This is a genomic window from Phyllobacterium zundukense (assembly GCF_025452195.1).
GTDB lineage: Bacteria > Pseudomonadota > Alphaproteobacteria > Rhizobiales > Rhizobiaceae > Phyllobacterium > Phyllobacterium zundukense_A.
This window is the reverse complement of sequence record NZ_CP104970.1, coordinates 399428-514770: the sequence shown is the minus strand read 5'-3', so window position 1 is coordinate 514770 and position 115343 is coordinate 399428. Positions and strand designations below refer to the sequence as shown.

Below are 115343 nucleotides of genomic sequence, written 5' to 3'. Positions count from 1 at the left end.
TGCTTGAGTTGGAGTCTTAGTCTAGCGGATGACCTCCGTATTTCCGCAGATGCCGAGTGACTGGCCTGAGACGGACCGGCCTGACGACGAGCATACGAAAGCGATAAGATCGGCGATCTCCTGCGGGTCGATCATCTTGTGCATCGAGATATTCTTGAGCTCATCGGCCCAAGCGGCTTCCTCTGAAATGCCCAAGAGTTTCGCGCGCTCGGCAATGACGCGGTTCATGCGGTCACCGCTCACGGATCCCGGCAGAACCGAGTTCACACGGATGTTGAACTCACCAAGTTCCATGGCGAGGGACTGGGTAAAGCCGATCACGCCCCATTTGGCGGCCGCGTATGGAGTGCGGTTCGGAAACCCTAACCGTCCAGCGGCTGAAGAAAGATTGATGATGCTGCCAGACTTCTGGCGCTTGAGGTGAGGGATAACGGTGCGGCAGAAATAGAACTGAGCGTTGAGATTTACGACAACGGTCTCATCCCACTGAGCCGGGGTAATATCCTCGACGTTTTTCGTCGGCCCAGCGATCCCAGCATTGTTGACAAGAATATCGACGCCGTTGAGCAACGAAATCATTTCCTCGGACACTGCCGTCACTGCGGCAGCGTCGCGCACGTCGCACTGGTAAGCTGTGATGTCAGGATTTTCCTCACCGAAAGACTGCAGCGCAGCCTCACTAATGTCGCACACGGCGACTTTGGCTCCAGCCGAATGAAGCGTACGGGCGACAACACGTCCGATCCCGCTCGCTCCGGCGGTGACGATAGCACGTTGGTCGAGTAGGCTCACCATCACGCACCTGCCTTAAGGCCAAGCCGATCGCGGGCAGCACTAGAGCTCATTACCTTCGCGCCCATAGCCTCGATGATTGTCTTAGCACGTTCGACGAGAGCGACGTTGGTCGCAAGTTCACCCTTCTTCAGCCAGATATTGTCTTCGAGGCCGACGCGCACGTTGCCGCCGAGAACCACAGCCTGCGCGACCATAGGCAGTTGCATGCGTCCGACGCCAAAAGCAGACCAGATAACGTCCTTGCCCTGCGCCATGTCGGCGAAGGCTTTCATCGACGTCGTCGTGGCAGGCGCGCCGTAGTTGACGCCCAGGCAGAACTGAACCATCGCGCTGCCCTCGAAGTAACCCTTTTCGAGCAGTTCCATCGCAAGCTGCATGTGACCGAGATCAAAGACTTCAAGCTCGGGCTTTACGCCCAAGGCGCTGATCATTTCAGCGCCCTGACGTACCTGTTCGGCCGTGCTGACATAGACGAGATTGCCGGGCCCAACGTTGTAGCTGCCGCAGTCGAGCGTGCAAATGTCTGGGCGCAGCGCCTCGACGTGGACCAAGCGCTCCTTCTGGGAAACCAAGTCGGTTTCTTCGGTGACGAGGGCGAAGGGATCGTCTTTGCCAAACGTTACGTCACCGCCCATTCCGGCGGTGGTGTTGATGATGATTTCCTTATTCCTTTCGCGAACCAGGTCGATCACCGCTTTGTAGAGATCGGTGCGGCGGCTGCCGACGCCGGTCTCGGGATCACGGACATGGATGTGCGCTATTGCTGCACCGGCCTCTGCCACTGCAAGGACGTCCTTTGCGATCGCCTCCGGCGTGATCGGAACGTTCGGGTTCTTCTTAAAGTTTTCACCCGCTCCCGTAACAGCACATGTAATGAAGACGTCGTTGTTCATACGCTAGTTCTCCGAGTTGCGGGAACCTGCGCGCGCGTCCGCAAATCCAATCAACGGGTTCGTTTCCCGTTGTGGATAAGCACGGACCAACTCAAAGAGTTGGCACGAAATCGGGCGATCAAGGCTGTTCCCTATTTTGTTGATCTTTGATCAAGAAAACATTAGCTCAACGCGACGGTTTGTCAATGAAAATTTAGAAAATCATAGGAGGCGACTGTCACATTGCTGCTATGTATAGGATTTTAGGCATTTTTTTCCACGCTATGCACCGCCACAAACCATACATGAAGCGCAACAGACACCCATATTTTGTTAGCACGGATCTTGACATTTGATCAACAATTGTCTGTTGATCGTATCAAATCTTCTCTGCAAGCTATTGATGCGACTGGTCGCGAGGCTCTAAGGTTCGGCGCGCCATATAGGTAAGGATGTTCGCCATCACTAAGTTCAAAGTCCCCCCACTCCGGGAGGTGTCTCCCAGCTCGACGCTCGACCATGTTTACACGGAGTTGAAGCATGCGGTGATGGCTGGAGAGTTTCAGCCCGGCCAACCAATGAGGCTCGAGGAGCTCGCGACTGCTTTCGGAACGAGCCACATGCCCATTCGCGAGGCTCTGAATAGGCTCGTGGTCGCAGGTGCTCTCGAACAGGCGCCCCGCCGCTCCGTTCGCATTCCCAAGTTGACTGAGAAGCAGATCCGCGACCTTTTGGCGGTTCGTTTGGTCAACGAAGGTCAGGCGGTCGAATGGGCAGCGAAATCCTGTACGTCGGCTGACATCGCAAAACTAGCAACGCTGAACTCGAAGCTGGACGACCTTGAGAATGCTGAAGAATTCGATGTTCGACAATATTTGAAATTCAATCAGTCGTTCCACTTTACGCTCTACGCGCTATCTCAGAATGAGATTCTCCTCAAGACCATCGAAATTCTCTGGCTTCAAAGCGGTCCGCTTCTTCATTTGCTGGCGGCCGGAATGGCTTTGCAACATGGACATAAGCGCCATTCCGAGGTCGTCGCATGTCTTGCTGCAGGTGATGGTGTCGGCGCGAGCGAGGCGCTGAAAAACGACATTCGCGAGGCTTACGCGACGATGTTCGCCACCATTAAGAAGGGTTGGCCGGATCGCACCTGAGACGTTGACGGGGCTTCGGCAAGAAAAATGATGGACGGACCTATGGGGTCAGCCAACTTCTTTATACGGCTTTCAAACAACTGCACGCCTCAAGCGCAGTCGCGTCTTCACCGGGTTGCTCTCTTTCAGAAATGCCTGCCGGCAGGCGAAAAGACGACGAACCCGCATGCCGCAACCGCGATTCCCGAGTGCTGCTGCCAAGATTATGATGACAAGGCTTCGCATAAACAGGATTTCTGGGACCGCGTAATCGGCAACGAGCCATTTGGCCAACGCATCCTGCATTGCGAAACAGGCATAGCCGGCACAGGCAAGTACAATTCCCACAAGAGGTGGCTGTCGGCAGTTTCAAAGGTCATAATAATATCTCGGAAAATCTGGCGCGATGTATCCAGGAGTTGGCGGTATTAAATCGAGAGGTGCCGTTGCCCGGCCCTTTTTTCAGGAAGGACCAGGCGATACTATTGCCGATGCGCGTCAAACCGCTTCATGTAATATCTGCGCAAGATCGGAGATCCGCCATAGGAAGCCGTCCGGTTCGCAGCTCTGCAGAGCGGAGTGCATCCGTTCGGATTGATGTGCGGCGCCTATGAAGGCGCAGCTGCGCATTTTCGCGCGGCGGGCCGCTTCGAGACCAGTGACGCTATCCTCAATCACCAGGCACTCTGACGGCTGGACACCCATTGCCTCCGCAGCAAGAAGGAAGACTGCGGGATCTGGCTTATGTAGACCAAGGTCGTGAGAAGAAAAAAACCTCGGCCCTATCAGATTGAAGATCTTTGCAGAGCGCATGCGCAGGATAAGATCTTTTCGTGTTGCGTTCGAAGCGACGCAGAACGGAATGCGCAGGGTTGTCAAAGCATCGACAGTTCCAGCCGTGGGGGCGACGCCGGCCAGGATTGCCTCGCGCCATTCAACGTCTACCTCCTCCATGAAGCGCTCGGGCAGCGAAACGGTGGCGAGTGCTTCAAGCAGGGTCACTTCTTGAGCGCGAGGAACACCGGCGAGCGTGGCTGCGATATCGGCCGGTGAGACGGTCCGACCGAGTTCAGCGAGTTTGCTGGAGATGATCTGCGCAACAAGTGCCTCTGTCTCAACCAATGTTCCGTCAAAATCGAATATGATCAGCTTCGGCGGCACGGCAGTAATTGTATGGCTTAATGAAGTACCAATCATCGACTTGCTTTCATCCCGAGATCGAGCGTGACAAAAATGGGTTGGTGGTCCGACCCGGCTGCCTCTTGGTCGATCCTCATCGAAATCAACGACGGAACGTAGTCTTCTGTGACAAAGCAATGGTCGAGCCGCATGGGCTGTTTCTCTGGCCGCTTGAAAGTCCAGCCTTCTGCTTCGCCGTGCCCGGTCATAACCCAGGCATCGAACAGGCCGTCGGCCGGCATGACCCTCTTACGCAGCATCGGCGACGCATCACCTAGCAGGTGTTCATATTCAGGCGCGTCCGGCTCAAAGTTCATATCGCCCATGATGACGCCGCCGCGAGGCCACGGCGGCAATGGCCCAGGGAAACCGGCATCGTCTGGCTCTGCACCGCCCCACGGCCCGCCGCGGCGCGCGGCGTCGAGCATAATCGCCCGCAGCGCCTCGGCTTGCGGCATGCGGTTCAAAGGGGAAACATGATCGAGGTGCGTGCAGCAGAAGCGCAGGGGCGAGACCGGCGTGGCGATCACGGTCTCCAACAGCGTACGCTGGAGATGAAGCGTTCCGTGCAGGCCAATCTTCGGAAGCGTGTGGTTGGTAACACTCTGGATGGGCCAACGCGACAAAACCATGTTACCAAACTTATGGCGCAGGCCGGGCCGGCCGCCGGTTACACTTCCATTGAGGTGAAGGTCAATACCAGGCCCGTAGGCCCAAAATTCGCGGCCCAACAGACCAGCGATTTCAGCCGACTGATCGACGAAATCCCTTAGCGGATTTCCGATTTCCACCTCTTGCAACGCGATGATGTCCGCATCACCAAGATCAGAGACGATTCTGGCAAGATCATGCCGTTCGTCCTTCCCGACCCCATACTGAATGTTGTAGCTTGCAAGTATTATCTGCACGGTTGTTGGCTCATTTCCTGTTTGGATAGTGGCAGAGATACGAAGGGTTTTGGCCCGATTCCCCTCCCGGCAATCGGGCCTTCACTCATTTCAGAAGATCGGCCGTCTTTGTAGCGATGCGCTTCAAACCGTCTTCCGGCGACAGTTTTCCACGTTGAACAAGGTCAATCACATCGCGCTGGGCGCGCCAGATCTCAACACCGGTGGAACCGGGATACGCATACCAGGACCCAGCAATTCCTGTTTGTGTAGCGGCGGTGGCGTAATTTGGATTTGAGGAATAGAACGGCCCCAAGAGGTCAGAGGCTTTCTTGTTCGTGGGCATGTAACCCGTGGCTTCAGCGATCTGGGCTTGTGCCCCAGGTCCTGTGACGAACTTCACGAACTCCCAAGCAAGTTTTTGCTTCTCAGGATCCTTTGCGAGAATCACCGCCGCATTTCCACCCGAAGGAAGGCGGCCACTCACCCTGTCAATAAGCGGATAAGGCGCAGTTCGCATCGCGAAGCGGTCGCCGATCGTCTGCATGAAGGAGCGAACAGAAGAAGGCGAGGTTATGTAGAAGCCGAGCTTCCCAGCAAAGAACAGTTCCTTGTAGGAGTTTTGCGCCGTCGCGACATCCATGTCAGTCGCCTCCGCGATGTGGCGCAGGAACCGCAACGTTTCGAGACCAAGAATGTTGTCGTATCCGACCGCCTTCTCATCCTTGGTAAGGATGGCGCCGCCACGCTCGAGAATCGCTGCCTGCCAGAGCCAATCACTCTCGAGGGATCCGACGGAATAGTTCATTCCGCGGACGTCTCCGCCAAGCGCATTGATTTTGCGCGCCAACGCAATCACACCTTCCCAATCGGACGGGAAGTGGTCGGGGTCGGCTCCAGCCTTCGTCACAAGGTCCGCGTTGTAGTAAACGATCGGCGTTGAGGCATTGAAAGGAATGCCGTATTGAACGCCATCGACTTGGCCCAAAGAGAGAATGGCGGGCGAGTAATTCTGCTCCAGCCATTCTTTACTTTCGGCGCCGATAAACGGCGTTAGAGGAACTGCCTGCCCACGAGCCTTCAATGTCGTCACGAGAGGGCGCAGTACCGAAAATCCCGAGAAGTAGACGTCCGGCAGGTTGCCGGTCATGGCATTCCGGGTGACGACAAGGTTCGCTTCGTTGTAATCAGGCGGGGAAACCCGGAACTCGACCCTGACGTCCGGATGAGCTTTCATGAATGCATCAGCGAGCGGCTGGTAGTTGCCGTGGTCCCCGGGCCAGGCGTGGAGGACCTCGAGTGTGGTTTCCGCCTGCGCAGGCGCGATCGACAACACCGCAAGGCCCATGGCCAGGCCGAGCCATCTGATTGTACGATTGATCATAGATTTCATCTCCGTGGAAAGCGCCCATGGGCGCGGTTGGCTCGGCCGCCGTGGGATCGGTGCCGGGTAATGGATTACTTGATTGCACCCATCGTGATGCCCTCGACAAAGCGGCGCTGGGCGATGAGAAAGACAAGCGCAAGAGGAAGGGTGATCAGCGTCGCCGCAGCCATGAGAGAGCCGTAGGAGTCACCACCGTCGGCATCACGAAAGAACAGGATGCCGAGCGTTGGCGGCGCAAGATCCGCCGAGGAGATCGCAATCAGTGGCCAATAAAGGTCGTTCCAGTGATAGGTTACCGAGAATACACTGAAGGCTGCAATTACGGGCATCGATGCAGGCAGGATGATGCGAAGCAGGATCGTCGTGTGCGAACAGCGGTCAAGACGTGCGGCCTCAATAACCTCGTCCGGGAAGGCGCGCAGAAACTGGCTGAAAAGCAGGATCGCCAAGGGGGAGACGAGAAAAGGGGCGACCAGCGCGAAATAGGTGTCCAGTGCCTGTATCCAGGCGAGCCCTAAGAAGATCGGCAACGCGATCGCCTGAAACGGGACCAGGAGCGCGAGCACCGCCAACGCTAACAGAGGCCTTTTCCCGTGGAAGCGGAGTTTGGCGATAGCGTAAGCGCAAGGAAGCGCCGTGGCGACTTGCGCAGCTAGTATGAGAGTGCACACGATAATGCCATTCAGCATAAAAGAGAGGACGGGCGTCTCCGCAAGCACGCGTCCGTAGTTCTCCTTGATGGCAAGACTGCGCGGCAGAAACATCCGCGAAACGTCGAAGATCTCAGCCGGGTCACGTATGGAACTGAGGATCATCCACGCGAACGGGAGGCAGGCGAAGCTGATCCCAAGCCAGATCACCCCATTTGACAAGCTCGATGCGATGAGGGAGCGGAACGGCCGGCTAGTAAATGAAGTCATGGCTGTCTCCTCCGGGCAAACCACATTTGCAGGGTCGAGACGATCCCGACGAACGCGATGAACAACATGATCAACGCACTACCGTAACCGATGCGAAAGTAGGAAAAGGCCTGCAGATAAGTTTCATATAGCAGCACGTCGGTCGCTCCCTGTGGACCGCCCTGTGTCAGTACGGCGACAAGGTCGAAAACCTGGAATGCCTTGATCGTGGTCAGCAGCAGCACCACGACGGTTGTAGGTGCAAGGAGAGGCCAAGTGATCCTTCGAAACCGCTCCCAGCCACTCCCCACACGATCAAGAGCGGCAGCTTCGTAGACTTCGGTTGGAATTGCGGATAGCCCAGCGAGAAACACGACGAAGCAGAAGCTCGACTGTTGCCAAACCGCGATCAAAGCAAGACTTGGAAGAACGAGCTCAACGTTTGACAGGAATTCGACAGGCGCCAGCCCCATCGCCTTGAGCGCTACATTGATCGGGCCGATCTGGCCGTGCAGCAGCAGGCTCCACACAATCGCCATGACTGTCATCGTTGCCGTTAACGGTAGGAAAAGCAGCAATTCATATGCCCGTCGCAGTCGGCCGCGCGCGCTTACCAAAAGTGCGAGCACTAATCCGATCGCCACGGAGGCGGGTACCACGAGCGCCGTGAAGCGCAATGTATTCAGGATGGCTCGGCCGGCATCATCGCTCTCGCCAACTCGCATGAAGTTTTCGATGCCGATAAAGTGGATATCCGTGCCGCCCAGTTGGTAATCGGTGAACGAGAGCACGACGACGGCCGCCAATGGAAGCAAGGTCATCGCAACAAGCAGCAAGATGGCTGGCGATATGCAGATAACGGCATCAAACGCGACAGAATCGCGAAGCGAAGGACGTTCCCCGACAGCGAGAGTAGTCATTTTGCCACTTCCATTTCCGTCCGCAGCAGAGGATGGAACGCCGCAGCATTCCCTTCCTCATCGAAGAGATGAACACCTCGCTTTTGTGCCACGAGGTGGAACGCTCCGGAGAGAATGCCCGTAGCGCTCACCTCGTCGAATTGATCAACAGAGAGCCGGCAGGTCGCCGACGCTCCAAGGGCCATGGTACGGCAGCGAATAAGCACTTCTGCACCCATACGCTCAACCCGGTCCAAACGCGCAGTGAGGGCGAAGCGAGTGCCCAATGGCTCGGAAGCTACGATGTCGAAAGCCTCAGGCCGAACTCCAACCTTCGCGCTGCCGTTAGGCAACGAGCAGCCGCCGAAAGGTTGTGTTCCGTTGACGAGCCTAACTCGCCCGGCCGAGTCAACGTTGACCGGGAACAGGTTGATCACCGGCTGCCCAATGAAAGAGGCAACGTCGAGGTGACTTGGAGAATCGTAGATTTCTTGCGGCGTTCCGATCTGACGGATCCGCCCTCCCATCATGAGCGCGATCCGATCCGACATGGCCAAGGCATCTGATTGATCGTGCGTGACGAACAAGAAGGTCGCACCGATCCGTTTGTTGAGGTCGACGATCTCGGAGCGCATCGAGATACGAAGCTTCGCATCCAGATTCGATAGCGGCTCGTCCATGAGAAAGATTCCCGGCTCTCTCGCCATAGCCCGCGCGAGGGCAACGCGCTGACGCTGACCGCCGGAAAGGTGCGCTGGCCGCCGCCGCAACAGATGTGCGATCTCAGTCAGGTCCGCCGCTTGACGCACTCGATTGGAAATCGCTTGGCGAATTGCACGCGACCCCGGCAGGACGCGTCCCAGCAGCGGCAGACGTTGGAGCGCAGACAGTTCGGTCATTTCAAGCGACAGCGCAATGTTGTCGGCCACGCACATGTGCGGATAGAGCGCATATGATTGAAAGACCATCGCCAGATCACGAGCGCCGGCGGGTAAGGCATCCACCACCTGTTCACCCAGTCTGATCGAGCCCGCCTCCGCTCGCTCCAGACCGGCAATGATCCGCAGCAGAGTAGACTTACCACAGCCGGAGGGGCCGAGCAGCGATACGAGCTCCCCTTCTTTGATGGAGAGGTTGATATCCTTCAGCACAGCTTCGCTGCCGAAGGATTTCGTGACGTCTTGGAGTGTGATTGAGAGCCCTGGCATCCGCTTAACCTTTCGTTTGAAGCGGATATTCAGGATTTTTGTTTCAGTCCTGTGACATTTGGAGCAAAGCTCCACCAGGAGCTTTACACCGCCTAAGCCTTTTTCTGGTGCTCGATAAGAGTCGCGACATATTCCGTCAGAAGAATTACTGAAGGCAGCAGGCGAGCAGAACCGTCCTTCGGCCAGGCGCCGAAGGTTGAAAGCTCCAATACGACCTGTGCCATCTTGGCTAGCGGGCTCGCGGGTTGCGTTGTTAAGGCGAAGGTGTAGCTGCCGCGGTCACTAGCACGCTCCAGAAATGCGACGGTCTCTTCGCTAAGTCCGTTGTAAGATATGCCAATCGCTACATCTTCATTCGTGAAGGAGCTTGCGCTCGCGAGCGCGAGGTCGCCGGAACGAGGCACATTGACGATGATTCCCTGATATGCGAGGCGAGTGGCAAAAAGCTCGGCGCAAATTCCTGAGACGCTTACGCCATAGGCCACGACTCGGCGCGCGCGGCAAAGCCTCGTTGCTAGTTCTAAGACTTGTTTGAGTTTCATTTGGCGGGCAGACCGCTGGATAGATGCGCTCAACTCCTCGACAATAATATCAAGCCTGGGGTCACGTCTCAGTGGTCCGCTTGCGCTCGCCTCGATGGACCTGTCCCGAGTGGCTTGGAGAACCCGCTCGCGCTCAATCTCGCGCGTCAGAGCAAGTTTGAAGGCGCTGAACCCGTCAAATCCAAGAGTCTGACAGAGGCGGATCACGGTTGATTCACCGGTGCCGCAGGCACGACTGATTTCGGCGATAGACGAGCTCACCACCAGTTCAGCATTCTGCGCTATGAAAAAAGCCGCACGCGCCATCGCGGGGGAACCGCGTTCCACGAGGCGGGACGTCCGATCGATCAGGCTAATTTTCTCAGATTTCTCCATATAGGTCCGGTTCCATTTAGGGGTTGTTTGTGGGAGGGGCGAAATCCTACGCCAAGCCGAGGACACGTTTTCCATAGTCCCTGAGTTCACCCTTTGGGCCGACGTAGCGATAGAGGGTGACACGTTCGATTCCGAGTTCCTTGCACAGATCGGAAACGGAAGTGTCGCGTTGCGCCATGGCGGCTTGCGCGAGGCGCACTTGTGCCTTGGTGAGTGCAAATTTGCGCCCGCCTTTTCGGCCACGCGCCCGGGCGGCAGCGAGACCGGCCATGGTGCGTTCACGGATCAGATCCCGCTCGAATTCGGCCAGGGTGGCGAAGATTCCGAACACCATGCGGCCGGAGGCGGTCGTGGTGTCGATCTGGGCACCCTTCCCGGTCAGCACACGCAGACCGATCTTGCGGTCTGACAGATCCTTCACGGTGTTGACCAGGTGAGCAAGCGACCGCCCGAGGCGATCGAGCTTCCAGACCACCAGCACATCGCCGGCGCGCAAGGATTTCAGGCAGGCGGCCAGACCAGGCCGATCGTCACGGCTGCCGGAAGCGCGATCCTCATAGATGTTGTCCAGTTCGACGCCGGCGGCGCGCAGATCGTCGTGCTGCAGATCGAGGGACTGCGAGCCATCGGCTTTGGAGACGCGAGCGTATCCGATCAGCATGTTTCTTAAACGTTGGTTTGAGGCGGCGAAGAAGTCGCGGTTGATTTGTTAGCGCAAACTGTATCTTAACCAGCATCAGAAACAAAGCCTCTTAAAGCTAGATAAATTTAGAATAAGGTACAAGCATGCCGCGCCGCATCATTTTAACTGATCGCCAGAAGACTGCCATCTTTCGCCTGCCCGTCGAACAGGCAGACCTCCTCAGGCATTATACCCTCAGCGACGAAGATCTCGAACATATCCGGCACCGCCGCCGGGCTCATAACAAGTTCGGGTTCGCCCTGCAGCTTTGCGTCCTGCGTTATCCTGGCCGTATTCTGGCGCCAGGGGAAATCATCCCCCTCGAGGTTGTAGAGTTCATCGGAGCGCAGCTTGGGCTGAACGAAGACGATCTTCTCGACTATGCCGTTCGGGAAGAAACGCGCCACGAGCACCTTGCGGAGCTGCGCCAGGTATACGGCTTTCGCTCCTTTACCGGGCGTGAAGCGGCTGATCTGAAAGAGTGGATTTACAAAGAAGCAGAGCACGCTGTCTCCAACGAGGATCTGGTGCATCGGTTCGTGGAGGCCTGCCGGCATCGCCTGATCATTCTGCCAGCCGTCACCACAATTGAACGATTGTGTGCGGATGCATTGGTCGATGCTGAGCGCCGGATAGAGTCACGGATCGCCGACCGACTTGCTCCTGACGTTCGCCAAGAACTGTTAGGCTTGCTTGCTGATACTGTGGATGGCCGGGTGACCCGCTTTGTCTGGCTGCGACAGATTGAGCCTGGCAACAATTCGGCAGATGCCAATCGCCTGATGGACAAGTTGGAATATCTGCAAGGAATTCACCTTCCGGACGATCTCTTTCTGGAGGTGCCGGCTCATCGGGTAACGCGTCTGCGCAGACACGGGGAGCGCTACTATGCCGATGGTATGCGGGATTTGCCCGAGGATCGCCGCTTTGCCATCCTTGCTGTATGCGCTTCGGAATGGCAGTCCAGACTGGCTGATACTATTATCGAAACCCATGACCTTATTGTCGGCAAGCTCTACCGATCGGCGGAGCGGCTTTGCGAGGCCAAAATTGCCGATGAAAAGATCGCCGTTCGCCAGACCTTGAAATCTTTCGCGGAACTGGGCGGAACTCTGATCGGAGCGCAAGATGATGGCGAGGCCCTCGATGCTGTCATCAACACAAAGCCAGGCTGGGACGGATTGCGTTTGCTTGTCGCCACTGCATCAAGACTGACGGACACGCTGGCTACAGACCCTCTCAGTCACGTGCTCACTGGATATCACCGATTTCGCCGCTATACGCCAAGAATGTTGATGCTGCTGGATATTCACGCAGCAGCGGTCGCCATTCCTCTCTTGAATGCGGTGCAGATACTGCGACGCGGTGATGGCAAGGAGCATCCACGGGATTTTCTACGGAACGGATCAAAATGGCATCGCCATTTGCGAGCGCAACCCAATGACGATCACCGGCTTTGGGAAATCAGTGTGCTATTCCACCTGCGGGATGCTTTCCGGTCCTGCGATATCTGGCTGAGGCGATCACGCCGTTATGGTGATCTGAAACAGGTGCTGGTTCCGGCACAGGCTGTCACTCATACCGCTCGTCTTGCCATCCCCTTGCGCCCTCAGGAATGGTTGGCGGATCGTCGTGCACGGATGGACATTGCGCTCAAAGCCCTGGGGCGCGCAGCCCGAAATGGAACGATTCCTGGCGGCTCCATTGAAAACGGTGTGCTCCATGTCGAAAAACTGGAAGCTGATGTACCGGGCGGCGCCGAGGATATGGTGCTCGATCTTTACAAACGCATGCCCGATACCAAGATCACCGATCTGTTGCTTGAGGTCGACACCATCACAGGTTTTTCGGATGCGTTCACGCATTTGCGCACTGGAGCGCCATGCACGGACCGGATTGGCCTGATGAATGTCATTCTGGCCGAGGGGATCAACCTCGGTCTGCGCAAGATGGCCGAAGCAACCCACACGCACGGTTTCTGGGAACTGATGCGTATAGCGCGTTGGCATGTAGAAGGCGAGGCCTACAACCGGGCCTTGGCAATTGTCGTTGAAGCGCATGCCAATCTGCCCATGGCGGCCTTCTGGGGTACCGGCCTGACCGCATCAAGCGACGGACAGTTTTTCCGGGCCAGCCAAAAAGGCGAGGCAATGAATCTAATCAATGCCAAGTATGGAAACGAGCCCGGGCTCAAGGCCTACAGCCATGTCTCGGACCAGTATGCTCCATTCTCTACGCAAGCGATCCCCGCCACAGCCAGTGAAGCCCCTTACATTCTCGATGGCCTCCTGATGAACGAGACAGGCAAACAGAATCCGCGAGCAATATGCCGACACAGGTGGCTTTACAGACCACGTTTTCGCCGCCTGCTCGATCACTGGCTTTGCATTTATCCCGCACATCCGGGATCTACCGTCCAAACGGCTCTATGCTTTTGATCCAGCAAGTGCCCCAGCCCATTTACGTCCACTGATCGGCGGCAAGCTCAGCGAACCTCTCATTGAAAGGAACTGGCCGGATATCCTGCGTGTTGCCGCCACGATGACTGCCGGTATCATGCCACCCAGCCAGATCTTACGGAAACTTGCATCATATCCCAGACAAAACGAACTGGCTGTCGCTTTACGGGAAGTTGGCCGGATCGAACGGACGCTTTTCATGATCAACTGGATCATGGACGTCGGCATGCAGCGGCGTGCACGGGTCGGCCTGAACAAAGGCGAGTCACATCATGCCTTGAAGCAAGCAGTCAATTTTTATCGGCGTGGTGAAATTCGTGATCGCTCCACCGAAGGTCAGCACTACAGGATTGCAGGCCTCAATCTTCTCACCGCTATCATCATCTTCTGGAATACCCTGAAACTAGGCGATGCCGTCAAAAGTCGAGACAATGCCGGTTTACCAGTTCCGCCTGAACTCCTCGCTCACGTCTCGCCGCTTGGCTGGGAACATATAAATTTAATCGGAGAGTATAGGTGGCCCATCGCTTAAAGTAGGATTTCGCCCCCTTCCGCAAATAACCCCCGGATTCCACGAAGCGCTTTCCAGTCTTCAATCCCTCCACTGGGGAGCTGTTGGCAGAACTTCCGGACATGGGCGCTGAGGATGTTACCAAAGCGATTGACAAAGCTCATGCCGCCCAAGGACATTGGGCCGGGCTCACGGCCCGCGAGCGCTCGGATCTCTTATGGAAATGGCATCAACTGATCCTCGAGAACAGCGACGATCTCGCTGCAATCCTGACGGCCGAAATGGGAAAACCTCTGGCTGAAGCGAAGTCCGAAATCGCCCATGCAGCAGCCTATCTCCAATGGTATGCAGAAGAGGCAAACCGCATTTATGGCGAGACGATCTCGGCACCCTCAAACGACAGGCGGCTGCTGGTGATCAAGCAACCGGTCGGTGTGGTCGGTGCAATTACGCCCTGGAATTTTCCAGCGTCGATGGTCGCCCGCAAAATCTCGCCGGCGTTGGCTGCTGGCTGTACCGTTATCCTGAAGCCTGCCGAGCAAACACCTCTTATCGCCGGCGCCATGTTCGTGCTTGCCCAGACGGCTGGCTTTCCCGAGGGCGTCCTCAATCTGATCTACGCGTCGGAAGGTGACGCGGTTGGCCGCGAACTGTGCTCCAACCCTAAGGTCCGCAAGATCAGTTTCACAGGATCGACCGAGGTCGGACGGCTGCTCATGCGGCAATGTTCGGATCAGATAAAGAGGATAAGCTTCGAGCTCGGAGGCAACGCCCCCTTCATCGTCTTTGATGATGCGGACATCGATGCTGCCGTCGATGGTGCGATACAGGCGAAGTTTCGCAACGCCGGGCAAACTTGCGTCTCGGCCAATCGCCTGTACGTCCAGTCCAAAATGTACGATGAGTTCACGCAGAAGTTCACGGAGCGTGTCCGAGGCCTGCAGGTTGGTGATGGCTTCGATCCGGATGTTGCGATCGGTCCACTGATCGACACATATGCCCTGGCGAAGATCGAAGCGCATGTGGATGATGCCATTCGAAAAGGAGCAAAGATCGAATGTGGTGGCATTCGCGTCGGCAACTCCGCAACGTTCTTTGCGCCCACCGTAATCAGGGACGTGGTCAGCACCATGCGGCTGGCTCAGGAGGAGACCTTTGGCTCGTTAGCGCCGATCATCCGCTTTGAAGATGCCGAGCAGGTGGTTCGCGAAGCCAATGACACCATCTACGGTCTCGCGGCATATTTTTATGCCTCCCACCTCAAGCGCGTCTGGCGCATTGCTGAAGCATTGGAATATGGCATGGTCGGCATAAACACGGGCCGAATGTCATCCGAGGCAGCCCCCTTCGGCGGCGTCAAACAATCCGGGATCGGGCGCGAAGGATCGCGTCACGGGCTCGAGGACTATCTCGAGATGAAATATCTCTGCATGGGCGGTCTCTAGGATCGTGGCCTGGAAGCCGTTCACGCGCAAAACCAATGCGACAGTTGCTGGGTGCTGGCGACAGAGTCACCCTCATCTGGCTGTATGCCGTTTGGGTAGAAATTGTGGGCCAGTGTGAAATATCAGGATCACAGGTTCCTTTGGCGATCAAGAAACCTCGAGAGTCCAGTTCTCTCAGAACAACGATAGAGGAAGCCGAATTTGGGCGGTACGAACCGCAATTTTGCAGGATCGTACCGATAAAAGTGGGCATTTGCTCCAAATCGTCGCGGCCCACAGGCTAAGGTGGTGGCAGCTAGCACCCTGAAACAGGGCGATTGCATAGCGCCGTGGATTATTCCAGAGAATGCCTCCGTCACACTCGCCACAAGTTCCATCGTGCTGCTTCGGCAAAATTAGGTACAGCCATAGCTGTCCTGGCGGACGAACGCTCGATTGGAGCTCTGTGCGCGTTAGCTTTCATGCACATAGAATATTGGGGCCCAGAAGAGTGAAGTCTGCCTTCAGGATCGACCGTATGCTCGGTCCGATTCTGGCCTCCGCTCTCGTGCAGGACTTACCGCTGATGGTGGACGTATCACATCGGGCGCTGGAGCACTGCTGGCCGTTTTCACACCAGGGCCAAAGCGTAGCGGGCAGTGTTCCGCCCTGAACACATAGCCGAACATGTTCTCCTCTTCTCGGCCCACCCCAGCAGGCCAGAAGACTAATCTGATGCCAATAGTCATAACAAGCGCGAGCCGATGAAACGTCCAGGAAGTTTGGCCAATAACGTGAATGGTGTAGCTGGTGACCATGCGGATGCTGCGTTGCCAGGGACGTTTGCGCCGCTTAAGAACCGGTCCTTCCGATCAATCTGGCTTGCCGCGCAGGTTTCCAGCCTCGGCTGGCTAATAGAGTCCGTCGCCATCAGTTGGCTGATGGCGACGACCTCGACTTCTGATCTGATGGTTGCACTGGTCCAGGCTTCCACGACCCTGCCCGCATTCATCCTTTCCGTGTTTGTCGGGGCCGTCGTAGACAGTTTCAATCGCCGCAAAGTCATGCTCGTCGGTCGGGTCTTGATGATGGCGTCCTCTGGAATCTTGACTGTTCTCGTTGCGCTCGGCTTCGTTAACCCCTGGATCCTACTTGGGGTCGGCTTTTTGGCGGGATGTGGCGCCGCACTCAATGACCCGGCCTGGCAGGCTTCCATTGGCGATATTGTCGAGCGCCGCGATCTACCGGCTGCCGTCACCCTTATCTCGATTGGCTTCAACACTGTCCGCAGCGTCGGTCCCGCGCTGGGCGGCATCATCGTCGCCGTCTTCGGACCGCTGTTGGCCTTCGCCTTGACCACACTTGGCTATCTGGCGCCAATATCTGTCCTGTTGCGGCATAACTGGAAGGTCCGCTCGTCCCCGCTACCTCGGGAATCGATACTCACTTCCATTTATGACGGCGTGCGTTTTACGGCGATGTCATCGGAGATAAAATCGGCCATCATGCGTGGAACGCTCTTTGGTGTGGCCAGCATTTCAATCCTGGCTCTGCTTCCCCTTGTCGTTCGCGATCAGTTGCAAGGAGGACCTGTTGCGTTCGGCATTCTGATGGCAGGCTTTCTCTCTGGCAATAGGGGGTGCGGGTTGGGTCACCGCATGGGCGGGAGTGGGCGTGACCGTCCAGCTGGCGAGCCCCCGTTGGGTTGTAGGCCGGACTCTCTCAATCTATTACGCCTTCACGTATGGGGGCCTGGCCGCTGGCAGCTTGATTTGGGGCGCCGTGGCCCAAAGCTATTCGCTGACTTGGGCGCTTGGCGGGTCGGCAGGAGCTAGTCTGTTAGTCGCGCTGTCCGGCTTCCTGTTCCCGATCCGCGAACGGCACGCAACCGACCCAGATCCCGCTGAAAACATCAATGCGCCTTCAATCGCCCTCGATCTGAAGCCGAGAAGCGGGCCCATCGTCGTCAGAACCCATTACCTGGTACCCAGCGAAAACGTGGACCTGTTCATGAGTCTCATGCTGGAACGCCGGCAGGTGCAAAGCCGCATCGGGGCGCGGCATTGGACACTCACGCGCGATCTGCAAGTGCTATCGCGGTGGACAGAAACATTCCGCACGCCGACCTGGGCGGATTACCTACGACTGAACTATCGCCTCACGACGGCGGAGAAGGAACTGGATGACCGTATTCGTCAATTGCACGAAGGGACGCTGCCGCCAGATGTGACAATTTCAATTGAGCGCCCGACGGGCATCCTGGCCAAGTCCAATCAGCCATCGCCAATCGTTCCCCAACGGTGATTTTAATGGCCGCCAGTAGATTCGCCTGCGCATTGAAAGCCGGACAGAAAAGACACACGGGCCTCCCATATATGATCAAATCATGAGCCGCTTCTCCACATCCCAAGTGCGGGCGATCTGAATCAAGACCGCCGATACCTCTGGCCAAGCACCTACTGGATGGTCGATTTTACGTCGGACGCTGGGCCGATGCTTTTGGGACCTATCGGCAGGTCCCAAATTCGGGTGCTATCGCTCTGTCATCCGTGACGAAGTCGCAACTAACCTGCCATCCACCAACTGGGAACGGCAGCGGCAAAAAGGGAAGCATCTTAAAGATTTCGGTCTGCTTAACTGCATCTCGTTCTACGTGCCGCTCGGCTATATGGCCCCGGTCATCGGTGTGCTAGCCGATGCGGAGATCTCGGTCATGCGTGCAGAATGCGCCCCCTAGCTACTGCGGCTGTCTTGTCGAACGAGCGGCGATCAGGCTTCGCAAATAACGAACATGGAGCAAGAGGGCCGAGACAGCGGCAAGGCATGCGGCTAGGAAAAGTAGTAGCGCGAGTGATTTGGTTGCGAGCGGCCCCAGCGATTGCAGTGATCCGAGCCACGGAGAGGTTCGAAGTCGTGAACTCTGCCGTGACAGCACAAGCAACGGCCGAACGGGAAGAACTGCCCAACGGAGTCGGTCGGCATTCTTAAGGCGACTGAATACGAGGCCTCCAATGTGAGCGGTAACTGCCCATGCTGATAAAATCAAAGCCGTCGCCGCCCTGTCCGCAACTCTTGCCACCGCAGCCACCTCGATGCAGGCCAGCATGCCGTAAGCGGCAGTGCAGAAAGAATCAGGCCGACGGTCAACCAATTTATCCGTCGATCAGGTTTGCGTTTCACTGGTAATTGAAGTTTCTCAATTTTGTGCTCGGCGCGACATCCGATCTGTGCGAAGTCAACCCGAGCAGAGTCGCGCAAGAATTGTCGCGCCAAACTCCCCTACGGCATTCGTTAGCGCGACAATTAACGGCGCGACGACGAACGCAGAGCTCGCCAGATCCGCCTCGGTGTCGAAAGCTGCTCCGAAGGCGGTTGCCGTCCCGCAAGCTCGTCAGGAGCGCTCTTGCCTGTGCTGTGATCGGTGGCAACTTGGCACCGGCAAGCATGGAAACCACCACTGCGGCGATCTTGTCAGGCTCTTCGGAGCCGTGGAAAGACCTTGCAACTCGACTTCGAAGAAATGATCGTCGACGTCAGCCCCGGCTGGCTGCGGTACAGATTGGATTGACTGATGCAAGAGCGTTGCAAGCTCCACATCGCCGCCTTCATCGGGGTTTCATTGCCTTGAGAAGCTGAGCGCAATCGAATTCGATGACAGTTAGAGCTGTTTCGCCCGGAAAAGTGGTGCGGAAAATCACCTTGTCGCAATACGCCATCCCGGCAAGCCGCCCGATCCCCCGGAAGCCAGCATCTCGTTGACGATCCTTCTTCGATGCGCCAATCGAAGTGAGGGTATTCCAAGCCTGCTCGGCACGCACACCCAGTCCATTATCCTTGATGCGGATATTTCGGCACCACGGCCCGAAGAACTATCCAGGGTTTCGAGGCCATCCTATGGCTGAAGAAAGGCTTTGGCTTTTCCGTCGGATGGTCTGTCAACGACTCGACTGCTTTTCGATCACCAGCCAGCGATCGTCGGTTCTGTCCAAATCTTTTTGGCGTAGAACATGATTTCGCGCATGCCGCAAAAATGAGGTACAGAGGTAGCTGGCGAATGTTAGCCTGTCCTCTTTGAAACACGTCCTATCAGTTCCTTCCCTCCGGCGACGCGGAACCAAACTTGGCCTGGCCGCGAACTAGGCCACGTTTGAAGCTTTCCATCGCCGGGCAAAGGCTTCAACGGCCAATGCAGTAAGCGGACCTACCCCAGGGATCGTCTGCACAAGCTTCGCGAAGCAGTTCGGGCAGTTCGCAAATCGGCTCTTCCAATATGTTCGCGATGCGCTTCGTACAGATGCGATCGCAGCGCGTTCACGAGTTCAGTGCGCTGGCGCACCAGCCAGTTGGCGCCAGACCTTTCGAAGTGGCGCATCTAGATGAAATACCATCTGCCAACGACCGTCCGTCCGTTCACGTGTTCCCGATGAAACTTCTCAGTGTTTGCCGACCAAGTGCGGTGTGATTGATAAGAAAAAGGGCCGACCCCAGCCCTCTTGCTTTTCAAGATCCCTCGCCGCTGGTCATGCGAACGAGACGCATCGTTTAACCGGCGCTCAATTGATCGGCCGACATTTTGCCCGTTTTCTTGTCCCGTACGATTTCGTAACTGATTTTCTGGCCGTCATTGAGGCCGCGCAGCCCAGCCCGCTCTACGGCAGAGATATGGACAAAAACATCCGTACCGCCATCATCCGGCTGAATGAAGCCAAAACCTTTGGTCGAATTGAACCATTTAACAGTGCCAGTAGCCATTTTAAACCTTCTTGGTGCGTATGGGCGTGCGAGAGATTGGCAACAACCCGGTTATAGTGCGGCTAGAGATTCATAGTCACGACCGGAAATGTCAATCAGGAGAATTGCTTAGAGGACAATCTCCCTCCTTTCGGTCTCAACCATCGGTTTGATTCTACAAAGCGCTGGGAAATTCTCAGTCGTTGTTGCGGACGCCTACTCCGATCACGGTGGCAACGGCATATGGACCGCCGACACGGCATCAGACCCGCGAGAACAACTGGCGACGTTAGCGAGTACGCTCAAAATCTCCGGTCAGAACATTCGTAGCTGTGTCTCCGCTTCGGGCAAAATCCAGATAGGCTTTTTGCAGCCTCAGCGTAACCGCACCAGGCTTCCTATCAGCGACTGGCTGTGTATCGATCTCAACAACCGGGATGACGAAAAAGGTAGCGCCTGTGAGGAAGACCTCAGACATCTGACGCAGAGCGGAAACCGTCATTGGTTCTTCCTTGACAGGCAGTCCTAGTTCCTCGGCCAAAGCAATGACACGCTTGCGTGTGATTCCTGGTAGAATTGTTGGCCCGAGAGGATGCGTCCAGACAACACCATCTCTATCCACCCCGAAAACGGTGGTAGATCCACCTTCCGTGACGATGCCGCCCTCGTGAAGTATTGCCTCGCCCGCCCCCAGGGCATGCGCTCGGGATTTTGCGAGAACCTGTGCAAGGAGGGAGGTCGATTTTATGTCTCGACGCTTCCATCTAAGATCTTCAACCAGTGCGGCCGAAATGCCGGAATCGAGCCTCGGATCGGAATCGAGCAGCTTTGGCTGGACAATACCAAGGATGGTCGGGGACAGGTCCTTGGTCGGCACAAAATCACGTTCCATCACGCCACGCGTGACTTGAATATAGACGGTCCCCGTCTCAATAGTATTCGCATCGATCAACTGGTGATGAATGGCTTGCCAATCGGCATCACCAAGGTCCACTTTGATGTCGATGTGCTCAAGAGAGGAGCGCAGGCGAGAGAGATGCGCATCGAAATCAACCATGCGTCGTCCGACAAAGGCTGTGACTTCATAGATCCCGTCGCCGAGATTAAGCCCGCGATCAAAGATTGGTATCCTGGCTTCCTCTATTGGAAGATACCTACCGTCCAAATAAGCGATCCGAGCTGATGATATGCCGCTCATCGTCCACCTTTGAGAATTGGTCCGGCAACTGCGGAGGCTACGTCGTTGTGCTTGTCTGGATCGACAAGACCAGATTGTCCCATCAAGCATTCGGTCATGATCTAGATCCTTGTCGAATCGGGATTGATTAGGGTTGAGGCGACCGCGGATCCAGTCGCCAAGTGTAGGAGCCGCCAGCGTAGTCAAGAGAACCTAAACGAACGCGTCGTCTCCAATGGCCAAAGGCGCAATTTGATCAAGGGAGCAACTCAACAATATTAAGCCCGGCTTTGACAACGGAAAATACGGAAGTCGGGTCGGTCGGAATTGGCGGCAGGCGTTAGCCGCATGCGTGCTTACCTATCTCAGGAACCTTTTTTCGTCGGACTTGACCTGGTCCATCTTCTGAAGCCGGAAAATCTCTTCCACGGGCACGATGTCTTTGTGAACGTTCTGCACGCCGCCGTCGGCGATGATCCGCCGGAACGTGGCCTGCATTGCTGTTGTCGCGGCGCGGATGCCGTAATTGCCGTAGATCGTCATCTTGATGTTGCCGAGCGCCTTGATGCGCGTGGCGTCGAGTTCCGGATAAGCGTTCGGGACGATGACCAGCGGAGCCGGCCCTTTCCACGCGCGTGAGAAGCTCTCGATTTCGGCAGGGTCCTTTTTCTTCGAGTGAATGAGGATCATGTCCGCCCCGGCCTCGGCATAGGCGGTGCCACGCTTCAGCGCCTCTTCCTCGCCGAGGCCCGCAATCAGGGCTTCCGTGCGGGCAATGACAAGGAAATCCGGATCGCTGCGGGTGGAGACCGCAGCTTCGATCTTGCCCTGGAATTCCTCGATACGCAGCAGTTCCTGGCGCCCGTCGGCGGCCAAGCTGGTGACTTTGGGAAAAGTCTTGTCCTCAATGACGACGGCGGCCGTCCCCGCCTTTTCATATTCGCGGATGGCGTGAATGACGTTCAAGGCGTTGCCGTAGCCCGTGTCAATATCGGCAACGATCGGCAGCGAGGACTGACCGGCGATCGCCCGCAACATATCGAGATGCTGGGTCATGGTGATCAGGCTCATATCGGCAAGACCGTAAAGCGCCGAAAGCTCGAAGCCGGAAGCCCAGATCCCGTCGAAACCGGCCTCCTCGGCCAAGATGGCCGATAGCGGGCTGTGGGTCGCCATGATATGGACGAGGCCGCGTTCGGCCATGCGATCACGCAGTTGCTTTGCTTTGCTCATAGATCTTCTCACTTTCGGATAGGGCTTCGCAGGCTGCAAGGATGCGGCCGCAGGCGTGCTGGAGCTCTTCGACTGACGCGGCGTAGGAAATGCGGATATAGGGCGAGGCCATGAAGCCGCTGCCCGGCACAACGGCAACACCGAAGTGCTCCAAAAGATACATGGCGAAATCCATGTCGGTCTCGATTACCTTGCCCTGAGGCGTGGTGTTGCCGATCACGCCAGCGCAATTGACGAAGACATAGAAGGCGCCGTCCGGGGTGCGGCATTTGAGGCCTTGGGCCTTGTTTATCTTCTCGACCACGAGATCGCGGCGCTTGCGGAAGCTCAAGACGAAATCGTCGATGTAGTCCTGGTTGCCGCCGATCGCTTCGATCGCCGCATATTGCGAGATCGAGCTGGTGTGCGACGAGGTCTGGCCCTGGATCGTGTTCATCGCCTTGATCAGATCCTTCGGCCCGGCGCCATAGCCGAGCCGCCAACCGGTCATGGCGCTGGATTTGGAAACGCCGTTAACGGTCAGCGTCCGATCGATGAGGTCCGGCGCGGCCTCGGCCATCGTGGCGAATGGCACGCCGTAAACGAGCTTCTCGTAGATGTCATCGGCAAGCACGTGCACCTGATCATGGCGGCGCAGAACATCGGCCAGCGCGGCAAGTTCAGCCTTGGAATAGACCGCACCGGTCGGATTGTTGGGTGAGTTCAGCATCAGCCACTTGGTGCGCGGCGTGATCGCCGCCTCCAGATCTTGCGGCTTCAGCTTGAGGCCGAAACGCTCGTGGCAGGCGACGAGCACCGGCTCGCCGCCGGCAAGCCGCACCATGTCGGGATAGGACACCCAGCAGGGTGTCGGGATGATGACCTCGTCGCCAGGATCGAGACTGGCGAAGAGCGCATTGAATACCACCTGCTTGGCGCCGCAGCCGACGGTGATCGCGTCGATATCGTAGTCGAGGCTGTTGTCGCGCAGGAGCTTCTGACGGATCGCCTCACGTAACGGCTTGACCCCGGCGACAGGCGTGTAACGCGTCTTGCCCTCACGAATGGCAGCTATTCCAGCTCTTTGCACCACGTCGGGCGTATCGAAATCCGGCTCGCCCTGGCTGAGCGTAATGACATCAATGCCCTTCTCGCGCAGGGCGGCGGCAGCGGCCGTCATAGCCTTGGTCTGGGAGGGACGGACGGCTTGTAGTCTCTTGGCGATGAGTGACAATGCAACTCTCCTCGAAGCACCGGGTTTTGACCCAGAACTAGCCAAGGTAACCGCAACGCGCCAATTTCGGCATCGCACAAAGAGAGCATAACGATCGCATTTCCCGATGGACTCAGAAACGTGCCCTATGCTCGGACGTCTTCCTCCGTCATTTTGCGGCAAAGCCGCGTCAGCCAACGGCAGAAGGCGCGGGCGACATCCGGGTTGTCGCTGCGATCGATCGCATAGGCACGGTACTGCATGCCGCTTGGCGCCCGTGACCCGGCAAGCACTTCCAGCAGGCCCTGTCTGATCAGGTCCGCCACCACGATATGTGGCGTCACCAGCAGGCTCTGCCCGGTCGTTACCGCCGGCAGTGCCAGGTAATGGTGATCGTAGCGCGCGCCTGAGAGGATGTCCGATGTTTTCAGGTCCATTCCGCGTAGCCAGGTCGGCAGAATGTCGGGCCGGGAGGTTACGGCGATGACAGGCGTGTTTCGCAACGCCTTCAGCCCCCGTCCGCGGACGCAGTCCGGGGCGCCCACGCAGACCAGTTGCTCGTCATAGAAATCCCATCGGTCGGCTGGTTCCGTCAGCATCAGATCGCGGGTCAATAGTACGTCGAAGGCGTCGGTCGAAGCGGGTGCGGACAAGGTACTGATGACGTCAACGGTGACGCCGCTCATTTCTTTCGAGAATTCGCGCAAGTTGGGAATAAGCACCGTATAGGCGAAGGTGGACAGCGACGTTCGCACGACAAGTCGGTTGGCGTCCTTTCTGTCGTTGCGGCGCATCCGCTTTGCGGTAAAAAGGATCGTATCGAGAGGTTCGGCGACGGCATCGGCGAACAGGCGCCCAAAGTCCGTCAACTGGCTCTGACGGCCGCGCCGCTCGATCAGCTTCGCCCCGAAATACTCCTCCAGCACCGCAAGGTGGCGGCTGACGGAACTCTGGGTGATGCCGAGCGTCTTCGAAGCCCGCGTGACGCTGTTGTCTCGTGCGATCTGCACGAAGGCGCGCACCGCATTGAGCGAAAGATCCTTTTCCTCCGCCAAGTCAGTCTCCCCTCAACGTGATTCGCGAACCATCCCGATCTCGCGTTTCTACTATCGCATTATTCGATGATTGTCATCCCTCCGTAACGAAACCGGCAGATGGTCCCGCCCGAACACCGGCGCACCTCATTGAAGTGCCCGAAGCGCCAAGCCTTGTGCGGCGACAACTCAAATGGGAATCGACAACATGCGTGATCTGACATTTACAAGGCGCAGTATACTGGCTGCCACTGCGGCAGGGAGTTTGATATCCGTGACCGGACTGCGTTTCGCCGTAGCACAGGGGAACGATCGGCGCACGCTTAAGGTGGGCATGTCCGGTTTCCCGCCCGCCGTCGAGCCAGTTCTATATGCTCATACCGCGACACGGCGCATCGCACCGCAAATGTTCGACACTCTGATCGCTTTCGACCAGACACCCGACATGGCGTTGCGCCCGGCGCTGGCGGAACGGTGGGAAAGGGTGAATGGAAAGGCGGTTCGCCTTGTGCTGCGCAAGGGTGTGACGTTCCATGACGGCGGCCCATTTACTGCGGACGATGTCGCTTTCAGCCTGAGCCCCGAGCACTTGCTCGGCCCCGACATGGCAGGCAAATCCACTGCCATGCAGACCCTGGACACGATCGACAAGGTCGAGATCGTCGACAGCCACACCGTTATCGTTCATGCCAAGGGTGACGATGTATTGCTTGAGAAGCGGCAGGTTCCTGGGACGCCTGGACGGCAGCGCCGATCGGAACAGGACCGTATCGGATCGTCAGCCAATCGCTTGATGTCGAAATCAAGCTTGCCTCGCACGACGCCTATTGGGGCGGCTTGCCGCCGTTTGCCGGCATTCTTTTCCGCATCATTCCGGAACTATCTTCACGTATGAACGCGCTGATGGCCGGAGAGGTGGACTTCATTACCGACATTGCGCCGGATATGTTCGGCCAGATCGAGACACATCCAGAGACCGAAATTGCAGGAGGGCCGGTCCAGAATATCCGCTATCTGGCGATCGATAAGACCGACGCTGTTCTCGGAAAAGTCGGCGTCCGCCGCGCTCTGAGCCTCGCCCTCGATCGCAAGGCTCTGGTGCTGGCGCTGTGGCAGGACAGACTTCCCATTCCCAACGGCTTCCAGTTTGCAAGCTTCGGCGAAGCCTATATCGAGGACTTCCCGGCCTTGGCCCACGATCCCGAGCTGGCGCGCAAGCTCCTCGCCGAAAGCGGCTACAACGGCGAGACCATCACCTACAAGCTTCTGAACAACTATTATCCCACCCAGGTTGCCGGCGCTCAGATCATGGTGGAGATGTGGCGGGCCGTCGGCATCAACGTCGAAATCCAGATGATGGAGAATTTCGCGCAAATCCAGACCAAGCCCGTTCATGCGATCTACGACAGCTCATCGACGGCCATCTTCCCGGACCCGCTTGCACATGCGTGGCGCGAATTCGGGCCCAAGGGCACCCTGCCCAAGGTGGGGATCTGGAACAACGAAGAGTATTTCGGCCTGGGCGAAAAGCTTAAGGAAACCGCCGATCCGCAAGCACGCCGGTCAATCATCCGCCGGATGCTCGAGATCGTCGATCGCCAAGATCCGCCTTGTGTGATCCTGTACGGCTCCGGTCAGTTCTATGGCAAGCGCAAGGACATCGCCTGGATCCCGGGTCAGACACTCGACCTGAACTTCGGTCCTTTCAACACCGCCTATGCAGAGAACTGATGACGACGCAAGGAGGAACGGCGATGCGACATCTCGCCGGCTGCGCACTACGACCCGCCTTGCCGGCGGGTCCGGCCTCGCAACCATTGCTCGCGATTGAATGCCTGACCGTCGACTTCAGCGGAGTGCGCGTTCTTCGGGGGATCGACCTCTCGCTTTCACGGGGAGAGTCACTCGGTATTGTGGGCGAGTCCGGTAGCGGCAAGTCCGTTACATGGCTTGCCGCGCTCGGGCTGCTGCCCCGCACAGCAATCGTGTCGGGCAGCGTCAGCGGGCTGTTCTTGCCCGGGCGCTGATTATGCAACCGGCGCTGCTGGTCTGCGACGAGCCCGTCTCGGCTTTGGACGTTTCAATCCAGGCCCAGGTTGTGAACCTTCTCATGGATCTCCGAAGGGATCTGCGCCTCAGTCTTCTCTTCATCAGTCACGACCTGAAAGTGGTTCGTCAGGTCAGTCAGCGTATGGCTGTGATGTATCTCGGCCGCATCGTTGAATATGGCGAGACAAATCTTCTGCTCTCGAACCCTGCCCACCCTTACACCAAGGCGCTGGTGTCGGCCGTCCCCGTTGCAGGCCGGCGCACGCGCGAGCGCATCATTCTCAATGGCGAACCACCCAACCCTGCGGCCCGCCCGACCGGCTGCGCGTTCCACCCTCGCTGTCCCATCGCGCGACCGGAATGCATGAGCGTCTCGCCCACATTCTCAACTCTGCCGGACGGACGCTCCGTCGCCTGTCATGCCGTCGATGCCGCCCCACCGACAAACGAGGTTGGAATCTGATGCTTCGGTTCGCTGCTATCCGTATCCTGCGTGCCGTTCTGACAATCGCGCTGGTGGTCACATTTGCCTTCATCGTGCTCAGACTTTCCGGAGATCCGGCCCGCAGCATCATGGGCGAGGACGCCTCGCCCGAGGCTATGGCCGCCTTTCGTCGGGAGTGGGGTCTTGATCAGCCGCTCTGGATGCAATATTTCCATTACTTCGCAGCGATCTTTCAGGGCGAGCTCGGCCGCTCGATGCGTGGCGGCGGGCCCGCACTTGACCTTGTCCTGGGACGCATCCCGGCAACGCTCATGCTGACCCTGCCTGCGCTATTGATGAAGCTGGCGATCGGCATTCCAGCGGGCATCTATGCCGCTTTGCACCGGGACAGCTCCATTGACCGCGCCGTCATGGTCACGGCGGTCGCAGGCTACACGGTACCAAGCTTTGTCCTCGGCCTCGTCTTGGTTCAAGTCCTGTCGATCTGGTTTGCCTGGCTGCCTACCGGCGGCACGGGCAGTCTGCAGCACCTCATCCTGCCCATCATCACTCTCGGGGTTGGCGGCGCCGCGGTGCTCGCCCGCTTCGTGCGAAGTGCGATGCTGGAAGTGCTGGGGCAACCATACATCCGCACTGCCAGTGCCAAAGGAATCCCCTGGGCTACGGTTGTACGTGGTCACGCCCTTCCGAACGCCGCAATTCCCACAGTTACCATTGTCGGCTTCATGGTTGGCAATCTGATTGCGGGTGCGGTCGTGGTCGAGAGCGTGTTCTCCTGGCCGGGACTTGGCAATCTGCTGGTGGTATCGGTGACTGCGCGGGATCTGGCGGTCGTGCAATGCATCCTCCTGCTGGTCGCTGTCGCAATGGTGCTTTCCAATCTCGTCGTGGACTTTCTCTACGGCTTTCTCGATCCGCGTCTGGCCGAAGCCAACTCGACCGGAGGACGCTGAGACATGACCATGATGGAAAAAGTGAGCACAATGGCAGGTGGCAAGCGTAAGAACACCAACCGCCGGTTCCCATTATCCGTCATCGCCAGCGTGCTCTGGATTGTTCTTATCGTCGCCGTAGCGCTGCTCGCGGATCAAATCGCCCCGTACCAGTACACCGCTCTTGATCTGCCTAACAGGCTGGCTTCGCCATTCCACCCGCAGCATCTGCTTGGAACCGACGAACTGGGACGCGATATCCTGTCGCGATTAATCGTGTCCGTTCGTATCTCGGTTCTGGTCGCTCTGGGCGCGACGCTCATTTCGGCTTGCTTCGGCACGATCATGGGCTTTGCTGCGGCTCACTTTCGTGGGCGCGTCGAGCAGTTCATCCTGATCCTCGCCGACTTCCAGGCGGCCATGCCTTTCCTCATTCTTTCCCTGTCGGTGCTTGCGTTTTTCGGCAACGCTTTGCCGCTGTTTATTGGACTGATGGGGCTTTACGGCTGGGAACGTTATGTCCGTATCTCTCGCGGGCTTGCGATCTCAGCGAGTGCGCAAGGCTATGCGGGTGCTGTTCGTCAATTGGGTGCGAGCCCGACGCGGGTATATCTGCGGCATATCCTGCCGAATATCTCATCGACGCTCATTGTTTCGATGACGCTCAGCTTCCCGGAGATCATCCTCATGGAAAGCAGCTTGTCCTTTCTGGGCCTTGGCGTTCAGCCCCCGATGACGAGCCTCGGCAATATGGTCGGCTATGGCCGGGAATACATGACCCGTGCGCCCTGGATCATGTTTGCGCCTGCTGCGCTGATCGTCACGACGACGCTCGCGATAAGTTTGTTGGGCGACTGGCTGCGCGACCGCTTAGACAAGGGACTGCAGTGACGCTGGAACGCAGCGGAGGCTGCAGCCGTATCAGCCGCAAGAGGATCAAACAGACCGCAGGGTTTCATAAATGAGAATAATTGTTGTCGGAGCGGGGGCAATCGGTTGCTCTGTTGCCTATCATTTGGCCAAAGAGGGTGCGAGCGTTGCGGTCGTCGATCCCGAGGGGTTGAGAGGTGGAGCGACTCTCGCCAGCTTTGCCTGGCTGAATTGCCACAACAAAAGTCCCGAGGATTATTATCGCCTGGTGATGCGTGGAAACACGGCTCATCGTGAGCTAGGCGACGAGATCGGCCATGCGAACTGGTTAAGGCTTACGGGAGCCCTCGAGTGGTGGCCGGCTAATACCGAGAAAGCAAAGGACCATGCCGTCCGCCTCGATCGTCTGCGTTCATATGGCCACCCGATCGAGGTGTTGAGTGCCGACGACGTGCTTGCCCTCGAGCCGGACGTTTCCCGATCAAGTCTGGAAGGCTGTGAAGCGGTCTATTATCCCACGGACGGCGCTGTAGATACCGTCGTGTATCGCCATGTGCTCATGCGCGAAGCCGAGCGCCGCGGGACGACCCTTGTCGAAGCCTGGGTCGATGATCTCCTGGAACGTTCAGGTCGCATTGTGGGTGTACGCCTTGGCGACGGACGCAAACTGGAAGCGGACTATGTTATCAATTGCGCCGGCCGCGCGTCCAACGCCATTGGAATTCGCCTCGGATATTCCATCCCGCTGGATTGGCGACCGGGAATGACAGTGATCACAGATGTCACCCGCAGCAATATCAGCAGGGTCATCAAGGCGCCGAGAATCTATATCAAGCCGGAGGGTGCGGGCCGTCTGCTTTTACACGCAAAGTCTGCTGATCAGACCATCAATGATATCCACGCGCCGGATGCGGGGAAGGAAGGCGCTGAGGAAATCGCGAGACTGGTGGAAACCGTTCTTCCGACCGTGCGGGATGTCAAGATCGCCTCGGTGAGGGTCACCGTCAGACCCTACCCTGCCGATGGAAAGCCCGTCTTTGGCCCTCTGCCAGGTGTTGCTGGCTACCATCTTGCGGTCCTGCATTCCGGAATTTCGCTGAGCCCGCTGATCGGCCGCGCTGCGGTCGAAGAAATCCTGCACGGCAGAACTTCAGCGGACTTCGAAGCTTACAGACCGACGCGATTTTTCGCCTCGGCTGCGGCAGACCAAATCTCGGCGGCACCGATCTAAACCATTCCTCGCACAGGAACATGCCATGGCTTTTCTCCGCCCACTAATCGTCAGCGTGCACAAGTCGGCACCGGAGCACGTCCAGGCAGCGCCGCCGGCTGGCGACGGGCAGGCGCTGTCTTCGTGATCGCGCCTGCGGATTCGCGAGGGCCGATCACCGCAATTGTCGGCGATTTCTACGCTGAAGAGTTTCGAACCACCTCCAGTATGGACGACATCGTCACCTTCCCTGTCGGTCGATCTGATCGACATTAGTAGGTTCCCAGATGGGCCGCTCACGGAGCGCCTTTCGGGCGCTCGCCCACCAGAGCAAGTGCATCAAAAACCGGCAAACTTTGATCGGGTACAGATATTTGCGCTGCGGCATTGGCTCGCCGCAGGATTTCAGCTCGACGGCCCGGAACCACACACTCTTTCTGCCGGTTGCAGAACAGCCTTATCATTGAAGCCTGCCCCAATGTTCGCTGGTCTGATGCTTCTGGGCTAGTCAGTCGCCTGCGAATGATCGAGTCCACGGCGGGATCGAACGGTTACACACTCCCTGCCAAATCTGCCCAGACTGGCACAATGGCCGCCAAGACCCTATTCGGCCGGGCTGCACTGCTTAAGAACTGTTCGCACTCCGCACCGTCTCTGCAAACACGCAGCCGAACTCGGATAGAACGGCCCGGTTTTGGCGACTGGCGCCATTACGATCGGCCTTGGCGCGACCAGCTAAAGGTCGTCCAGCCGGCGCGGAGACGTGATCTGTCTTGACCTTGGATGGTTGCGGCCGGCCACTTGGTTTTCGAGCCCGCGTGATTGGTGTTGTCTCGTGCGCGACCTGAGCGAAGGCGCGTACGGCCTTGAATAAAAACCGTTTTCCTCTGTCAGAATACTCTCCGCAGATAATCCAGTGATCCATCCAGGATCGTGCCATTGGCATCGGTTTATTCGATATATGTCATCAGTTTGTAACACGATGGTTTCAATGGTCTCGCCCATTCAGACAGCAATGGCGGTGTTACTGCCGGCTCAACGAGGAACGCACAATGGCGGGCATAACCATCGAAAAAATAGAGAAGACATTCGGGCCGACGCCCGTGCTGCGCGATGTCTCGCTGAAGATAGCCGATGGTGAGTTCCTGACTCTGCTCGGCCCCTCGGGCTGCGGGAAGTCAACGCTGTTGCGCATCCTTGCAGGCCTTGAGGTCCAGACGGGTGGGTCGGTTTCGATCGGCGAGCGCATTGTGGACGGCGTCCGTCCGAAGCGGCGCGACGTGGCGATGGTGTTCCAGTCGTATGCGCTTTACCCGCATATGACGGTTGCCCAGAACATGGCTCTGCCGTTGCGCATGCGGCGGCTTTCTTCTTGGCAGCGGCTGCCGTTGCTGGGACGATTTATGCCGGGAACGACTGCGACAACCGCGGACATCGAGCGGGACGTCACCCGCACGGCCAAGTCGCTCGGTATCGGTCATCTGCTTGCCCGCAAACCCGGACAACTCTCGGGCGGCCAGCGCCAGCGCGTCGCCGTCGGCCGCGCCATGGTGCGCGAGCCGGCGGTCTTCCTGATGGACGAGCCGCTCTCCAATCTCGACGCCAAGCTCAGAGTGCAGATGCGCGCCGAGATCAAGGAATTGCATAACCGGCTCGGCGTCACCTTCGTCTATGTCACCCATGACCAGTCCGAGGCCATGACCATGTCGGACCGTGTGGCGGTCATGCTCGACGGCGAGTTGTTGCAGGTCGCTCCGCCACAGGAAATCTATGACGATCCCGACGACCGGCGCGTCGCCGAGTTTATCGGCTCACCCAAGATCAACATGCTGGATGCGAGGCTGCGCGATGGCGGACTGGCCGATACGGCCGGCACGAGCTTTTCCATTGCCGGCAATATTGGACCGGGTACAGCCCTGACCCTGGGTATCCGCCCCGAAGCGTTCCATCTCGTCGATGCCGGTGGCCCGAATGTCCTGACTGGCGCGGTGCGGCTGGTCGAGCACATGGGGTCTGACCTCTTCGTGCATCTCGATGTGCCCGGTGCCGATCATCCTCTTGTCGCCCGGCTGCTCGCGGAACGCGCGCCGCATATCGATCCAGGTCAGACCCTGCATCTCGGCGTCAAGCCGGAGCGCCTGTTGCTCTTTTCCGCCGACGGCAAGCGCTTGCGCCACGATGACAATCGAAATGCAACCGTGCTGCGGATCAAGGAGCGCGTGCAATGAGCAGCGCCGTTACCACCGCAATCAAACCTGCCGGCTCTTCGGCAGACCGGCACGGCGCCCGCAAGGCGCTGCGCAATCACAGGCTCGCTGAAACATTCGCGGCCTGGTCATTGGCCGGACCGGCGCTCGTCCTGCTTGTCGCCCTGTTCTTCCTGCCGGTCTTTGCCGTCTTTGGCATTGCCCTCACCGACTGGCAGTTCGGCGCCAGCAATCTCTCTTTCGTCGGGCTCGGCAACTTCAAAGAGGTCTTCGCCGACGAAGGTTTCCGCGCTTCACTGGTCAATACCATCCTCTATGTCGTGATCGTCGTGCCCGGCACAATCATCCTCGGCCTTGTGATTGCGCTCTTGATCGAAAGCGGCAAGTCCTTTCGCGCCTTCTACCGTGCCATCCACTTCCTGCCGTTCATGGCGACGCTGACGGCCATGGCGATTGCCTGGGAGGCGCTGCTGCATCCAACCATCGGCCTCGTCAACCAGACGCTCGTCGGCCTCGGCCTGCCGACCGCCAACTGGCTGCGCGACGAGAACACGGTGCTGCCGGTGCTCGCCGTCATCGGCATTTGGCAGAACCTCGGCTACGCCATGGTGCTCTTCCTCGCCGGGCTCAAGTCGATCCCGCAGGACCTCTATGACGCTGCCGACATCGACGGAGCCGACCTTTGGCTCGACCGGCTGCGCACCGTCACCCTGCCCATGCTTGGGCCGGTCTCCATGTTTGTCTTCATCGTCGTGGCGCTCCGGGCCTTCGAGACCTTCGATACCGTGCAGGTTCTGACGCAAGGCGGACCCGGCCATGCTTCCGAGATGCTGCTCTACACCCTCTATCGCGAGAGCTTCGAGTACCTGCGCACCGGCTATGGCGCCTCGGTTGCCGTCGTCTTCCTCTTGATCGTCGTCGCGCTGACCCTCATCCAGGCCCGCGTCATGGACAAAAGGGTCCACTACCAATGAGCACACAACGCCTTGTCTCCCCATCGGCGATCATGCGCCAGGCCGCGTTACTGATCACAGGAGCGTTAATTCTCATCCCCTTCGTGTGGATGGTCTCGCTGTCGATCAAGCCGCCGGGCGAGATCTTCCGCGCCTCCTTCAGCTTCTGGCCGCAGCAGTTCTACGGCATCGAGAACTATACCAAGGCGCTGACCGAGGCGCCGTTGCCGCAATACATGTTCAACGGCGTCTTCGTCTGCGCCATCATCGTCCTGCTGCAGGTCCTCGTCTGCGCGCCTGCGGCCTATGCGCTGGCCAAGCTCGACTTTCCCGGCAAGAACCTGCTGTTCGGCATGGTGCTGATCGCGCTGATCCTGCCGCATGAGGTGCTGGCCCTGCCGCTGTTCATCCTCGGCTACCAGATCGGCATCCTCAACACTTATGCAGCGCTGATCTTCCCTTATATCGTCTCGCCCTTCGGCATCTTCCTGTTCCGCCAGTTCTTCAAGACGATCCCCGACGACGTCATCCATGCCGCCCGCCTCGACGGCCTGTCGGAGCTCGCCATCGTCTGGAAGATCATGGTGCCCATGGCGCTGCCGGCGATCATCGCGTTCGGCATCTTCTCGGTCGTCTCCCACTGGAACAGCCTCTTCTGGCCGCTGATCGCGGTACGCGACCAGTCCCTCATGCCGCCGCCGCTCGGCATCATGGCCTTCAAGAACGAGGAAGCCGGCAACGACTACGGACCGCTCATGGCCGCCTCAAGTCTCGTTGTCGCTCCCCTCATCATCGCTTTCCTCTGCGCCCAAAAATGGTTCGTCGAAGGGCTCACAGGTGGAGCGGTGAAATGAACTCTTTGAGGGGACAAACAATGCAACTGCTACCAATAGTTATCGCAAGCGTAATATGTCTTTCGACGCTCTCTGCACAGGCAAAAGCTGAAACAGAAATATCAGTTCTATACCCGATCCCCTACACCTTCTCCAAACTCCAGGAAGAAATTGCCAGGAAGTTCATGGAGGCACATCCAGACATCAAGATCAAATTAGAGGCACCGGCGGAACATTATGCTCACGCAGTGCAGCAGATACTTCGTTCCACGCTCACAAAAGACACGCCTGACGTTGCCTATATCGGGCTCGATATGCTTCGGCCGTTGGCGGAGAGGGGCCTGCCAGTTGACTTGGACGCATTCGCCAAAGCTGACGGGGGGCTTCGACAGCTGGGATATAAGGCGTCCGTCGTCTCGCTCGGCCAGATCAATGGCACCACCTACGCGCTTCCATTCGCAGTTTCGACCCCAATTCTCTACGTCAATGCAGATCTCGTCACGGCGGCCGGCGGCTCCATCGATAACTTTCCCACGACCTGGGACGGTGTTCTGGCCCTCGGAAAGAAGATCAAAGCGTTGCCGGGTGCTCCAGGCGGCTTTTCGTTCCAGTGGGACAGCTCGGGAAATTGGCTTGTCCAGGCCCTCGCAAACAGCCAAGGCGGTCACATGACCAGCGAAGACGGCTGCGATGTGTTGTTCGACAGCAAGGCCGGCAACTGGGCTTTTTCCATTCTTGAGAAGTTCTACACCGAGGGCATGGAATACCTGACATATAAACAAAGCCGAGCAGCATTCGACGCTGGCAAGATGGGAATTGTGGCCGGTTCCACATCCTACGTAGCTCAAGCAGACACCGCTATCGGCGACAAGTTTACATTCCGTACATTCCCTTGGCCCGACATTGCCAGGGACGGCCGCCTCCCCACCGGTGGGGCGAGCGCCGTCATTCTGACGCGAGACAAGGAAAAGCAACAAGCCGCCTGGGAATATCTGAAATTTGCGACCGGGCCCGTCGGTCAGACTCTAATGGCGACACAGACTGGATACGGCCCGGGTAATCGGCTCCCCGTCGACGAACCGACTATGCTCGGCAATTATTACAAAGACCATCCCAACCAACTGACGAGCGTCAATCAAATGGCCATCGCTCAACCATGGGAATCCTGGGCGGGTCCGAACGGAATGAAGATCAACGCCGTGATCAATAACAAGGTCGAGGGTTTCGTCAGCGGCGGCCTGAAAGTTTCCAACGTCCTGCCGAAGCTGGCCGAGGAGGTTCGCGGATTGCTGCCAGCCGAGTGCTCTGCTGCCAAATGAATGAAGCAACGCTTGACCGCAGGGTACGCTCCCGCCGGTGGCAACACTGGTGGGCGGCTAAACCAGGCCAGGCTACTCAAATCGATGCGTCTTCTGTAGAAGGGTCCAATCCCATGACCGCGACCTCAAGTGGATCGCAAGGATACATATTGGCGCAAGGGACTGGAATTTCTGATGGGCGTTTGAATATTCCCATCATCGACACCCATGTTCACCTTTGTGATCCTGCCCGGTTCACCTATCGCTGGGCTGACGAGCATCCGGGTCATCTCAGGAAGTGTTACGTCGCCGACGTTTTCGAGACCGTAAAGTCCCCTCAACTGGAACGGTTTATCTTCGTCGAGGCTGCGGCCGACTGGCAACACGTTCGAGGGGAATTGACATTCGCATCCGAGCAGGCTGCGATTGACCCACGTTTGGCGGGTTTCGTCGCCGCCATCAACATGGAGGCCGATCCAGATAACGAAGCTTCGATCGCAGCTCTAGCGGCTTTTCCCTTGGTTAGAGGCATCCGTTTGCTGAGCAGATTTGCCCGCGATCCGAGATTCTTCCTGCGAAACGATATTTCGCGGCTGCTTGGCGGTCTGTCCGATCTGGGATTGACATGCGAGATCGGCGTATGGTCGACGGGCATCAACGACGTGACGGAGATTGTCGCAAGGTGCCCGCGAACCTTGTTCATAATCACGCATGCCGGAAAGCCAAGCATTATCAGCGGTGCCTTTGATCGATGGGCGGATGATCTCGCGCGTCTTGCACAGCTGCCCAACGTGGTGTGCAAGCTTTCCGGTTTGGCGACCCTCGGTGCTGACGGGCGTGCGCTCACCGATGACGTATCGCGGCATTTTGCACATGCCTACGAGGTTTTCGGCGCCAAACGTACCCTGTTCGGAAGTGACTGGCCGACCATAACGTCCGAGGTTCATTACCAACGATGGATCGAGGTCATACGCATGTCGCTCAAAGGCGCTTCGTCGAGCGACGAATTAGCAGTGTTCCGTGACAATGCGGTTGCAGTCTACCGCTTGAGCGACCAAGCACTGACGACTGAAATAGTCATGTAATGGTGTAGCGATCTATCAGCCAGCCGGATCCGCATTTAACCTTGTTAATCCTTGGCTGAATTTTACGGTAACAACTCGAAAGGAGATCCTCAATGCATCTTCAGAATGTGAAGAACACGTTGAAAGTCACTATGGCGTTACTTTCGGTACTCTATGGCTCCGAGGTTCACGCCGATCAAATGAAACTCAGAATTATTAGTGGCCAACCTGCTGAAATCTATACGGCCGTCGCTAAGAAATTCATGGAAGCGAACCCCGATATTTCGGTGGCGATCGAAACCGTCGCCAATGACGAGGAGATGATCCAGGCCCTCCTGCGCGGCAAGATCGTCGGAGATATCCCGGACGTCGCTTTCCCCGGCTTCCAGGCTCTCGGCGTCTTCTCCGAGAACGGATTAAACACGAACTTGGACGATTTCATCGCCCGCGACGCCTCGTTCAAATCTCTTGCTATCCAGCCGAAGATGATCGATCTGGCATCCTACCGCGGGCATGTCGTCGGACTGCCTTTCGGCGTCTCTTCGCCGGTCTTCTACTTCAACGCCGATCTGGTTCAGAAGGCCGGCTTTGATCCCAACAACATTCCAGCAGACTGGGATTCCATACTAAAGATCTCCAAAGCCATCACCGCGCTGGAGGGCCATCCGTCCGGCATGTACTTCGATTACTATAACGTGAGCGGCGGCCAGTCCTTCGCGTTATTGGTCCTCGGAGAGGGGGGCAGCTTCTCACGCCTGACCGCGACGATGTTGCCTTCGATGGACCCGCTGGCCGTAAGGCATTCGAACTGCTCCGCGATATTGGGGAGTCCGGGCACATCGAGATGCAGTCGAACCAGGCCGCACAGGCCTTCGCCTCCGGCTCGCTCGGCATACTCATGAGGTCGAGCGTGAACACGAGACGCATACTTGACCAGGTGGGACCCAAATTTCCGGTTGTTGCCAAGTCCATTCCGATCGCAAGTGCCGATGGCAAGCTCCCCGTGGGCGGCAAAGCTGTTGTCATGCTGGCGAAGGATCAATCAAAGCAGGACGCGGCTTGGAAATTTCTGAAATTCGTCGTGGCGGAAGAAGGCCAGATGCAGATGGCGACCGCGTCGGGATACGCACCGGTCAATGATGCAGCGCTCGCTACACTGCAAAACACGATCTACAAGGATAAGCCTGCCTATCAGATCACACCGTCAGTATTGCCGCGGATTGTCAGATGGGATTCCTTCCCCGGCGCGAATGCGGTGAAGGCCGTCGACGCCGTGCGCAACCACATGCAGCAGGTCATCACCCTCAAGGTCAAGCCCGATGAAGCGCTCTCGGACCTCGCCAAGGATGTCCGCGGCATGATCAAGCAATAATCCCGGACACCTAAAGGAAAGAACCCGCAATGGTCCTCGACCTTACTCTAGCAAAAGCGCCGCTGCCAACATTCGCAGGCAACGAGCTCGCACGCACCCTTATGGAAATAGTGGCTGAAGGGAAAGTTGATTATCTTCTGAAAGGCCATCGATATGCCGGCACGGTTGAGGACCGCAAAGCTGGCGCCAAATGGCTGGCACCCCGTTTCGAAAGCGAACTGTCGGACGATAGAGTTATTGTCACCAATGGAACCAAATCTGCCGTGCTCAGCCTGCTTTCGCACTTGCTCTCAGCTGGCGACCTGGTAGCCACTGAAGAGCTCAGCAGCCTGGGGATCTGGTCCATTCCGGAAATTCTGGGGCTACGCCACGTCGGCTTGGAATGCGATCCTCAGGGCATAGTCCCTGCCGCTTTCCAGGAGCAATGCGAGCGGGAGGCGCCAAAAGTGCTTTTTACGGTTCCGACGCTCAACAATCCGACAACTCAAACGATGTCGGAACAGAGGCGCCGGGAAATCGCTGAAATTGCCCGCGGATTTGGGGTCACGGTGGTCGAAGATGACATCTGCGGCCGTTTCAAGAGTGAGGGACCTTTCGCAATTGCATCACTTGCTCCTGACATCACCTGGCTTGCAAGTGGTTTGGCAAAATGCGTTGGCTCTGGCGTGAGGACCGGTTATATTGTGGCGCCAAGCGCAGAGGACGCTCAACGTTTCGTCTCGCGGTTTAGAGCGTTGTCGAGCTGGCATCCCGCGCCGCTGATGGCGGAAGTCGCCACGCGCTGGATTAACGGCGGAGCCGCCGAAAGGATATTCGCAGCGGTCCGTGCCGAACTTGCCCTTCGCCAGGAATGCGCAGCTCGCGTGTTCGTCGATGACGACATTCGTTCCGACCCCGCAAGTCTCTTTGTCTGGCTTCCACTGTCAGATCCGCGAGGTGATGACGCCGTTGTCGAAGCTATTCGACAAAAACATGTCGTCACCCGCTCAGTTGGTATCTACGCGGTACAGCCAAATTCTGCGCCTCGGGCGTTGCGGATATGTGTCGGCTCTCCGGAGACCGTTGGGCAGTTGGAGGAGGCCCTTACTATAGTGAGGGAATCCATCCGTGCCTAACAGAATGACATCAACAGAACGTGGCCGCTCGTATCGGTTGCTGTTTTTGCAACGTTTGCGCCAACGCTGAAGCGGGAGTTTGACATGGCGCCAATGGCGCTTCCGGCGATCATCGCCTTTGGAATCCTCTCGGTCGTTGGCCACTGGAACAGCCTGTTCTGGCCGCTGATCGCGGTCCGTGGCCAGGCTCTCATGCCGCCGCCGCTCGGGATAATGGCGTTCAAGAACGAAGAGGCCGGCAACGACTACGGCCCCCTCATGGCCGCCTCCGCCCTCGTCGTCGCCCCCTCATCATCGCTTTCCTCTCCGCTCAACGTTGGTTCGTCGAAGGACTGACCGGAGGAGCGGTGAAGTGATTGGCTCGATTGAATGGACATGGAACGGCTCATGATCTCGCGGAGCCGTCCGGTGTTCCCCGCAGTTCCTTCTCCCGAGCGAACAAAAAGAGTGCTCCCATGAGTTCTACCGAGAGAAGCCAATTCGTTTAGGGACCCAACTGGATGCAGTTCAAAAGCGTTGAAACCGTCAATCTAAGAATGAAGTCGAAAAAAGAATTAGGACAGCCGAAATGGAAACAACAAGGACTGAGCTCGTCGGAACACCTCAAGTAGTGTCCCAAATCGATCCCACCCGCCCCAACTGGATGGAGATTGATCTCGGTGCATTGGATCATAATTTCCACTCGCTGCGGAAGATCTTGGGCCCAGATGTGCGAATTCACCCTTCCGTCAAGAGCGCGGCTTATGGGCTGGGAGTTTCCGAAATCGCGCGTCGCTTGGTGAGCCTCGGAGCTGAGACAATTTCTTGCGGGTCATACGAGGACGCGAGAGCTGTTCGTGGGGCGGGGCTTGCCGACATCGGCGTCGTTGTATTCGGCAGCACGTTGCCAGCCGGCATTCCCAGTTATCTCGCCCTCGATGTGATGCCGACGGTTCATAATTTCGAGATCGCGGAAGCAGTTTCATCTTACGCGAGCCGCCCGAGCCGCGTGTATATCAAGGTGGACGCCGGTTGGGGCAGGCTCGGATTTCCAATTTGGAGAGCCGAGCAGGCGATACTCCGTGTCGCGCGGATGCAGAATATCGTGATTGAAGGCATCTACACGCATTTGCCGTTCAGCAATGCAGAGGGCGCATGCTGGGCGCAGGAGCGGACAACGTTGTTCGATGAGCTCATCGAGCGTCTGCGAAAGAAAGGCCTGTCGGTGCCAGTTACACAAGCTCGTTCCAGTTCCGGCGTGTTGTACGGCATTAAAGACAAGTGCAACGCCGTTGCCCCAGGAAGCATCCTCTATGGAAAGCCGTCATTGGCAGACGGTGTTGTCGATTTCTCAGATTTCAAGTCCATTCTTGTAAGTATTCGCTCACATCTCATCCACGTCTCTCCGGACGCAGCTGACAAAACCCCGGGAGTGTTCAGCCGCTTCGCCCATCAGGTGACTGGCGCAACAGGTGTTATTCCCTTCGGACGAAAGGACGGAAACCGGGCGCCGCGCCCAGGGCAGACCGCTTGCATGATCGTTAAGGGCGTCAAGGTTCCTGTTCTTTCCATTTCCTCTGAACAGGCGGTTCTCGACCTTTCGTCTGTGTCGGACCCGAAAGCAGGAGACGAAGTGATCATCCTCGGTCGTAGTGAAACGGAGGAAATCACGCTCGCAGACCTCGCACGCTGGCAGGATACGAGCATGAACGACGTTCTGCTGATGATGCGAGGACGGATGCCTCTGCTCATCACCAAGTGACGAGCGGCAAGGCGAAGTAGGCATTGCTCCCGTAGCAATGAACCCAAGGTCTAGGAGAAAACCGTGAAAGTCGTTGTTGTTTCGGATACCCATTTCATAGTTCCTGGCGAGGCCGTTCAAGGTATCGATAGCAACGATCGCTTGCAAACCTGCGTGAAAGAAATCAACCGACTAGCGGGGGATGCTGATGTTTGCGTCGTCATGGGTGACCTGGTCGACAGACCCAGCGGGGAAGCCTATCGATTGTTTTTTAGTCACTTCGATTGCTTGAAAATGCCGGTTCAATTCCTGATCGGCAATCACGACGACCGTGGCGTGTTCCTCGAAAGCGTGCCGGTCGCCTCGGCAGATGCGAACGGTTTTGTTCAAAGTGCGCTCGAAACCGACAATGCCCTGCTTCTGTTTCTCGACACCCACAATCCCGGATCCAACTCGGGAGATTACGGGCCGGAGAAATTGCAGTGGCTCAATTCCAAGCTAACATCTGCGCCGGACAAATCAGCTTACATTTTCATGCACCATCCGCCATTTCGAACCGGCTTCTTCATCGATCATTCCAAAGTGGAACATTCGGATGCGCTCCTGAACACGATTCACGCGGCCGGCAATGTGCGGCATATTTTCATCGGCCACACGCACCGAGCAGCTTCCGGCCATTGGAACGGAGTCACTTGGACCACACTGCAAGGTCTAGTGAACGAAAACGACTTCGAACTGCTCCCGGGTAAGCCAAACTATCGCAATGGACCTGCGCAAAAAGGAATTCTGCTGATCAACGGCGGGGAAAGCGTACTTCACTTCCACGACATCCTGAATCCCTATCCGATAATCGCGCACAGCGGTCGCTCAATTCGGGAGCCTAGCGGCGGCCCTTCTTCCTGAAAACAACCCCAACACTAAGGAGATACGAAAAATGATCTCACAAAAACCTAGCAAGTCTCTAACTCGCAGGCAGGTTCTATCGGCGAGTGCAGCTGGTACCTTGGCCTTCGGCATCGGCAAATATGCGAAGGCAGCCAATCCAACCCAGCTCACCATTCTTTATACCGACCCTGCGTTGGTTAAGCACATTCACGAACAGATTGCTGCCGCTTTCGTCGAAAAGAACCCCGGCACCCAAGTCAAGTTCAACATTGTCCCGACTTATGATGAAGCTCTGGCTCAGAGTCTTCGCGACGGCATGACCGGGAATGCCCCGGATATCGCCTTTCACGGTTTGAACAACGTGGGACTGCTTGCCCGGCGAGGACTTCTGGCAGATCTTGATCCCTTGATCAGCGCAGAACATTCCTGGGAAGCACTGGGTTACTCGGAAGGACTGAAGGACATCGGTCGTGCGGACGGCAAGGTCTGGGGGCTCCCATTCGCGCTGTCGACCCTGATCTGTTATTACAACGATGATCTGGTGCGGCAAGCTGGACAGGCCGCAGGAACATTCCCTTCTGATTGGTCCGGAATCGTCGACCTGGCCTCGAAGATCAATGCTTCCTCGGGTGGAATGCACTTCCAGTACCAAGCGACCGGCAATGTCTTCCTGTTCGATCTCATGTGCAGTATGGGTACTAGGATCCTCAGCGAAGACAGGAAAGAGGTCCTTTTCGACTCGCCAGAGGGGCTCCGCGCCTTGCAGGTTCTTAAGAAGATCGGTCAGTCGAGAGGCGGCAATGACCTCGGCTCACCGGCAGCTCGGCAGGCTTTTGCCGCTGGGACTTTGGGCATCCTCGTCGATAGCTCGTCAGGATTGACAAACTATCTGAAGCAAGCAGGAGACCGGTTTTCCATTGCGACAGCCGCCATTCCGCTGCCAGCTGGCAACCACGCCAGCCTGCCCTCAGCTGGAAATGCCGCTACGATCATGACGAAAGATCTAGAAAAGCAGAAGCTGGCTTGGGAGTATGTGAAATTCGCGTCGAATCCGGAAAGCCAGACAATACTGGCGAAGAACAGTGCCTATGTTCCGGTCAATTCGAAGGCCCTAACAGACCCTCACCTACTTGGCAACTATTACAAGGAGAAGCCGCAGTATGAGACTGCAGCATCCATGCTGCCATATCTGACGGGATGGGAAGCCTTCCCTGGACCCAACTCGCTCCGCATTGATAAAGAAATCCAAGAACAGGCGCGTGCCGTTCTCACGCTGCAGCGGGAGCCTGAAGAGGCTTTGGCAGCAATGGCTAAGACCGTCCGCGACCTGATCGCGGCCGGCTAATCGCGGTCAACTTGGTCGACCTTGATTACTATGGTGGAGATTGACCCATCCTCTAACTTAACTGATGTGTTACTACGGTCTGACTGATTCATGACAAACGCGGCAACATTCTATTCAACAACGAAAGGCTCATGCAATCCGAAGTGCACGAACTCCTCGTCTATTCCCGCTCAGGTGACCGTGCAAAGCCAATGGTTGTGTTCATTCCAGGTAGCTCGCATCTCGCTCGCGTCGCCTGTGCACCCAGGGGCTATACCGACCAGGCCAGAGTGAATATGACTTGCAAACCAGTACGTCCGTTGTTTGCGACGGCAATCTAGGCGTTCTCGCTCCGCCGTCCAGCAAGCAGTACGCTCAATTCCTCGATAAGCAGGCAGCAGGACGCTTTTCCATTCCGATAGTTCCGTTCCCAATCTCGAACGATAAGGGCACGATTCCATCCGGGTGCGAAGTGACCGGGCCGTCGGCAGGAAATCCCGCGATTGCATCGCGCGTTGTACCGAAACTGCTAGAGCACGTCAGCTCCAATAATTCCATACGGCTGCCTTGTTTGTTTCAAATCCCGCTATCCAAATTGCGTCGCTTTACATCGCATAATTCGATGGTTGTTATTTTTCTGTAACATTTCCATCCGATGGATCGACTGCGGATGAAACCCGTTGGACGCTGTCAGTACACGAGTTAACGAGCGACGTATGCTGGTCGAATCATCGAAGAATGCGATGCGAAGCCCTTGATGCTCATGACGTTGCGACTGAATCCAGGCAACACGTTTATCCATCATCTACGGAGCATAACATGTCATTCAAATCAAAACTGTTTGCGATTGCAGCCTTGGCTGCGTCTCCAGTTCTTGCCCTGCTTCATCGGTCGATGCCGCGGCTCAGGACCGGCGGTTGGACGTCGCACCGTATTCTTCCTCTTACACATCGCTGTTCACCGATCTGAAGGCCGGCTTCGAAGAGAACAACCCCGGCTCAACCCTGTCGTTGAGGACGGTGCCATTGAACAACGAGGAAGTAATCCTCCAGGCAGTCCGCGACGCGGCGATTGGACAGGCACCGGACGTCATCTTCGTCGACAACAACAGACTTCGCTTTTTCTCGGAGCGAGGGCTGGCCTGTGACATGGATCCACTTATGAAGGAGGATCCGGAATGGGCTAATATCGGCGTATCGGAGTCCGCTCTTGATGTCGGACGATTCAATGGACACGTGCTCGGCATGCCGATCGGAGTTACCACCCCGATCCTCGCATTTAACGCCGATCTCGTGAAGAAGGCGGGCGGCGATCCGGATCATTTGCCGACGACGTGGGATTCGGTCCTCGCGCTCGGTAAGAAGATAGACAAACAGACGCCGAATACGGTTGGGGCCTTCTACGAGTGGGACAACACCGGCAACTATATGTACCTCGCTCTTTTGAACAGCCTCGGCGGTCATCCGATGACGCCGGATGAAAAGATGGTCGGTTTCAACGACGCGAAAGGGCTCCAGTCGTTGGAAGTCCTCCGTAGCTTTGGCGAGACCGGGCAAGGTAGAGTGAACATGACGCGGAAGCAGGCACGCCAGTTGTTCGCAAGCGGCAACCTCGGCATTCTTGCTACGTCGAGTGCGCTGCTGGCATCGATGGAGCAACAGGCGGGCGGGCGGTTCGCGGTTCGCGCCGCCGATTCGCTCCTGTTCACCGCAACGCGGATGCGAACTGTGGGTGTTGCGGAGGGATTTCGAAGCCCGCGTGACGCTGTGTCTCGTGCGACCTGCACGAAGGCCGGCACCGCCTTGAGTGAAGGATCCTCTGTCTCTCCGCAGATAATCCGGTGATCCATCCAGAATCGCGCCACTGGCATCGGTTTATTCGATATATGTCATCAATTTGTAGCACGATGTTTCAATGGTCTCGCCCATCCAGGACATCGAGCGACGCAGGCATCCGACGGCTCACCGACAAGCGAGGTACCGCAAAATGGCGGCCATAACCATCGAAAAAATAGAAAAGACCTTCGGCACAACAACCGTGCTCCGCGACGTCTCGCTTGGGATTGCCGACGGAGAGTTGCTGGCACTGCTCGGACCGTCGGGCTGCGGAAAGTCGAACGCTGCTCAGGTCCTCGCCGGGCCCGAGGTACAGACGGGCGGCTCCGTGACAATCGGCGATCGTGTCGTCGACGGCGTGCGCCGAAGCGGCGCGATGTGGTGATGGTGTTCCAGTCCTACGCGCTCTGTCCGCACATGACGATGCACAACATGAGCGTGCCTCTCAGGATGCGGCGGTTGTCCGGCTGGCAACGGCTGCCGCTGATCGGGCATTTCCTGCCGGGAACGAAGACGGTGGCCGCGGAGATCGAGAAGGACGTGATGCGCACCGCCACAGGCGCGCTTCCGGCGATCATCGCCTTCGGCATCTTCTCTGTCGTCGGTCACTGGAACAGCCTGTTCTGGCCTCTGATCGCGGTCCGTGACCAGGCGTTCATGCCGCCACCGCTCGGGATCATGGCGTTCAAGAACGAGGAGGCCGGGAACGACTACGGTCCTCTGATGGCAGCATCAACCATCGTCGTCGCACCACTCATCATTGCCTTCCTCTCTGCCCAAAAATGGTTCGTCGAAGGGCTGACCGGTGGCGCAGTCAAGTGAGCCAAAAAAGGACAGCTACAATGAAACTAACTCGCCGAGCTTTCGCCAAAGTACTCTTTGCTTGCCTCGCCACAGTTCCAGCGCTCTTAATTCTCTCAACCGAAGCATTGGCCGAGACAATTACACTGAAGATTTCCCATGCTTGGCCAAACCGAACCGAGTTGCTGGACAAAATGCGGGCCGGCTTCAATGCGGCGCACAAGGATGTTCAGATCGAATACGTTGCCGCAGGGGACAACTGGCAGCCGCTCTTTCAGTCCACAATCCGGGATTCGCTGGTCGGTCAGTTCCCCGACGTTACCCACCAATTAATCAACTATGCGGGGCACTATTCGGAGAAGGGTGTCGCCCAGCCGATCGATACCATACCCGGAGGTCCGGATTTCATTGCATCATCGGGTATTTCTGGCGCTCTTGTTGAGGCTGCGACGGTGAATGATCATGTCTATGCCGCGCCCTACGGCCTGACAGTGCCCGTTGTCTTCTACAACATGAGCCTGCTCAAAAAGGCGGGTTGGAACCTGGATCGGCCGCCCCAAACCTGGGCAGAAATCACCGATGCCGCAACCAAGGTCTCGGCTCTCGGCGGCAATATCAATGGCGGCTACTTAGAGTTTGAGGCATCCAATAACTTTATGTATCAGAACGTGTTGACCGGCCTTGGCGGCTCCATGGCCAATAAAGACAGCGCCATAGGATTCGACAATGAGACCGGCGTAGAAGCTATGACGACCATCCGAGATTTCGCCAAGGCTGCGAATACTTCAGCGATGACGACGAACCAAGCCCGCCAAGCGTTCAATGCAGGAACAATGGGCATTCTGTTTCGTTCGGCAAGCGGCATTCCTTCGGTTATGGAGGCTGCCCAAGCTAATAGCTTCCAACTCGAGATCGGCTCCTTCCCGGTCGTCTCCGGTAAAGGCAAGCTCTCGGCGGTTTCTCACGGAATGTTCATTCTCACCAAAGATCCCATCCGCCAAAAAGCCGCCCTTCAATATCTCGAATGGGCCTACGGACCTGAAGGGCAGGCATTGGAGGCAGAATACGCTGGCTACTTCCCTGCAAATTCCAAAGCGCTCAACGAAAGCGAGCTGTTTGCCGACTATATCAAATCGAATCCCTACGTCCGCAATCTGACCGCATCACTGTCGGACGCCGGTGACTGGTACACTTATCCGGTCGACAACACTGACCAAATCTTTGACGCTCAGATCGAAGTCGTTCGTGGCGTGATCACCGGTAAGACCGATCCTGCCGCAGCCGTCGCACAGATGTCGGCCGAAACAGAGAAGCTCCTGAAATAAACATGATGGGGACCGATTGGTCATCCTTTCGGCCCCACTTCCCCGCTGGCTGCGATGTCTCTGATCCAGCCCTTCCTGCGCGGGCGCCACCCCATAGAGCCAACTAAAATTAGAAAACTCGAGGCCATGATGAACGCTCCGACACTAGCCGCACAGCTCGAAACCCCGATAACGGGGCGCTCTTCGCTGTCTCCTGTTCCGATGACGGGCAACCTCCCCCCGCGTGTTTCTCAAGTCTTCGATCATGAATACCGCATGGCCATGCGAAACCTCCTAGAAGCGCGGGAGCCGATGGACTGGATTGGCGTCCACCAGTTTCTGGGGTTCCCGGAAGATCGTGCGGCGGGCGCCCAGTTCGTGATGCGGCGCCTTTCTGCGGCTCCCGACCTGGAGCGAGTGGTTTTGTCCCACTCGACACAAGCCATCCTGACCGTTTTGTGCAGTTCGCTCGTGGGAGCCAATGGCGTTCTGGCGGTCGAGGAATTGACCTACCCGACCATGGCGAAGTTCGCCAACCAGATGGGCTTTAATTTGGTCGGCGTCAAACTGGATGAGGAAGGGATCATACCAGACGCGTTCGAACGAGTGTGCAAGGAGCACAAGCCACACGCCCTCTATACTCTGCCCACGTTGCAAAATCCGACGGCCGCCATGATGGGGTTGGAGCGCCGCAAAGAGATCGTTGCGATTGCGCGAAAACATGGTGTTGCGATTTTCGAAGACGATATCTATTCGCTACTGCCGGAGGACGTGCCGCCACCCCTCGCCGAACTGGCGCCCGAGATTACCTATTACATGCTCGGCACGGCCAAATCGATCGGCGCGGGCCTCAAGGCGGCCTATCTGGTAACGCCGACGACTACTGAACCGGCCCGGTTGTTCTGGCCCGGCAGCGGCATGACCTATTGGATGATCGCGCCTGCCAATGCGGGTGTTGCGACGCAACTCGTCCACAACGGCGGTGCCGACAGAATCATTGCAGCTGTCCGCGAAGAAACCCGCGCACGGCAAAACATGGTTGCGGCAACGCTGAAAGCCACCAGTTACCGGACTGCACCCGAATGCTTGCACGTCTGGATGGGAGCCCCATCGAATAGGGATCTCCAGGAGTTCGTCGAAGATTGCAAACGCCGCGGTGCGGACGTAGGCCCTGCGAGCAGTTTCCTCCTCGCAGGCGGCTCGACGCCACATCGCATCAGATTTGGCACCGGTAAGGCGAGGGAGCGCTCCGACCTTCAGCGTGGTCTGGACGCGATTGCGGCGGCCTATTTCTCCTGAACACACGTCAAAGTCGAGTTCATCACCCAGTACTCCGACCTCGGCTTTCCCCTCAATCGAATAAACAATGAGAGCGGACATGGCAGCCCCAGAATTTGTCTATCACAATGGAAAGATCGTTCCGTGGAGCGATGCAACACTACACGCGTTCTCACTAGCCGGAAAATACGGAATCGGAGTCTTCGAAGGCCTCCGGGGCTACTGGAATGACGAGGATGAGCAGCTCTACCTGTTCAGGCTTGCAGAGCATTTCAAACGTTACGCCTTCTCTCAGAAGGCGATGCGGTTCGATCCTGGCCCGAGCGAGGAGGAACTGACACAGGCGATCTTTGACCTATGCAAGGCCAACAACATCCGGTGCTCAGCGCACTTGCGCGTTTCGGCCTTCATTACGAATGAAGGCGATATGGTCGCCACCGGGCCGGTCGGCACGACCATCACAGCCATCCCGCGCCCCTCGGCAAGTCAGGTGAAGAAAGGCGCCTCCGCACAGATAAGCTCGTGGATCAGAATACCCGACAATGTGATGCCGGCAAGGATCAAATGTAACGCCAACTACCATAACTCCCGGCTGGCTTCGATCCAGGCGAAGCAGGATGGCTACGATCTGCCAATTCTTCTGAACTCGCGTGGCAAGGTTTCGGAAGGGCCGACAACATGCATCTTCCTCGTCAAGGGTGGCCGGCTCATCACGCCTGATGTGGCCAGCGATATTCTTGAGTCGATTACCCGCGAAACCGTCATGAAAATTGCCAAGGAATACTTGGACCTCACCACGGTGGATCGGGATGTCGATCGAAGCGAGTTGATCGCTGCCGATGAGGTCTTCCACTGCGGCACAGGCGCTGAGATTGCGCCGATCACGTCCATCGATCGCCTTCCCGTTGGCGATGGTCAGCCTGGCTCTCTGACCACAAAGCTCCAGGAAATCTATTTCTCCCTCGTCACGGGAAAAGACCGGAACCACCCCGAGTGGAGGACACCGGTCTATTGACGGACTAACAGCGTAGCCACCGGATCACTCTTGCGCAGGGCCCAGTTCCTGGCAGTTCCGCGAGAGTTTCAACCATAACATGAGGAAGTTTCATATGTGGACATTAAGACGTAAGTTCCTTGCAGTACCAGTAGCCGCGGCGATCTTGTCGCTGTCGGTTCACATGGCATCGGCCGACGAGGTTGGAAAGATCAGGATAACAGCTGCATCCTCCGATCTTAACGCAATGTGGGTGGAACTGGCCAAGGAGTTCGAGAGGACCCATCCCGGAATTAAGGTCGAGCTCGACAATTCCAATCGGAGCTACGACGACCTCGTTCAGGCTACACTTCGCGATGCGCTCACCAATTCGTTGCCTGACGTATCGTTCCAGGGGGCCAATCGTCTCCGGACCTATACAGACCGCAATCTTGCTGTGCCGCTTGGCCAATTCTTGGATAATGACAGCAGCGACAGTCGAAAGGCGCTTTCCCCCGCTGTCGCTGAGATCGGAGCCTTCAAAGGTGACACGTATGCCCTTGGATTCGGCGTTGCGGTTCCCACCGTCTTCTACAATCTGGATCTGATTGCAAGGGCGGATGGTAATCCCAAGAATCCACCGTCGTCCTGGGAAGATATCCTGGCAATCGGCAAAAAGATCACCGATCTGAGTGACGGGAACGTTGGTACCATCTTTCAGTACGACAGCGCCGACTTCTTCTGGGACGCATTGTTGTTCAGTCAAGGCGCCGGGATGATGAATGCGGAGGAAACAAAGATCACCTTTAATGGACCGGAAGGACTGAAGGCGCTCGAGATCATAAAGGCAATCGGCGAGTCCGGACAGGCCGCCGTCGACATGTCCAAGGATCAGGCCCGTGCCGCCTTTGCCGCGGGCAAAGTGGGCATCATCTTCGATTCAAATTCCAATCTCCCGCGTTTCGAGGAATCCAGTGCCGGCCACTTCGACATGGCAGTCGGAGGCTTCCCTTTGTTGTCGCCCGAAGGCAAGCTACCGGCAGCCGGTTCGATCGCCCTGATGTTCGCGACGGACCCAAACCAACAGAAGCTTGCATGGGAGTTCCTCAAGTTCGCGGCTGGCCCGATTGGTCAGAAGATCGTGGCTACCAAATCCGGTTGGTTGCCCGCGAACGATTACGCGTTACGCGACTCGAAAGAACTGCAGGACCATTTCGCTCGCAATCCCCATTATAAGCCTACCCTTGACCAGGTCGCGGCGCTCAAAGGCTGGTACGCCTTTCCCGGTGATAATGCGTTGAAAGTCACACAGACGATCGTGGATGGGATGCGTGCGGTCATTACCCTTAAGGCATCCCCTGAAGACGCTTTGGCCGATATGTCCGCAAAAGCTCGAAAGCTCTTATCGGTCAATTGAACCCGTTAGTAGCTTCAGACGAACATAGCTCGACAGCCACATGTACCCCAATGAACAGCTGACAATTCGTCGAGGCATTCCATGCCTGACCTGGTCCCTTTATGGTCACAAAGAACGTCCATTGGCGCTCTTTGTGACGGGGTGGTCATCTAGGGCGGATCGCCTATGGTGGTCATTCGGCATGCGATCCACACGATTTTCTAGCGGGCTGGCTAAACAGAGTTGGTTACAACCTCCTTGTACCGTCCCACCCATTGAACATCGGCTATTTGCTACAGCTGTTCCTGACATCATGAGTTGGACGCAGGTTCTTATCGAACTGGCGAAAGAAAAGGTACAGGAATGGGGTCTCGGTCCGCGTTTGGTCGCCATCGCCTGGAGCATGTCAGGACGGTTCGCCACAAAGTTAAAGGTTAGGGCTGCGTCCTCTGATCTCAACAGCAAACTGCCGAAGCTATTCGGTCGCTGCACTCAGAGGTACAAACTGTCGAATCAGAGTTACCGATCTTCTCTTGCACGACCTAGATGAGAACGAAACACGTCCGATTGGGGCAGTCAGGGTATTGCGCTCGAGCAGTGCAGCGCCATGACTGCGGCGCGCGGTTTGACCTTTGAAATGATAGTCACATGTCCATGACGAATTCGACGCGGCTCGAACAAAAGGAGGTAGAGGCATACATAACTGGAATGCCATCTGAATCGACATTAGTCACGATCACCTCGAGCACGCTTTCATTCGGCGGCATCCTCAGATAGCGCGCCTCATCGTTGGTTGGCTGGCGGGAGCGCACACGCATCATCTTTCGCTGAAAATCAGTAATCCCGACTTGGCGCAGACAAGCAGTTATCGAAAGGCGTTCTTTTTCTTCCTGCTGAGCCGAACGAAACACCTCGGAAATTCCGGGAAGCCGTGACGTGGGAAAGTAATTGCTCCCATAGCTAAGGGGAAGGCCATTGGCCTCTCCTAGAAGCCTTGCCAGTGTAGCGGTTTGGCCGACTGGAATGCCTAGCCCCGCCGCGACCGCTTCATTCGCCGGAAGGTCGCCTAATGATATCAGTTTCCGGCTCGGAACTCTATTTAGCCCGACCAAGTTTTCCTCAAACCGGGTTCTCGGTCCCATGCGATAAGATATAACGTTTTCTACAACGAACGCACCTCGTCCGCGTTCGATTCGTACAAGCCCCTTGTCTTGAAGGTGAGCCAAAGCTCGCAGCGCCGTATGTCGGTTTACACCAAACCGAATGGCCAGATCAGGGGCGGAGGGAATTCGAGAACCTGGCGTCCACACTCCATTGGTTATTTCGTTAGCTAGCGTTTCCCCCATTTGCCGCCAGAGGTTCATACCATCGTTTTGCATTCCGTCTTCCTTATTCAAACTTCTTACGCAAGTTTTGCGCTGTCACACAGATGTCATATGGGCGCTCTATTGATGCGGTCTAGACCACTAGACCGCGAAAGATGGCACCGGAATGTATCCCTCAATTGTTAAATTTCTTGTTGTGAGCTTCGATGGCTTGCGTCCTGACCTTATTGATTCTGCCCAGACTCCAAATATTGCGCGACTCAAGGCTCTTGGCACAAGCCTTGCCGCACAACGGACAGTTTATCCGAGCGAAACCCGCGTTGCTTTCCCCAGTCTTGTCACTGGCGCCACTTCCAGCCAACACGGCATGGTCGGCAACAAATATGTCGATCGTGGAACTACCCCGCAACGATACGTGGACACGTCCGACGCCGTCCTGCTCCACCGGCTGAACCGCGAAAGCGGCGGCATGCTGATGAGCTCGCCGACGCTGGGCGAAATCTTAGGACGGGCGGGAAAAAGCCTGGCCGTGCTTGCCACAAATACGCCGGGCACCACACGTTTTTTCCATCACAAGGCGGAGGAATTCGGCCATATCCGCATTTCTGGGCATTTCCCGGAAGCCTGCACCCCCGAAAGCACGCTGACGGAAATTACCCGCCGCTTCGGATCTTTGCCGCCGGTGCCGCCGCAGGGCGAGCCGGACATCGAAGCACAGACATTGATTACCTCGATCTTCCTTGATTATCTCTGGCCGGAGCATGCCCCGGACGTCACCGTACTGTCTTATGGCGAGCCAGATACCTCGTCGCACTTCAACGGCACGGGTGGGGCCAAGACCCGGCAGGTGATTGACCACTGTGATGCTGAGTTCGGCCGCATTCTCGACTGGTGGGAAGCCGAAGGGAGGGCCGCCGGGGTCCAAATCATTGTGCTTTCGGATCACGGGCACATTACCGCCCATACACGTGTGTCGGTCGCCGACAGTCTAACGATCGCAGGCTTCAGCCCGGCCACAGCACCCGGAAGCGGAGTCAATGTTGTCGTTGTGCCTGGACAGGTGGGGGCGCTCTACCTCACGGACCGCTCGACCACGCAGCTTACCCGGCTGGTCGAAGCGCTGGTCGAACAGCAATGGGTGGGGCCGATCTTTACGACTGGAAAGAACGAGGTCGAAGGCATGGCGCCCGGCAGTTTCGCCAGCCATCTCGTCTTTGCCGACCATCCGCGCGCGCCGGATGTATATTTCTGCTTCCGCGCCGACGACAGCGTCGATGAATTCGGACTGGTCGGCGGCACCTTCTACGACAATGACCGGCGCCCGGGTCTCGGCGTGCATGGTGGTCTGCATCCGAAGGAGCTTGCCTCGGTCGGTATTGTGGCCGGCTCTGCCTTTCTTGACGGCGGCTATGTCTCCGAAATCCCCTCCGGCATATGCGACATCACGCCGACCATCCTTTCGCTCGTCGGTATGGCCAGTCCCAACAGCATGACTGGCCGTGTTTTGTCTGAGGTACTGCGCGAACCCCGTACAGGTGGCTCTGGTAGCTTATTACCCATAGTCGGCACACCCCAGATCTTTGAGACCGGCCTCAAGAACTATTCCCAGCAACTGCAACGCACCAGTGTCGACGACGCCCTTTACCTCGACGGCGGCTGGGTGCATCCGAGAGCAATCTAGCGCTTGCTATACATTGAAGTGACGTCGCAAGTGCAGCTTGCAGGTGCCAATTTGTCGAACCGCTTCTGTCCGCGTCGGAAAATCGACTGTTAGTATCAACCCCACTAAATACGGAGCAACCCGAATGTCCGTTAATATCTTCAATGTACTAGCCGTTTCCCTTCCTGCTCTTTTCTCGACCTGCGCCTCGGCGGAAGACTTAAACGTACTATATTCCAACGCTTATCTTCTTAAGAAGCCAATGGAGGAGATCGTTAAGGGCTTCGAGGATGCTCACCCTGGCACGACTATACATCTGTCAGATGTCAAAGGTTATGCTGATATGACGCAGCTTATGCTGCGGGCAGCGATAACCGGCGGAGTTCCTGACGTAGCTTTTCAAGGAACAAGCTTTCTTCAGGTTTTTGTTGACCGTGGCCTCGCCGTTCCACTCGATGATTTTATCAACTCCGATTCAGATTGGAAGAACTTCGGTTATTCGAATTCGATTACCAAAATTGGCCAAGTAAATGGCAAGACCTACGGCATTCCTTTCGCTATCTCTATCCCGACAGTCTATTTTAACGGCGATCTTGTGAAGGCTGCCGGAGGTGATCCGCAGAACCTTCCGAAGACCTGGGATGGCATTCTTGAACTTGCCAAGAAAATTCAGGCGCCCAGCGGCGGGATCTACTTTGACTACGCCCCCACTGGCAACTGGACCTTTATCTCTCTGATTCAGGCCGCTGGTGGCGGAATGATGACGCCGGATATGAAGAAGATTGCCTTCAACCGTAAGGAAGGCATGGACGCCCTGAAGCTGTTGAAGGCGATTGGCGAAGCAGGCATGAAAGACATGAGCCGCGATCAGGCAAAGCAGGCTTTTGCCGCCGGCTCCATCGGCATTTTTGTAACCTCCAGCTCAGACATCACAAGCTATACCGAGCAAGCGGCGGGTCGGTTTCCGCTCATCGTTTCCCAATTTCCGGTCCCCTCCGAGAAGGGCACGCTGCCGGCAGGAGGAAACGCCATCATGATTCATACCAAAAATGCGTCCAAGCAGAAGCTCGCCTGGGAGTTCATCAAATATGCGACCAACCCGGAATCGCAGACGGCCATGGTGAAAGCTGCTTCGTATATCCCGGTGAACGAACGGGCCGTGCAGGATGCCGAACTACTGGGAAACTACTACAGGGACAATCCTAACCTCCGGATTCCGGTCTCTCAGCTTGCTCAGCTCAGCGGTTTCTTCTCTTTCCCCGGTGAGAATTCTACCAAGATCACCAAAGCCATCAAGGATCAGTTGCAAGCGGTCATCACGCTTAAGCGCTCGCCAGAGGAGGCCATGCTGCAGATGGCGAGCGAAGTCGAAGCACTCCTTCCTAACGAGTGATTCGTTGCTCGACACGGTTGCGGCCATTCGGGCCGCAGGCCTCTTTTCACATAAGGACAATTCAATGTCACGAGAACCCATCAGCCTGATACGTACAACGCCGCCCACACCTTCCTGGGTCGGCGAGGAGTTTTCCAAAGCTTTCCTCGAACTCTCGAGGCGAAGCGACTTACCGACCTTAATGCGAACACACAAATTTATCGGTGCGATGGAAGATCGGCGCGCCGGCGGCCTCTGGCTGAAGCAGCGGTTCGGTGAAGAACTAGATCCGGATCGGATCATCGTCACGAACGGCACCCAGAACGCCTTGTTTATAACGCTGGCGACAATGGTAGGCCAAGGCGGACTGTTGCTCACGGAACGCCTCAGCTACTACGGCTTTCGTCGTCTCGCTACCTTTTTGGGCATTGACGTGCGCGCGATCGAGATGGACGATGACGGCGCTTTGCCAGAGGCGTTCGAAGCCGTATGCAAAACCGATAAGCCAAAAGCTCTCTTTTTGTCGCCCACGCTTCACAACCCCACGACTATCATAATGTCGCGCGAGCGCAGGTTGGCATTGGCTGAAATAGCGCGCAGATACGGTGTGATCATCATCGAGGATGACGTGTACGGCCTCTTGCCAAAGGATGCTCCGCCGCCAATCGCGGCCTTGGCTCCTGACGTTACATGGCATGCGACGGGACTTGCAAAATGCATCGCGCCTGGCCTGCGTATCGGCTATCTCGTAGCACCCGACGCCGCAGCCTCCGCAAGGGCCTTTCAGCCCTTCAACACCACCTCCACCTGGTTCGTCTCGCCAGTTTCGGCTGCCATCGTTGAGCACTGGATCGGCAATGGTGTCGGTAGGCGCATTCTTGACGCCGTGAGAGAGGAAGCTGCGGCCCGACAGGTGATAGCGCGGTCGATCCTCGGCCGCGCTAGCTACCTGGCTAAACCAGAAGCGCTGCATTTGTGGCTCGATCTGCCTGCTGGCCTCACGCAAGAAGGGTTCATCAGTGCCTGCAATCAGCAAGGGGTCGTTCTCCGAAGTGGGGAAATGTTTGCAGTGTCGAACGAGCAGGCCTCGCCCGCAATACGAATTGTTCTTGGCAGCCCCAGCAATCGCGAGGAATTGACCACAGCTTTGGAAGGGGTCGCTGCCGTTCTAAAAGCAGCCTGACTTGTCCAGGCCATGGACCGGTGAAGGTCGCTGTATGACATTACAGCGACCTTTCCGCACTCGGGAGCCGGACTGCTGAACTTCCTTTCCTGGAACGCGGTGAATCCAGGCTGCCTCATCACAGGCATTCGTTCCGAACTTCCCGCCCAGATCATCGTACAAGGCCGCCGGCCTCTCAACGCTGCTCGTCGTCGGCGCTGTACACTATGATGACGAGGACCGTCTTGTCCGCACCATTCGCCACGGCGCCCGGGTCACCATCGACAAACGACCGTTCATGCCGTCGATCAGCCGTCTTGGTAGGGGAACTATGACTTCGGCGGGCTCAGTCAACATCAAGTTTGGGTTTAGGAGCATGGCAAAAGCTATCAGTGGAAGCGGGTGCAAACCAGATACTGATGATATCGTCCGTGCCGCCATCCATTTCTTTCGAGAATTCGCGCAAATTGGGATGAGACCGTATAGGCCAAGTGGAAAGCGACGTCCGCACAACAAGACGATAGCGTCCTTCCTGTCGTTGCGGCGCCTGAGCTTTGCGGTGATGGCCGGGCCGCTCGATCATCATCGCCCGAAATATTCCTCAAATCCTGCTGGTTGGTGGCTGACCGAAGTTTGGCTGATACCGAGTGTCTCCGCGGCCCGCGTGACGCTGTCGCCTCGTGCGACCTGAACGGAGCGAAAGATCAGTTTCGTACGTCACAATCTCTCCGTCCAATGACCGGCTTCATCCATCCAGGGATCGCGCCATTGGCATCGGTTTATTCGATATATGTCATCAGTTCGTAACACGACGGTTTCAATGGTCTCGCCATTCAGAGCGATGGCGGTCCTACTGGCAGCTCAACGAGGAACACATGACGGGGCATAACCATCGAACAAATACACAAGACGTTCGGGCCGACGCCCGGACGCCAGAGAGCTGCCGAGATCTCCGGAATCATCCAGAAACGCATCCATATCATCGAATTTCGCGATCTTTGTCATGTGCTTGTCATTCGAAGGGCAGATGAAAACCTTATTATTGAACTCATCGCACCGCAGTTGGCCTTCCAGAGCGACACCGCGAAAACATCAACAAAGACTTCCGACGAGAAGAACGCTGTCGTCCTGCGTTTATCTATACCACTCTCAAGGGCCTGATGCAGGCGCCACTCCTCAAACTCTAATGTGCCGGAGACCATTTTATGCCTAAAAACCGCCGTGCTGTTTTGATCGCAAGCGCCTTAGCTTTAGGCGCATTGGCCGTCTCGTCCGGCCATGTCGTCGCTGCTTCGGCGGATGCGAAGACCGGTACTGACAAGAAAGTAACAATCAGAGTTTCCTATGCCCCAGCGCATCTCAGTGGTCTCTACGAAGCAATTGCCACGCGCTTTATGGAGAACAATCCCGAGATCAAGGTGATCTTGGACTCACCCGCCGCCGATTATCAGGGCCTTACCCAGCAGATCTTACGGCAAAAGATCACTGGCGAACTGCCTGATGTTACTCACGAAGGTCTCAATCAGATCAGAACCCTGGCCGATCGCGGAATCGCGGTTCCTCTTGATAACTTCGTCGCAGACGATCCCACATGGAAAGATGTCGGAGTGCCGGACAGCGTTAAGTCTTTCGCCTCTTTCCAAGGCAAATCGTATGGACTGCCATTTGCGATCTCAGCTCCGGTTATTTTTTACAACGCCACCCTCATAAAGAGAGCAGGCGGCGACCCCAACAATCTCCCTACCGACTGGACCGGCATCATCAACCTTGCCAATAAGGTTAAGACGCTCGGGCCGGAGAATGACGGCATTTACGTCGAATACACCAATGGCGGCTGGTCATTTCAGATGCTCGTAGGAAGCTTCGGCGGCAGGATGATGAATGAACAGGAACAAAAAGTCGAATTTAATGGACCGGCCGGCCTGCAAGCCATGAACCTCTTGCAGCGCTTGGGAAAAGAAGGCCAACCTTCGTTCGGGAGAAATCAGGCTAGGCAGGCTTTCAGTGCTGGCACTCTTGCTATGCTTGCTACTACGAGCGCTGAGCTGCACAATTATCAACGCGCAGCTGCTGGCCAATTCGAAGTAAAAGTCGGACCTTTTCCGGTTTCATCAACGAATGACCGGCTGCCCGCAGCGGGCAACGGTCTCGTAATGCTCACGCAAGATCGGGAAAAGCAACAGGCCGCGTGGAACTACATCAAATTTGCTATCGGTCCGGTTGGTCAGCTCATAATGGCCGAGACCACAGGATACGTTCCGGTTAATGTCGCGGGCATGCAAGATCCAAACGGGCTGGGGAAGTACTTCAAGGATCATCCAGAGCAATTGGTGCCCGCCGACCGTCTGCCATTGATGACCGGTTGGTACACGTTCCCAGGGGATAACACTCCTCAGATCACCAAGGCGATCGAAGACATTTGCTACGAGGTCGTCACGTTGAAGCGAGCACCGGAGGATGCAATGGCAGACCTTACGAAGACCGTTGAAGCATTTCTTCCTCACTAATGCGGGTCTCAGCGCCCTAGCAAACTTTGTATCGCCGGGATCTGGACTGCCTCCTCTACTTGGCGATATCGACCTTAAATTGATGAAAGATTCTGCATGATAAAGGACGAACCGCATCCAGCCTTGTTCACGAGTGAGGAGCGAGTGCTGCAAGGTGGCATCAGAAGTCTCCACTACTTCCGCCGAGGAAATACCGAACAGCCTCTTGTCATCTTTCTTCCGGGAGGGGCCCATTTGGCACGCATCGCCTACGGCGATCCGTCTTCAGATCGCACCCAGTTCCTAGATTATTGGCTCGATCAACAGCAGTTGGGGCTGCTCGCACTATCCTATCCAACCGACCATCCCGCGGTGGAAGCCGTCCTGCCTGATCTAACAATCAAGGCTTGGTCAGGGTGGGTTGCCGCGGTTACATCTGCGGTCCTCAAGGACACGCCGATGCGTCCGGTTGCTGTAGCGATGTGGAGCATGGCTGGGCGCTCCGTTGCGGCAATCAATACGGCACTCCTTCGTCGAAACATTAACGTATCCTGCTTCTTGTCGATGGCAGCGACGCCGCCGCTTCCTGGCCTCATGCCTTTAGCTTCGGGCGGGGAAAAACTGACGACGCACGGGCTTTGGGCCCGCACCCTAGAAGACGCGCCCGACGGTATTGCCGATCGGTTCATTAAGAGCTTCCTCAAGGAACTGAATGCTCAGCGGCAGCTCAATGGCAATGTGATCGTCAGCGACGAAGTCTACTTGCGCCAATACATCTGTAACACGCCGATCATGTTGCGCGGCACTCCGCAGCGCTATTCAGCCGCGGGAGTAAGTTGGGATTTCGAGGCAGCGCAGGAAGATATGAGGGCAACCCACTTCTCAACATTCCCTTTCACCGCGACGATTTTGCCGACCGAGCGTGTCGACGAGGGGCATGTTTTAGGCGATCGATCAGCCTGGCATTTCTTCAACGTCCAAAAGTTGCGCGCCGACGCAGCCCGCCTTGATCTCGATGTGATTTCCTGGGCGAAACTACGTGCGTTCGTCACCGAAATGCCCGGGCGTCTCTACCGGGAGGTCGAAGCCGGCCATTTCTTTTTCCTCGGCGCGCGAGGCGCAAAGGAGACCGCGGACCACATCGCCGAACTGATCGACGAGGTTGGCGAGCTCCGCCGCCAACTTTGTATGATCTTTGGGCCGCGCCCTACTGATCACTAACATCTGGAAAGACATCAATGAGCATTTTGAAACTCGCTGATCGCGAACCGATCGATATGACGCGGACGATGCCGCCCGACATTGCGGGTCTCAACCTTAGAATTCGGGCATCGCTCGCCAATGTCGCAAACCTGGATGATCTTGATTTCATGGTTCAACGCCATCGCTTCTTTGGCTCCGAAAGTGAGAAGGAACTAGCGGCGGACTGGCTTGGCAAACGGCTCGGCTTTACCCCTTCAGCTGATCGGCTATACATTTCCGGTGGAACGCAAAATTGCCTACAGATTCTCATGCCCCGGCTCGTCGGGACCGGTAACTGCCTAGCGACCGAGATGATGTCCTACGCAGGCATTTCGCAAATTTGCCGACTATTCGACATTCGCGTAGCTGGCGTTGAGATCGATGAGTATGGGCTCGTTCCCGACGCCTTCGCGCGCGTTTGCGAGCGCGAGCGGCCCAAAGTGCTCTACTGCAATCCGACAATTCACAATCCTACGACGTCCATCCTGTCGGTGTCGCGCCGTTCCGAGATAGCTGAAATTGCCCGCAGGAATGGCGTCATCATCATCGAAGATGATGTTCACGGCAAGCTCATGCCAAATGCCCCACCACCTATCGCCTCAATCGCTCCTGATATCACTTGGTATCTCATGAGCGTATCAAAATGCATCGGGATGGGACTGCGGGTAGCCTTTCTTGTGTCACCTGAAGACGAGGCCGCTTTTCTCGACTTATGCACTCCTATCCAGAGTATCTCGTCATGGTTTGTGCCAGGCATATCTTCGGCCATTGTGGCCGACCTCATCAAGAGCGGCGCAGCCGACGAAATTGCTACAGAAATCCAAAAAGAGGTAGCTGCGAGGCAAGCGATCGCATCAGGCGCGCTCAAAGGCTTCTCGTTCTTGTCGAAGAACGCTTCCCTCCATCTCTGGCTGAGCCTTCCCGATCATTGGAAAGTTTCAGACCTCGTGTCTGCCGTGAGACGAGACAATGTGCTAATGCGTGCAAGTGATCTCTTCAATGCTGGCGGGATCACGATGCCAAATAAGGTTCGTCTTTCCTTGGTCGCGCCGAAAACAAGGGCAGAGCTTTCCTTCGCACTTGAACGCATCGTCGAAAACTTAAATAGATACCCACCGGCCGTTTAGGAAATGGACGCCGATCTGATTGCCGGAGCCTGCTGATCACCCGCACGCGCACTGGCACTGGCCGGCCTCAACAGAGGCTTCAACTGATACAAGAAAGGCCCCAATGTTCGAGATGGCACTATCGGTTGCCCACGCCAGTCGCGCAGCGTTAGGCCGCCGCGTTTATTAGCAAATCATTGGCTAATCGTTGCAAGGGGACTGCCGTTCCTTCACCCTAATGGCCGGACGTCGTGCTATGTCTTCGGCAAAAGCAACCACAGGATTGAATTGGATAGCTTGATGTCTTCACCAACGAAACTGGTTGTGGTCATGGCCTTTGACCTTGATGACAACGGAGAACTTGCTCCTGCCTTCGATGCTGTGCAATTTGACAGCGAGGAGCGTGCACTGCGCAGCGCACGCGACCTTTCCAGAAAACACCACGGGGTGATTGCATGGTCCCGTGAAGCCGAGCCAAATATCGGCGAGTACGGCCCGCCAACGACCATCTTTCAGTCAGGGGAAGTTCCGGATATGGACTGACCTTGTCGCAGAAGCCCGGAATTGTACATCGGCTGTTGACCAGTGCGCGGACGCTGGCAGCAACCTCGCGGCCAGAGCAGCAGATGCTGCTTCGTGAAGCTGCAAAACAAATCGAGGCATATCAAAACCTGTTGGCTGTTTATGGATCCGCTGCCTACGAAATCGATGAGGAAATTTGTTGCAGGCTGACGGACTACGCAGACAGGATCGATTTCAGCTATCTTGATGAAACGAGATTAGTCATGCTGGAGGCCGCTGCCGTGATCAGACGTCTCCGTTTGATACTCGGCATCAAGCCCGAAAGTTCATCGCCCTGAGTTACAGCAATGATCTCGGCGGGTTTGCCCTTGTGGAGCGGACCAGTGGTGAGGCAAAGTTGGCGGGCCTTTCATGACCATTGGTGGGTTCAAGCGGTCTTGGCCTTTATGAAGTCTTCAACAGTGCTTTTTGGCTTTCGGCCGATTCGGCTCGCAAATTTCCGGCCGCGCCTAGCCTCGATTTCTCTTGAACATATGAGACCTCACGTACCACAAAACGTTTCGAGCACGCGCTCGTTGATTTCCGGTGGCTTTGCATAGTGCGCGAATTTCGCCCGGTCCTCGAAAGGTTTGCCGCGAACCGCCAGCAATTCTTCAAACGGGCGGAAATTATTATTCTGGACCGCTGCCGCTATCACCGCTTCGACGCGGTGATTCCGGGGGATAAAAAGCGGATTGACGTGGAGCATGGCAGTCCGGCGCTCAAAACCTGTTTGTGATTCACGAGAGATCCGGGACCGCCAGCGTGCCAGCCATTTTCTGAACGCGCCAGGTTCTGTAAACAGGTTGAGGACTTTCTCATCGGCGTTGATGGTCTCGGCAGAGTAGCCCAGATATCGGAACGTCAGAGTAAAGTCCGCTCGGCCCTTCTTCATTGTGTCGAGCAGTTCTTTGATAAGTGTCAGGTCGTTTTCTTCTTCGGTGAACAGACCAAGCTTCCTCCTCATCCCGGTGATAAACACCGTCTCGAATTGGGCGTCGAAAGTGGCTAGCGCGTTTTGGGCCAAGGACACTGCCGTGTCCTGATCGTCCGCAAGCAACGGGAGCAGTGTCTCTGCCAAACGCACCAGGTTCCACAGAGCGACCGGTCCCTGGTTGCCATACGCGTAGCGGCCCGCGTGATCGATAGAACTGAAAACCGTCGCCGGATCGTAATTGTCCAGGAATGCACATGGACCATAGTCGATAGTCTCGCCGGCGATGGACATGTTGTCGGTATTCATCACACCGTGGATAAATCCGGCCAACATCCACTGTGCAACCAGCGAGGCCTGGGCTTCGATCACTGCCGCCAGGAGCGACCGGTAGGGCATCTCGCCTGCTGCCGCCTCGGGATAATGGCGGGCAATGACGTGGTCTGCGAGAGCACGGATGCCCTCAGTGTCACCCCGTGCGGCAAAAAATTAAACGTGCCAATTCTTATATGACTGGAGGCGACGCGGGTGAGAACGGCACCAGGGAGAGACGTCTCACGCGCAACAGTTTCTCCGGTCAGTACGGCAGCGAGCGCGCGGGTCGTTGGAATCCGCAGGGCATTCATTGCTTCGCTTAAGATATATTCGCGCAGAACGGGACCCAGCGCCGAACGTCCATCTCCGCCACGCGAAAAAGGCGTCGGTCCCGCCCCCTTTAACTGTATATCACGTCGGACACCGTCTCGATCAATGACTTCACCGAGCAAGATCGCCCGGCCATCGCCCAGTCGCGGGACGAAATAACCAAACTGATGTCCTGCATATGCGGTGGCAATAGGGTTAGCGCCCCTCGGGACATTGTTTCCCGCGAGCATGTGGATACCCTCGGCGCTGTTCAACCACCGATCATCTAGCCCCAGCTGGTAGACGAGGTCCAAGTTCAGCTTGATCAATCTCGGAGATGCAACAGGGGTAGGCATTGTCCGAATGAAGAACTTGTCCGGCAGTCGGCTATAACTATGGTCGAATGCGATTTCGGTCATTCCAAACCTGCTTTCTGGTTGCTTAACGTAGCCAAGCGTTTGCCAGAGCACAAGTTGGCGTCGATCGTGCCAAGAACGCACGTTTTGCTCAATTGGCAGCAATCGCAAAATTGATTTGTCAAAAGTTTATTTCATCAGTCGAGGCTCCATTTGCGCCGGAGTTGCCGCCATGACCGCAACCGAGAATGCCACTAGCCGATCCGCGGGCGTCCGTTGCTGATGCTTTTCGAATCTCCTGCAGAATTGAACATCAGTCTGTCTCGTGGATTGCTTCTTTAATCATGTCCACGACAATGACGGGGTGATGATACTTGACGTGTCATCGCCTCGAGCGCCCTTACCCCCTTTCGTGATCTCCTCCACCAATCAGCGAGCCAGCGCTATCGGCTATAGAGAATTCGCCACCGAGACCGCAGTAACGGAGATGCTGTTTCGCGGGGTCAGGTAAATTTAGAATATTATCTCTATAGATTTAGTCGATTATGCTATTCGATAGTTCTGTCGACATAACAATGAGATTTACTCAACGCCCAGCGGACGTCTCGCTGGCCGGATGTGACTTGCTGTCTTCTTCCAAGATCAACCAGGAGATTCCCATGAGCAACCCAGTCCTTGTTAATCAGACCATTCCTCAGTCCGACGTTGTACCGCTGACCGGCCGTGTCGGAGCCGAAATCAGAGTTGTCCGCCTTGGCGCAGACCTTTCGGATGCAACGATAGCAGCCATCAACCGGCTTCTTTTAAATCACAAGGTGATTTTCTTCCGCGGCCAGGAGCATCTCGACGACGCGGAGCAGGAATTGTTCGCGCGGCGTCTGGGTGACCTTGTACCTCACCCTACACAAGGACCTGTGGCAGGCACGGCCTCAATCCTCAATCTCGATTCCAGTCGGGGCGGCGGCAGGGCAGACCAGTGGCATACCGACGTGACCTTCGTGGATGCCTATCCGAAATTCTCGGTCCTTCGCGGCGTGGTCATTCCGGCAGCTGGGGGCGATACGCTTTGGTCCAATACCCACGCCGCATACGAAAGCCTGCCGGCGCCGCTCAAACTATTGGCTGACAATCTATGGGCCATTCACAGCAACGCCTACGACTACGCGGCCGTGCGCCCGCGTGCCACCGCCGAAGAGAAGAAGCATTACGAGGAAGTCTTCACATCGACAATCTACGAAACCGAGCATCCGGTCGTGCGCGTCCATCCAGAAACCGGGGAAAGGTCCCTGCTGCTGGGCAATTTCGTGCAGCGCCTCGTCGGCCTGTCCAAGAGCGATTCCGCAAAACTCTACGAGGTGTTCCAGTCCTATATCACTGCTCCGGAAAATACCGTGCGGTGGCGCTGGCAAGCTGGTGATGTCGCTATCTGGGACAACCGCGCCACCCAGCATTATGCGGTCAACGACTATGGCGACCAGCACCGGGTCGTGCGCCGTGCCACGGTTGACGGTGACGTTCCTGTCAGCGTCGACGGTCGCCGCAGCGTAACCCATGTCAAGGCAGCCAAGCCGGCGGCGAAAGCAGCCTGACCGCGTTCAAAGGGGGAAAGATCATGAAACTTCGTATCTTCGCGGCGCTTGCCGCACTTATCACCGCGCTTAGCTCTGCCTCAGCAGAGGAATTGACCATCCGCTTCGGCCATCCCGGTATTGGCCTTGACAACAAGCAATATTCGTACGGGGATGCGACTTCCTATGCGCGGGCCCGAGAGCTCATAGAAAAGGAATTCGCCTCCGACAAGGACATCAAGGTCGAGTGGACCTTCTTTCGTGGCGCTGGTCCTGCGCTCAACGAATCCGTTGCGGCAAAGCAGCTCGATTTCTTCCTGCTCGGCGACCTGCCGGCGATCGTCGGCAGGTCGCGCGGGCTTGAGCACAGGTTCCTTTTCGCCACCAGCCGGCATGAGCCGATCTATCTCGCCGTGCCGGCCAACAGCGATATCAAATCCATCGACGACGTGAAGGGCAAGAAGGTCGCGCTCTTCAAGGGAACCAATCTGCAGCTGGCCACGGACCACGTATTGTCCACCCACGGCCTCACGGAAAAGGACGTCCGCTTTATCAATCTCGACACCAATGCTGCCGTACCGGCACTCACGTCTGGCAATGTTGACGCCGTGTTTGGCGGCCCGGAGTATCTGGCGCTGGCGAAGAAAGGGATCGTGAAGATCGTCTACACCACCAAGGGCGACGATCGGACGCTCGGCCGGAACACGTCCTATCTCGTCACGACCGCCTTCGAACAAGCCCATCCTGATATTACGCAGCGGGTGGTCACCACCTTTGTGAAAGCAGCGGCCTTTGCCTCCGATCCAGCCAACAAGGACGAGGTCTTCGATGGTTGGGCGCTTTCCGGCTTCCCGAAAGATGCCTTCGAAGCGGACATTGAAGGTGACACTCTTGCGAACCGGCTCAATCCCCTCATCGATGATTTCGTCGTCGCCCGCTACAAGGACCAGGTCACGCGGGCAAAAACCTACGGCTTGATTAAGGGCGATGTCGATGTCGACGCCTGGTTGGAGCCGAAATATCTGCAGCAAGCGCTCAAGGAACTGAAGCTGGAGAATTACTGGTCAAGCTACACGGCCAACGGCGAGATCGCCAAGCCGGGTGACCTCGACAAGAAGCAGACGAACTGAATGCCGCGGGGCCGAGCCCGCGCAAACGGCGCGGGTGGCTCCTTCCCAAGAGGACAAACGATGACCTTGACTGTTTCGGCCGATCCGCCTGCAGAGCGACAATTCACCAGGTTATTGCCGGCTTTGGCCGACATCACCTACGGGATTTCACTACCGTTAGCGCTGTTGCTGGCATGGGGGTTTTCATCGCGCTTCGGCTGGCTGCCGGAACAGATCTTGCCCGCTCCTGACGTGGTCTGGACAACGGTCGTGGAACTGTCGCGCGACGGGTCACTTGCCGAACACACCCTTCAAAGCCTGCGGCGCGTTGCCATCGGTTTCGCAATTGGAGCGACGCTGGGTCTCGTTGCCGGAGCGGCTCTCGGTCTCCTGCCCCGCGTTAGAGCGTTCATCTGTCCGGTCTTCACGGCCATTGCCCAAGTGAACATGCTGGCTTGGCTGCCACTTCTCGTCCTGTATGTTGGCATCGATGAGGAGCTCAAATATGTCAGTATCGCGTGGTCGACAACGATACCGGTGATATTGGCGACCACACGCAGCATTGCCGACGTCTCCCCAAAACTCGTGGAACTCGGACGCGTCCTCGATTTCACCCCGCTGCAGCGTGTGTCGACGATTGTCCTGCCAGCCGCACTGCCATCTCTTTTCACCGGCCTTCGCGAGGGATTGGCGGCCGCCTGGCAGAACCTGGTGATTGTCGAATTGTTCGCGTCGTTCGAAGGTCTTGGCTACTTGATGACCTGGGGCCGCCAGCTCTTCCAGCTGGAACTCGTTATCGTCGCCATGCTGGTTATCGCGGCGATCGGCTTGTTGCTTAACACGACACTCCAATATCTGGAACGCTTCGTCCAGCCTTGGAAGACGGAGGACGCCCATGGCCGCTGACACCTCGCCTTTCCATTTGCTTCGTAGCGTAGCGCGGCATTGGCGCCCTTTTCTGGCTTTCGGAGCTATCTTCCTTCTTTGGCTGGCGGCAACGCGGTTTGCATGGGTGGATCCCCGTTTCGTTCCTTCGCCAGCAGCAGTGGTTGCTCGCGCCAGAACGGAATTCACCACCGGCACGCTGGCCTTCGATATCAGTGAGAGCCTTAGGCGAAATATCACCGGCTTTGCGATTGGCGCATCCGCCGGCCTGTTGCTCGGCCTGGCACTTGGCTTCTCGCGCACAGCGGAGCGGATTATCGGCCCTAGCCTGCTGGCCTTTCGTCAGATCGCGCTTTTCGCCTGGGTACCGCTCTTGTCAGTTTGGTTTGGTGGCGCGGATGCCGGGAAGATCGCCTTCATCGCCGTCGCCGCATTTCAACCGGTGGTCATCAATACGTGGCAGGGCGTGAGAGGGCTGCCTCCAGCCTACCGGGAGCTGTCGGAAGTGTTGATCTTCAGCCGGATCGACTTTGCGCGTCTCGTTGCTCTGCCTGGTGCACTCCCCTCCATATTCACGGGCCTGTATGGCGCTCTGATCTATGCCTGGCTGGCGACAATTGGCTCGGAGCTTTTCCTCAATGTGACGCCGGGAATCGGCGGCAGGCTTAACGAGGGGAGCCAGCTGTTTGAGATGGATCTACTCTTTCTCGGCATCATCATCCTGGCCGTGATCGGCCTCTTCTACAATACCTCAGCCCTCTGGCTGGAAACATGGCTTCTCAGGAGAAGAACGAGATGAACCAGATATCCCCATCGCCCGCTTTTCAGGTTAATGTCGCGCCGTCACTTGAAATCCGTCATCTCGACAAGAGCTTCAATGTGGCCGGGCGAGAGCTGAAGGTGCTTGCCGGTGTCGATCTTTCCGTCAAGACCGGAGAGTTCGTCACCATCGTGGGCGCGTCAGGCTGCGGGAAGTCCACTTTGTTGCGGCTTATTCTAGGCCTCGATCTCGACTATAGCGGGGATATCCTCGTCGACGGCACGCGGGTCCATCGGCCAGGTCTCGATCGTTCGATCGTTTTTCAGGATCACAGACTATTGCCCTGGCTCACGGTCGAGGGAAATGTCGCGGCTGCGTTGCGACGCAGCCCTTTATCACGGACCGCAAAGAAGGAGACGGTGCGCGAGCATATCGAGCTCGTTGGTCTGACACAGTTTACGAAAGCCTACCCGGCACAGCTCTCGGGTGGAATGGCGCAGCGCGTTGCCATCGCCCGGGCGCTCGTCAACCGGCCGCGGTTCCTGCTTCTTGATGAGCCGCTCGGTGCATTGGATGCGCTAACGCGTCTCAGGTTGCAGGACGAACTTAAACGGATCGTTCAACATGAGGGGACGACGGCTCTACTAGTCACCCATGACGTCGACGAGGCGGTTCATCTCGGACATCGGATCGTCGTCATGCAGCCTCACCCCGGCCGCATCGCCACCATCCTCTCTATTCCCGAGCAAGCACGTCAAGACCGGTCCACCCCGGAGTTCATCCGCCTGCGGGACAAGGTTCTCGGGCTTCTGGGCGTCGGTGCCGCGGTACGCCAGACAAAGGAACGGACTGTTGCCAAAACCATCGGCGAGCAAACGAGGTAAGGCAAATGCAAACATCCCTGTTGGTTGCGAGGGCACGCAACCAACGATTCCTGCGATTGGTCGAGCGGCGCGTTCCGAAAATCGCAGCGTAACAATCATCGACGGCCTTCAGCGAGTTCGAACCACTGCCCCCTATCTCCATGGCGGAGGCTCACCATAACTCCCGGATTTACCGCATTGCCGCATGCGCCGCTCCCGTTTCCAGCGTCACTACGCGCGTTGAAATCCTTTCAGCCATGTGAAGGTCGTGAGTAACCATTAGGACAGCAAGACCAGTTTCCCGGACGATCTCCATTAAGAACGTGACAACCTCCATCTGGCTGACGGGGTCAAGCCGGGACGTCGCCTCATCTGCAAAGAGAAACGCAGGTTCGAGCAGCAGGGCGCGCAGCAGCGCGAACCGCTGCAATTCGCCGCCCGAAATCTGGCCTGGCAGGCGATCGAGCAGGCTCGCCGGTAAGCGCAGGCGGTCCTGTAGTTCCTCGATGACTTTCCAGTGCTTGCCATGGAGACGAGCCAGATCCTTCAATGCCTTGCGGATCGTCTGATGGGGTGCGAAGGCCGCGGGCGGGTCCTGATAGAGTTTCTGAAAACGCAGCGACGACAGCCCGGCCGTGCGCTCGACCACGCCAGCATCGGGCGACGTCAGGCCCAAAAGGATATTGCCAATAGTGGTCTTGCCGCAACCGCTCGGCCCCAAGACCGAGACGATCTCGCCCGCAGAAACTTCGATATCCAGGTCGGAGAAAAGGGGGTTACCGCCATAGCTTTTTTTGAGCCCTCGCCCGGCAATGACCAGTCCCCCGGATGCAGCCGGCGCGCGTCGCTCCCACTGCGAAGGCTCGGACGAAAGAAGGGCTTTGGTGTAAGCATGTTCGGGCGCCTCGAACAGCTTTTCGGCGGGACCGTATTCAACAAGGCGGCCATCCAGCATGACGCCTATCGTTCCGCCAAGGGCTCTGGCGACCGCAACATCGTGGGTGATGGTTAGCAGCAGACGCCCACTGTCCACTTCCTCTCTCAGGCGAGCGACCACCGAGTCCCTGAGCATCGTGTCCAGGCCTTTGGTCGGCTCGTCGGCGATCAGGAGTTCGCTGTCGGCGGCGTGTGCCATGGCAATCGCCGCTCGCTGGCCCATGCCGCCGGAGATCTGGAAGGGATAAAGGGCCTCCGCGGATGATAAAGAGACCTCTGACAGGTTTCGTTTCGCCGCAGTCGCGCTTTCGGCAGCAGCCCTGCCCTTCACGTAGCGATGGATTTCCGTGACCTGTGGCAGGACGGGCATCGTCGGATCGAGCGCCAGCCAAGGCTCCTGCGGCAAGAGGCCAATGCTTCTGCCCCAGCGACGACGTGGGTCAGTTGGAGACTCATCGAGAAGGTCCGCTCCCTTGAACATCACGTGTCCCGTCGCATGCAGTTCCGGCGGCAAATTGCCCATGATCGCTTGCGCGACCAGCGATTTGCCTGAGCCGCTTTCGCCGAGCAACGTCAGGGGCTGCCCCCTTCCCAATGCCAGGGATATGTCCGAGACGATGCGACCTCCGGCCGAATGGATCGACAAGTCAGAGACGGAAAGATCGGAGGTTACCTGGATGTTCATGCGCGCTCCCCCTGAGCGAGAAGTTGCAGGCCGAGAACAAGCAGGAAGATGAGCCCGGCGGGAAGCAGCACATGCACCGGCGCCTCGCTGTAATAAGGCAAGAGTTCAACGATCATGCTGCCAAGCTCTGGCGTGGGAGGCTGTAAGCCTACGCTGATCGCGCTCAGGGTCGACACCGCAATGATGGCGCTGGCCATCGCAAAGGCCGCAAGTGTCGCGATCATCGGCGCGATCACCGGCAGGACGTAGCGCGTCAGGATGTAACTCGATCCGAAACCCAGCATGCGGGCCGCCTCGATATGCGGCTGGGCCAGCACAGTCTTCGTGGTTGCCTTCGTCACTCGGTAGAATTCCACCCAGAGCGTCAATGCCAGTCCGAGGAAGAGCGGGCCATAATTGCCGGGTGAGAAGGCCAGGAGGAGCAGCACCAGCATCAATCCCGGCAGTGCCAGAACCACGGTCGCCACAAGTTCAAGACCCCTTTCTGCCCAACCGCCCTTCCTGGCCGCGAGCAGGCCCAGCAGAACGCCGGGTATGGCTGCCGCCAGCATGGTGAGGAAGGCCATGCCAAAGGAGAGGCGTGCGCCGTGGGCAAGTCGTGCCAGCAGGCTGCGCCCATAGTGGTCGGCGCCTAGCACGTAGTCGCCGCCGATCGGAGCAAGGCTGGCGCCGAAGTCCTGCGCCGACGGGTCCACGGGGATGACCGCCGGGCCGATAAGGGCAAACGCGCCGAGCAGGATCAGGAGGCCGGCGCCGGTCAACCGCGCCGCTCCCGGTCCGGTCTTGAACCTTGGGGACGATACGTCGTTCAATAGACTCATGCTGGTCTCCTCTGGCGCGGATCGAGCCAAAGCGAAAGAAGATCGACGAAGGCGCTGATGGCGACAAACATCAGCCCCATGACCAGCGCTGTTCCCTGCACCATGGGGATGTCTCGTTCGACGATCGCATGCACCAGGGCGTGGCCGATCCCCGGATAGGCAAACAGGGACTCGACCACCACGACCCCCTCGATCAGGTAGATCGCCTGCAATCCGAGATAGGAGATGACGGGGATGGCTGCGTTGCGCAATCCATGCCGACGCACCACGACAGCCTCGGGCAGTCCCTTATAGCGGGCGAAGGCAAAGTAAGGCGCCCGCGCGACCGCAGCGACGGCGTTGCGCGTGACGCGGCTCGACATGGCCGCAAGCCCGAGTGCAAGTGTGAGCGCCGGCAGCAGGATTTCGCGCGGTGAGCCGAAGCCTGCGGGCGGCAGCCAGCCGAGTTGCTTGGAAAATACCAGCATCAGGATCAAGCCCAGCACGAATGGTGGAATGGCGCGGAAAGTCACGGCGCCTATGAGGCCCATACGGTCTGCAACTCCTCCCGGCCTCAAGCCGGAGAAGAGGCCGATGATCGGCCCGATCACGAGAGACAACAGAAGGGCGGCCGCAGCCAGCCACACGGACGCGCCGAGTTGCACCTGCAACTCATGCACGACAGTGCCGCCCGTGACCAGAGAATGGCCAAAATCCAGGCGGAGCAGATTGCCAAGCCATTCGAGGAACTGGGTCGCAATCGGCCGATCGAGCCCCAATTCGAGCCGGACTTTTTCGGCTGCCTCGGCAATGCGGGCATCCGGTCCATAGCGGCCAGCCGCGATGCGCATGGCGGCATCGCCGGGCAACACGCGCATGAGGACGAAGCAAAGGGCTCCGACCACGATGGCGACAATGCCAGCCTGCAGCAGGCGTGCAAGAAGGAAGTTTCGCATAGGCCTTTCCCTCATTCTGCCCAGTGGATGGCTGAAAGGCCGTAGTTGACCTCAAGCGGATCAACCTCGACGCCGGAAATGCGCTTGCTGGAAACGATAGCCAGCTCCGACCAGGTCACCGGGATGCTCGGCAGCTCCTCTTGCAGGATTTCCACGGCGCGGGCCTGGAGCGGCGCGCGGGCGGTGACATCACTTGTCGCCGCAAGCTTTTCGACGATGCCCTGGATCTCCTTGTTGTCCCAGCCCATCGAGCCCCAGTCGCTTCCGCCCGGGCCGTAGTCCTGGAGCAGCGTGCCGACGGGATCCGGGACGATTGAGTAAAGACGCGACACCAGTCCCATCTCCAACGTCCCGTCCTGATGACGAGCGGGGATTTCGGAGCTGTTGCCGACGGAAACCTTGACGTCGATGCCGACCTGCCGCAGTTGGGCCTGAAGTGCGGTGGCAATCGGGGGAAGCTCCGGCCAGCTGGAATAGGTAAGCATGGTTACGCTGAAGCGCTTGCCGTCTTTCTCCAGAATGCCGTCGCTTGCCGGCACCCAGCCTGCTTTTGCCAAAAGCTCCTTTGCCTTCTCGACATCTCTCACGAGAGGCCGAACATCAGGAGAATTCCAACCCTTCATGGCGGGTGGGAAGAGTTGCGTTGCGGCAAGATCGGCGTTGCGCAGGATGACTTTGGTGGTGCCGACGCGGTCGATGGCAGCACTGATCGCCTGCCGCTCCTCGACCTGATCGAAGAAGGGCGATGCCGCGTTGACCTTCAGGAGGCGGGTGCGTGGGATGGTCGCTATCTGAACGTTCAGCTTCGGATTGGCCTTCAGCCGGTCCACGGAAACCGGAAGCATCGAAAAGACGAGGTCGGCCTCGCCGCTCTCGGCCATCAACGCTCGGGTTTCCCCCTGCCCCACGGCAAGGTAGCTCACGTCCTGGATGGCGGGCTTGCCGCCCCACCACGCGCCGGAACCTCCCAGTTCAAGCCGCGCCGGTGGCGTGAGGGTCTTAACCTTGTAAGGGCCTGTGCCGACGATCTGTGTGATCTTGCCCGCTGCATCGAATGAGGACGGCGCCAGGATAATCGTGCTGAAATGTACCAAATAGGCAGGAAGAGCGGAGAACGGTTTTGTCAAGCGAATGCGGACATCGGCCCCCTCGCTTGCAATATCGGCGATGGGAGCCTGGGACAGAACGCCGACGCCTGCCAATGCCCGTTGAAGGCTGGCAACCGTCGCCTTGGCTGTTACCGCCGTTCCGTCATGGAAGGCGGCGTTGCCACGCAGCTTGAACGTCCAGACGAGCCCGTCCTGCGAGACCGTCCAGCTTTCGGCAAGACCCGCAATAAGCGCGCCCTCCTTGTCAGTGGTGACGAGCGTCTCGGCAACCTGGAGACGGCTGAAGACATAGCCGGTCTGCGCCGGTTCGATACCGGTGATCTCCCAAGGGCCAGCAACCTTGAGCGCTTCGGCCTGAGCATAAGTTGCCGGCATCAAGGCGCCGAGCAGGAGTGTGAGGAAAAGCGCTTTCGCAACGCGCATGGAATTTTCTCCGTTTCAATTTGATATTGGTGCAAAAATCAGTCGGGATTGGAGGCAGCGGAAAACGCCTGGACTACGTCGTCCTCCGTCACGTCCTTCATTGGCTGGTGAACCGAGACCTGGACCGTCTCTGTGCCCTGCATCACCAGAACCACAGTCTCTCTGGGAGGGCAGCCCGGCACGTGGCAGGCAAGCTCGCTTACCGAAACAACAGCTTCATCCGGTAGCGAGAGCAGCTTGCGTGTCCAGGATTTGATCGCGCGAGCGCTGTTGATGACCGACGGTCCATTCCGTGCCAAGGGATTTACGAAGGCCTCGCTCATGCCGCACCCCGCTTGTTTCTCGCCGCGCGCGGAGCCAGCACTTCGAACAAATCGCGGATCGGTTTGGCCGGCATGTCCTGACCGATGAGGACTACCCGGCTGCGGTGATCTTTGCCCGGCCAATGTTCGAGGCGCTGAAGCGGATAGAGCCGGTGCTGTACCGCGTGGGCGACCAGCGGACGGACCGGGTCGTCGGTGAGCGCGAACAGGCCCTTCAGGCGCAGAAGACCGGAGCCGATGTTTGTCGTCACGATATGCAGGAAGGTCTCGACGGCCTGGGGCGAGAGTGGAACATCGTGGCTCAGGCTGATCGCCTCGATCTCATCCCCATGCCGGTTGGGGTCGTGGGCGTGGTCGCCGTGAGCTCCGAGCCTCTCCATGGCCAGCCAGCCAGGTACGTCCTCCATCTTGCCCGTGACGGAGTAAGCGCCGTCACCGAATAGCCCGGACAGATTGAAATCCTGTCGATGGCGATCATGGTAGACTGCCGCAGGATTGAGAGCCCTCAGCTCATTTGGCCAGTCGTGAGCCGCAACTGCGATATCTGTCTTGGTCAGGACCACATGATCGGCAAAGGCGAGCTGTTTCCAGCCTTCCATGAAGCTATTGAGGGTTGCGCGGCCGCCCAACACATCGAAAGTTGTTACGACGCGGGCGAGATGGAAGTGCCGCGCGACCACGTGATCTCTCAGCCCCATGGCAGGTGACCCGCCGGGAATAATGCTGTTGATGATGGGAGTGGGATCTGCCAGTCCAGTGGTCTCGATCACGACCCGTGAGACAGGCGGTATGTCGCCACGAAGCCGCGCCTCGTGAAGCTCCGAAAGGGAGCTTCTGATATCGCTTGTCGCCGTGCAGCAGATGCAGCCGTTGGTCGTGCGGAAATAGGTTTCGGAGCCCTTACGGACGAGATCGTGATCGATCGGAACAGTTCCGAACTCGTTGACGATGACGGCGGTCCCCTGCATGGCCGGATCGGCCAGGAGGTCATTCAGCAGCGTTGTCTTGCCCGCGCCAAGAAAGCCGGTCAGGAGCGTGACCGGCACGGAATCGTAGAGCCGTTTCACGTCATCCTCCATGGCACCGGGTGCGTCGCGCCACCGCTTGAACAGGCCGCCAATCATGCTGCAGGGGATCCATTTGGGTTGAATGTCAGGGTGAGGCTCGCCCGGCGCATGCCGGGCAAGCCTTGCGATCAGCTTCCGAGGATCGCGGCCTTCAGCGTGTTGACATTGTAACGGAACATGTCGATGTAGGTGGATGCCGGACCGTCGCTCCTGGACAGGGCATCCGAGTACAGCGTACCGCCGATCTTGATGCCGGTTTCCGTCGAGATCTGCTCGATGAGCCGCGGATTGGTGATGTTCTCGAGGAAGATCGCCGACGCCCTGTCGTGCTTTACCTGATCGATCAACTTTGCCACGTCGGCGGCAGAAGCTTCCGCCTCCGTCGAGATGCCCTCAGGCGCGATGAACTTGAGGCCGTATTCGTGCTCGAAATAGCCAAAGGCGTCATGGGAGGTGATCACCGTGCGCTTTTCAGTCGGAATGGCTTCGATTGCGGCCTTCACCTCGGTCTCAAGTTCGCCGAGCTTGGCAACATAGGCCTCAGAGTTGGCGGTGTATGTAGCGCAACCGGCCTTGTCGGCCTCGCAGAAGGCATCGGCGATATTCTTCACATAGATTTCGGCATTGTGGATCGACTGCCAGGCATGCGGATCGAACTCGCCGTGATGATGACCCTCATGCCCATGATCATGGCCCGCTTTTTCGTGATCATGTCCAGCCTCGGCCCTCTCCTCGGCCTCATGATCATGCTCTTCTTCAGCGCTCTTGAGCGGCTCGATCCCCTTTGTCACCTCGACCACCGAGGCTTTCGTGCCGCTCGCTTCGATCAAGCGCGACATGAAGCCTTCGAACTGAAGGCCATTGACGAGAACGACATCGGCTCCTTCCAGAGCAGCGGCATCTGCGGGGCGGGGTTCATAGACATGCGCGTCACCATCGACCGGAACCAGGGTCGAGATTTCGACGCGGTCGCCGCCGACGTTCTTGGCGAAGTCGGCAATGATCGAGAAGCTGGCGACCACCTTCAACTCGGCAGCAGACGCGCTGGAGGCAAAGCCGCCAAGCGTGATGAGGCTGGCATAGGTGGCAAGGCGTAGAGTGTTCAACATGGAGATCTCCGTTGGTTGATCAGGCTGTTTTGTGGCGGCGGGACATGAGAACGCTTGGCAGCATCCCTCTCCTGCCGACCAGGGCGGACACGGCGTAGATGATGCCCGCCGTCAAAATGATGGCGGGACCGGACGGCAAAGACGCGTGATAGGACAGCAGCAATCCACTGACCGAAGAGAAAGCGCGAGACAATGCCTGAGCCGAGCGCCACCAGCAGTCCGACGATCAGACCGCCGATCGTCATGGGAACGATCTGAAGCCCGAACAGCACAAATCCCACGGCTGCACCGGGAAGAATGGCATGCGCCATTGCGTCGCCGGTGAGGCTCATGCGCCGCAACATCAAGAAGACGCCGACAGGAGCGCAGCTCACGGAGAGAACCAGCGATCCGAACAGCGCGCGCTGCATGAAGCCATAGCGCAGGAATGGGCCGATCAGATCCTCATACATGGCCGGCAACCTTGCGATGGTGTGGGAGGTGAGTGATATGGTCGTGGCCGTGAGTGTGGCCTCCCTGGCCTGCATCCTCCTCGCACCAGCCGGCCTGTTCGTCCCAGGCCTCCTGAAAGCTGCGTGCCATGCTCAAATTCTCAGAGGTCATGACATCGGAGGTTGCTCCCCACGCCACCGGTTTGCGAGCCATCAGCAGGGTCTGGGCGAAATGTTCGCGCACCAGCGCGTGGTCATGGAGCACGCACAGAACGGTGCGTCCTTCCGACACCCAGCCTTTTATGACTAGAATAAGGTCCGCAATGGTGCGGGCATCGACGGCATTGAACGGCTCATCCAGCCGGATCAGATCGGCATCCTGAAGCATGGTGCGCGCAAAGAGCGCGCGCTGCATCTGCCCGCCGGACAGGCTGTCGAGCGGGCGCTTCTCAAAACCAGTCAACCCAACCGCGTCCAGGCAGGCAGAAAGCCTGATCTTGTCGGCTGGTGTGAGGCGCCCAAGCAAGCCACGCTTATGCCAATAGCCGAGGGAGACGAGGTTTATCACGCGCGCCGGGAAAGTTCGGTCGAGTTCGGATTGCTGCGCCAGGTAAGCAATACGCCGAAAACCTGGAACGCAAGCACCGTTGATCGGCCTTAGAATTCCGGCTATGCCTTTCAGCAAGGTGGATTTGCCGGACCCGTTAGCGCCAACGACTGCGGTGAGCGAACCCCGTTGGACGTCACCGCTCAAGTGATGAACGGCCGCGTGACCCTGGTAGCCAAGCGTAAGGTTTCTGAAATCCAGACAAGTGTTGTTCATCGCGTCCTCGGGGATTGACAGCGACTGCATAGGTAATGTTATTACGTTCGTCAATCGGAAACGTAACGTAATAACATTCGTAGCAACCGAACCGCCGGCAGTCGCTGCCTCACGCCGATCGTTCAGGAGGACCACCATGTCTCAGATCGAACCCACCCCCGTCACGGTGCTGACCGGATATCTGGGTGCCGGCAAAACCACGCTTCTCAACCGCATTCTGACTGAGCCGCACGGCAGGAAATTCGCCGTCATCGTCAACGAGTTCGGCGAAGTCGGGATCGACAACGACCTGATCGTCGAGTCCGACGAGGATGTGTTCGAGATGAACAATGGCTGCATCTGCTGCACGGTGCGAGGAGACCTGATCCGCATCATCGAAGGACTGATGCGCCGCCCCGGCCGCTTCGACGGCATCCTCATCGAGACGACAGGTCTCGCTGATCCGGCTCCGGTGGCACAAACCTTCTTCGTCGACGAGGATGTCAGGTCGAAGACCCGGCTGGATTCGATCATCACCGTCGTCGACGCCAAGCATCTTCTCGGCGAGATCGACCGCGCCCATGAGGCACAGGAGCAGCTCGCCTTCGCCGATACGATCATCCTCAACAAGACCGATCTCGTCAGTGACGACGACATCGCTGCGGTCGAGCAGCGCATCCGGCGGATCAATCCCACCGCCAGCATCATCAGATCGATCCGTTGCGATATCGACATCGCCAGTCTTCTGGATCGCAAGGCATTCGATCTTGACCGCATTCTGGAGGTCGAGCCCGACTTCCTCGACGAGGAGCATGATCACGAGCATGACGATCATGTCACCAGCTTCTCGCTGGTTGAGCGGGAACCCATGGATCCGGGCAAGTTCCTCAACTGGCTGCAGACGACGGTGCAGGCTTTCGGAATGGATATGCTGCGGATGAAGGGGATCATCTCGTTTGCCGGTGACGACGACCGCTTCGTCGTCCAGGCGGTGCACATGCTGCTGGAAGGCGATCACCAGCGCCCATGGAAGGAAAACGAAGATCGGGTTACCCGGCTGGTGTTCATCGGCCGTGATCTCCCCAGGGACATCATCAGCGACGGCTTTGCAAAATGCCGTGCGGTTCGACAGGCCGCCGAGTAGCCCGCCGCGCGCAAAAAATCACAACATGAAGGAAGGAACCCGATGAGACTGTCTCTCACCCGAAACCGCGTGCAGGCTGCCGTGACAGCGAGCGTGATCTTCGCCGCACCCGGCGCCTTTGCCGACGATCACGAAACCAAAGAGGCCTGGCGCTTGTTCGTAGCCGACCATACAAACCCAGTCGTCCGCGTCATCGATTTCGAAGATGGCAGCGAACTTGGCCGGTACGACGTCAAGGGATATGCGTCGCTCACGGCGAGTGCATCGGGTCAGACGGTGTTCGCCGCCCAGACGGAAGCGGATGTCATTCACGCGATCAAAACCGGCATCAATTTTTCCGACCATGGCGAACACCGCGATCTCGAAGTTTCCGAGCCCGCGCTTTTACCTGTGACGTTTGAGGGCAAGCGCCCGGGCCACGTCGTGCCGCATGATGACCATGTCGTCCTGTTCTACGATCGTGCCGACAAGGCAGAAATCGTCGATGAAGCCGACATCCTCGACGGAAAAGTCGAGAAGCGGATTGTCGATACGATCAAGCCTCATCACGGCGTGGCGGTGACGATGGGCCGCTACGTACTTGTCTCGGTTCCGAACACAGAGGCCGAAACGAAGCCAGATGAATTGCCGCCGCGCATTGGTCTTCGCGTCGTCGATGAAAAGGGCGAGCAGGTTGGTGCGATGGCCACCTGCACCGACCTTCACGGTGAGGCGACCTCGGCCCGCCTCGTTGCCTTCGGCTGCAAGGAAGGCGTTCTGGTTGCTCGTCCCGGCGGACTTGATGGTCCCAAACTGGAGATGCTGCCCTATCCCGCCGATTTTCCTAAGGCCTACACCGGCACGCTCCTCGGCGGCAAGGCTATGCAGTTCTTCCTCGGAAACTACGGCGATGACAAGCTCGTGTTGATCGACGCGGATGCCGAACAACCCTACAAGCTGATCGAACTGCCGACGCGCCGCGTGGATTTCCAGCTCGATCCGGCAGAACCGCGCAACGCCTATATCCTGACGGAAGACGGCGACCTGCATGTTCTCGATGTCGTCAAGGGCGAAATCGTCAATAAGGCGAAGGTCACAGAGCCTTACAGCAAGGATGGCCACTGGCGCGATCCGCGCCCGCGTCTGGCGGTCGCCGATGGCCAGATCGCCGTCACCGATCCGCGTCATTCTCTCGTTCGCGTTGTCGACGCGGACACCTTGAAGGAGACGCGCACCATCGCAGTCGAAGGCCAGCCCTTCTCGATCGTTGCCGTAGGGGGTTCGGGCGCTTCGCACTGATACGATGAAGCTATCGCCCGGAACTGTAGCGCAGTTTCGGGCAGACTCTCAAAACGGCACGTCCCGGAGATGAGCATGTTGCAGGCAGTCCATTCCGACGATCTGAAGCTGACGAGGAACCAGAGCCTCGTGCTCTCGGTGCTGCAATCGTCCGAGCAGCCGCTCAGCGCCTATACCATTTTGGATCGTCTGCGGGAACACGGCTTGAGGGCACCGCTTCAGATCTATCGCGCGCTCGACAAACTGATGGAGGCTGGCCGCATCCACCGGTTGGAAAGCATGAGCGCCTTCGTTATCTGCTGTCATTCAAAGAATGGCCAGATCCACCCGCGGTTCACCGCCTTCGAAATCTGCGAAGCCTGCGGCAAGGTCAACGAATTTCACGATACGAAGATCGAGGATGCCCTTGGAAGGCGCGCCAAGGGTAGCGGCTTCAAGATCCGCTCCACCACAATCGAGGTCCACGGCCTCTGCGCCGAATGCCACTGAATTGAGCGATAGACAGGCCTCTGTCGCGCCATCCACAAGTGTTACGTTATACTAATAGCCAGGATTCCCAACATGAAGAAGCTCCCTGTCACCGTCCTTTCTGGCTTTCTCGGAGCCGGCAAGACGACACTCCTCAACCACATCCTGACCAACCGCGACGGCATGCGCGTGGCCCTGATCGTCAACGACATGAGTGAAGTCAATATCGACGCTGCGCTGGTGCGAGACGGCGGCGCCAACCTGTCACGAACGCAGGAGCAACTGGTCGAGATGACCAATGGCTGCATCTGTTGCACATTGCGGGACGATCTGCTGCAAGAGGTGCGGGCACTGGCCGAGCAGGATCGCTTCGACTATCTGCTGATTGAATCAACCGGGATCGCCGAACCGCTCCCCGTAGCCGCTACGTTTGACTTCCGCGACGAGAATGGCCAGAGCCTTGCTGACGTGTCCAAGCTCGATACGATGGTGACAGTCGTCGATGCGGCAAATCTCCTGAAGGATTACAGTTCCGCCGATTTCCTTGCCGACCGTGGCGAAACCGCCGGCGACGGGGACAACCGCACGTTCGTCGACCTTCTGGTCGAACAGATCGAGTTTGCCGATGTTGTCATCCTCAACAAGATCAGCACCGCCACAACCGGACAGCGCGATGCCGCACGCAAGATCATCGTTGGCCTGAATCCGGATGCGAGTCTCATCGAGGCCGATTTCGGAAAGGTCGATCTGAAGGAAGTTTTGGGCACCGGCCGCTTCGATTTCGCCAAAGCCGAAACGCATCCGCTTTGGTACAAGGAATTGCATGGCTTCAAGGACCATGTTCCCGAGACGGAGGAATATGGCATCCGCTCCTTCGTCTATCGCGCCAAAAAGCCGTTCGATCCGATGAAGTTCCAGGCGTTTATCGACCGGTCCTGGCCGGGTGTGGTTCGTACCAAGGGCTTCTTCTGGCTGGCGACCCGGCCGCATCATGTCGGCGAGATCAGCCAGGCGGGCGCCCTAGTCAGAACCAGCAAGATGGGCTTCTGGTGGACCTCCGTTCCAAGAGACCAATGGCCGCAGGATCCGGGCTTCCTTAACATCATGAAACCCTATCTCGATCCCGTCTGGGGTGACCGCCGGCAGGAGATCGTCTTCATCGGCGCCGACCCGATGGACGAGGCAAAGATCCGCGCCGAACTCGACGCTTGCCTGATCGACAGTCCGGTCTTTGTCCCAGACCTGTGGCGCAGCCTGCCGGATCCATTCGCAAGTTGGGGCCGCAAGGTGGCATGATCAGCTACAGTGCGCCGCCGCTCGAAGGCGGCGCACCTAACCGGCCTACAATAGTGACGTTACAGCATGCTGCGGGAGCAAGTTCAGACCTCATGTAGCTGCCGAGACGACCCACAGCGTTGATGTTGTTAATTAGAGCGTTCTAGCGACAAATACTGTTCAGACACCCGAGTGCCGGCTGTTTCGCACTTCGATGAGCGCCGCACCGCCTCCCCTGCCTTTCGTTTTCCCCGATGGCGTGGATCACATTCAAGGCATCGCCGTAGCCCGTATCCATCGGCGACGACCGGCAGCGAGGACTAACCGGCGATCGCCCGCAATCAGGCTCATATCGGCAAGACCGTAGTGCGCCGAAAGCCCAGAGACCGTCGAAGCCGGCCTCTTCGGCCAAGGTGGCGGACAGCAGGCTGTGGGCCGCCATAATGTGAACGAGGCCGCGTTCGGCCATGGGTTCACGCAGTTGCTTCGCTTTGCCATAGGCCCTCTCACCTTCTGACAGGGCTTCGCAGGCTACCAGCATGCGGCCGCAGGCGTGCTGCAGTTCTTCGACTGACGCGGCGTAGGAAATGCGGATATAGGGCGAAGCCATGAAGCCGCTGCCCGGCCTAACGGCGACACCGAAGTGCTCGAGAAGATACATGGCGAAGTCCATGTCGGACTCGATCACCTTGCCCTGAGGCGTGGTGCTGCCGATCACGCCATGGCAATTAACGAAGACATCAAAGGAGCCGTCTGGGGTGCGGCATTCAAGTCCTTGGGCCTCGTTGATCCTCTCGACCACGAGATCCCGGCGCTTGCGGACGAAATCGTCAATGTAGTCCTGGTTGCCGCCGATCGCCTCTATGGCCGCATATTGTGAGATCGAGCTCGTGTGCGACGAGGTCTGCCCCTGGATCGTGTTCATCGCGTTGATCAGATCCTTCGGCCTTGAGTTCGAAGCAGGAGGCCTCCATCAACTCCACATCGACGCTTGGGAATTTCTCGAGAAAGCTCTTCAACGCAGCGCGGTAGCAACCTGACGACATAGACTCTTAGAAGCCAGATGCGCCCGGTTTTACCGGCGCTGCTGGCTTTTGCGCGGTCTGAATGCCGCGGGAAGGCCTTGACGGTGCGTCTGGCGCCAACTACGAACTCCTCGCCGATGGCCGTCGGCCACGCACCAGCTGTCGAACGATCGAATAGGAAGACACCAACTTCCAACGTTGATGATCGGCTGGTGCACATTCATTTCAGGCTGCACTGAAGCGTCCATTGCGAGCTGCCGCGACGGGGTCGCGGCAGATGACGAAGGTCCACAGCTCCCCCCTACAACAGAGGACAGCGTCACCATTGCGCATTCTCAGGTTCGCATTCTGTTGTTGCTAGATGTACTTATGGTTTCGCATTTGAGACAGGTGCTCACAGCCTGCGGTGATTTGTGTCATGACCTGTCTGCCAGGATTGACGGATGCCGATCATACCGCGAGGGTAACCACGGCATGATCGGACTGACTCGAAGACGGTTCTACCCCTATGCTGCCTTGGGTGAAGCGCTGCGGATCACCTTGACCTTGTCCATGAACGCCTTCACTCGGGCAGGATCGACCGCGTTTTCGAACACGCCATCGATCTTGAAGGTGGAACCCACCACCGCACCGTCCGAGACAGAAAGCTGCCGTTCGACATTCTCGAGGCGGCAACCTGTATTGCAGAATACCACAGTGCTCGGAACAGCATTCTTCACGCTGGATAGAACTTGTGTGTCAGTTTCAGCGCCGGCGGTCAGGCCAGAAACGCAGAGCGCATCAGGGCGATTATTGAAGACAGTGGAGCGCGCGATATCGATGATGTTACGGTTTCCAAGATACGAGGCCGCCTCCGGAACGATGTTGTATAGAAGCTTCAAATCCGGGGAGAGGCGCATCTTATGGCGGACCGTCTCCCCGACATTCGTGTCCCAAAGTCCGAAATCGCTCGCATAGACGCCGCTCATGATTTCGCGAATGAAGACGGCGCCGGTTGCCGCTGCGAGGTCGATGGAGGCGATCGGATCCCAAAGCACGTTCACGCCGAACGGCACCTTGATCGACGGCATGAGTTCGCCAATCACCCGGGCCATGGCGGCCGTCGTCTCCGGACGCACCTTCGTCAGATACGGAAGGCTGAACTCATTGGAGAACATAACTGCATCGACACCACCATCCTGGAGATGCGTGAGGTCGGCGAGGGCCTTGTCGATGACCTTTTTCATACCGCCGGCAGTGTCATACGCCGGGTCGCCAGGCAGTGCCTGCAAGTGGCACATCGCAATGATGGGCTTATCGACGTGGAAGGTTTCTTTGAGCCATTGCATGAGTCTCATCCTTTTCGTGCTGTTTGGTTGGTAATCTGTCGTAGGGGTAGCTCCGCCGCTCGAGGTGGGTGCAACGCCGTTGACCGCAAAACCTCAATGCGCATCAGGTTGGGTCGGATCGCGCAAACACCGCCGGCTAGTCACCGATCGTGCGAGCGGCATCTTCGGTCGGGTCTGGCGCTTGAATTGCAATCTCAGAAAGAAAGCCAGCAATGAGCTCGGCTGTCCAATCGTAGTAGTTGGGAATGGCTAGCGCGTCGTCTTTCCGCGGGGCCTTCTCAAACCGTGAGCCGGGTATGCAGCGATGAAGCCGTTCGGCGAGTGCGAGCGGATGAATATCATCCGCCTCGACGCCGACCACGAGGGTCGGAACTTTTATGATTTCGAGTTGCGCGACAGAGAACTCAAATCCGTCGCCTGTGATATCCGTCAGCAGTTTTCCGAGCCATTCCGGCTGATGGTCACCGAGATAGTCGATCAACGTGCCGTAGTTGTCGGGGCTCGACTGCCTGATCCGGGCGGCGAGGCTACTTGCGACGAAGGCGTCCAAAGCCTCCTTTGGCGTGTTCCGCTGCAGCAGTTCACCGATCTCCCGTATCGGCTCGAGATTGGCGGGGGATTTGCTGAGAAACCATGCCGGCCGAACCAGAATGAGGCCGTGCATTTTGGTCGGGTTTCGGATGGCGAAAGCGAGCGCCAAGGCTGCTCCCATCGAGATGCCGCCGGCAACAAAGCCATGCTGGAAATGCTCGGCTGAAAACGCCTCGATGTCCTCGTAGAACGACTCCAGCGAAAAAGCCGGTGGTTGGGGGCAAGACGAGGCGCCATGTCCGGCGCATTCGACCGTCGTCAGATCAAATCTTCCGCCTTGCGGGAAAATGCGCGCCACCTGCTGAGCATCTCCGCCCAGACCGTGCTGAAACAGAACGGGAAGACCACCGTTGCCGAGTCGGACAACGTTCAGGCGCGCGCCACTTTTCGCAGATTGGATGAAGCTGCTGTTCGCCAAAATTATTCCCCTTCTCAACCGCATCTAAAGATCGATGTGGCGGCGTGTGCGGATACTTTGATCGGCGGCGAGCACCACGCGAAGGCTGTCCACCGCCGCGGTGAGATCACGCATATCAATAGCGCCAGCGCGGATAGCGTCGAGAAAGGCTCGCTGCTCCAGCTCACAGAGTGCATCATGATCGGGCTCGTCAGCCATCTTGATGATCTCGTCGGCGTGCTTGAGGGAGTTGTCCGGGTTGAGCTCGGAATGATGGATCCGTAGCGCGCTCGTCTTGACGTGATTGAGAATGTCCGACGATGCCGTCGTCGATGCGCCTTGCGCGGCTGCATCACCCTGTTCTGTCATGGTAATGCTCACGGCGCCCTTCGGACCGACGACGTCTTTCACGAAGTAGGCAACCTCGCTCATCATCGGACCCCAGCCAACCTCATACCAACCGATCGAGCCGTCGTCGAAGGTCACCTGAAGCTGCCCATAGTTGTATTGGTCTTCGGCGATTTCGTTTGAGAGACGCGCGCCGATTCCGTGAACGCGGACCGGCTTCGCTCCCGTGAGCTCGCACATCACGTCGATATAGTGGACTCCGCAGTCGACGACCGGCGACAGGGACTTCATCAGGTTCTTGTGCCAGGTCCAGGAATCGCCAATCGACTGTTGATTGATGTTCATGCGCATGACAAGCGGCTTGCCGAGCTCTTTTCCGCGTCGGATAAGTTCGCGCCACGACGGATGCACCCTGAGGATATAGCCGATATAGATGGTGCGTCGTGTTTCTCTCGCGACCGAAACCATGCGTTCCGCCTCTTCGACACTCCGCGCCATCGGCTTTTCGACGAAGACATGAGCGCCGGCCCGCATTACCTTGATGGCGAAATCGGCATGGGTGTCAGGATAGGTGCTGATGATCACCGCGTCTGGCTTTAGCCTATCGAGGGCGTCATCGAAGTCATTGAAACGGGCGATGGACGACAGCTCAGGCGGCAACTCCATGCCAAGCACGGAGCGGCTGCAAATACCCACGAGCTCGAAACCATCGATGCGGGTGATGGCCTGGGCATGCGAGATACCCATGTGCCCGAGCCCCACTGCCAGAACCCGGAGTGGAGCCGACTGATTGCTGCGATTCTGCTGCATGTGGGCGTCCTTCAGTGCGTGGCCGTTGGTGTCCATAATCTCTCCCTCCCGGAATGTGCTTCGTATCGCTCGGCATGCCGTCGCATCGCGTTGACCAGTGCCGCATCGCTGCCAAAAATTTCAGGAATCTGGCTTGGATAAAGGCGGGCGGCCTCGATGCGCGCTGTCAGATCGACGTCTATGAATTCGGGCGTCGGGCACTTCCAGCCCGAGAGCTCTAAACCGAGCTCGACTGATATCGGTTGCTCGGCCGGGAATTCGCCCAGCAAATAAGGAAATTCCTCGTAAAGACGCAGGGGTATGTGTCCGAGGCAAACCTCTTGGGCTGCTTTCACTAGGCTGAGATGATCGGCATGCCGACCAATGCCGATTGGCGCGTAGGCAAAGTCAGGCTTTTCCTCCGCGAGGATCTGATCAAGCTTGCGCGCAATCGCCTCGACATTGGCTTGATCTTCGGGTTTCAATCCAGCAAACAGCTCTGGGATGTCATGATAGATTGGTCCGCCATTCTGGTCCTTACGATAGATGGCATCCAGGACACCCTCGTGCCGGTACCGTGCGCCGAGTAAGTGCGCGACACACTTGTCCTCCTCGCGGCGGATTGCGTAAGGGCGATCGCCCCGATTCCAAACTCTATGGAAGCGGCTTGCAAGCGGGGTTAGGGTTCCGGTCGCATCTCCCGTGATGAAGGTTGAGATGACGACATCGTCGCCCGCGCTCGTCAGTTTCTTGATAAGCCCGGCGCAACTGAACGGCACATCGTCGAGATGTGGGGAGAGGAAAAGGTGGCGTGAGCCTGCGTTCGCCATCAGCGGATCACCCTTTGGAAGGAAGAAGATCACGCAAGAACGCGGCCGTAGAGGCGGCCTCGCTTTCCCCGAACCCATGGGCGATGATTGGGCCCGAGAAACCTTCGCGCAAGAAGAGGTTGAAAAGACGTTCAAAATCAATAAAGCCCCTGCCCGGAGCGCACGGCTTGCCATCGTTGCGCATGTCCTGCGCATGGATAATCGACGTTGCATCTGCCAAGTGGTCGAAGGCGCGAAGCAGGGTATCGGAGGCATGATCCCGTTTGCTCCAATCAACCAGATTGAAGGGGTCGAATACGATTTTTACCCGCTCGCTACCGACCTCGTCCAGCAGTCGCCTGGCGGCCCGCGCTGATGAGATGACGTTGGACGGCTCCGGTTCAACGCCAAGTGTCACGTCGTAGGTTTCGGCAATCTCGATCAGCCGATCGAGTTCAACGCGAAATTCGCGCCAAGCATCCTGCCCTGCGTTATCGGGATGAGATTTCCACTTGTCCTCCACGTTCCGGGTGCCGGTGCAGAGCGTGATCGTTGAGTAGCCAAGCGCCTTGCTGGCTTCGGCGAGTACGCGAAAACCAAGCCTGCCCTGTTCGACCACCTTTGGATCGGGGGCGATCATGTTGTAGGTCCCTGAAATGACCGGGATCGTCACACGGCTTGCCTCGAAGTCGCGCTTCACGGTGGTCAGACTCGTGTAGTCCATCACTTCCGGCAGCGTTTCAAGTCCGATGCTTGCCATGTTGAACTGCGTGCATTCGTAGCCGGCCAGTGCAATGGCGTCGGCGAGCTTGGCGCTTGTCTTGCGGTCGAATGTTTTGGCGAAGATACCGAGCTGGATCAATTTTAACGTCCGTTTTCAGGAAACCCGGCCGACGTGCAAGGCGCAAATGGTCGGCCGACAATTTCCAATGGTTGGGTTGCCGGTCCCGTCTGAAGGCTTGCCAGACGCGACAACACCTTCAGCGGTTTTCAGGTGCAGCCAAATGACCACTTGACAATGACTAACACAAGCGAACATTATATGACAATAGCAAACATGAACGAACACGGTGGAAAAATGGTCGAGACCGAAGGACACGCCCAGGCCGCATCTCAGAATTCTACCGGCCGACAACTGCAAACGGCGCGCCAGAGAGCGCTCCTCGCAATGGTGAAGTCGCGCGACTTCGTTACCGTCGCCGAGATGGCAGTGCATTTTGGCGTCTCCGAGATGACAATCCGGCGTGACCTTAAAGCGCTTGATAAAGATGGCAGTCTCGAGCGCGCTCATGGTGGCGCCATTCTCCCGGAGACCGCACCTCTCGGCGCGGAACAGCCTTTTCGAGATCGTCAGGTCAGAAACCTCGATGAAAAGCGAAAAATTGCCATTGCTGCCGCTCGACTGATCCGACAGCACGAAATGATTGGACTGGATGTCGGCACCACCACGCTAATGCTGGCGAAGGAGATTGTCGGTTTTCCCAACCTTCGCGCGGCGACAAACAGCCTTCGCCTCGCCATGACACTGGCCGACAGCCTCGTCTCGGTCTTCGTGCCGACCGGTCAGGTGCGGCCACTTGAAATGTCAATTACAGGTGCGCGTGCGGTCCGAGAGCTCACGAACTATCGGTTCGACAAGACATTTTTGGGTCTGTCGGCGGTCGACGAAACCGGTCTCTACGATTTCTCGATCGAAGACACCGAGGTCAAACAGGCGTTCGTTACCCAGTCAAACCAAGTCATCGCACTCATCGACAGCAGCAAGTTTGCAAAGACGTCGACGGTTCGCCTCGGCGGCCTGGACATGCTCGACATTCTGGTCACCGACGCTGCTCCACCGCCAAGTCTCGCCCGAGCACTGAAAGAAGCGAAGGTGGAAGTCATCATTGCGGGGGATGAGCGCCGCTGACGGCGATAACGGAAACTGGCAGCCAACGGCAGGGCCACCGCATGCTTCATCATTCAACAATCAACCACAAAAGGGGAACGCGAATGAGAAAACTATCCTTGGCAGCAACTTGCCTTGCTGCGGCAGCTTTTTGCAGTGGCGCCGCGCGCGCGGAAGACACCACACTTACGATCGAAAGCTGGCGCACCGATGACATTGCGATCTGGCAGGACAAGATCATCCCGGCTTTCGAAAAGACGCATCCGGGCATCACCGTTCGCTTCTCGCCGACGGCACCGACCGAATACAACGCGGCTCTGAATGCGAAGCTGGACGCAGGTTCTGCAGGTGATCTCATTACCTGCCGCCCGTTCGATGCATCGCTCGCGCTCTACGACAAGCACCAGATCGTCTCCTTGAACGACCTCCCGGGAATCGATGACTTTTCGTCCGTCGCGAAGGCCGCGTGGACCACCGACGATGGCAAAACCACGTTCTGCGTTCCGATGGCCTCCGTCATCCACGGCTTCATCTACAACGCAGATATCTTCGCGGAACTCGGCCTCAGCGAGCCAAAGACGAACGACGAGTTTTTCAAGCTGCTCGAGGCTATCAAAACTGATGGCAGATATGTGCCCATGGCCCTTGGAACCGTTGATCAGTGGGAAGCCGCGACAATGGGCTACCAGAACATCGGCCCGACGTACTGGAAGGGTGAAGATGGCCGGCTTGCGCTCGTCGCCGGCAAGCAGAAACTGACAGATGAGGGCTGGGTGGAGCCCTATCGCGTGCTCAAGCGCTGGAGCGATTATCTTGGCGACGGCTACAAGGCTCAGACCTACCCAGACAGCCAGAACCTGTTCACCCTCGGTCGCGCAGCAATCTTTCCGGCCGGCTCCTGGGAAATCGGCCTGTTCTCGCAACAGGCGCAGTTCAAGCTCGGCGCCTTTCCGCCTCCGGTCGCCTCCGCCGGCGACACCTGCTACATTTCAGATCATCCCGACATTGGTCTCGGTCTGAATGCCACTTCGAAGAACGCCGAAGCTGCACGAACCTTCCTGAGCTGGGTGGCTTCGGAAGAGTTTGCGACCCTCTATTCCAACGCACTGCCGGGCTTCTTCGCTCTCTCCAAGCATCAGGCCAAACTCGACAACGAGCTCGCGAAGAAGTTTCTCTCCTGGCGAAACGACTGCCAGTCGACCATCCGCTCGACCTACGCGATCGTCTCGCGCGGCACGCCGAACCTCGAAAACGAAACCTGGAACGCGTCTGCCAACGTGCTCAATGGCGTAGAGCCCCCGGAGACAGCAGCCAAGCGTCTGCAGGACGGTCTGGACCGTTGGTACAAGCCCGCAAAGTAACGTTGGCCAATGGGTCTTAGTGCCGCACGTCAAGACGTGCGGCGCTGGACCTCTTGTGATCCTCAACGCAACGGAACGGGTCCGCATTATGTCTTCAGCAAAGTTGAACCGTTGGCCATCGCCCCGATGGCACATCCTGGTTTTCCTCGCCCCAGCGCTTTCGGTCTATACGGCGCTCATGGTGATCCCGCTAGCATTGACGCTCCGGCAGTCGCTCTACAACGGGGTTGACGGCACACTTGCCTTTGTCGGGTTTGAGAATTTCAGCAAGCTCCTATTTGACCCGACCTGGGCAACAAGCTTCTGGAACGCGCTTTCGAATAACCTCGTGTTCTTCGTAATCCATATGGCTTTGCAGAACCCGATCGGTATCGCCTTGGCGGCGCTACTTGCCAATCCGAAGCTCAGGCTGGCCCGCTTCTACCGAACCGCCATCTTCGTTCCGACAATCCTATCCTTCGTCGTCGTTGGCTTTGTCTGGAAGCTCATTCTTTCCCCTCTCTGGGGTGTCGCGCCCTCTATGTTGAAAGCGATCGGCCTTGGTTGGCTCTTCGCCCCTTGGCTCGGACGGGAAGACAGCGCGCTTATCGCGCTGTCGCTCATTTCTGTCTGGCAATTCGTTGGCATGCCGATGATCCTTATCTATGCCGCCTTGCTTTCCATTCCTGATGAAGTGCTCGAGGCGGCGGAATGCGACGGCATTACCGGGTGGAGCCAGTTCTTCAAGATCAAGCTGCCGTTGATCCTGCCCACGATCGGTATTGCCTCCATCCTGACTTTCGTCGGCAACTTCAATGCGTTTGACTTGGTCTATGTCAGCCAGGGTGCGCAGGCAGGTCCGAACTATTCCACAGATCTGCTCGGCACCTTCCTTTATCGCACCTTCTTCGGGTTCCAGCTCCAGCTGGGTGACACCTACATGGGGGCGACGATCGCGTCGATGATGTTCCTGCTCATCCTGTTCGGCGTCTGCACTTATCTCTTCTTCGTGCAGCGCCGCTTGCAGAGGTACCAATTCTGATGTCTCGATCACCATCAATCCTCATGCGTACGATCGGTGCCCATGTTGCGCTCGGCGGTTATACCCTTATTGCGCTCTTTCCTGTCGCCGTCATCGTCATCAATGCCTTCAAGAGCCGCGCTGCGATCTTCAGCGAGCCGCTCACGCCGCCGACGGCGAAGAGCTTTTCTCTGATTGGCTTCGAGACGATCTCCGCGCGCGGGGATTTTGTCTCCTACTTCATCAATTCGGCAACTGTGACCGGGGTTTCGCTCGCCCTGATCCTGTCGTTCGGCGCGATGGCCGCTTTCGCGCTTTCCGAATATCGGTTCCGTGGCAATGGGCTTATCGCTCTGTACGTCGCGCTCGGCATCATGATCCCGATCCGCCTCGGGACCGTAGCCATCTTGCAGCTGATGGTGAGCGCCGGGCTCGTGAACAACCTCCTCGCCCTGATCCTGGTTTACACCGCACAGGGGCTGCCGCTGTCGGTCTTCATACTCACTGAGTTCATGAGGCAGATTTCTGCCGATCTGAAAGATGCAGGTCGAATCGACGGCCTGTCGGAGTACAAGATCTTCTTCATGCTTGTACTGCCGCTAGTGCGACCGGCGCTCGCGACGGTCGCGGTTTTTACGATGATACCCATCTGGAACGACCTTTGGTTTCCGCTCATCCTCGCTCCAGCCGAGCAGACGAAGACGATCACCCTTGGCGCTCAGGTGTTCATCGGCCAGTTCGTCACTGACTGGAACGCGGTGCTGGCGGCCTTGACGCTCGCGATCGTTCCGATCCTCATCCTCTATCTCCTCTTCTCTCGCCAGCTTGTGCGCGGCCTGACGGCCGGCGCCGTCAAGTAGGGTTCGAAAGGTACCGTTATGACTGCACCAGAATTTGCCCTCAAAATTGAGGGCTTGAACAAGACCTTCGGTGACTTTCACGCTCTTGACGACATCAATCTGGAAATCAAGCCCGGTGAGTTCGTCGTCTTCGTTGGGCCATCAGGATGCGGAAAGTCTACGTTGCTTCGCATTATCGCGGGGCTTGAGCATGCCTCCAATGGCAACATCGATATCGCTGGCAGGCGGGTCAACGACGTGGAACCTTCGAAGCGCGATATCGCAATGGTGTTCCAGTCCTATGCGCTTTACCCGCATCTCAACGTCAGGGGCAATCTGTCTCTGGGATTGAAGCAGGCGAAGAAGCCCGCCTCCTTCATCGAGGCGCAGGTCCAAAAGGCGGCAAAAATGCTCGCGCTCGAAGAGCTTCTCCACCGTCGTCCGTCGGAACTCTCAGGTGGTCAGCGACAGCGCGTGGCAATCGGCCGCGCGCTCGTGCGGGAGCCGCAGCTGTTCCTCCTCGACGAACCCTTGTCCAACCTCGATGCGGCGTTGCGCGTCAACACAAGGCTCGAAATCGCGCAGCTCCACCGGGAGACGGGAAAGACCATGGTCTATGTGACGCACGATCAGATCGAGGCCATGACATTGGCTGATAAGATCGTCGTGATGAACAAGGGGAAAATTGAACAGATCGGATCGCCCATGGAACTCTACCAGCGCCCCGCAAACACATTCGTTGCCCGCTTCATCGGCTCTCCGCAGATGAACGTCTTTCCCGGATCGAAGGTTGGAATGAGCGACACGAGCCTTGTCGGGATCCGCCCCGAACATCTGACAATTCGCATGGATGATGGCCCTATCTCTGGCGCTGTCAGCCACGTCGAACATCTCGGCGCCGACACCAACGTCTACGTTGATGTTGCCGATCTCGGTCTGGTCGTTGTGCGCGTGTCCGGTGATGTAGAGTCAAGACCAGGCGACATTCTCCGCTTGGACATGCGGCCGGACCTTGTTCATCGCTTCGACGTACAGGATCGGCGGGTCAACTGAAGCAGGATGGCTGCCGGTTCCGTATGCGGATTCTGCACGTCTTCGTGCACGTCAGTCCATCAAGCGGTCCGCCTTCCGTAAAGCCAACGTGTCGGCTGTGCGGCGCTAGCTGCTCATACGCGCGATTTTTCAGCCACTTCAGAAGTTTCTTAAATCAAGATCCACAATGCGCGATATCGCGCAAAAATATCTTGACTGCACGGAGATGTGCATATCTGATGAAGCCGTTAAAAACGGTAGGCGGTGGGCAAGTCACCCGCGCTCACGGCCGAATAACTGGGGAGCAATCCGATGAAACGACTACTCGCGTGGGCCCTGATGCTGACCGGCGTCATGACCGCTCAAGTGCTTGCAGCCGATGTGAAGCTGAAAGCACTCTTCATTGCGCAGGCCGCTTACAACGAGCAATCCGTCCGGGACATGACGGACGAATTCCAGAAGCAGAACCCGGGTATCTCGGTCGAGCTGGAATTCGTTCCCTACGAGGGGCTTCACGACAAGATCGTTCTCGGCCAGGGATCGGGCGACGGCTATGACGCAGTTCTGTTCGATGTGATCTGGCCAGCCGAATTTGCAACGAACAATATTCTGGTCGATGTTACCGATCGGATCACGCCGGAGATGAAAAAAGGAGTCCTTCCTGGTGCCTGGACCACGGTGGACTACAAAGAGCGCCGTTACGGCATGCCGTGGGTGCTCGACACGAAGTACCTGTTTTACAACAAGGAAATGTTGGCCAAAGCAGGCTTTGATGCTCCCCCCAAGACGTGGACAGAGCTCATGAGCCAAGCCAAAGTCATGAAGGAGAAGGGAATAGTCCAGCACCCGATCGCTTGGAGCTGGGCTCAGGCGGAAGCGGTGATCTGCGACTATGGCACCATACTTTCAGCCTTTGGCGGCAAATTTCTCGATGAAAACGGTGCGCCAGTCTTCCAGAAGGACGGTGGCCTCAAGGCGCTGGACTATATGGCTGCATCGATCAAGGATGGCACGACCAATCCGAATTCGCGCGAATATCTGGAAGAAGACGTCCGCCGTGTTTTTCAAGACGGAGAGGCCGCTTTTGCGCTCAACTGGACCTACATGTTCAACCTCGCGAACGACCCGAAACAGAGCAAGATCGCAGGGAAAGTCGGCGTTGTTGCTGCTCCAGGTGTTGAAGGCGTCAGCACCGCATCGGCGATCAATGGCTCGATGGGCCTTGGCATCACCAAGTCGAGCCAACATCCGGAAGAAACCTGGAAATACATCACCTTCCTGACCTCGCAGGCGACCCAAAACAAATACGCCAAGCTCAGCCTGCCGATCTGGGCGAGTTCTTACGAGGACCCCGCCGTCCTTAACGGCCAGCAGGAAATGGTGGCCGCTGCAAAGGTGGGGCTTCCTTTGATGTATCCGCGGCCGGCGGCGGTGAAATATCAGGAACTGTCCCTGGCTTTGCAGGTGGCGATCCAGAAGGCCCTCTTCGATCAAGCCACTCCGACCGGGGCTCTTACTGAGGCGGCTAGCTCGTACCAACCCTAAAATTGTGGCGGGGTGGCTCTAAGTCCGCCCCGCCTACTCCGCACCGCGACGTGCTTCACTTGTGCAACTAACGGCGTCCATGGCTGCATGTTGTCACCGACGAGCCCTCACCGCAGGACGAGCCGGTCGCCAGAATGACTATCTCCAACCTTTGCCTTGCTGGCTTGAACGGCCGGTGCTCCAAATCTCTAGTGAGGATACCACCATGAATCAACTGACCGGGCGCGAGGCCATCGAATCTGAGATGGCGCGCCAACAAGGCGATGCCCTTGCGTCATTCAAGGCCGCAGAGACCGTTGCAGCGGACATTGCGTCTTCGATCCAGGCGACCGGGCAATTGACCCTGCTCGGAATGGGAGGCTCTCACTGTGTCGGCCGAACTGTCGAACCCATTTACAGGACGTTGGGGGTCGACGCTGTGGCAGCGACTTTTTCGGAGCAACTGGATACGGCGCGGCCCCTGAAGGGGAAAACCGTCATCGCAACTTCACAATCGGGTGAAAGTGCTGAAGCCGTCAGGTGGCTAAGCCAGTCGGTTGAACGACGCGATAGTTTCGGCATGACGATGGAGAAGAATTCCACTCTTGCGAGAAGCGTACCCTCTCTGATTGGATGCGGTGGCTCGGAGATCGCGGTCGCGGCGACACGCAGCTTCACGATTGCCTTTGCACAACATCTGGCTGTTCTGGCGGCGCTCGGTGTCGATGCGACGCAGGCACTTGCAGCTTTGTCCCAGACACACGCGGTCTCGCTCGACGATGCCCTCGCTCATTTCGGTAATGTGTCCACGGTCATCACTTCCGGGCGCAGACTTCGCGGTCTCGCCGAAGGACTGGCGCTTGGCGTCGCCGAGCTTTCAAGGTTGCCATCCTTTTCCATCGAAGGTGGCCAGATGCGGCACGGCCCGCTCGAAATGCTGGGAGCCGATCGCGGCGTCACCCTTCTTCGATCCTCTGAATTGGGCGGGGAGCGCTTCGCGGGGCTGGCAGAAGCCGTCCGCAAAGGCAACTCTCCCGTCATTGTATTCGACACGTCAGGCGACGATCTCATCCCAGATGCCGTCAACGTACGGCTGCCCGAGAGTTCCGATATGACGGCGATCTTCTTTTTGCTGCCGGTTCTTCAGCGCTTCATGTTGGAGTTCGGCAGCAGGCATGTGGCGAATGTCGGTACGCCTCTGCACATCGCAAAGGTGACGAGGGTAGAGTAGGCGAGGAGCAAGCCAGGTTTGAGCGCAGATGAAATCCTTTGCAACGCTATAATCCGCTGATATGAGCGCCAGGGCCAATGCCTTGGGCGGCGCAGCCAAAGCGAGATACGCGCTCTACAGCAGCAGCTTTTACGCAACAAAGTCGCCTTACGCCGGAGGTAGAATTGCATAGCCATCCCAGTACTCAGCTTACTAAAAGCTTCCTATGCAAAGCGATCCTCTTCGATATGGACGGGACTCTTGTCGACTCCACTGCCGTGGTTGAGAGACTGTGGGCAGAATGGTGCAACAAGAATGGTAAAAGCCTCCAAGATGTATTGGCGCTCGCTCACGGTCGTCGTGACATTGATGTAATAGCGGAAATCGCGCCGGAGCTCGACGTTCTTCAAGAAGCCGAAGACTTTCTCCGTCGGGAAGTCACGCAGCTTGAGGGCGTCCTAGAGGTCCCTGGCGCGGCCGCACTTCTGAAGCGGCTGCCCGCTCACAGTTGGGCTTGCGTGACTTCGGCATCCCGTAATCTGGCTGTTGCCAGAATGCGCGCCGCAGGGCTTCCTATACCGGAGGTACTCATTTCGGCAGAGATGGTCGAGGCGGGGAAGCCGTCGCCAGAGGGATATCTCAAGGCTGCGTCAGCGCTTGGCATCTCGGCGGCTGAGTGTGTTATTTTCGAGGATGCTATGGCTGGGATACAAGCCGGCATCAATGCCCACGCCGTTGTGATTGCAGTGACCTCGATACCGACAGGTGTTTTTATCAAGCATCAGCCACGGATTAATAACTTCAATGAGATCACCTGCACGGTTCTTGAAGATGGCGGCTTGGAGCTTAGGCTCGCCCAGAATAGTAAAAGTTGACGCTTCGGAACGACTGATCAAATGAAATCAAGCGCTTCCTGCGGAGACAGGATTCTCCCATCCTTCCGTTTTCTTAGCACGGCAGTTGCAACGCGGCTGCCCAACCGGGCCGCCTCGGACCAGTCCATGCCCTTCGCCAGCCCAAACAAAAGCCCGGCATTGAAACTGTCGCCGGCGCCCGTCGTATCCGCGGACGGGACCGGCTCGATCGAATGGCGGAAGGTTTCTCCATTCGGACCCATGCCCGCACACCCGTCCTTGCCAAGCTTCGCGATCAGCCAGCCGTCACAAAGCTTGCTGACCTGTTCCAATGCGTCGTCGATATCGCTGCACCCGCTGATCGCAAGCAGTTCCTGGGCATTGGGAACGAAACAGTCGACAACCACAAGATAAGACCTCAAATCTGCCAAAACCGCCGGAGACCAGCCGAACTGATCGGATCCCGGGTCGAAGAAACTCATAGAGCCGGACGATTTGATCAGACCGAGTTGCCGCAGCGTGCTGGTTTGAAGAGCGGGCGTCGTGAAATAACCCGTCAGAAGCACGAGATCGGCCTGGTAAGCCGAGGGATCGATATCTTCGAACGAAAAATGCTCGAGGTGGCCGCGCGCTGATATAAAGCTTCGGTCTTTGGCGTCGGATTCGAATGCCAGCGAGATCGTCGTCGGAAACTCTTCGGTGACTTTAAGGCCCAGGAGATCAACCCCGACGTGCGCTAGGCTGGTCTTCACTGTGCGTCCGACAGTGTCGTCTCCGATCGTCGCGTGCAGTTGGACGGGCGCACCCATGGAGGCCAAGACCGCCGCCGTCGTTCCGGCTGCCCCGCCGGTGCGGAAACAGATGGAATCGACCAGTATCTCCATGCCGGGTGCCGGCCACTCGTCAACTGCTCTTGAGACGATATCGGCCGCGACGTTGCCGATGACAGAAATTGTTTTCAGCATGGTGTGCTTTCAATCCTTCGGCCAAGCTTGGCAGTGGCGTTTCTGTTCTGGCGCCGTGTGGGAACTACAAGCGATTTCCATTGGACGCCTGGAAGAAGTGCAGGCTCTGGGGCGCAACGCTGAGCCGGATGGCCTTTCCGGGTCTGGCCTCGATATTCGCCGGCGCTGTCAGAATCAGGTCCTGCCCCCCGACACGCGTCGAGATGAGCTGCTCTGGTCCGGTTAGTTCGACCAGATTGACACTCGCGTTGATTTCGATGCCGGAGGTCTGGCCGTGAGTCGCGACGCCGATAGCCTCGGGCCTGATGCCTATGACGATGTCCGAGGTGGTGTGAGGACCGTTGTAATCAAACTCGATCGGGCAGGTGTCACTGCGGAAGCGGCCGTTCTTGACCTTGCCGGAAATGAAATTCATCGGCGGCGATCCGACGAAGTCGGCGACGCGCATCGTTCTCGGCTGATCGTAGATCTGCGAAGGGTGGCCCTGTTGTTCCACCTGGCCATCGTGCATCAGGACCAGTTGCGTCGCCAGTGTCATGGCTTCGACCTGATCATGCGTCACATAGACGACCGTGGTTCCGAGGATGCCATGGAGCCGTTTGATCTCATGACGCATTTCGGATCTCAGGCGCGCGTCCAGATTAGACAGTGGCTCGTCGAACAAGAAGAGCTTTGGCTTTCTCACCAATGCGCGACCAATGGCGGCGCGTTGGCGTTGCCCACCCGACAACTGGGCGGGCTTACGTTCGAGCAAGCTTTCGATCCGAAGAAGCTTTGCCACCTCAGCAACGGACTTTTCCTGATCCGCCCTTGGAACATTGCGCATCTCCAGCGGGAACGCGATGTTGCGCGCGACCGACAGGTTCGGATACAGGGCATAGGACTGGAACACCATCGCGATATCCCGGTCCTTGGGGTGGATTCCGACGAGAGACCTTCCATCCAAACGCACGTCACCAGAGGTCGGCTCGGCCAGGCCCGCGATGATGCTCAGGAGAGTTGACTTACCGCATCCGGATGATCCGAGGAGAACCAGGAACCCCCCGTCATCAAGGCCAATATCAACGCCCTTGAGAACCTGAAGAGGTCCGTACGCCTTCTTGATCTGACTAATCTCTAGAGCTCCCATTGATCCTCCCGAATCGGCCTGTAACTGTTCCTGTATGAGCTCATCCCTTGACTCCGCCCTGGGTAAGCCCAGAGATCAGGGCCCTTTGCAGGATGAGGCCGATGAAGACCGGTGGAAGGGCAGCGATGACGCCAGCTGCGGCGATGACCCCGTAATTTGTCTCTCTTCCACCGGAAATTTCTGCAATCGCAACTGTGACCGTCTTTGCTTGAACCCCGGACGTGAACAGCAATGCATAGAAGAACTCGTCCCACGCCAGCAGCAGCGCGAATATCGCAGCGGTCGAGATGATGGGCGCGATCAGAGGAATGCTGATCAGTCGCAGCGTCTGGTCGAGCCGGGCGCCGTCCATGGACGCAGCACTCTCGATCTCACCGGGAAGGGCGTCGAAGCCAGACTTGATCAACCATGTCGTGAAGGGGGCGAGGATCGCGAGGTAAATCGCTGCAAGCCCAAAGACCGAGTTAAGAAGGCCGATGCGGGCAAGCACCATATAAAGGGGCACGGCCAGCGCAACGGGTGGCAGCATGTAGAGCAGCACCACGACGTTCAAAGACCAACCCATGGATTTTACTCGCGAGACTACCCAAGCTGCGGGAATAGCCACGGCGAGCGCCAAGAGGGTGGCAAGGCCCGAGACGCGAAGGCTGTTGAAAAGTGCGGACAGGAAGTCGCGTCCCTTGCCGCCGGTATAGTCGAGCAGTTGATGATAATTGGTCAGATCCACTGCAGAGGGCCACCACCGGAGCGGTTTTTGTGTAAGAGTTTCGGCCGGCGAAATGCTCATGATGACCAGCCAGACGAATGGCAAGAGGACAATCAGGAAGACGATGATCGCTGCGACATAGGTGAGGAAAGTTGCTGTTGTCGAGCGATACTCCATTACTTCATCTCCTCGGTGCGCCGGATCAGGCGGGCATAGAACACGGCAAGCAGCGTGATGATCAACGTCACGATAAGAGCGAGGGATGCGCCCGATCCGGCACGCTGGAAGGCAAAGGCTTCCTGATAGACCAGGAGCGACAACGTTCGCGTCGAATTGGCTGGCCCACCGCGGGTCAGAACCCAGACGATGTCGAACACCTTGAATGCCTCGATCGTGCGCAGTACAACCGCAACCATCAGAGGCCCGGCGAGATAAGGCAGCGTAACGTAACGGAAGCGCCGAATGATGCCTGCCCCATCGATCAGGGCGGCCGCTTGTATGTCCTTAGGAACAGCCTGGAGTGCTGCGAGAGAAATCAGGGCGACGAGCGAGAAATTCTTCCAGACATCGGCCACGATGATCGCCCAGATGGCCGAGTCCGGCTGGCCGAGCCACGATTGGTAGCTTCCCAGTAGTCCGACTTGCGTCAAAGCCGCATTCAACGCGCCATATTCCGGATTATAGATCAGCCGCCACAACATTGCGTTGACGACCGTTGGCAATGCCCAGGGCAGGATCATCAGCGCCCGCAACAGCGCTCGACCATAAAAGCGCTGCTGCAGCAAGAGCGCGGTCAGCACCCCCAGAACAATCTCGGCGCTGACGGAGACCACGGTGAAAATTGCTGTGGTTGAGAGGGCCTGGAGAAAGTCGGGGCGCGACAGGAGCTTGGTGAAGTTGTCTAGCCCCACGAAATTGCCGGTACTGCCGATCAGACGAGCATCACTCAGGGACAGCCGAATGGTGTCAAATAGCGGGTAACCGATGACAGCCGCCATTACGACGATGAGCGGCAGAGCTAATAGCCATGCTTGGCGCGGTATCCAGGCAGTATTCAAGTTCTAGCCCACCCTAATCGAGTTTGACGTTCTGACGTTCGAGAGGGGATGGTGCATCAGGTTGAAGCACCACCCCCCGGGAGGGCGGACCGCAAGGGCAGTCCGCATTTACAGGCTTGAGCCGCGCTTTGGTCCATCGATTGCCCTGGAAACCTCGCCCGGTGAGACTTCAAGTTTGTTTAGATCCTCAGGCGAGAGATAACGGCGCGAGGCCGGGCGCCTCAGAATCTCTGAAGCAAGCGCTGTCCCAAGATGTGCCGACCTAACCCAATCAAACCCGCGCGACAGCCCCAGCGCAAACCCTGCGTTGAAGCTATCGCCTGCGCCGGTCGTATCTGGCGCCTCCACGGGATTGAGCCGGATCTCCACAGGCGCGCTGTCGGCGCTTGCCGAGATAAAACAACCTTTCGCTCCCATCTTCACGACAAGCGCCCCGTCAAAGTGCTGCCGCAGTCTTGCCAGGGCATCGATCACGTCACCGCCGCCAGTCAGCGCCAGCAGTTCTGCCTCATTCGGCAGGAAACAATCGCATTCCTTGAGGACTGAAAAGAGCGTCTCGCGAACCGTATCTGACCAGCCAAACTGGTCGGATCCTGAATCGAACAGCACGATGCTGCCATTGCCGCGCGCCTCAGCGGCAAGTGCGGGCACATCGGCCTGAAGAGCGGGCGTCGTGAAAAAACCGGTCAGCAAGGTAATCGGTGCAGTTAGCGCCTCATCCGCAAGATCGTTCTTCGAAAACGCATCCATGTGTCCGCGCGACGTCAGGAACGAGCGTTCCCTTTCCGCCGCTTCAAGGGCGACCGTGATGCTCGTCGGCAAATCGATCTCTCGGATGTCCGAGGTTTGCACCCCGACTTCCGCAAGCATCGAGCGGATTACCGAGCCGATCGGATCCTTACCGAGCGTGCCGAACACCCGGACCGGTGCACCAGCTGCAGCAAGCACCATCCCGGTGACGCCGCCGCTTCCGCCAGGACGGAAGCTGACGTCATCGACAAATCTCTCCTCACCGGGGGGAGGCAACGCCGCCACAGGTCGGAGGACAAGATCGGCCTGCACATTGCCGATGACAGCGATTGCCTTCGACTTGCTCCCCATCGCGGTTCACGCACTCTTGCGCTGGTCGGGCTCTTCACGAGCGGTGAGCGAATTGACGGTGTCGACAATTTCAAGAGCCTTTAGGCCGTCGCGCGCATTCGGTTCGACGGACCGGCCGCCAAGGATTGCGGCTGCGAAGGCTTCAACTTGAAGCTTATAGGCATCGGTGTCGCCGAAGACGGGCTCCTCGTAACTGGACTCCTCAGCCCGGAAAATACGGACGCGGCTGGCTGCGCGCGAGAACGGGAAAGGAATGTCCGCACTGATATGCCCTTTGCTGCCATAAATCTGGAAGCCTTCGGTCCATTCGGCGTGAACGCTCGCCGTAATTTCGAACGATGCCGCTGCACCGGCCTGCGTGGTCGCGATGCCATGCCAAGAATGGTCCACGCCGTCGACGGCCATGATCGCAGCCGCGACCGTAAGGTCGCCGAGGAGGAAGCGCATCAGATCGAACGTATGAATCCCATGCGTCGCCAGAAGGTGGGTTTTGCGATTGGCGGCCTTTAATGCGGTCTCCCGGCTTCGCACGTCGTGATCCACCAGCATTGCAGGAAACAACGTCGCCTCGACCGGCGGACGTAGCTCGGACATAACGCGATACCAGCACCGCGCACTCAGGATCCGGCCGATCCCCCCTCCTCAATCACCCGCTGGGCGCGGGCAATACCGGGATCGAAGCGCTTCATGCTGCCGACCTGCAGCTGCAGACCGGTTGTGTCGAGGACCCGGACCAGGGTTTCTGCTTCCGCCGTAGTCACGGCGACCGGCTTTTCGACGAGAACATGTTTGCCGGCCTGAAGTGCGGCAATCGATACGGGCACGTGAAACCGGTCTGGAATGGCGATGAGCACCGCATCGAAGCCGGCGTTGAGAAACTCCTGCTGCTCCGTATAGGCAGGAACGCCAAGCTGCAATCCTGCGCCTTTGGCCAACAGCGCACTCGGATCGAACACGGCGGCGAGTTCGACGTTCTTCGCTTTCTGAACGGCGGGAAAGTGCGCCGCCTGAGCGATGCGCCCGCAGCCGACTACGCCAAGTTTCAGTTTGTCTTTTGTCACTTCGCCTCTCCGGAACGATTGATTGATAGTGTTAGCTAAGAAGCATGCACGATACTGTGCAGTCAAGCAAAAAAATGCGCGAGATCGTGCAGTGATTAGGCAGCGTGATCGCCGAGAAACATGCAGGGTGTTGAGCACCAACGAACGAGGCGCTCGCGGCTCGAACGATGGGCAGCATGTTGTCGAGTGAATCGCCGTGGGCAGAAGGGCAGACGCGCTGGCTCTATAGCCTGGAGAGGCATGGGTGTGTCGTCAAAGCGCGCAACACACGAGAGTGAAAACCGCGTGGGGCGTGGTCGTTAGGTCGAAGTTAGCGCGTCAAACCTCGACGATCTTGAGCTTTTTCCCAAATGCCTTGCGCTGGTCCGCCCCAACGCGACTGTCGGTAACAATCTCGGAAAGTTCCTCGATCCCGCAGACCCTGGCAAAGGATCTTTTTCCAAACTTCGAACTGTCGGCGACCAAGACCGCCAAATCGGCCGCGCGGACCATCGCCTGCTTTACAGGAACTTCGATAACATTGACGTTCGTCACTCCAAACTCCGCATCAACGGCCTCCGCTCCGATAAACGCGACATCGACGTGGATCTTGCTGACGTAATCGACGGTGTTAGGGCCTACGAGCGTGTACACGGTGTCGACTTGCACGCCCCCTGTCACATGAAGATTGATGTTGCTGCATTCGGAGAGCAAGAGCGCGATCTGGAGATCGTTTGTGATAACGGTCAGATTCTCCTTGGATTTTAGGTTGTTGGCCACATGCCACGTGGTCGAGCCACTATCGACCAACACGGTCTGGCCATCCTTGACCAGGCTGGCTGCATATTCCCCGAGGCGACTTTTGGCAGATGACCGAAACTGTCGTCTGGGCTCATAGGGATAGTCAAAGCTTTCCTTGGTCTCAATTGGGAGGAACCCGCCCTGTGTGCGTATGACGAGACCATCCTCTTCGAGGCGTGCAAGATCTCGTCTGATCGTTGAGCTGTCGACGCCGAATTCGTCCTCGATCATCTTCGAGGGAACATACCCCGTCTTACGAGCACGCTCGACCATCAGGCGTCGCCTCTCGGATGCGTTAGTCATGAGGTCCCTCGTGAGATTTCTTGCACGCTTGCGTGTAACTCGCAGCCTCTTCATAAGGCCACGCCATCGACCGCGCAATTGGCAACGATTATCAGGTCGTATTTGGTCTGGTGTTATCTTTCAGACAAACTCTCTGGAGGTAGCTCCCTGCTCCACTTCGGGCCCTCCGACAGTCGACGACCGAGAGCCGCGACAAATTGGTCATAGCGCTCACCCCCTTTCGCCCGAGCCGCCGCCAGTGCCTCTTCCGGTAGGGGAACCGTTGTGTTCAGCCAGAACCTGACGAACAGGGCCAACGTCTCACCCGTAATCTCAAGATCTCGCTCAAAGCGCTGAAGATTGCGGTCGATCCGATCCAGCCGCTTGACGATCGCGGCTTCCTTCCGCTCATCGACGTCTGGCGAGAGGAACGATGCGATGGCAGCTTCCGCAATCAGCGAAGCCGACTGCTCGCGTCTCTCGGCAAAGTCGGCAAGCCGGCGCTTCAAGTCGGGATCCAGATATACCGACAGGCGCTGCTTCTTTTCCGGGCTTACCGCCATCTCAAAGCTCCACGCCGTCGTTAGGGTCCATGGAAGCTTGGCGTGCCACCTGACCCATGCGACGCGTCAGGGTCCGTGCCGAGAGAGCAGCCCGCTCGGGCTCGTCGGCATCCAGGTCGAACTCATTGATCGGCGACGATGCCGGCTCTGGAACGATCTCCTTGTGCGCCTCCAGGCCAGGCTCTCGCCGAAGGCCAGCATTCGCCGTATCGTCAGTTCCCTCGGCACCGTCCGATAGAACCGCTTCAGCGCCATGCGCGCGCTCACTCGTGCGATCGTTCACTGCTATTGGGGCCTCATTCGACCAATCGTCCGCGGACAGCGGACGATCGCCGGGTTTGCCGCTCACCGGTGCGGGCACCACCCGTTGGCTCAATCGCATGTCCTCGTAGTAGCGCGCCTTCTTCGTCCGGATGGGCGCGATGCCGGCCACCATGACAATTTCGTCGTCAGGCGGAAGCTGCATCACTTCTCCCGGCGTCAGCAGCGGCCGCGCCGTCTCCGATCGGGAAACCATTAGGTGCGACAACCACGGCGCCAGCCGGTGTCCCGCATAGTTCTGCATCGCCCGCATTTCCGTCGCGGTGCCGAGCGAATCCGACACATGCTTGGCAGTGCGTTCATCATTGGTGGCGAAGCTCGCCCGCACATGGCAGTTATCGAGAATCGAATTGTTCGGACCATAGGCCTTCTCGATCTGATTGAGGCTCTGGGCAATCAGAAACGCCTTGATGCCATAGCCGGCCATGAAGGCGAGCGCGCTTTCGAAAAAGTCGAGACGGCCGAGCGCGGGAAATTCATCCAGCATCATAAGCACGCGATGCCGGCGATCGCGCGCATGTAGATCTTCGGTCAGCCGCCGGCCGATCTGATTGAGCACGAGACGGACCAGCGGCTTTGTCCTCGAGATGTCGGAGGGCGGCACGACCAGATAAAGCGTGGCTGGCTGGTCCTCCCCAACGATGTCGGCGATCCGCCAGTCGCATCGGCGCGTGACCGTGGCCACGACCGGATCCCGATAGAGCCCAAGGAACGACATAGCGGTAGACAATACGCCGGAGCGCTCATTGTCGGACTTGTTGAGTAGCTCCCGGGCGGCGCTGGCGATCACGGGGTGCGGTCCCTTCTCTCCAAGGTGCTGCGTCGTCATCATCGCGGCGAGCGTCGACTCGATCGGACGGCGCGGATCGGAGAGGAAAGCGGCGACGCCGGCAAGAGTCTTGTCCTTCTCGGCATAGAGGACATGCAGAATCGCACCGACCAAGAGCGAGTGAGAGGTCTTTTCCCAGTGGTTTCGCTTTTCCAGAGAGCCCTCGGGATCGACCAGGACATCGGCGACGTTCTGAACGTCCCTCACCTCCCATTCTCCTTTTCGGACCTCCAGCAGCGGATTGTAGGCGGCCGAGTTTGGGTTCGTCGGATCAAACAGCAGCACCCGGCCGTGCCTGGCGCGGAAACCGGCAGTCAGTTCCCAGTTCTCGCCCTTGATATCGTGGACGATGGCCGAGCCCGGCCAGGTCAGCAGGGTCGGCACCACGAGACCAACGCCCTTGCCTGATCGGGTTGGGGCAAAGCACAGAACGTGCTCGGCGCCGTCATGGCGAAGATAGGCGTCGTCATAGCGGCCGAGCACGACGCCGTCATCGCCGAGCAGTCCTGCCCTTTCGATCTCCTCGCGCTCGGCCCAGCGGGCGGAGCCGTAGGTATGCACGTCCTTCGCCTCGCGCGCGCGCCAGATCGACATGGCGACGGCGGCGCCAATTGCGATGAGACCACCGGAGGCGGCAATGGCTCCGCCTTCAATGAACACATGTGGCGCGTAGGCGTCATAGAAGTACCACCACCAGAGAAGCGCCGGCGGCGGATAGATCGGCAGGCTGGCGAGCTCGAACCAGGGCGTTCCCAGCTGCGGCTGGAAACCAAGCCGCCAAGCCGTCCATTGCGTCGCCGCCCACACCATGATGAACACGATCAGCAGGACGACGAAGATCTGGCTCCAGAGGACGCGCGTGGCCGGCAAGTGAATGGTTTCCCTTACGAGGATGAAGTAGGTTCGACAGTGGAATGGCAACTCACAGGGCGTTGCAACGCGCGCGCAGACAGGCCTCGCAGGGAAGCGAAGCGCATCGCAAAAATACTTGTCGCTTGCGGATCAAAGCCCCAGACCGCGCTCGCGGCCAAAGCTGCCGCGTCGGTCTTCCATTCGCATAAAAAATAGTTAGAACTATCCTCTAACTGCGGATTGACACGCTGCCGTAATTTCCGCAGTATGAGGCATGCTCGAACTCAGAGAAATTGCCGACATCTACTCAGGCCTCGCCATCCACGATGATGACGCAGGTTCGGCACGTTTTGTACGGCTCTCCGACCTCTCGGATTTGAAAGCAGGGCGCGCTCCCGATTTGGTGACCGGTGAACCGCCTGCTGTCGCTCGGGCATTGCCAATAGAAAAAGGTGATCTGATCGTAGGCGCGCGAGGTTCGATAACGGATATCTGCCTCGCTAACAATCCGGTATTAGGCGCCTTCATCTCGCTCGATCTTTATTTGGTGCGCCCTAATAAATCGAAGGTTGATCCGGGCTATCTCGCGGCCTTCCTTGATCTCCCCACCACACAAGTGGCCTTCTCCAGTAGCAAGCAGGGCAGTGGCCTCGCACGACTTCCAAAAGAGGCACTTGATAAGCTTGCCGTCCCGCTTCCACCGTTGCCTAAGCAACGTTTGATTGCCGGTTTGGCGCAATCTTTTCAGGACGAAGCGACGCTGCTGCAACGGCTTGCCAATCTTAATTCCATCCTTGGCCGCGAGGCCCTCGCGCGCGCCATTCGCGGCGCCGCCACAAGCCCGAATTCATAGGAGACCTCATGCCCACCCTTCAGCAAGACGACATTCTCTCTACCGTTTGGCGCGCCTGCGACACCTTCCGCGGAGCAGTCGATGCTACGCAATACAAGGACTACGTACTTACCGTTCTCTTCCTCAAGTACATCAGCGATGTGCGCCGGAAGCACGTCGAAGAGTTTCGTCGCGAATATGGCGGCGACGAGCTTCGCATTCAGCGCCGTCTTGATCGCGAGCGTTTCAAGCTGCCGACGGTGGATTTGAAGAATAGCAAGACCAACGAGGTGGAGGAGAGCTTCCTCGGCGATTTCTATGGCCTTCACGAACGCCGCGCGCGCGACAATATTGGCGAACTGATCAACATCGTTCTGGACGAGATTGAAAAGGCCAACGAAGGCAAGCTCGGCGGCCTCTTTCGAGCGATCGACTTCAATTCTGAAACCAATCTGGGGCAAACGAAGGACCGCAACCGACGGCTGAAGACGCTTCTGGAGGATTTTGCCAAGCCGGGCTTGGACCTGTCTGACACCTCCGAGGATATTCTGGGCGATGCCTATATTTTTCTGATTGAACGCTTTGCATCGGACGCCGGCAAGAAGGCGGGAGAGTTCTTCACTCCGCGAACTGTGTCTGAGGTCGTTGCCCAGCTGGCAAACCCAAAATCTGGCGATCGGATTTGTGATCCCGCTTGCGGATCCGGGTCACTACTGCTGCGAGCTGGTGAGGAAGTCCCGGATGGCAATTTCCAACTCTTTGGACAGGAATCGAATGGGAGCACCCGCTCGTTGGCGCGCCTCAACATGCTGCTACACAAGCAAGATGGCGCGCGCATCGATTGGTGCGACACGCTGAATTCGCCGACGCTGATCGAAAGCGACCACCTGATGCGCTTCGATGTGGTGGTCGCCAATCCGCCGTTCAGCCTAGACAAGTGGTGGGGGAATACGGACTCGGAAGGCAACGCGCTTCCTGATCCTTACAAGCGTTTCACTCCACACATGCCGCCCAAGAGCCGCGGCGACTATGCCTTCATTCTGCACATGTTGGCGATTACCCAGCCGACGGTCGGGCGCATGGCGGTCATTGCTCCGCATGGCGTTCTGTTCCGCTCCGGGGCCGAAGGCAAGATCCGAGAAAAGCTGATCCGCGACAATCTGCTCGATGCTGTCATCGGTCTGCCGGGACAGCTCTTCCCAACAACCGGCATTCCGGTCTGCATCTTGGTGTTTGACAAGGCGCGCGAAGCCGGCGGCTTGCGGTCGCACGAGCGGAACATTTTGTTTGTCGACGCCAGCCGCGATTTCGAGCCCGGGAAGAAGCAGAACCGGCTGACGGAGAAAAACGTCAAAAGGATCGTCGACACCTATCGCAGTCGGACTGTGATTGACCGCTATTCCCGTGAGGTTACCTTCGAGGAGATCGAGACCAACGGCTTCAATCTCAACATTCCGCGCTACGTCGATACGTTCGAACCCGAGCCCGAGGTCGATCTCCAGGGCGTTCAGAAGGAAATCGGCGCCCTCGAAGCCCAGCTTGCCGAGACACGGAAGAAGATGAATATCTATCTGAAGGAGCTCGGCATCGATGTATGAAGCTCCCTCGCGCGCGATGTCCCGGCGCGGACGCACTCTGAAACTTTATCTGGTTGATGGCTCGCCGTCCGGCGTGATCACGGCCGAACTTGGCATCTCCTCCGTGCGGGCTGCTGTCGCCTCGCGCACGGCATTGCCCGATCTGATCCGGCGTGAAGAGGCGAGCCGCACGGGCCTCTACCTCCTAGTCGGGCCGGACCCGGATTTGCCGGGGCGACAGCGCGTATATGTCGGCGAAGGCGACAAGGTGAAGACGCGGCTGGCAGCACATGACGCCGACGAGTCGAAAGAGTTCTTCACGCGGGCTGTGTTGATCGTCTCCAAGGACGAGAACTTGACCAAGGCCCATGGCCGGTATCTGGAAAGCCGGATCATCGCCGCCATTCGCGGCGCGGGCCGGGCCAAGCTCATTAATGGTACAGAACCGCCGTTCAAGGGGTTGCCGGAACCAGAAATCGCCGACATGGAGCGGGTGCTCGAAGAAATCGAAATTCTGTTGCCGGTACTTGGATTCGACGTGCTGCGGCCAGCAGGGCAGGATGGGATTCTATCTGCCCGAAGTGCTGGTCCTGAGGTTGCCACTGCACCCGCATTTATCAGCAACCAGGCCGCTCCGATCTTCATCTTCACAGAATCCGGCACCAATGCCAGAGCGCGAGAAGCCGGTGATGAATTTGTCGTGCTAGCTGGTTCGATTGCAAAGGCACAGGAAGTGCCGAGTTGTGAGGAAGGCCTAAAGCGTCGCAGGGCGCAGATGATATCTGAAGGGAAGCTGTCTCCGGCAGAAGACCCCAAGTTTCTTCGATTTCTCGCCGATACGGCTTTCGATACGCCATCGGGTGCAGCGCGAGTCGTCTACGGCGGCAATGTCAGCGGGCCTCGCTATTGGCGCCATGAAGCGAGCGGCCAGACCTGCGGCGATTGGCGGAAGCGCAGGATTGCGGAAGGGGGTGAAGCATGAGCGCCCTCTTCTCTGATGGATGGAAGAACATCGTTCTTGGAGATCATGCCGAATTTCGAAATGGTGTGAACTTTACGGCAAAATCTGCCGGAAAAGTCGTGAAGGTCTTGGGCGTTTCCGATTTCGCTTCTCGATCTATTATCTCCGACTTCCAGCAGATGCCAAGTGTCACGTTGGCAAATACCCCGAATGCTGACGACTATCTCCGCGATGGAGACTTTGTTTTTGTCCGATCAAATGGCAGCCGAGATCTAATCGGACGTTGCGCAATGGTGCTTCCTCGCAATGAGAAGGTGATGTTTTCAGGCTTCACCATTCGTATGCGCCTGGTATCAACGGAAATACTCCCTCGGTTTTGGCTTAATTTTGTGAAGTCTGAACTATTCAAAAAGGCACTACATGAGCGTGGTAGTGGGAGCTACATCACAAATTTGAGCCAAGAGACATTGTCGAAGATTGATGTATGGCTTCCGCCTCCTGAAGAACAACAGCGCATTGTGGACATTCTTGACTCCTGGGATCAGGCCATTGACCAGACGGAACGTCTGATTGGCGCCAAGCAGCGCCGATTTGATGCCGCTCGCATCCGGCTGATCGAAACCTTCCAGTCAGCAGACAAAGGCAACAATTTATGGGCGCCCGCTGAATTCAGCGAAATTGCCGAAGAGCTGAAGCTGCGTAATACCGCCGGCCACGGCCCAGACCGAGTGATGGGGGTGATCAAGGGCGAAGGTCTGGTTCCCATGCGCTCGCACGTGATGGCCGCCGACCTTCGGCGCTATCTGATCGTGCCGCCGCGAGCCATCGCCTACAACCCCATGCGTTTGAACATTGGCTCGATCGCCGCGTCACGATACGATCAGGACGTTCTGGTCAGCCCCGACTATGTCGTGTTCCGCGCCCGCAAAGATAGAGCCGACCCTGACTTTCTGCGCTTTCTGATCGGGACAAAGCGGTGGCGTGATCATCTTGTTATTGTCGGCAGTGGCAGCGTTCGTACCAGGATCTACTTCGACGGCCTAGCCGAAATGGTGCTGAGGGTGCCCGATATCCGCGAGCAGAAGCGGATTGGTCAGTTCCTTACCGCTGTCGAGCAAGACCTCAATGCGACAAAAGAGTCCGCATCGGGTCTTCGGACGCAGAAGCGCGGCCTGATGCAAAAGCTGCTCACGGGCGAGTGGCGGCTCGATGAGCGCTTCGATCCGGAAGCACTGACGCCTCCCCTATTGAAGGTTGGAGGGCGGTCATGAAATTCGAGGTCTATTGCGACGAAGCCCAACCGGATCTGTTCACGTCGGCCAAGCCCCGCGCCCGCTATCTGATGATTGGCAGCCTCTGGTTGCCGGCAGAGCTGCGTGAGGACGCCAAGGAGAAGATCGGGCGCTTGCGTGAGCGCCATGGCGTGTGGGGCGAAGCGAAATGGACCAAGATCTCGCCCGCCAAGGCGGACTTCTATCACGAGCTCGTAGACCTGTTCATGAGCTACGGCATGGATATGCGGTTTCGCTGCATCGCGGTGGATCGCACGCAGGTCGACATGGCGCTGCACGATGGCGACGGGGAACTGGGTTTTTACAAGTTCTATTATCAACTCCTGCACCACTGGATTCTCGACTTCAATGAATACCGCATCTACTGCGACCTGAAGAGCAATCGCGATCGCACACGGCTCCGGGTTTTGAAACGCTGTCTCGATTACGCCAACAAATCCGCGACCATCGCCGATGTGCAATCGCTTCCGTCGCCCGAGGTCGTGCTCTTGCAGCTTTGTGACGTGTTGCTCGGCGCTGCCAGCAGCCGACTGAACGACACGTTGAAGACCGGCACGGCGAAGGAAAGTCTCGTCAACCGCCTGGAGGCGCGTCTTGACCTGCGAGGGCCGCTTGCACCTACGGGCGCTGCGGAGAAGAAATTCAATATTTTCAAGATCAATCTTGGCGGGGGTTGGTAATGCCACCGCTTCTCGTTCTTGCGACTGACGCCGAGTATCGGCAGAATTTCGAGGGTACTTATTGCCGTGGGGTGATCACCACCCACGACGGCATCCGCGTCTACTTCAAGAAGGAGGATTTTGATCACTCTTTCTTCGAAAGCACGCTGCGCAAAGGCGTCAAGGATACGACACTATCGCAGGTTCGTGCGCAGCGGATGGGCTGGATTGCCGCAACGCTCGCCGATCCGGCTGCAGTGCGGTTTCAAGGCTGGGACAAAAAGAACGGTCGCTACGATCCGACGCGCTGTGTCAGCGTCGTCTTCGGTGACTTCGTTGTAGTGATCCGCCTTGGCAAAAAGGCCGACGGCACACTGAAGGCCAATTTCGTGACGTGCTACCTCGCCGACAACAGCATCGGCAAAATCCGCCAATCCCCGTTGTGGAACAGGGAGGATTGCCTCAATGCGCTGTGAAAGGGAGATGCGGACGCTGATTTGCTACGCTGGCTCAGCGTCCGAAGCCTCGATAGGTTCAAAGCCGATAGGCAGTGAACTCGTAGTGTTCATATGCATCCTATTGGCCAAAAGTCAACATTTTGTTGACTGGTTGGTGGCGCGCTTTACACAACGAACGGCACAAGTTCTTGCTTATAATTTTGAAAATAAAGAAAAAAATGACATTCGCCTGCCTCGTTTCATGAGGGTAGAACATTGACCCGTTCACCCGAGTTCACCACCTCAGAAGCGGGAGGCGCGCAACTTCAGGCGCTGCACACGTTGATCAACTGCGGCTGGCGCTATGTCTCACGGGCCGAGGCCGATCAATGGCGCGACCGGCGCCGGAGTCTACCATTCCTGGAAACCCAACTCCGGGCCGATCTCGCACGCATCAATCGCATTCAAGTCGATGGGCGCGTGCATTCGTTCTCCGAAGCCAACATCGACGCTGCGGTTCGGCGGCTCGCCGATCGAATTCCAGAGGGCGTGGTGCGCGCCAATGAGCGAATGACCGACGACCTCATGCTCGGCATAGCCTTGCCGCAAACCATGGGAGCCACATCGCGAGAGTGGCCGTTCAAATTCATAGATTGGAACGACTGGCGCGCCAACAGTTTTCAGGTGACGAGCGAATATACAGTGAGCGAGCCGGGCGGCCCGACGATCCGCGTTGATCTCGTCCTCTTCGTTAACGGCATTCCATTGGGGGTCATCGAAGTCAAAGCTTCGCATGTCGCAGCGGACCAGGGCGTCAGCCAGCAGATTCGCAATCAGAAGGTCGGCGAAGGCGTTCCCGCCCTCTTCTATTCCGCCCAGCTCCTGTTGTCAGCCAATAGCCATGATCCACGCTATGGCACGGTGGGCACCCCGCGCAAGCTCTGGAGCGTGTGGAAGGAGCGCGAAGATCCGCTGGGCTTCGCCGAACAGGTGGTCAATCGCCCGCTCGATACCGTAGAAGGCAAGCGTGTGGCCCTCGACTTTGCGCCGTACATGAAGCGGCACGACGAATTGATGGAAGACTACCGCTTCGTCACACCGCTGGATGAGACGATCGTCGGGCTATGCCGTCCGGAGCGCTTCATGCGGCTTGTTCGTCGCTACATGCTGTTCGACGGTCCGCACAAAAAGGTTGCTCGTTATCAGCAGGTCGCGACGGTCGAGACACTGTTGCAACGCACGGCAGAACGCGACACTGCCGGGCGGCGCAAGGGGGGCGTCGTCTGGCATACTCAGGGCTCGGGCAAGAGCTTGACCATGGTCATGCTGGCCAAGTCCATCGTCATGGCCCACCCGCAGGCGCGCATCGTCATCGTGACCGACCGGACCGATCTCGATGACCAGATCACCAAGACCTTCCGCGCCACCGGCCAGGAGCCGAAGCGGGCGGCGACAGGCGAGAACCTTCTGACTCTGATCGAGGACATGACGCCAGTCGTCACTACCCTCATCCATAAGTTCCGAGCGGGACTGAACAAACGACGCGTCGTCGATACGTCGTCCGACATCTTCGTCTTGGTCGACGAGAGCCATCGCAGCCAGTATGGCAACCTCGACAGCCTGCACGCCCGCATGCGTGAGTTGCTACCCAAAGCCTGCTTCATCGCCTTTACCGGCACGCCGATTGCGAAAAAGGAGAAGAGCACCTTCGCCAAGTTCGGCGATCTAGTTCAGCCCTCGTATTCCATGCGTGACGCGGTCGCCGACCAGGCAGTCGTGCCGCTGCTCTATGAAGGGCGGGAAGTCGTCACCGATGTCGATGATGCGCAAATCGACCGTTGGTTCGAGGTCCACACCCGCGGTCTTTCCGAAGACCAGCGTGCCGACCTGAAGCGAAAGATGAGCCGAGCGCGCGAAATCGAGGGCGTCGATTCGAGGCTTCAATCCATCGCATTCGATGTCGGCCAACACTTCGCGACGAACTTCAAGGGAACGGGGCTGAAGGGACAACTCGCGGCATCATCGAAGAGAGCGGCAATCCTACTCAAGAAACTGTTCGACGAATTCGGTGCCGTTACGACCGAGGTCGTGATCTCCGCTCCGGAAATGCGGGAAAGTGAAGATGAGGTCGATGGGGCCGACGACGATCTCGTCCGCACGTTCTGGCGCAAGATGATGGAGCGGTACGGTGGCGAGGACGCCTATAACCGCACCATCGTCGAGCAGTTCAAAGGTCCAGCCGATCCGGACATCGTCATCGTCGTTGATAAGTTGCTCACTGGTTTCGATGCGCCGCGCAACACGGTGCTCTATCTGGCCCGCCGCCTGAAAGAGCATGGTCTGTTGCAGGCCATCGCGCGGGTCAATCGCGTTTTTGACGAAGACGGCGCGCCGGATAAGCCCTTCGGCTTCATCATCGATTACACGGGGGTGCTCAAGGACCTTGGCGACGCACTCGCCAGCTACGATGCGCTCCAAGGCTTTAGCCCAGAGGACATCGCCACCAGCGTATTGGCTATTCGGGATGAGGCGAATAAGGTGCCGGGCGCCCATGCTGTCTTGCTGGACGTGTTCAAATCCGTTTCCAACAATTTCGATGCCGAAGCCTTCGCTCGCCTCTTGGCCGACGCGGAGATTCGGACCGAGTTTTACGCACGCCTCTCGGCGTTTTCCAGCGCCCTTTGCGTGGCACTCGCCTCGCCAGCCTTTGTCGAGGCGACGAAGCCGGAGCTGCTTAAGCGATGGAAGGACGACCTCGGCCGGTTCGTTTCGTTGCGTGCTGCGGTCAGCCTTCGCTATGCAGAGCGCGTGGACTGGCGAGACTATGAGAAACGTATCCGCCAGTTGCTGGACCGACATGTCATCGCGCGCGACGTTGTCACGCTGGTCTCGCCGCTGAATATCTTCGACGATATCGCTATTGAAGAACGACGGCAGGAAAGGACGGAAAGCGATGCGTCGGTTGCTGACACGATCGCGCATCAACTGACGCGTTCGATCGAGGAGAAATGGGATGAAGATCCCACTTTCTTCGAAAAATTCTCCAAGCTCGTTCGGGACACGATCGCAGATTTTCACAAAGGGCGCATCAACGACCTGACGTATCTTTCAAAGGTCAAGGAGTTGCGCGACAAGGTTCAGACGAGGCAGGACGAAACCGATCCGACTCCGGGGCGTCTTCGCGACGATAGCCATGCTCAGGCCTTTTGGGGGTTGGCGAAGCGCAATCTGGAAAAGGCTGGTGTTCGTAACACCGAATTGGCTGCCGACATCGCACTTGAGATCAGTCGGATTGTGCAGAAACGTCGCAAGGTCGGTTGGCAATACGATCGTGATGTCGAGAACGGTATTCGGAACGACATCGACGACTTCTTCTTTGAAGAGTTGCGCGGCACGCGTGAAATTGTGATCGATCCTGCCATACTTGATGGCATCGTCGACGATGTCCTCGCATCGGCTCGCGTGCGGTTGGCGCAATAAGGACGATCATGCGCGATCATTCCATAAGCGAAAAGATCGAAATATGCTGGGGTAAGCGTCGGATCGTCGCCGAACTTCGCCGCACGGATAGACGTGTTCTCAGAATTGATGTTGGTCCGACTGGCGAAGTGGCCATTCTTGCGCCAGTAGGAGAGGAA

General features: G+C 57.7%; 100 protein-coding genes and 11 pseudogenes (1 of these 111 cut by a window edge). 64 read left to right on the top strand and 47 right to left on the bottom strand.

Translation table 11 applies throughout. The features are described from left to right. Window positions 1-21: 21 nt before the first annotated feature. Both N8E88_RS04275 and N8E88_RS04270 read right to left on the bottom strand, forming a co-directional pair. On the bottom strand, window positions 22-795 hold the full coding sequence (locus tag N8E88_RS04275; protein ID WP_262290805.1) for an SDR family oxidoreductase: 774 nt from the start codon (window positions 793-795) through the stop codon (window positions 22-24). Then, window positions 795-1688 carry a beta-keto acid cleavage family enzyme gene (locus tag N8E88_RS04270; protein ID WP_262290804.1) on the bottom strand — a complete coding sequence of 298 codons (894 nt, stop codon included), beginning with the start codon at window positions 1686-1688 and terminating at the stop codon, window positions 795-797. Before N8E88_RS04270 ends, N8E88_RS04275 begins: the two co-directional genes overlap by 1 nt. Before the next feature lie 431 nt (window positions 1689-2119). Here N8E88_RS04270 and N8E88_RS04265 point away from each other — a divergent pair, with 431 nt between their 5' ends. Next, a complete protein-coding gene (locus N8E88_RS04265; RefSeq protein WP_315975191.1) occupies window positions 2120-2824 on the top strand; it encodes a GntR family transcriptional regulator in 705 nt (234 codons plus the stop codon). A gap of 186 nt (window positions 2825-3010) precedes the next feature. Here the strand turns inward: N8E88_RS04265 and N8E88_RS04260 are convergent. From N8E88_RS04260 to N8E88_RS04220, 9 genes and pseudogenes are all read right to left on the bottom strand, one after another. Further along, a pseudogene (locus N8E88_RS04260) lies at window positions 3011-3151 on the bottom strand (EamA/RhaT family transporter); the annotation flags it as partial. Window positions 3152-3301: 150 nt separating this feature from the next. Continuing rightward, complete coding sequence (locus N8E88_RS04255) at window positions 3302-4000, bottom strand: HAD family hydrolase (protein WP_262290802.1); 699 nt, start codon at window positions 3998-4000, stop codon at window positions 3302-3304. Further along, a complete protein-coding gene (locus N8E88_RS04250) occupies window positions 3997-4890 on the bottom strand; it encodes an endonuclease/exonuclease/phosphatase family protein (RefSeq protein WP_262290801.1) in 894 nt (297 codons plus the stop codon). The genes N8E88_RS04255 and N8E88_RS04250 overlap by 4 nt, the downstream gene beginning before the upstream one ends. 85 nt (window positions 4891-4975) lie before the next feature. Further along, window positions 4976-6253 carry an ABC transporter substrate-binding protein gene (locus N8E88_RS04245; protein ID WP_262290800.1) on the bottom strand — a complete coding sequence of 426 codons (1278 nt, stop codon included), beginning with the start codon at window positions 6251-6253 and terminating at the stop codon, window positions 4976-4978. A 74-nt stretch (window positions 6254-6327) separates the two neighbouring features. Further along, on the bottom strand, window positions 6328-7176 hold the full coding sequence (locus tag N8E88_RS04240; protein ID WP_262290799.1) for a carbohydrate ABC transporter permease: 849 nt from the start codon (window positions 7174-7176) through the stop codon (window positions 6328-6330). Further along, window positions 7173-8075 carry a carbohydrate ABC transporter permease gene (locus tag N8E88_RS04235; protein WP_262290798.1) on the bottom strand — a complete coding sequence of 301 codons (903 nt, stop codon included), beginning with the start codon at window positions 8073-8075 and terminating at the stop codon, window positions 7173-7175. The genes N8E88_RS04240 and N8E88_RS04235 overlap by 4 nt, the downstream gene beginning before the upstream one ends. Further along, window positions 8072-9262: an ABC transporter ATP-binding protein gene (locus N8E88_RS04230; protein WP_262290797.1), complete on the bottom strand. Its 1191-nt coding sequence runs from the start codon at window positions 9260-9262 to the stop codon at window positions 8072-8074. The genes N8E88_RS04235 and N8E88_RS04230 overlap by 4 nt, the downstream gene beginning before the upstream one ends. A gap of 92 nt (window positions 9263-9354) precedes the next feature. Then, window positions 9355-10110, bottom strand: coding sequence for a MurR/RpiR family transcriptional regulator (locus N8E88_RS04225; RefSeq protein WP_262290796.1), 756 nt, complete (start codon window positions 10108-10110; stop codon window positions 9355-9357). Between the two features lie 115 nt (window positions 10111-10225). Beyond that, window positions 10226-10840: a recombinase family protein gene (locus N8E88_RS04220; RefSeq protein WP_262290795.1), complete on the bottom strand. Its 615-nt coding sequence runs from the start codon at window positions 10838-10840 to the stop codon at window positions 10226-10228. A 125-nt stretch (window positions 10841-10965) separates the two neighbouring features. Between N8E88_RS04220 and N8E88_RS04215 the strand changes: the two are divergent. The 3 pseudogenes from N8E88_RS04215 (at window position 10966) to N8E88_RS04205 (ending at window position 17559) form a co-directional block, all read left to right on the top strand. After that, a pseudogene (locus tag N8E88_RS04215) lies at window positions 10966-13852 on the top strand (Tn3 family transposase). Between the two features lie 50 nt (window positions 13853-13902). Then, a pseudogene (locus N8E88_RS04210) lies at window positions 13903-15276 on the top strand (NAD-dependent succinate-semialdehyde dehydrogenase); the annotation flags it as partial. A gap of 743 nt (window positions 15277-16019) precedes the next feature. Beyond that, window positions 16020-17559: pseudogene (locus tag N8E88_RS04205) on the top strand (MFS transporter). 1301 nt (window positions 17560-18860) lie between these two features. On the opposite strand, the gene N8E88_RS04200 reads toward N8E88_RS04205, so the two are convergent. Next, on the bottom strand, window positions 18861-19073 hold the full coding sequence (locus N8E88_RS04200) for a hypothetical protein (RefSeq protein ID WP_262290794.1): 213 nt from the start codon (window positions 19071-19073) through the stop codon (window positions 18861-18863). 38 nt (window positions 19074-19111) lie between these two features. Here N8E88_RS04200 and N8E88_RS04195 point away from each other — a divergent pair. Next, window positions 19112-19198, top strand: a pseudogene (locus tag N8E88_RS04195) (IS6 family transposase); the annotation flags it as partial. Window positions 19199-19299: 101 nt separating this feature from the next. On the opposite strand, the pseudogene N8E88_RS31700 reads toward N8E88_RS04195, so the two are convergent. The 6 genes and pseudogenes from N8E88_RS31700 to N8E88_RS04170 all read right to left on the bottom strand — a co-directional run. Beyond that, window positions 19300-19478 (bottom strand): annotated as a pseudogene (locus tag N8E88_RS31700) (transposase); the annotation flags it as partial. A gap of 319 nt (window positions 19479-19797) precedes the next feature. Then, window positions 19798-20007: a cold-shock protein gene (locus tag N8E88_RS04190; RefSeq protein ID WP_262290793.1), complete on the bottom strand. Its 210-nt coding sequence runs from the start codon at window positions 20005-20007 to the stop codon at window positions 19798-19800. A 268-nt stretch (window positions 20008-20275) separates the two neighbouring features. After that, window positions 20276-21151, bottom strand: coding sequence for a D-amino acid aminotransferase (locus tag N8E88_RS04185; RefSeq protein WP_262290792.1), 876 nt, complete (start codon window positions 21149-21151; stop codon window positions 20276-20278). 372 nt (window positions 21152-21523) lie between these two features. Then, window positions 21524-22396 carry an isocitrate lyase/phosphoenolpyruvate mutase family protein gene (locus N8E88_RS04180; RefSeq protein ID WP_262290791.1) on the bottom strand — a complete coding sequence of 291 codons (873 nt, stop codon included), beginning with the start codon at window positions 22394-22396 and terminating at the stop codon, window positions 21524-21526. Continuing rightward, window positions 22371-23555 (bottom strand): pyridoxal phosphate-dependent aminotransferase, encoded by a 1185-nt coding sequence (locus N8E88_RS04175; RefSeq protein WP_410010534.1) that lies wholly within the window; start codon window positions 23553-23555, stop codon window positions 22371-22373. Before N8E88_RS04175 ends, N8E88_RS04180 begins: the two co-directional genes overlap by 26 nt. Before the next feature lie 179 nt (window positions 23556-23734). Further along, on the bottom strand, window positions 23735-24643 hold the full coding sequence (locus tag N8E88_RS04170; protein WP_262290789.1) for a LysR family transcriptional regulator: 909 nt from the start codon (window positions 24641-24643) through the stop codon (window positions 23735-23737). Between the two features lie 172 nt (window positions 24644-24815). Here N8E88_RS04170 and N8E88_RS31695 point away from each other — a divergent pair. The 26 genes and pseudogenes from N8E88_RS31695 to N8E88_RS04040 all read left to right on the top strand — a co-directional run. Next, a pseudogene (locus tag N8E88_RS31695) lies at window positions 24816-25262 on the top strand (ABC transporter substrate-binding protein); the annotation flags it as partial. A gap of 113 nt (window positions 25263-25375) precedes the next feature. Continuing rightward, window positions 25376-26353, top strand: a complete 978-nt coding sequence (locus tag N8E88_RS04160) for an ABC transporter substrate-binding protein (protein ID WP_410010533.1) — start codon at window positions 25376-25378, stop codon at window positions 26351-26353. A gap of 23 nt (window positions 26354-26376) precedes the next feature. Continuing rightward, window positions 26377-26649, top strand: coding sequence for an ATP-binding cassette domain-containing protein (locus N8E88_RS04155; RefSeq protein WP_262290787.1), 273 nt, complete (start codon window positions 26377-26379; stop codon window positions 26647-26649). Between the two features lie 2 nt (window positions 26650-26651). Further along, window positions 26652-27134 (top strand): oligopeptide/dipeptide ABC transporter ATP-binding protein, encoded by a 483-nt coding sequence (locus N8E88_RS04150; RefSeq protein ID WP_410010514.1) that lies wholly within the window; start codon window positions 26652-26654, stop codon window positions 27132-27134. Next, a complete protein-coding gene (locus N8E88_RS04145) occupies window positions 27134-28069 on the top strand; it encodes an ABC transporter permease (protein WP_262290786.1) in 936 nt (311 codons plus the stop codon). Before N8E88_RS04150 ends, N8E88_RS04145 begins: the two co-directional genes overlap by 1 nt. Window positions 28070-28081: 12 nt before the next feature. Beyond that, a complete protein-coding gene (locus tag N8E88_RS04140; RefSeq protein WP_262291090.1) occupies window positions 28082-28939 on the top strand; it encodes an ABC transporter permease in 858 nt (285 codons plus the stop codon). A 70-nt stretch (window positions 28940-29009) separates the two neighbouring features. Next, window positions 29010-30149: an NAD(P)/FAD-dependent oxidoreductase gene (locus N8E88_RS04135; RefSeq protein WP_262290785.1), complete on the top strand. Its 1140-nt coding sequence runs from the start codon at window positions 29010-29012 to the stop codon at window positions 30147-30149. 1031 nt (window positions 30150-31180) lie between these two features. Further along, window positions 31181-32356 carry an ABC transporter ATP-binding protein gene (locus N8E88_RS04130; RefSeq protein ID WP_262290784.1) on the top strand — a complete coding sequence of 392 codons (1176 nt, stop codon included), beginning with the start codon at window positions 31181-31183 and terminating at the stop codon, window positions 32354-32356. Continuing rightward, window positions 32353-33309: a carbohydrate ABC transporter permease gene (locus N8E88_RS04125; RefSeq protein ID WP_410010513.1), complete on the top strand. Its 957-nt coding sequence runs from the start codon at window positions 32353-32355 to the stop codon at window positions 33307-33309. The genes N8E88_RS04130 and N8E88_RS04125 overlap by 4 nt, the downstream gene beginning before the upstream one ends. Continuing rightward, a complete protein-coding gene (locus tag N8E88_RS04120) occupies window positions 33306-34142 on the top strand; it encodes a carbohydrate ABC transporter permease (RefSeq protein WP_262290783.1) in 837 nt (278 codons plus the stop codon). The genes N8E88_RS04125 and N8E88_RS04120 overlap by 4 nt, the downstream gene beginning before the upstream one ends. 20 nt (window positions 34143-34162) lie before the next feature. Further along, window positions 34163-35440 (top strand): extracellular solute-binding protein, encoded by a 1278-nt coding sequence (locus N8E88_RS04115; protein WP_262290782.1) that lies wholly within the window; start codon window positions 34163-34165, stop codon window positions 35438-35440. A gap of 113 nt (window positions 35441-35553) precedes the next feature. Further along, entirely contained in the window at window positions 35554-36504 is a 951-nt protein-coding gene (locus N8E88_RS04110; protein ID WP_262290781.1) for an amidohydrolase family protein, read from the top strand. 92 nt (window positions 36505-36596) lie between these two features. After that, window positions 36597-37385, top strand: coding sequence for an extracellular solute-binding protein (locus N8E88_RS04105; protein WP_262290780.1), 789 nt, complete (start codon window positions 36597-36599; stop codon window positions 37383-37385). Beyond that, the gene (locus N8E88_RS04100) at window positions 37292-37855 is read left to right on the top strand and encodes an extracellular solute-binding protein (protein ID WP_315975201.1); all 564 of its coding nucleotides are present in this window, start codon (window positions 37292-37294) and stop codon (window positions 37853-37855) included. The genes N8E88_RS04105 and N8E88_RS04100 overlap by 94 nt, the downstream gene beginning before the upstream one ends. 29 nt (window positions 37856-37884) lie before the next feature. Then, window positions 37885-38970 (top strand): aminotransferase-like domain-containing protein, encoded by a 1086-nt coding sequence (locus N8E88_RS04095; protein ID WP_262290779.1) that lies wholly within the window; start codon window positions 37885-37887, stop codon window positions 38968-38970. 84 nt (window positions 38971-39054) lie between these two features. After that, window positions 39055-39326 (top strand): annotated as a pseudogene (locus N8E88_RS04090) (carbohydrate ABC transporter permease); the annotation flags it as partial. A gap of 212 nt (window positions 39327-39538) precedes the next feature. After that, window positions 39539-40711, top strand: a complete 1173-nt coding sequence (locus N8E88_RS04085) for an alanine racemase (protein ID WP_262290778.1) — start codon at window positions 39539-39541, stop codon at window positions 40709-40711. Between the two features lie 63 nt (window positions 40712-40774). Continuing rightward, window positions 40775-41593, top strand: a complete 819-nt coding sequence (locus N8E88_RS04080) for a metallophosphoesterase (RefSeq protein WP_262290777.1) — start codon at window positions 40775-40777, stop codon at window positions 41591-41593. A gap of 31 nt (window positions 41594-41624) precedes the next feature. Next, a complete protein-coding gene (locus tag N8E88_RS04075) occupies window positions 41625-42920 on the top strand; it encodes an ABC transporter substrate-binding protein (RefSeq protein WP_262290776.1) in 1296 nt (431 codons plus the stop codon). A gap of 896 nt (window positions 42921-43816) precedes the next feature. Further along, window positions 43817-44743, top strand: a complete 927-nt coding sequence (locus tag N8E88_RS04070) for an extracellular solute-binding protein (RefSeq protein ID WP_262290775.1) — start codon at window positions 43817-43819, stop codon at window positions 44741-44743. A gap of 142 nt (window positions 44744-44885) precedes the next feature. After that, the gene (locus tag N8E88_RS04065) at window positions 44886-45119 is read left to right on the top strand and encodes an ATP-binding cassette domain-containing protein (RefSeq protein WP_262290774.1); all 234 of its coding nucleotides are present in this window, start codon (window positions 44886-44888) and stop codon (window positions 45117-45119) included. A 176-nt stretch (window positions 45120-45295) separates the two neighbouring features. Continuing rightward, window positions 45296-45556, top strand: a pseudogene (locus N8E88_RS04060) (carbohydrate ABC transporter permease); the annotation flags it as partial. 20 nt (window positions 45557-45576) lie between these two features. Further along, a complete protein-coding gene (locus N8E88_RS04055; protein ID WP_262290773.1) occupies window positions 45577-46860 on the top strand; it encodes an extracellular solute-binding protein in 1284 nt (427 codons plus the stop codon). Between the two features lie 126 nt (window positions 46861-46986). Continuing rightward, window positions 46987-48138: an aminotransferase-like domain-containing protein gene (locus N8E88_RS04050; RefSeq protein WP_262290772.1), complete on the top strand. Its 1152-nt coding sequence runs from the start codon at window positions 46987-46989 to the stop codon at window positions 48136-48138. 79 nt (window positions 48139-48217) lie between these two features. Next, complete coding sequence (ilvE, locus tag N8E88_RS04045; protein ID WP_262290771.1) at window positions 48218-49132, top strand: branched-chain-amino-acid transaminase; 915 nt, start codon at window positions 48218-48220, stop codon at window positions 49130-49132. 94 nt (window positions 49133-49226) lie between these two features. Further along, entirely contained in the window at window positions 49227-50507 is a 1281-nt protein-coding gene (locus N8E88_RS04040) for an ABC transporter substrate-binding protein (protein ID WP_262290770.1), read from the top strand. A gap of 623 nt (window positions 50508-51130) precedes the next feature. Here the strand turns inward: N8E88_RS04040 and phnF are convergent. Further along, a complete protein-coding gene (gene phnF, locus N8E88_RS04035; protein WP_262290769.1) occupies window positions 51131-51865 on the bottom strand; it encodes a phosphonate metabolism transcriptional regulator PhnF in 735 nt (244 codons plus the stop codon). A gap of 112 nt (window positions 51866-51977) precedes the next feature. Between phnF and N8E88_RS04030 the strand changes: the two genes are divergently transcribed. From N8E88_RS04030 to N8E88_RS04020, 3 genes are all read left to right on the top strand, one after another. After that, on the top strand, window positions 51978-53492 hold the full coding sequence (locus tag N8E88_RS04030) for an alkaline phosphatase family protein (protein ID WP_262290768.1): 1515 nt from the start codon (window positions 51978-51980) through the stop codon (window positions 53490-53492). Between the two features lie 124 nt (window positions 53493-53616). Next, the gene (locus N8E88_RS04025; protein WP_262290767.1) at window positions 53617-54864 is read left to right on the top strand and encodes an ABC transporter substrate-binding protein; all 1248 of its coding nucleotides are present in this window, start codon (window positions 53617-53619) and stop codon (window positions 54862-54864) included. A gap of 64 nt (window positions 54865-54928) precedes the next feature. Then, complete coding sequence (locus N8E88_RS04020; protein ID WP_262290766.1) at window positions 54929-56026, top strand: aminotransferase-like domain-containing protein; 1098 nt, start codon at window positions 54929-54931, stop codon at window positions 56024-56026. A gap of 561 nt (window positions 56027-56587) precedes the next feature. Here N8E88_RS04020 and N8E88_RS04015 read toward each other — a convergent pair. After that, window positions 56588-56710 (bottom strand): helix-turn-helix domain-containing protein, encoded by a 123-nt coding sequence (locus tag N8E88_RS04015; protein WP_262291087.1) that lies wholly within the window; start codon window positions 56708-56710, stop codon window positions 56588-56590. 500 nt (window positions 56711-57210) lie between these two features. Here N8E88_RS04015 and N8E88_RS04010 point away from each other — a divergent pair, with 500 nt between their 5' ends. The 5 genes from N8E88_RS04010 (at window position 57211) to N8E88_RS03990 (ending at window position 61699) form a co-directional block, all read left to right on the top strand. Continuing rightward, window positions 57211-58512 (top strand): ABC transporter substrate-binding protein, encoded by a 1302-nt coding sequence (locus N8E88_RS04010; protein ID WP_262290765.1) that lies wholly within the window; start codon window positions 57211-57213, stop codon window positions 58510-58512. 234 nt (window positions 58513-58746) lie between these two features. Then, window positions 58747-59712, top strand: a complete 966-nt coding sequence (locus N8E88_RS04005; protein ID WP_262290764.1) for a hypothetical protein — start codon at window positions 58747-58749, stop codon at window positions 59710-59712. A 17-nt stretch (window positions 59713-59729) separates the two neighbouring features. Continuing rightward, window positions 59730-60860, top strand: coding sequence for an aminotransferase-like domain-containing protein (locus N8E88_RS04000; RefSeq protein WP_262290763.1), 1131 nt, complete (start codon window positions 59730-59732; stop codon window positions 60858-60860). Window positions 60861-61139: 279 nt separating this feature from the next. After that, a complete protein-coding gene (locus tag N8E88_RS03995) occupies window positions 61140-61382 on the top strand; it encodes a hypothetical protein (protein WP_106665885.1) in 243 nt (80 codons plus the stop codon). A gap of 83 nt (window positions 61383-61465) precedes the next feature. After that, window positions 61466-61699 (top strand): hypothetical protein, encoded by a 234-nt coding sequence (locus tag N8E88_RS03990; protein ID WP_262290762.1) that lies wholly within the window; start codon window positions 61466-61468, stop codon window positions 61697-61699. 203 nt (window positions 61700-61902) lie between these two features. Here N8E88_RS03990 and N8E88_RS03985 read toward each other — a convergent pair. Continuing rightward, window positions 61903-63377, bottom strand: a pseudogene (locus N8E88_RS03985) (protein adenylyltransferase SelO). 596 nt (window positions 63378-63973) lie between these two features. On the opposite strand from N8E88_RS03985, the gene N8E88_RS03980 reads away from it, so the two are divergent. The 5 genes from N8E88_RS03980 to N8E88_RS03960 are packed head-to-tail and all read left to right on the top strand — an operon-like array spanning window position 63974 to window position 68520. Beyond that, window positions 63974-64903, top strand: a complete 930-nt coding sequence (locus N8E88_RS03980; protein ID WP_262290761.1) for a TauD/TfdA dioxygenase family protein — start codon at window positions 63974-63976, stop codon at window positions 64901-64903. Window positions 64904-64926: 23 nt separating this feature from the next. Next, on the top strand, window positions 64927-66012 hold the full coding sequence (locus N8E88_RS03975) for an ABC transporter substrate-binding protein (protein ID WP_262290760.1): 1086 nt from the start codon (window positions 64927-64929) through the stop codon (window positions 66010-66012). A 60-nt stretch (window positions 66013-66072) separates the two neighbouring features. After that, window positions 66073-66897 carry an ABC transporter permease gene (locus tag N8E88_RS03970; protein WP_262290759.1) on the top strand — a complete coding sequence of 275 codons (825 nt, stop codon included), beginning with the start codon at window positions 66073-66075 and terminating at the stop codon, window positions 66895-66897. After that, complete coding sequence (locus tag N8E88_RS03965) at window positions 66887-67675, top strand: ABC transporter permease (protein WP_262290758.1); 789 nt, start codon at window positions 66887-66889, stop codon at window positions 67673-67675. The genes N8E88_RS03970 and N8E88_RS03965 overlap by 11 nt, the downstream gene beginning before the upstream one ends. Beyond that, entirely contained in the window at window positions 67672-68520 is an 849-nt protein-coding gene (locus N8E88_RS03960) for an ABC transporter ATP-binding protein (RefSeq protein WP_262290757.1), read from the top strand. Before N8E88_RS03965 ends, N8E88_RS03960 begins: the two co-directional genes overlap by 4 nt. 169 nt (window positions 68521-68689) lie before the next feature. On the opposite strand, the gene N8E88_RS03955 is transcribed toward N8E88_RS03960, so the two are convergent. From N8E88_RS03955 to aztA, 10 genes and pseudogenes are all read right to left on the bottom strand, one after another. Next, window positions 68690-70120, bottom strand: a complete 1431-nt coding sequence (locus N8E88_RS03955; RefSeq protein WP_262290756.1) for an ABC transporter ATP-binding protein — start codon at window positions 70118-70120, stop codon at window positions 68690-68692. Continuing rightward, the gene (locus N8E88_RS03950) at window positions 70117-70941 is read right to left on the bottom strand and encodes an ABC transporter permease (protein WP_262290755.1); all 825 of its coding nucleotides are present in this window, start codon (window positions 70939-70941) and stop codon (window positions 70117-70119) included. The genes N8E88_RS03955 and N8E88_RS03950 overlap by 4 nt, the downstream gene beginning before the upstream one ends. After that, the gene (locus tag N8E88_RS03945) at window positions 70938-71876 is read right to left on the bottom strand and encodes an ABC transporter permease (RefSeq protein ID WP_262290754.1); all 939 of its coding nucleotides are present in this window, start codon (window positions 71874-71876) and stop codon (window positions 70938-70940) included. Before N8E88_RS03945 ends, N8E88_RS03950 begins: the two co-directional genes overlap by 4 nt. Window positions 71877-71887: 11 nt before the next feature. Continuing rightward, on the bottom strand, window positions 71888-73408 hold the full coding sequence (locus N8E88_RS03940; protein ID WP_262290753.1) for an ABC transporter substrate-binding protein: 1521 nt from the start codon (window positions 73406-73408) through the stop codon (window positions 71888-71890). A 38-nt stretch (window positions 73409-73446) separates the two neighbouring features. Continuing rightward, window positions 73447-73731, bottom strand: coding sequence for a hypothetical protein (locus N8E88_RS03935; protein ID WP_262290752.1), 285 nt, complete (start codon window positions 73729-73731; stop codon window positions 73447-73449). Next, complete coding sequence (locus tag N8E88_RS03930) at window positions 73728-74810, bottom strand: CobW family GTP-binding protein (RefSeq protein WP_262291086.1); 1083 nt, start codon at window positions 74808-74810, stop codon at window positions 73728-73730. The genes N8E88_RS03935 and N8E88_RS03930 overlap by 4 nt, the downstream gene beginning before the upstream one ends. A gap of 116 nt (window positions 74811-74926) precedes the next feature. Beyond that, entirely contained in the window at window positions 74927-75907 is a 981-nt protein-coding gene (gene aztC / locus N8E88_RS03925) for a zinc ABC transporter substrate-binding protein AztC (RefSeq protein WP_262290751.1), read from the bottom strand. Window positions 75908-75926: 19 nt separating this feature from the next. Next, window positions 75927-76046 (bottom strand): hypothetical protein, encoded by a 120-nt coding sequence (locus tag N8E88_RS31690; RefSeq protein ID WP_410010532.1) that lies wholly within the window; start codon window positions 76044-76046, stop codon window positions 75927-75929. 40 nt (window positions 76047-76086) lie between these two features. After that, a pseudogene (locus N8E88_RS31685) lies at window positions 76087-76359 on the bottom strand (metal ABC transporter permease); the annotation flags it as partial. Then, window positions 76352-77161, bottom strand: coding sequence for a zinc ABC transporter ATP-binding protein AztA (aztA, locus tag N8E88_RS03915; RefSeq protein WP_262290750.1), 810 nt, complete (start codon window positions 77159-77161; stop codon window positions 76352-76354). The pseudogene N8E88_RS31685 and the gene aztA, both read right to left, overlap by 8 nt. Window positions 77162-77297: 136 nt before the next feature. Here aztA and N8E88_RS03910 point away from each other — a divergent pair, with 136 nt between their 5' ends. From N8E88_RS03910 to N8E88_RS03895, 4 genes are all read left to right on the top strand, one after another. Next, window positions 77298-78284 carry a CobW family GTP-binding protein gene (locus tag N8E88_RS03910; protein ID WP_262290749.1) on the top strand — a complete coding sequence of 329 codons (987 nt, stop codon included), beginning with the start codon at window positions 77298-77300 and terminating at the stop codon, window positions 78282-78284. 42 nt (window positions 78285-78326) lie between these two features. After that, window positions 78327-79562, top strand: a complete 1236-nt coding sequence (gene aztD / locus N8E88_RS03905; protein ID WP_262290748.1) for a zinc metallochaperone AztD — start codon at window positions 78327-78329, stop codon at window positions 79560-79562. A gap of 75 nt (window positions 79563-79637) precedes the next feature. Next, window positions 79638-80051: a Fur family transcriptional regulator gene (locus tag N8E88_RS03900; RefSeq protein ID WP_262290747.1), complete on the top strand. Its 414-nt coding sequence runs from the start codon at window positions 79638-79640 to the stop codon at window positions 80049-80051. Between the two features lie 72 nt (window positions 80052-80123). Continuing rightward, a complete protein-coding gene (locus N8E88_RS03895) occupies window positions 80124-81326 on the top strand; it encodes a GTP-binding protein (RefSeq protein WP_262290746.1) in 1203 nt (400 codons plus the stop codon). A gap of 142 nt (window positions 81327-81468) precedes the next feature. Here the strand turns inward: N8E88_RS03895 and N8E88_RS03890 are convergent, their stop codons facing one another. The 6 genes from N8E88_RS03890 to N8E88_RS03865 form a co-directional block, all read right to left on the bottom strand. Next, window positions 81469-82230: an aminotransferase class I/II-fold pyridoxal phosphate-dependent enzyme gene (locus N8E88_RS03890; protein ID WP_262290745.1), complete on the bottom strand. Its 762-nt coding sequence runs from the start codon at window positions 82228-82230 to the stop codon at window positions 81469-81471. Between the two features lie 606 nt (window positions 82231-82836). Further along, a complete protein-coding gene (locus tag N8E88_RS03885) occupies window positions 82837-83658 on the bottom strand; it encodes a BtpA/SgcQ family protein (RefSeq protein WP_262290744.1) in 822 nt (273 codons plus the stop codon). Between the two features lie 136 nt (window positions 83659-83794). After that, window positions 83795-84667, bottom strand: coding sequence for an alpha/beta fold hydrolase (locus N8E88_RS03880; RefSeq protein ID WP_262290743.1), 873 nt, complete (start codon window positions 84665-84667; stop codon window positions 83795-83797). A 24-nt stretch (window positions 84668-84691) separates the two neighbouring features. Then, window positions 84692-85804 carry a Gfo/Idh/MocA family protein gene (locus N8E88_RS03875; protein ID WP_262291085.1) on the bottom strand — a complete coding sequence of 371 codons (1113 nt, stop codon included), beginning with the start codon at window positions 85802-85804 and terminating at the stop codon, window positions 84692-84694. An 11-nt stretch (window positions 85805-85815) separates the two neighbouring features. Next, window positions 85816-86613 (bottom strand): PIG-L deacetylase family protein, encoded by a 798-nt coding sequence (locus N8E88_RS03870; protein ID WP_262290742.1) that lies wholly within the window; start codon window positions 86611-86613, stop codon window positions 85816-85818. 7 nt (window positions 86614-86620) lie between these two features. Next, a complete protein-coding gene (locus tag N8E88_RS03865) occupies window positions 86621-87454 on the bottom strand; it encodes a sugar phosphate isomerase/epimerase family protein (protein ID WP_262290741.1) in 834 nt (277 codons plus the stop codon). Window positions 87455-87649: 195 nt separating this feature from the next. Here N8E88_RS03865 and N8E88_RS03860 point away from each other — a divergent pair, with 195 nt between their 5' ends. The 8 genes from N8E88_RS03860 (at window position 87650) to N8E88_RS03825 (ending at window position 96321) form a co-directional block, all read left to right on the top strand. Then, window positions 87650-88501 carry a DeoR/GlpR family DNA-binding transcription regulator gene (locus tag N8E88_RS03860; protein ID WP_262290740.1) on the top strand — a complete coding sequence of 284 codons (852 nt, stop codon included), beginning with the start codon at window positions 87650-87652 and terminating at the stop codon, window positions 88499-88501. An 83-nt stretch (window positions 88502-88584) separates the two neighbouring features. After that, window positions 88585-89841 carry an ABC transporter substrate-binding protein gene (locus N8E88_RS03855; protein WP_262290739.1) on the top strand — a complete coding sequence of 419 codons (1257 nt, stop codon included), beginning with the start codon at window positions 88585-88587 and terminating at the stop codon, window positions 89839-89841. 88 nt (window positions 89842-89929) lie between these two features. Further along, window positions 89930-90862 carry a carbohydrate ABC transporter permease gene (locus N8E88_RS03850; protein ID WP_262290738.1) on the top strand — a complete coding sequence of 311 codons (933 nt, stop codon included), beginning with the start codon at window positions 89930-89932 and terminating at the stop codon, window positions 90860-90862. Beyond that, entirely contained in the window at window positions 90862-91701 is an 840-nt protein-coding gene (locus N8E88_RS03845) for a carbohydrate ABC transporter permease (RefSeq protein ID WP_262290737.1), read from the top strand. Before N8E88_RS03850 ends, N8E88_RS03845 begins: the two co-directional genes overlap by 1 nt. Window positions 91702-91719: 18 nt before the next feature. After that, window positions 91720-92733, top strand: coding sequence for an ABC transporter ATP-binding protein (locus N8E88_RS03840; protein ID WP_315975190.1), 1014 nt, complete (start codon window positions 91720-91722; stop codon window positions 92731-92733). Window positions 92734-93024: 291 nt separating this feature from the next. Further along, a complete protein-coding gene (locus N8E88_RS03835) occupies window positions 93025-94257 on the top strand; it encodes an extracellular solute-binding protein (RefSeq protein ID WP_410010512.1) in 1233 nt (410 codons plus the stop codon). Window positions 94258-94462: 205 nt separating this feature from the next. After that, on the top strand, window positions 94463-95467 hold the full coding sequence (locus N8E88_RS03830) for an SIS domain-containing protein (protein ID WP_262290736.1): 1005 nt from the start codon (window positions 94463-94465) through the stop codon (window positions 95465-95467). A 164-nt stretch (window positions 95468-95631) separates the two neighbouring features. Next, the gene (locus N8E88_RS03825; protein ID WP_262290735.1) at window positions 95632-96321 is read left to right on the top strand and encodes an HAD-IA family hydrolase; all 690 of its coding nucleotides are present in this window, start codon (window positions 95632-95634) and stop codon (window positions 96319-96321) included. 17 nt (window positions 96322-96338) lie between these two features. Here the strand turns inward: N8E88_RS03825 and N8E88_RS03820 are convergent, their stop codons facing one another. The 10 genes from N8E88_RS03820 to N8E88_RS03775 form a co-directional block, all read right to left on the bottom strand. Then, complete coding sequence (locus N8E88_RS03820; RefSeq protein ID WP_262290734.1) at window positions 96339-97265, bottom strand: carbohydrate kinase family protein; 927 nt, start codon at window positions 97263-97265, stop codon at window positions 96339-96341. Between the two features lie 64 nt (window positions 97266-97329). Continuing rightward, window positions 97330-98394: an ABC transporter ATP-binding protein gene (locus N8E88_RS03815; protein ID WP_262290733.1), complete on the bottom strand. Its 1065-nt coding sequence runs from the start codon at window positions 98392-98394 to the stop codon at window positions 97330-97332. A 40-nt stretch (window positions 98395-98434) separates the two neighbouring features. Next, complete coding sequence (locus tag N8E88_RS03810) at window positions 98435-99277, bottom strand: carbohydrate ABC transporter permease (protein ID WP_262290732.1); 843 nt, start codon at window positions 99275-99277, stop codon at window positions 98435-98437. Further along, complete coding sequence (locus N8E88_RS03805; protein ID WP_410010531.1) at window positions 99277-100098, bottom strand: carbohydrate ABC transporter permease; 822 nt, start codon at window positions 100096-100098, stop codon at window positions 99277-99279. Before N8E88_RS03805 ends, N8E88_RS03810 begins: the two co-directional genes overlap by 1 nt. 168 nt (window positions 100099-100266) lie before the next feature. Then, on the bottom strand, window positions 100267-101259 hold the full coding sequence (locus N8E88_RS03800) for a carbohydrate kinase family protein (RefSeq protein ID WP_262290730.1): 993 nt from the start codon (window positions 101257-101259) through the stop codon (window positions 100267-100269). Between the two features lie 6 nt (window positions 101260-101265). Further along, a complete protein-coding gene (locus tag N8E88_RS03795; protein ID WP_262290729.1) occupies window positions 101266-101853 on the bottom strand; it encodes a Gfo/Idh/MocA family oxidoreductase in 588 nt (195 codons plus the stop codon). A gap of 23 nt (window positions 101854-101876) precedes the next feature. Beyond that, window positions 101877-102320 (bottom strand): Gfo/Idh/MocA family protein, encoded by a 444-nt coding sequence (locus N8E88_RS03790; protein WP_262290728.1) that lies wholly within the window; start codon window positions 102318-102320, stop codon window positions 101877-101879. A 318-nt stretch (window positions 102321-102638) separates the two neighbouring features. Beyond that, window positions 102639-103403: a DeoR/GlpR family DNA-binding transcription regulator gene (locus tag N8E88_RS03785; protein WP_262290727.1), complete on the bottom strand. Its 765-nt coding sequence runs from the start codon at window positions 103401-103403 to the stop codon at window positions 102639-102641. Between the two features lie 113 nt (window positions 103404-103516). Further along, window positions 103517-103945: a CopG family transcriptional regulator gene (locus tag N8E88_RS03780; protein ID WP_262290726.1), complete on the bottom strand. Its 429-nt coding sequence runs from the start codon at window positions 103943-103945 to the stop codon at window positions 103517-103519. A 1-nt stretch (window position 103946) separates the two neighbouring features. After that, window positions 103947-105905, bottom strand: a complete 1959-nt coding sequence (locus tag N8E88_RS03775; RefSeq protein ID WP_410010530.1) for a conjugal transfer protein TraG — start codon at window positions 105903-105905, stop codon at window positions 103947-103949. A 316-nt stretch (window positions 105906-106221) separates the two neighbouring features. Here N8E88_RS03775 and N8E88_RS03770 point away from each other — a divergent pair, with 316 nt between their 5' ends. The 8 genes from N8E88_RS03770 to N8E88_RS03735 all read left to right on the top strand — a co-directional run. Next, window positions 106222-106800: a restriction endonuclease subunit S gene (locus N8E88_RS03770; protein WP_262290725.1), complete on the top strand. Its 579-nt coding sequence runs from the start codon at window positions 106222-106224 to the stop codon at window positions 106798-106800. 8 nt (window positions 106801-106808) lie between these two features. Then, window positions 106809-108377, top strand: a complete 1569-nt coding sequence (locus N8E88_RS03765) for a type I restriction-modification system subunit M (RefSeq protein WP_262290724.1) — start codon at window positions 106809-106811, stop codon at window positions 108375-108377. After that, window positions 108370-109338 carry a DUF4357 domain-containing protein gene (locus N8E88_RS03760; protein WP_262290723.1) on the top strand — a complete coding sequence of 323 codons (969 nt, stop codon included), beginning with the start codon at window positions 108370-108372 and terminating at the stop codon, window positions 109336-109338. Before N8E88_RS03765 ends, N8E88_RS03760 begins: the two co-directional genes overlap by 8 nt. Continuing rightward, complete coding sequence (locus tag N8E88_RS03755; RefSeq protein ID WP_262290722.1) at window positions 109335-110588, top strand: restriction endonuclease subunit S; 1254 nt, start codon at window positions 109335-109337, stop codon at window positions 110586-110588. The genes N8E88_RS03760 and N8E88_RS03755 overlap by 4 nt, the downstream gene beginning before the upstream one ends. Then, the gene (locus tag N8E88_RS03750; RefSeq protein ID WP_262290721.1) at window positions 110585-111289 is read left to right on the top strand and encodes a DUF3800 domain-containing protein; all 705 of its coding nucleotides are present in this window, start codon (window positions 110585-110587) and stop codon (window positions 111287-111289) included. The genes N8E88_RS03755 and N8E88_RS03750 overlap by 4 nt, the downstream gene beginning before the upstream one ends. Beyond that, window positions 111289-111744 (top strand): hypothetical protein, encoded by a 456-nt coding sequence (locus tag N8E88_RS03745; protein ID WP_262290720.1) that lies wholly within the window; start codon window positions 111289-111291, stop codon window positions 111742-111744. Before N8E88_RS03750 ends, N8E88_RS03745 begins: the two co-directional genes overlap by 1 nt. A gap of 237 nt (window positions 111745-111981) precedes the next feature. Continuing rightward, window positions 111982-115185: a type I restriction endonuclease subunit R gene (locus N8E88_RS03740; protein ID WP_262290719.1), complete on the top strand. Its 3204-nt coding sequence runs from the start codon at window positions 111982-111984 to the stop codon at window positions 115183-115185. An 8-nt stretch (window positions 115186-115193) separates the two neighbouring features. Further along, window positions 115194-115343 carry the beginning of a M48 family metallopeptidase gene (locus N8E88_RS03735; RefSeq protein WP_262290718.1) on the top strand. Its footprint extends 576 nt past the window's final position, so only the first 150 of its 726 coding nucleotides appear in the window; its start codon is at window positions 115194-115196; its stop codon lies beyond the right edge, outside the window.

Coding starts and splice junctions, on each gene's coding strand:
- N8E88_RS04275 (WP_262290805.1), bottom strand. CDS start 795: ATGGTGAGCCTACTCGACCAACGTGCTATCGTCACCGCCGGAGCGAGC.
- N8E88_RS04270 (WP_262290804.1), bottom strand. CDS start 1,688: ATGAACAACGACGTCTTCATTACATGTGCTGTTACGGGAGCGGGTGAA.
- N8E88_RS04265 (WP_315975191.1), top strand. CDS start 2,120: ATGTTCGCCATCACTAAGTTCAAAGTCCCCCCACTCCGGGAGGTGTCT.
- N8E88_RS04255 (WP_262290802.1), bottom strand. CDS start 4,000: ATGATTGGTACTTCATTAAGCCATACAATTACTGCCGTGCCGCCGAAG.
- N8E88_RS04245 (WP_262290800.1), bottom strand. CDS start 6,253: ATGATCAATCGTACAATCAGATGGCTCGGCCTGGCCATGGGCCTTGCG.
- N8E88_RS04240 (WP_262290799.1), bottom strand. CDS start 7,176: ATGACTTCATTTACTAGCCGGCCGTTCCGCTCCCTCATCGCATCGAGC.
- N8E88_RS04235 (WP_262290798.1), bottom strand. CDS start 8,075: ATGACTACTCTCGCTGTCGGGGAACGTCCTTCGCTTCGCGATTCTGTC.
- N8E88_RS04230 (WP_262290797.1), bottom strand. CDS start 9,262: ATGCCAGGGCTCTCAATCACACTCCAAGACGTCACGAAATCCTTCGGC.
- N8E88_RS04225 (WP_262290796.1), bottom strand. CDS start 10,110: ATGGCGCGTGCGGCTTTTTTCATAGCGCAGAATGCTGAACTGGTGGTG.
- N8E88_RS04220 (WP_262290795.1), bottom strand. CDS start 10,840: ATGCTGATCGGATACGCTCGCGTCTCCAAAGCCGATGGCTCGCAGTCC.
- N8E88_RS04190 (WP_262290793.1), bottom strand. CDS start 20,007: ATGGCTACTGGCACTGTTAAATGGTTCAATTCGACCAAAGGTTTTGGC.
- N8E88_RS04180 (WP_262290791.1), bottom strand. CDS start 22,396: ATGAGCAAAGCAAAGCAACTGCGTGATCGCATGGCCGAACGCGGCCTC.
- N8E88_RS04175 (WP_410010534.1), bottom strand. CDS start 23,555: ATGACGGCCGCTGCCGCCGCCCTGCGCGAGAAGGGCATTGATGTCATT.
- N8E88_RS04155 (WP_262290787.1), top strand. CDS start 26,377: ATGCGACATCTCGCCGGCTGCGCACTACGACCCGCCTTGCCGGCGGGT.
- N8E88_RS04150 (WP_410010514.1), top strand. CDS start 26,652: ATGCAACCGGCGCTGCTGGTCTGCGACGAGCCCGTCTCGGCTTTGGAC.
- N8E88_RS04145 (WP_262290786.1), top strand. CDS start 27,134: ATGCTTCGGTTCGCTGCTATCCGTATCCTGCGTGCCGTTCTGACAATC.
- N8E88_RS04140 (WP_262291090.1), top strand. CDS start 28,082: ATGGAAAAAGTGAGCACAATGGCAGGTGGCAAGCGTAAGAACACCAAC.
- N8E88_RS04135 (WP_262290785.1), top strand. CDS start 29,010: ATGAGAATAATTGTTGTCGGAGCGGGGGCAATCGGTTGCTCTGTTGCC.
- N8E88_RS04130 (WP_262290784.1), top strand. CDS start 31,181: ATGGCGGGCATAACCATCGAAAAAATAGAGAAGACATTCGGGCCGACG.
- N8E88_RS04125 (WP_410010513.1), top strand. CDS start 32,353: ATGAGCAGCGCCGTTACCACCGCAATCAAACCTGCCGGCTCTTCGGCA.
- N8E88_RS04120 (WP_262290783.1), top strand. CDS start 33,306: ATGAGCACACAACGCCTTGTCTCCCCATCGGCGATCATGCGCCAGGCC.
- N8E88_RS04115 (WP_262290782.1), top strand. CDS start 34,163: ATGCAACTGCTACCAATAGTTATCGCAAGCGTAATATGTCTTTCGACG.
- N8E88_RS04110 (WP_262290781.1), top strand. CDS start 35,554: ATGACCGCGACCTCAAGTGGATCGCAAGGATACATATTGGCGCAAGGG.
- N8E88_RS04105 (WP_262290780.1), top strand. CDS start 36,597: ATGCATCTTCAGAATGTGAAGAACACGTTGAAAGTCACTATGGCGTTA.
- N8E88_RS04095 (WP_262290779.1), top strand. CDS start 37,885: ATGGTCCTCGACCTTACTCTAGCAAAAGCGCCGCTGCCAACATTCGCA.
- N8E88_RS04085 (WP_262290778.1), top strand. CDS start 39,539: ATGGAAACAACAAGGACTGAGCTCGTCGGAACACCTCAAGTAGTGTCC.
- N8E88_RS04075 (WP_262290776.1), top strand. CDS start 41,625: ATGATCTCACAAAAACCTAGCAAGTCTCTAACTCGCAGGCAGGTTCTA.
- N8E88_RS04065 (WP_262290774.1), top strand. CDS start 44,886: ATGGCGGCCATAACCATCGAAAAAATAGAAAAGACCTTCGGCACAACA.
- N8E88_RS04055 (WP_262290773.1), top strand. CDS start 45,577: ATGAAACTAACTCGCCGAGCTTTCGCCAAAGTACTCTTTGCTTGCCTC.
- N8E88_RS04050 (WP_262290772.1), top strand. CDS start 46,987: ATGATGAACGCTCCGACACTAGCCGCACAGCTCGAAACCCCGATAACG.
- ilvE (WP_262290771.1), top strand. CDS start 48,218: ATGGCAGCCCCAGAATTTGTCTATCACAATGGAAAGATCGTTCCGTGG.
- N8E88_RS04040 (WP_262290770.1), top strand. CDS start 49,227: ATGTGGACATTAAGACGTAAGTTCCTTGCAGTACCAGTAGCCGCGGCG.
- phnF (WP_262290769.1), bottom strand. CDS start 51,865: ATGCAAAACGATGGTATGAACCTCTGGCGGCAAATGGGGGAAACGCTA.
- N8E88_RS04030 (WP_262290768.1), top strand. CDS start 51,978: ATGTATCCCTCAATTGTTAAATTTCTTGTTGTGAGCTTCGATGGCTTG.
- N8E88_RS04025 (WP_262290767.1), top strand. CDS start 53,617: ATGTCCGTTAATATCTTCAATGTACTAGCCGTTTCCCTTCCTGCTCTT.
- N8E88_RS04020 (WP_262290766.1), top strand. CDS start 54,929: ATGTCACGAGAACCCATCAGCCTGATACGTACAACGCCGCCCACACCT.
- N8E88_RS04010 (WP_262290765.1), top strand. CDS start 57,211: ATGCCTAAAAACCGCCGTGCTGTTTTGATCGCAAGCGCCTTAGCTTTA.
- N8E88_RS04000 (WP_262290763.1), top strand. CDS start 59,730: ATGAGCATTTTGAAACTCGCTGATCGCGAACCGATCGATATGACGCGG.
- N8E88_RS03995 (WP_106665885.1), top strand. CDS start 61,140: ATGTCTTCACCAACGAAACTGGTTGTGGTCATGGCCTTTGACCTTGAT.
- N8E88_RS03990 (WP_262290762.1), top strand. CDS start 61,466: ATGCTGCTTCGTGAAGCTGCAAAACAAATCGAGGCATATCAAAACCTG.
- N8E88_RS03980 (WP_262290761.1), top strand. CDS start 63,974: ATGAGCAACCCAGTCCTTGTTAATCAGACCATTCCTCAGTCCGACGTT.
- N8E88_RS03975 (WP_262290760.1), top strand. CDS start 64,927: ATGAAACTTCGTATCTTCGCGGCGCTTGCCGCACTTATCACCGCGCTT.
- N8E88_RS03970 (WP_262290759.1), top strand. CDS start 66,073: ATGACCTTGACTGTTTCGGCCGATCCGCCTGCAGAGCGACAATTCACC.
- N8E88_RS03965 (WP_262290758.1), top strand. CDS start 66,887: ATGGCCGCTGACACCTCGCCTTTCCATTTGCTTCGTAGCGTAGCGCGG.
- N8E88_RS03960 (WP_262290757.1), top strand. CDS start 67,672: ATGAACCAGATATCCCCATCGCCCGCTTTTCAGGTTAATGTCGCGCCG.
- N8E88_RS03955 (WP_262290756.1), bottom strand. CDS start 70,120: ATGAACATCCAGGTAACCTCCGATCTTTCCGTCTCTGACTTGTCGATC.
- N8E88_RS03950 (WP_262290755.1), bottom strand. CDS start 70,941: ATGAGTCTATTGAACGACGTATCGTCCCCAAGGTTCAAGACCGGACCG.
- N8E88_RS03945 (WP_262290754.1), bottom strand. CDS start 71,876: ATGCGAAACTTCCTTCTTGCACGCCTGCTGCAGGCTGGCATTGTCGCC.
- N8E88_RS03940 (WP_262290753.1), bottom strand. CDS start 73,408: ATGCGCGTTGCGAAAGCGCTTTTCCTCACACTCCTGCTCGGCGCCTTG.
- N8E88_RS03935 (WP_262290752.1), bottom strand. CDS start 73,731: ATGAGCGAGGCCTTCGTAAATCCCTTGGCACGGAATGGACCGTCGGTC.
- N8E88_RS03930 (WP_262291086.1), bottom strand. CDS start 74,810: ATGGAGGATGACGTGAAACGGCTCTACGATTCCGTGCCGGTCACGCTC.
- aztC (WP_262290751.1), bottom strand. CDS start 75,907: ATGTTGAACACTCTACGCCTTGCCACCTATGCCAGCCTCATCACGCTT.
- aztA (WP_262290750.1), bottom strand. CDS start 77,161: ATGAACAACACTTGTCTGGATTTCAGAAACCTTACGCTTGGCTACCAG.
- N8E88_RS03910 (WP_262290749.1), top strand. CDS start 77,298: ATGTCTCAGATCGAACCCACCCCCGTCACGGTGCTGACCGGATATCTG.
- aztD (WP_262290748.1), top strand. CDS start 78,327: ATGAGACTGTCTCTCACCCGAAACCGCGTGCAGGCTGCCGTGACAGCG.
- N8E88_RS03900 (WP_262290747.1), top strand. CDS start 79,638: ATGTTGCAGGCAGTCCATTCCGACGATCTGAAGCTGACGAGGAACCAG.
- N8E88_RS03895 (WP_262290746.1), top strand. CDS start 80,124: ATGAAGAAGCTCCCTGTCACCGTCCTTTCTGGCTTTCTCGGAGCCGGC.
- N8E88_RS03890 (WP_262290745.1), bottom strand. CDS start 82,230: ATGAACACGATCCAGGGGCAGACCTCGTCGCACACGAGCTCGATCTCA.
- N8E88_RS03885 (WP_262290744.1), bottom strand. CDS start 83,658: ATGCAATGGCTCAAAGAAACCTTCCACGTCGATAAGCCCATCATTGCG.
- N8E88_RS03875 (WP_262291085.1), bottom strand. CDS start 85,804: ATGCAGCAGAATCGCAGCAATCAGTCGGCTCCACTCCGGGTTCTGGCA.
- N8E88_RS03870 (WP_262290742.1), bottom strand. CDS start 86,613: ATGGCGAACGCAGGCTCACGCCACCTTTTCCTCTCCCCACATCTCGAC.
- N8E88_RS03860 (WP_262290740.1), top strand. CDS start 87,650: ATGAACGAACACGGTGGAAAAATGGTCGAGACCGAAGGACACGCCCAG.
- N8E88_RS03855 (WP_262290739.1), top strand. CDS start 88,585: ATGAGAAAACTATCCTTGGCAGCAACTTGCCTTGCTGCGGCAGCTTTT.
- N8E88_RS03850 (WP_262290738.1), top strand. CDS start 89,930: ATGTCTTCAGCAAAGTTGAACCGTTGGCCATCGCCCCGATGGCACATC.
- N8E88_RS03845 (WP_262290737.1), top strand. CDS start 90,862: ATGTCTCGATCACCATCAATCCTCATGCGTACGATCGGTGCCCATGTT.
- N8E88_RS03840 (WP_315975190.1), top strand. CDS start 91,720: ATGACTGCACCAGAATTTGCCCTCAAAATTGAGGGCTTGAACAAGACC.
- N8E88_RS03835 (WP_410010512.1), top strand. CDS start 93,025: ATGAAACGACTACTCGCGTGGGCCCTGATGCTGACCGGCGTCATGACC.
- N8E88_RS03830 (WP_262290736.1), top strand. CDS start 94,463: ATGAATCAACTGACCGGGCGCGAGGCCATCGAATCTGAGATGGCGCGC.
- N8E88_RS03820 (WP_262290734.1), bottom strand. CDS start 97,265: ATGCTGAAAACAATTTCTGTCATCGGCAACGTCGCGGCCGATATCGTC.
- N8E88_RS03815 (WP_262290733.1), bottom strand. CDS start 98,394: ATGGGAGCTCTAGAGATTAGTCAGATCAAGAAGGCGTACGGACCTCTT.
- N8E88_RS03810 (WP_262290732.1), bottom strand. CDS start 99,277: ATGGAGTATCGCTCGACAACAGCAACTTTCCTCACCTATGTCGCAGCG.
- N8E88_RS03805 (WP_410010531.1), bottom strand. CDS start 100,098: ATGGCGGCTGTCATCGGTTACCCGCTATTTGACACCATTCGGCTGTCC.
- N8E88_RS03800 (WP_262290730.1), bottom strand. CDS start 101,259: ATGGGGAGCAAGTCGAAGGCAATCGCTGTCATCGGCAATGTGCAGGCC.
- N8E88_RS03795 (WP_262290729.1), bottom strand. CDS start 101,853: ATGTCCGAGCTACGTCCGCCGGTCGAGGCGACGTTGTTTCCTGCAATG.
- N8E88_RS03785 (WP_262290727.1), bottom strand. CDS start 103,403: ATGACTAACGCATCCGAGAGGCGACGCCTGATGGTCGAGCGTGCTCGT.
- N8E88_RS03780 (WP_262290726.1), bottom strand. CDS start 103,945: ATGGCGGTAAGCCCGGAAAAGAAGCAGCGCCTGTCGGTATATCTGGAT.
- N8E88_RS03775 (WP_410010530.1), bottom strand. CDS start 105,905: ATGGTGTGGGCGGCGACGCAATGGACGGCTTGGCGGCTTGGTTTCCAG.
- N8E88_RS03770 (WP_262290725.1), top strand. CDS start 106,222: ATGCTCGAACTCAGAGAAATTGCCGACATCTACTCAGGCCTCGCCATC.
- N8E88_RS03765 (WP_262290724.1), top strand. CDS start 106,809: ATGCCCACCCTTCAGCAAGACGACATTCTCTCTACCGTTTGGCGCGCC.
- N8E88_RS03760 (WP_262290723.1), top strand. CDS start 108,370: ATGTATGAAGCTCCCTCGCGCGCGATGTCCCGGCGCGGACGCACTCTG.
- N8E88_RS03755 (WP_262290722.1), top strand. CDS start 109,335: ATGAGCGCCCTCTTCTCTGATGGATGGAAGAACATCGTTCTTGGAGAT.
- N8E88_RS03750 (WP_262290721.1), top strand. CDS start 110,585: ATGAAATTCGAGGTCTATTGCGACGAAGCCCAACCGGATCTGTTCACG.
- N8E88_RS03745 (WP_262290720.1), top strand. CDS start 111,289: ATGCCACCGCTTCTCGTTCTTGCGACTGACGCCGAGTATCGGCAGAAT.